Source organism: Micavibrio aeruginosavorus (genome assembly GCF_051245535.1).
GTDB lineage: Bacteria > Pseudomonadota > Alphaproteobacteria > Micavibrionales > Micavibrionaceae > Micavibrio > Micavibrio aeruginosavorus_D.
Map to the genome: position 1 here is coordinate 855,676 of NZ_CP195303.1, position 115,343 is coordinate 971,018.

103 protein-coding genes and 4 tRNA genes (2 of these 107 only partly in view) are annotated in these 115,343 nt (G+C 54.6%); 19 read left to right on the forward strand and 88 right to left on the reverse strand.

The genetic code is table 11. From position 1 onward, the window contains the following. The 3 genes in view from ACSC94_RS04180 to ACSC94_RS04190 are tightly spaced (at most 3 nt apart) and all read left to right on the forward strand, a layout consistent with a single transcriptional unit that may run on beyond the window. Window positions 1–23, forward strand: partial view of a bifunctional 2-C-methyl-D-erythritol 4-phosphate cytidylyltransferase/2-C-methyl-D-erythritol 2,4-cyclodiphosphate synthase gene (locus ACSC94_RS04180; RefSeq protein ID WP_435641798.1) — the end only. Its footprint begins 1,198 nt before the window's first position; only the last 23 of its 1,221 coding nucleotides appear in the window; the start codon falls outside the window, past its left edge; it ends in the stop codon at window positions 21–23. Between the two features lie 3 nt (window positions 24–26). Next, window positions 27–515: a phosphatidylglycerophosphatase A family protein gene (locus tag ACSC94_RS04185; RefSeq protein WP_435641799.1), complete on the forward strand. Its 489-nt coding sequence runs from the start codon at window positions 27–29 to the stop codon at window positions 513–515. Further along, complete coding sequence (locus tag ACSC94_RS04190; protein ID WP_435641800.1) at window positions 499–984, forward strand: CinA family protein; 486 nt, start codon at window positions 499–501, stop codon at window positions 982–984. Before ACSC94_RS04185 ends, ACSC94_RS04190 begins: the two co-directional genes overlap by 17 nt. Here ACSC94_RS04190 and ACSC94_RS04195 read toward each other — a convergent pair. The 5 genes from ACSC94_RS04195 to lpdA all read right to left on the reverse strand — a co-directional run bounded on the left by ACSC94_RS04195 (window position 973) and on the right by lpdA (window position 5,279). Beyond that, the gene (locus ACSC94_RS04195; RefSeq protein WP_435641801.1) at window positions 973–1,428 is read right to left on the reverse strand and encodes a type II toxin-antitoxin system RatA family toxin; all 456 of its coding nucleotides are present in this window, start codon (window positions 1,426–1,428) and stop codon (window positions 973–975) included. The genes ACSC94_RS04190 and ACSC94_RS04195 overlap by 12 nt on opposite strands. A 98-nt stretch (window positions 1,429–1,526) precedes the next feature. Continuing rightward, entirely contained in the window at window positions 1,527–2,489 is a 963-nt protein-coding gene (lipA, locus tag ACSC94_RS04200) for a lipoyl synthase (RefSeq protein ID WP_435641802.1), read from the reverse strand. Further along, window positions 2,486–3,016: a histidine phosphatase family protein gene (locus ACSC94_RS04205; RefSeq protein WP_435641803.1), complete on the reverse strand. Its 531-nt coding sequence runs from the start codon at window positions 3,014–3,016 to the stop codon at window positions 2,486–2,488. Before ACSC94_RS04205 ends, lipA begins: the two co-directional genes overlap by 4 nt. Window positions 3,017–3,113: 97 nt before the next feature. Beyond that, on the reverse strand, window positions 3,114–3,848 hold the full coding sequence (locus tag ACSC94_RS04210; RefSeq protein WP_435641804.1) for a hypothetical protein: 735 nt from the start codon (window positions 3,846–3,848) through the stop codon (window positions 3,114–3,116). A gap of 30 nt (window positions 3,849–3,878) precedes the next feature. Further along, a complete protein-coding gene (lpdA, locus tag ACSC94_RS04215) occupies window positions 3,879–5,279 on the reverse strand; it encodes a dihydrolipoyl dehydrogenase (RefSeq protein WP_435642148.1) in 1,401 nt (466 codons plus the stop codon). 189 nt (window positions 5,280–5,468) lie between these two features. On the opposite strand from lpdA, the gene ACSC94_RS04220 reads away from it, so the two are divergent. Beyond that, window positions 5,469–7,166: a methyl-accepting chemotaxis protein gene (locus ACSC94_RS04220; RefSeq protein ID WP_435641805.1), complete on the forward strand. Its 1,698-nt coding sequence runs from the start codon at window positions 5,469–5,471 to the stop codon at window positions 7,164–7,166. Window positions 7,167–7,220: 54 nt separating this feature from the next. Here the strand turns inward: ACSC94_RS04220 and ACSC94_RS04225 are convergent, their stop codons facing one another. From ACSC94_RS04225 to ACSC94_RS04275, 11 genes are all read right to left on the reverse strand, one after another. Beyond that, window positions 7,221–7,694 (reverse strand): hypothetical protein, encoded by a 474-nt coding sequence (locus tag ACSC94_RS04225; RefSeq protein WP_435641806.1) that lies wholly within the window; start codon window positions 7,692–7,694, stop codon window positions 7,221–7,223. Between the two features lie 130 nt (window positions 7,695–7,824). Beyond that, window positions 7,825–8,460, reverse strand: coding sequence for a deoxynucleoside kinase (locus ACSC94_RS04230; RefSeq protein ID WP_435641807.1), 636 nt, complete (start codon window positions 8,458–8,460; stop codon window positions 7,825–7,827). Between the two features lie 29 nt (window positions 8,461–8,489). Next, window positions 8,490–9,170 (reverse strand): deoxynucleoside kinase, encoded by a 681-nt coding sequence (locus tag ACSC94_RS04235; RefSeq protein WP_435641808.1) that lies wholly within the window; start codon window positions 9,168–9,170, stop codon window positions 8,490–8,492. A gap of 220 nt (window positions 9,171–9,390) precedes the next feature. After that, the gene (locus ACSC94_RS04240; RefSeq protein WP_435641809.1) at window positions 9,391–9,891 is read right to left on the reverse strand and encodes a hypothetical protein; all 501 of its coding nucleotides are present in this window, start codon (window positions 9,889–9,891) and stop codon (window positions 9,391–9,393) included. A 72-nt stretch (window positions 9,892–9,963) separates the two neighbouring features. Beyond that, on the reverse strand, window positions 9,964–11,127 hold the full coding sequence (locus tag ACSC94_RS04245; RefSeq protein WP_435641810.1) for a class I SAM-dependent methyltransferase: 1,164 nt from the start codon (window positions 11,125–11,127) through the stop codon (window positions 9,964–9,966). A gap of 2 nt (window positions 11,128–11,129) precedes the next feature. Beyond that, entirely contained in the window at window positions 11,130–11,552 is a 423-nt protein-coding gene (locus tag ACSC94_RS04250) for an acyl-CoA thioesterase (protein ID WP_435641811.1), read from the reverse strand. A gap of 12 nt (window positions 11,553–11,564) precedes the next feature. Then, window positions 11,565–12,149, reverse strand: coding sequence for a deoxynucleoside kinase (locus ACSC94_RS04255; protein ID WP_435641812.1), 585 nt, complete (start codon window positions 12,147–12,149; stop codon window positions 11,565–11,567). Between the two features lie 3 nt (window positions 12,150–12,152). Further along, entirely contained in the window at window positions 12,153–13,448 is a 1,296-nt protein-coding gene (locus tag ACSC94_RS04260) for a pyruvate dehydrogenase complex dihydrolipoamide acetyltransferase (protein ID WP_435641813.1), read from the reverse strand. Window positions 13,449–13,550: 102 nt separating this feature from the next. Then, complete coding sequence (locus ACSC94_RS04265; RefSeq protein WP_435641814.1) at window positions 13,551–14,963, reverse strand: pyruvate dehydrogenase complex E1 component subunit beta; 1,413 nt, start codon at window positions 14,961–14,963, stop codon at window positions 13,551–13,553. Between the two features lie 27 nt (window positions 14,964–14,990). Further along, window positions 14,991–16,019: a pyruvate dehydrogenase (acetyl-transferring) E1 component subunit alpha gene (pdhA, locus tag ACSC94_RS04270; RefSeq protein WP_435641815.1), complete on the reverse strand. Its 1,029-nt coding sequence runs from the start codon at window positions 16,017–16,019 to the stop codon at window positions 14,991–14,993. Window positions 16,020–16,144: 125 nt separating this feature from the next. Continuing rightward, window positions 16,145–16,459 (reverse strand): FtsB family cell division protein, encoded by a 315-nt coding sequence (locus tag ACSC94_RS04275; RefSeq protein ID WP_435641816.1) that lies wholly within the window; start codon window positions 16,457–16,459, stop codon window positions 16,145–16,147. A 279-nt stretch (window positions 16,460–16,738) separates the two neighbouring features. Between ACSC94_RS04275 and ACSC94_RS04280 the strand changes: the two genes are divergently transcribed. Next, on the forward strand, window positions 16,739–17,194 hold the full coding sequence (locus ACSC94_RS04280) for a DMT family transporter (RefSeq protein ID WP_435641817.1): 456 nt from the start codon (window positions 16,739–16,741) through the stop codon (window positions 17,192–17,194). Between the two features lie 107 nt (window positions 17,195–17,301). Here the strand turns inward: ACSC94_RS04280 and eno are convergent, their stop codons facing one another. The 3 genes from eno to kdsA are packed head-to-tail and all read right to left on the reverse strand — an operon-like array spanning window position 17,302 to window position 19,724. Next, window positions 17,302–18,615, reverse strand: coding sequence for a phosphopyruvate hydratase (gene eno, locus ACSC94_RS04285; protein ID WP_435641818.1), 1,314 nt, complete (start codon window positions 18,613–18,615; stop codon window positions 17,302–17,304). Between the two features lie 23 nt (window positions 18,616–18,638). Beyond that, complete coding sequence (locus ACSC94_RS04290) at window positions 18,639–18,866, reverse strand: hypothetical protein (protein ID WP_435641819.1); 228 nt, start codon at window positions 18,864–18,866, stop codon at window positions 18,639–18,641. A 12-nt stretch (window positions 18,867–18,878) separates the two neighbouring features. Beyond that, window positions 18,879–19,724 carry a 3-deoxy-8-phosphooctulonate synthase gene (gene kdsA / locus ACSC94_RS04295; protein WP_435641820.1) on the reverse strand — a complete coding sequence of 282 codons (846 nt, stop codon included), beginning with the start codon at window positions 19,722–19,724 and terminating at the stop codon, window positions 18,879–18,881. Between the two features lie 411 nt (window positions 19,725–20,135). Between kdsA and ACSC94_RS04300 the strand changes: the two genes are divergently transcribed. Then, complete coding sequence (locus tag ACSC94_RS04300; RefSeq protein ID WP_435641821.1) at window positions 20,136–20,909, forward strand: hypothetical protein; 774 nt, start codon at window positions 20,136–20,138, stop codon at window positions 20,907–20,909. A gap of 38 nt (window positions 20,910–20,947) precedes the next feature. Here the strand turns inward: ACSC94_RS04300 and ACSC94_RS04305 are convergent, their stop codons facing one another. From ACSC94_RS04305 to tpiA, 3 genes are read right to left on the reverse strand one after another with little or no spacing between them, the layout of a single operon-like run. After that, window positions 20,948–22,573 carry a CTP synthase gene (locus ACSC94_RS04305; protein ID WP_435641822.1) on the reverse strand — a complete coding sequence of 542 codons (1,626 nt, stop codon included), beginning with the start codon at window positions 22,571–22,573 and terminating at the stop codon, window positions 20,948–20,950. Between the two features lie 4 nt (window positions 22,574–22,577). Then, on the reverse strand, window positions 22,578–22,952 hold the full coding sequence (gene secG / locus ACSC94_RS04310; protein WP_435641823.1) for a preprotein translocase subunit SecG: 375 nt from the start codon (window positions 22,950–22,952) through the stop codon (window positions 22,578–22,580). 54 nt (window positions 22,953–23,006) lie between these two features. Next, on the reverse strand, window positions 23,007–23,774 hold the full coding sequence (gene tpiA / locus ACSC94_RS04315; RefSeq protein WP_435641824.1) for a triose-phosphate isomerase: 768 nt from the start codon (window positions 23,772–23,774) through the stop codon (window positions 23,007–23,009). Window positions 23,775–23,951: 177 nt separating this feature from the next. Here tpiA and ACSC94_RS04320 point away from each other — a divergent pair, with 177 nt between their 5' ends. Continuing rightward, the gene (locus ACSC94_RS04320; protein ID WP_435641825.1) at window positions 23,952–25,874 is read left to right on the forward strand and encodes a peptidylprolyl isomerase; all 1,923 of its coding nucleotides are present in this window, start codon (window positions 23,952–23,954) and stop codon (window positions 25,872–25,874) included. 46 nt (window positions 25,875–25,920) lie between these two features. Here ACSC94_RS04320 and ACSC94_RS04325 read toward each other — a convergent pair whose 3' ends face one another. Continuing rightward, on the reverse strand, window positions 25,921–26,907 hold the full coding sequence (locus tag ACSC94_RS04325) for a divergent polysaccharide deacetylase family protein (RefSeq protein WP_435641826.1): 987 nt from the start codon (window positions 26,905–26,907) through the stop codon (window positions 25,921–25,923). 262 nt (window positions 26,908–27,169) lie between these two features. Here ACSC94_RS04325 and lexA point away from each other — a divergent pair, with 262 nt between their 5' ends. Continuing rightward, entirely contained in the window at window positions 27,170–27,874 is a 705-nt protein-coding gene (gene lexA / locus ACSC94_RS04330) for a transcriptional repressor LexA (RefSeq protein ID WP_435641827.1), read from the forward strand. Window positions 27,875–27,999: 125 nt separating this feature from the next. On the opposite strand, the gene ACSC94_RS04335 is transcribed toward lexA, so the two are convergent. Next, the gene (locus tag ACSC94_RS04335) at window positions 28,000–30,135 is read right to left on the reverse strand and encodes a ComEC/Rec2 family competence protein (RefSeq protein WP_435641828.1); all 2,136 of its coding nucleotides are present in this window, start codon (window positions 30,133–30,135) and stop codon (window positions 28,000–28,002) included. A gap of 213 nt (window positions 30,136–30,348) precedes the next feature. Between ACSC94_RS04335 and gltX the strand changes: the two genes are divergently transcribed. From gltX to ACSC94_RS04350, 3 genes are all read left to right on the forward strand, one after another. After that, window positions 30,349–31,740: a glutamate--tRNA ligase gene (gene gltX / locus ACSC94_RS04340; protein WP_435641829.1), complete on the forward strand. Its 1,392-nt coding sequence runs from the start codon at window positions 30,349–30,351 to the stop codon at window positions 31,738–31,740. Window positions 31,741–31,803: 63 nt separating this feature from the next. Beyond that, the gene (locus ACSC94_RS04345) at window positions 31,804–33,042 is read left to right on the forward strand and encodes a M48 family metallopeptidase (RefSeq protein ID WP_435641830.1); all 1,239 of its coding nucleotides are present in this window, start codon (window positions 31,804–31,806) and stop codon (window positions 33,040–33,042) included. Between the two features lie 172 nt (window positions 33,043–33,214). Then, on the forward strand, window positions 33,215–34,519 hold the full coding sequence (locus ACSC94_RS04350; RefSeq protein ID WP_435641831.1) for a citrate synthase: 1,305 nt from the start codon (window positions 33,215–33,217) through the stop codon (window positions 34,517–34,519). A gap of 179 nt (window positions 34,520–34,698) precedes the next feature. Here the strand turns inward: ACSC94_RS04350 and lpxB are convergent, their stop codons facing one another. From lpxB to ACSC94_RS04500, 30 genes are all read right to left on the reverse strand, one after another. Further along, a complete protein-coding gene (gene lpxB / locus ACSC94_RS04355) occupies window positions 34,699–35,955 on the reverse strand; it encodes a lipid-A-disaccharide synthase (protein ID WP_435641832.1) in 1,257 nt (418 codons plus the stop codon). Beyond that, complete coding sequence (locus tag ACSC94_RS04360; protein ID WP_435641833.1) at window positions 35,952–36,794, reverse strand: LpxI family protein; 843 nt, start codon at window positions 36,792–36,794, stop codon at window positions 35,952–35,954. The genes lpxB and ACSC94_RS04360 overlap by 4 nt, the downstream gene beginning before the upstream one ends. 2 nt (window positions 36,795–36,796) lie before the next feature. Continuing rightward, window positions 36,797–37,600 carry an acyl-ACP--UDP-N-acetylglucosamine O-acyltransferase gene (lpxA, locus tag ACSC94_RS04365; RefSeq protein ID WP_435641834.1) on the reverse strand — a complete coding sequence of 268 codons (804 nt, stop codon included), beginning with the start codon at window positions 37,598–37,600 and terminating at the stop codon, window positions 36,797–36,799. A gap of 127 nt (window positions 37,601–37,727) precedes the next feature. Further along, window positions 37,728–38,192 (reverse strand): 3-hydroxyacyl-ACP dehydratase FabZ, encoded by a 465-nt coding sequence (gene fabZ / locus ACSC94_RS04370; protein ID WP_435641835.1) that lies wholly within the window; start codon window positions 38,190–38,192, stop codon window positions 37,728–37,730. Between the two features lie 12 nt (window positions 38,193–38,204). After that, complete coding sequence (gene lpxD, locus ACSC94_RS04375; protein WP_435641836.1) at window positions 38,205–39,221, reverse strand: UDP-3-O-(3-hydroxymyristoyl)glucosamine N-acyltransferase; 1,017 nt, start codon at window positions 39,219–39,221, stop codon at window positions 38,205–38,207. Window positions 39,222–39,227: 6 nt separating this feature from the next. Beyond that, the gene (locus tag ACSC94_RS04380; protein ID WP_435641837.1) at window positions 39,228–39,890 is read right to left on the reverse strand and encodes an OmpH family outer membrane protein; all 663 of its coding nucleotides are present in this window, start codon (window positions 39,888–39,890) and stop codon (window positions 39,228–39,230) included. A gap of 27 nt (window positions 39,891–39,917) precedes the next feature. Then, window positions 39,918–42,233 carry an outer membrane protein assembly factor BamA gene (bamA, locus tag ACSC94_RS04385; protein WP_435641838.1) on the reverse strand — a complete coding sequence of 772 codons (2,316 nt, stop codon included), beginning with the start codon at window positions 42,231–42,233 and terminating at the stop codon, window positions 39,918–39,920. A gap of 29 nt (window positions 42,234–42,262) precedes the next feature. Beyond that, window positions 42,263–43,654 (reverse strand): RIP metalloprotease RseP, encoded by a 1,392-nt coding sequence (rseP, locus tag ACSC94_RS04390; protein WP_435641839.1) that lies wholly within the window; start codon window positions 43,652–43,654, stop codon window positions 42,263–42,265. A gap of 24 nt (window positions 43,655–43,678) precedes the next feature. Then, window positions 43,679–44,851, reverse strand: coding sequence for a 1-deoxy-D-xylulose-5-phosphate reductoisomerase (dxr, locus tag ACSC94_RS04395; protein ID WP_435641840.1), 1,173 nt, complete (start codon window positions 44,849–44,851; stop codon window positions 43,679–43,681). Continuing rightward, window positions 44,848–45,540, reverse strand: coding sequence for a phosphatidate cytidylyltransferase (locus ACSC94_RS04400; RefSeq protein WP_435641841.1), 693 nt, complete (start codon window positions 45,538–45,540; stop codon window positions 44,848–44,850). The genes dxr and ACSC94_RS04400 overlap by 4 nt, the downstream gene beginning before the upstream one ends. A gap of 147 nt (window positions 45,541–45,687) precedes the next feature. After that, window positions 45,688–46,407: an isoprenyl transferase gene (locus tag ACSC94_RS04405; protein WP_435641842.1), complete on the reverse strand. Its 720-nt coding sequence runs from the start codon at window positions 46,405–46,407 to the stop codon at window positions 45,688–45,690. Between the two features lie 19 nt (window positions 46,408–46,426). Next, window positions 46,427–46,975, reverse strand: coding sequence for a ribosome recycling factor (frr, locus tag ACSC94_RS04410; protein WP_435641843.1), 549 nt, complete (start codon window positions 46,973–46,975; stop codon window positions 46,427–46,429). 21 nt (window positions 46,976–46,996) lie between these two features. Next, the gene (pyrH, locus tag ACSC94_RS04415; protein ID WP_435641844.1) at window positions 46,997–47,752 is read right to left on the reverse strand and encodes a UMP kinase; all 756 of its coding nucleotides are present in this window, start codon (window positions 47,750–47,752) and stop codon (window positions 46,997–46,999) included. 295 nt (window positions 47,753–48,047) lie between these two features. Continuing rightward, window positions 48,048–48,971, reverse strand: a complete 924-nt coding sequence (gene tsf / locus ACSC94_RS04420; protein WP_435641845.1) for a translation elongation factor Ts — start codon at window positions 48,969–48,971, stop codon at window positions 48,048–48,050. Window positions 48,972–49,054: 83 nt separating this feature from the next. Beyond that, entirely contained in the window at window positions 49,055–49,840 is a 786-nt protein-coding gene (rpsB, locus tag ACSC94_RS04425; protein ID WP_435641846.1) for a 30S ribosomal protein S2, read from the reverse strand. Window positions 49,841–50,102: 262 nt separating this feature from the next. Continuing rightward, a complete protein-coding gene (gene ung / locus ACSC94_RS04430; RefSeq protein WP_435642149.1) occupies window positions 50,103–50,780 on the reverse strand; it encodes a uracil-DNA glycosylase in 678 nt (225 codons plus the stop codon). 103 nt (window positions 50,781–50,883) lie between these two features. Further along, the gene (gene dnaE, locus ACSC94_RS04435) at window positions 50,884–54,333 is read right to left on the reverse strand and encodes a DNA polymerase III subunit alpha (RefSeq protein ID WP_435641847.1); all 3,450 of its coding nucleotides are present in this window, start codon (window positions 54,331–54,333) and stop codon (window positions 50,884–50,886) included. A 69-nt stretch (window positions 54,334–54,402) separates the two neighbouring features. Next, the gene (locus ACSC94_RS04440) at window positions 54,403–55,083 is read right to left on the reverse strand and encodes an ABC transporter ATP-binding protein (RefSeq protein WP_435641848.1); all 681 of its coding nucleotides are present in this window, start codon (window positions 55,081–55,083) and stop codon (window positions 54,403–54,405) included. Continuing rightward, window positions 55,076–56,317 carry a lipoprotein-releasing ABC transporter permease subunit gene (locus tag ACSC94_RS04445; RefSeq protein ID WP_435641849.1) on the reverse strand — a complete coding sequence of 414 codons (1,242 nt, stop codon included), beginning with the start codon at window positions 56,315–56,317 and terminating at the stop codon, window positions 55,076–55,078. Before ACSC94_RS04445 ends, ACSC94_RS04440 begins: the two co-directional genes overlap by 8 nt. Before the next feature lie 27 nt (window positions 56,318–56,344). After that, window positions 56,345–56,947, reverse strand: a complete 603-nt coding sequence (locus ACSC94_RS04450; protein ID WP_435641850.1) for a hypothetical protein — start codon at window positions 56,945–56,947, stop codon at window positions 56,345–56,347. Between the two features lie 65 nt (window positions 56,948–57,012). Beyond that, the gene (proS, locus tag ACSC94_RS04455) at window positions 57,013–58,500 is read right to left on the reverse strand and encodes a proline--tRNA ligase (protein WP_435641851.1); all 1,488 of its coding nucleotides are present in this window, start codon (window positions 58,498–58,500) and stop codon (window positions 57,013–57,015) included. A 57-nt stretch (window positions 58,501–58,557) separates the two neighbouring features. Continuing rightward, a complete protein-coding gene (locus ACSC94_RS04460) occupies window positions 58,558–59,481 on the reverse strand; it encodes a hypothetical protein (RefSeq protein ID WP_435641852.1) in 924 nt (307 codons plus the stop codon). 15 nt (window positions 59,482–59,496) lie between these two features. Beyond that, on the reverse strand, window positions 59,497–59,748 hold the full coding sequence (locus ACSC94_RS04465; protein ID WP_435641853.1) for a DUF1467 family protein: 252 nt from the start codon (window positions 59,746–59,748) through the stop codon (window positions 59,497–59,499). Between the two features lie 44 nt (window positions 59,749–59,792). Further along, a complete protein-coding gene (locus ACSC94_RS04470; protein ID WP_435641854.1) occupies window positions 59,793–61,502 on the reverse strand; it encodes a ribonuclease J in 1,710 nt (569 codons plus the stop codon). 40 nt (window positions 61,503–61,542) lie between these two features. Next, a complete protein-coding gene (locus tag ACSC94_RS04475; protein ID WP_435641855.1) occupies window positions 61,543–62,280 on the reverse strand; it encodes a biotin--[acetyl-CoA-carboxylase] ligase in 738 nt (245 codons plus the stop codon). A 3-nt stretch (window positions 62,281–62,283) separates the two neighbouring features. Next, the gene (gene nuoN / locus ACSC94_RS04480; protein WP_435642150.1) at window positions 62,284–63,732 is read right to left on the reverse strand and encodes an NADH-quinone oxidoreductase subunit NuoN; all 1,449 of its coding nucleotides are present in this window, start codon (window positions 63,730–63,732) and stop codon (window positions 62,284–62,286) included. A gap of 98 nt (window positions 63,733–63,830) precedes the next feature. Then, window positions 63,831–65,399, reverse strand: a complete 1,569-nt coding sequence (locus ACSC94_RS04485; protein WP_435641856.1) for an NADH-quinone oxidoreductase subunit M — start codon at window positions 65,397–65,399, stop codon at window positions 63,831–63,833. A gap of 26 nt (window positions 65,400–65,425) precedes the next feature. Further along, window positions 65,426–67,423 (reverse strand): NADH-quinone oxidoreductase subunit L, encoded by a 1,998-nt coding sequence (gene nuoL, locus ACSC94_RS04490; protein WP_435641857.1) that lies wholly within the window; start codon window positions 67,421–67,423, stop codon window positions 65,426–65,428. A 6-nt stretch (window positions 67,424–67,429) separates the two neighbouring features. Next, window positions 67,430–67,738, reverse strand: coding sequence for an NADH-quinone oxidoreductase subunit NuoK (gene nuoK, locus ACSC94_RS04495; RefSeq protein WP_435642151.1), 309 nt, complete (start codon window positions 67,736–67,738; stop codon window positions 67,430–67,432). Window positions 67,739–67,759: 21 nt separating this feature from the next. Further along, entirely contained in the window at window positions 67,760–68,365 is a 606-nt protein-coding gene (locus ACSC94_RS04500) for an NADH-quinone oxidoreductase subunit J (protein ID WP_435641858.1), read from the reverse strand. A 215-nt stretch (window positions 68,366–68,580) separates the two neighbouring features. Between ACSC94_RS04500 and ACSC94_RS04505 the strand changes: the two genes are divergently transcribed. Beyond that, window positions 68,581–69,102 (forward strand): acyloxyacyl hydrolase, encoded by a 522-nt coding sequence (locus ACSC94_RS04505; protein WP_435641859.1) that lies wholly within the window; start codon window positions 68,581–68,583, stop codon window positions 69,100–69,102. 64 nt (window positions 69,103–69,166) lie between these two features. On the opposite strand, the gene ACSC94_RS04510 is transcribed toward ACSC94_RS04505, so the two are convergent. The 14 genes from ACSC94_RS04510 to ACSC94_RS04575 form a co-directional block, all read right to left on the reverse strand. After that, window positions 69,167–69,832 carry an RluA family pseudouridine synthase gene (locus ACSC94_RS04510; RefSeq protein WP_435641860.1) on the reverse strand — a complete coding sequence of 222 codons (666 nt, stop codon included), beginning with the start codon at window positions 69,830–69,832 and terminating at the stop codon, window positions 69,167–69,169. Window positions 69,833–69,880: 48 nt separating this feature from the next. Next, complete coding sequence (locus ACSC94_RS04515; protein WP_435641861.1) at window positions 69,881–70,609, reverse strand: hypothetical protein; 729 nt, start codon at window positions 70,607–70,609, stop codon at window positions 69,881–69,883. A 182-nt stretch (window positions 70,610–70,791) separates the two neighbouring features. Beyond that, a complete protein-coding gene (gene nuoI / locus ACSC94_RS04520) occupies window positions 70,792–71,277 on the reverse strand; it encodes an NADH-quinone oxidoreductase subunit NuoI (protein ID WP_014102905.1) in 486 nt (161 codons plus the stop codon). Between the two features lie 12 nt (window positions 71,278–71,289). Beyond that, complete coding sequence (gene nuoH, locus ACSC94_RS04525) at window positions 71,290–72,297, reverse strand: NADH-quinone oxidoreductase subunit NuoH (protein WP_435642152.1); 1,008 nt, start codon at window positions 72,295–72,297, stop codon at window positions 71,290–71,292. A 22-nt stretch (window positions 72,298–72,319) separates the two neighbouring features. Beyond that, window positions 72,320–72,679 carry a hypothetical protein gene (locus ACSC94_RS04530; protein WP_435641862.1) on the reverse strand — a complete coding sequence of 120 codons (360 nt, stop codon included), beginning with the start codon at window positions 72,677–72,679 and terminating at the stop codon, window positions 72,320–72,322. A gap of 10 nt (window positions 72,680–72,689) precedes the next feature. Further along, window positions 72,690–74,744 (reverse strand): NADH-quinone oxidoreductase subunit NuoG, encoded by a 2,055-nt coding sequence (gene nuoG, locus ACSC94_RS04535; protein ID WP_435641863.1) that lies wholly within the window; start codon window positions 74,742–74,744, stop codon window positions 72,690–72,692. After that, complete coding sequence (locus ACSC94_RS04540; protein WP_435641864.1) at window positions 74,732–75,475, reverse strand: hypothetical protein; 744 nt, start codon at window positions 75,473–75,475, stop codon at window positions 74,732–74,734. The genes nuoG and ACSC94_RS04540 overlap by 13 nt, the downstream gene beginning before the upstream one ends. After that, complete coding sequence (gene nuoF, locus ACSC94_RS04545; RefSeq protein WP_435641865.1) at window positions 75,472–76,764, reverse strand: NADH-quinone oxidoreductase subunit NuoF; 1,293 nt, start codon at window positions 76,762–76,764, stop codon at window positions 75,472–75,474. Before nuoF ends, ACSC94_RS04540 begins: the two co-directional genes overlap by 4 nt. Next, window positions 76,764–77,417: an NADH-quinone oxidoreductase subunit NuoE gene (gene nuoE / locus ACSC94_RS04550; RefSeq protein ID WP_435641866.1), complete on the reverse strand. Its 654-nt coding sequence runs from the start codon at window positions 77,415–77,417 to the stop codon at window positions 76,764–76,766. The genes nuoF and nuoE overlap by 1 nt, the downstream gene beginning before the upstream one ends. Window positions 77,418–77,436: 19 nt before the next feature. Beyond that, on the reverse strand, window positions 77,437–77,871 hold the full coding sequence (locus ACSC94_RS04555; RefSeq protein ID WP_435641867.1) for a hypothetical protein: 435 nt from the start codon (window positions 77,869–77,871) through the stop codon (window positions 77,437–77,439). Then, window positions 77,871–79,091, reverse strand: a complete 1,221-nt coding sequence (locus ACSC94_RS04560; RefSeq protein WP_435641868.1) for an NADH-quinone oxidoreductase subunit D — start codon at window positions 79,089–79,091, stop codon at window positions 77,871–77,873. The genes ACSC94_RS04555 and ACSC94_RS04560 overlap by 1 nt, the downstream gene beginning before the upstream one ends. Further along, window positions 79,091–79,762 (reverse strand): NADH-quinone oxidoreductase subunit C, encoded by a 672-nt coding sequence (locus ACSC94_RS04565; RefSeq protein WP_435641869.1) that lies wholly within the window; start codon window positions 79,760–79,762, stop codon window positions 79,091–79,093. Before ACSC94_RS04565 ends, ACSC94_RS04560 begins: the two co-directional genes overlap by 1 nt. 21 nt (window positions 79,763–79,783) lie before the next feature. Further along, the gene (locus ACSC94_RS04570) at window positions 79,784–80,359 is read right to left on the reverse strand and encodes a NuoB/complex I 20 kDa subunit family protein (RefSeq protein ID WP_435641870.1); all 576 of its coding nucleotides are present in this window, start codon (window positions 80,357–80,359) and stop codon (window positions 79,784–79,786) included. Window positions 80,360–80,365: 6 nt separating this feature from the next. Next, window positions 80,366–80,737 (reverse strand): NADH-quinone oxidoreductase subunit A, encoded by a 372-nt coding sequence (locus ACSC94_RS04575; protein WP_435641871.1) that lies wholly within the window; start codon window positions 80,735–80,737, stop codon window positions 80,366–80,368. 258 nt (window positions 80,738–80,995) lie between these two features. On the opposite strand from ACSC94_RS04575, the gene ACSC94_RS04580 reads away from it, so the two are divergent. Both ACSC94_RS04580 and ACSC94_RS04585 read left to right on the forward strand, forming a co-directional pair. Continuing rightward, window positions 80,996–81,955 (forward strand): ABC transporter ATP-binding protein, encoded by a 960-nt coding sequence (locus ACSC94_RS04580; RefSeq protein ID WP_435641872.1) that lies wholly within the window; start codon window positions 80,996–80,998, stop codon window positions 81,953–81,955. After that, window positions 81,952–83,430 carry a hypothetical protein gene (locus ACSC94_RS04585; protein WP_435641873.1) on the forward strand — a complete coding sequence of 493 codons (1,479 nt, stop codon included), beginning with the start codon at window positions 81,952–81,954 and terminating at the stop codon, window positions 83,428–83,430. The genes ACSC94_RS04580 and ACSC94_RS04585 overlap by 4 nt, the downstream gene beginning before the upstream one ends. Before the next feature lie 30 nt (window positions 83,431–83,460). Here the strand turns inward: ACSC94_RS04585 and ACSC94_RS04590 are convergent, their stop codons facing one another. The 14 genes from ACSC94_RS04590 to ACSC94_RS04655 all read right to left on the reverse strand — a co-directional run bounded on the left by ACSC94_RS04590 (window position 83,461) and on the right by ACSC94_RS04655 (window position 101,281). Then, complete coding sequence (locus ACSC94_RS04590; RefSeq protein ID WP_435641874.1) at window positions 83,461–86,538, reverse strand: right-handed parallel beta-helix repeat-containing protein; 3,078 nt, start codon at window positions 86,536–86,538, stop codon at window positions 83,461–83,463. A 171-nt stretch (window positions 86,539–86,709) separates the two neighbouring features. Then, a tRNA-Asp gene (locus ACSC94_RS04595) sits at window positions 86,710–86,786 on the reverse strand. A gap of 127 nt (window positions 86,787–86,913) precedes the next feature. Further along, entirely contained in the window at window positions 86,914–88,188 is a 1,275-nt protein-coding gene (locus ACSC94_RS04600) for a hypothetical protein (protein WP_435641875.1), read from the reverse strand. Window positions 88,189–88,515: 327 nt separating this feature from the next. Beyond that, window positions 88,516–89,889 carry a hypothetical protein gene (locus ACSC94_RS04605; protein ID WP_435641876.1) on the reverse strand — a complete coding sequence of 458 codons (1,374 nt, stop codon included), beginning with the start codon at window positions 89,887–89,889 and terminating at the stop codon, window positions 88,516–88,518. Between the two features lie 247 nt (window positions 89,890–90,136). Beyond that, on the reverse strand, window positions 90,137–91,258 hold the full coding sequence (ald, locus tag ACSC94_RS04610) for an alanine dehydrogenase (protein ID WP_435641877.1): 1,122 nt from the start codon (window positions 91,256–91,258) through the stop codon (window positions 90,137–90,139). Window positions 91,259–91,386: 128 nt separating this feature from the next. Continuing rightward, entirely contained in the window at window positions 91,387–93,360 is a 1,974-nt protein-coding gene (locus tag ACSC94_RS04615; protein WP_435641878.1) for a hypothetical protein, read from the reverse strand. Window positions 93,361–93,521: 161 nt separating this feature from the next. After that, window positions 93,522–93,596, reverse strand: a tRNA-Val gene (locus ACSC94_RS04620). Window positions 93,597–93,843: 247 nt separating this feature from the next. Next, a complete protein-coding gene (locus tag ACSC94_RS04625) occupies window positions 93,844–94,119 on the reverse strand; it encodes an HU family DNA-binding protein (protein WP_014102923.1) in 276 nt (91 codons plus the stop codon). A gap of 184 nt (window positions 94,120–94,303) precedes the next feature. Further along, the gene (gene lon, locus ACSC94_RS04630) at window positions 94,304–96,727 is read right to left on the reverse strand and encodes an endopeptidase La (protein WP_435641879.1); all 2,424 of its coding nucleotides are present in this window, start codon (window positions 96,725–96,727) and stop codon (window positions 94,304–94,306) included. Window positions 96,728–97,186: 459 nt separating this feature from the next. Next, complete coding sequence (gene clpP / locus ACSC94_RS04635; protein WP_435641880.1) at window positions 97,187–97,837, reverse strand: ATP-dependent Clp endopeptidase proteolytic subunit ClpP; 651 nt, start codon at window positions 97,835–97,837, stop codon at window positions 97,187–97,189. Between the two features lie 204 nt (window positions 97,838–98,041). Further along, window positions 98,042–99,406 carry a trigger factor gene (gene tig / locus ACSC94_RS04640; protein ID WP_435641881.1) on the reverse strand — a complete coding sequence of 455 codons (1,365 nt, stop codon included), beginning with the start codon at window positions 99,404–99,406 and terminating at the stop codon, window positions 98,042–98,044. A 96-nt stretch (window positions 99,407–99,502) separates the two neighbouring features. Next, window positions 99,503–99,587, reverse strand: a tRNA-Leu gene (locus ACSC94_RS04645). Window positions 99,588–99,652: 65 nt separating this feature from the next. Continuing rightward, window positions 99,653–101,170, reverse strand: coding sequence for an NAD(P)H-hydrate dehydratase (locus ACSC94_RS04650; RefSeq protein ID WP_435641882.1), 1,518 nt, complete (start codon window positions 101,168–101,170; stop codon window positions 99,653–99,655). Window positions 101,171–101,205: 35 nt separating this feature from the next. Then, window positions 101,206–101,281: transfer RNA gene (locus ACSC94_RS04655), tRNA-His, on the reverse strand. A gap of 230 nt (window positions 101,282–101,511) precedes the next feature. Between ACSC94_RS04655 and glnA the strand changes: the two genes are divergently transcribed. Continuing rightward, on the forward strand, window positions 101,512–102,942 hold the full coding sequence (gene glnA, locus ACSC94_RS04660) for a type I glutamate--ammonia ligase (protein WP_435641883.1): 1,431 nt from the start codon (window positions 101,512–101,514) through the stop codon (window positions 102,940–102,942). A gap of 141 nt (window positions 102,943–103,083) precedes the next feature. Next, window positions 103,084–103,719: a hypothetical protein gene (locus ACSC94_RS04665; protein WP_435641884.1), complete on the forward strand. Its 636-nt coding sequence runs from the start codon at window positions 103,084–103,086 to the stop codon at window positions 103,717–103,719. Between the two features lie 11 nt (window positions 103,720–103,730). Here ACSC94_RS04665 and ACSC94_RS04670 read toward each other — a convergent pair whose 3' ends face one another. The 4 genes from ACSC94_RS04670 to ACSC94_RS04685 form a co-directional block, all read right to left on the reverse strand. Continuing rightward, window positions 103,731–105,470: a hypothetical protein gene (locus ACSC94_RS04670; RefSeq protein WP_435641885.1), complete on the reverse strand. Its 1,740-nt coding sequence runs from the start codon at window positions 105,468–105,470 to the stop codon at window positions 103,731–103,733. Window positions 105,471–105,654: 184 nt separating this feature from the next. Beyond that, complete coding sequence (locus tag ACSC94_RS04675; RefSeq protein WP_435641886.1) at window positions 105,655–106,023, reverse strand: hypothetical protein; 369 nt, start codon at window positions 106,021–106,023, stop codon at window positions 105,655–105,657. 112 nt (window positions 106,024–106,135) lie between these two features. Further along, entirely contained in the window at window positions 106,136–107,269 is a 1,134-nt protein-coding gene (locus ACSC94_RS04680; protein WP_435641887.1) for a hypothetical protein, read from the reverse strand. Beyond that, window positions 107,266–107,649, reverse strand: a complete 384-nt coding sequence (locus tag ACSC94_RS04685; protein WP_014102931.1) for an acyl-CoA thioesterase — start codon at window positions 107,647–107,649, stop codon at window positions 107,266–107,268. Before ACSC94_RS04685 ends, ACSC94_RS04680 begins: the two co-directional genes overlap by 4 nt. 123 nt (window positions 107,650–107,772) lie before the next feature. Between ACSC94_RS04685 and parE the strand changes: the two genes are divergently transcribed. The 3 genes from parE to ACSC94_RS04700 all read left to right on the forward strand — a co-directional run bounded on the left by parE (window position 107,773) and on the right by ACSC94_RS04700 (window position 112,252). Further along, window positions 107,773–109,812 carry a DNA topoisomerase IV subunit B gene (parE, locus tag ACSC94_RS04690; protein WP_435641888.1) on the forward strand — a complete coding sequence of 680 codons (2,040 nt, stop codon included), beginning with the start codon at window positions 107,773–107,775 and terminating at the stop codon, window positions 109,810–109,812. Window positions 109,813–109,991: 179 nt separating this feature from the next. Further along, the gene (locus ACSC94_RS04695) at window positions 109,992–110,582 is read left to right on the forward strand and encodes a hypothetical protein (protein ID WP_435641889.1); all 591 of its coding nucleotides are present in this window, start codon (window positions 109,992–109,994) and stop codon (window positions 110,580–110,582) included. A 92-nt stretch (window positions 110,583–110,674) separates the two neighbouring features. Further along, a complete protein-coding gene (locus tag ACSC94_RS04700) occupies window positions 110,675–112,252 on the forward strand; it encodes an intermembrane phospholipid transport protein YdbH family protein (RefSeq protein ID WP_435641890.1) in 1,578 nt (525 codons plus the stop codon). A 4-nt stretch (window positions 112,253–112,256) separates the two neighbouring features. Here ACSC94_RS04700 and ACSC94_RS04705 read toward each other — a convergent pair whose 3' ends face one another. After that, window positions 112,257–114,503, reverse strand: coding sequence for an LPS-assembly protein LptD (locus ACSC94_RS04705; protein WP_435641891.1), 2,247 nt, complete (start codon window positions 114,501–114,503; stop codon window positions 112,257–112,259). A 225-nt stretch (window positions 114,504–114,728) separates the two neighbouring features. Continuing rightward, a protein-coding gene (locus ACSC94_RS04710) for a DEAD/DEAH box helicase (RefSeq protein WP_435641892.1) crosses the window boundary here: on the reverse strand, window positions 114,729–115,343 show its final stretch. It continues 894 nt past the right edge of the window; only the last 615 of its 1,509 coding nucleotides appear in the window; its start codon lies off the right edge, out of view; the stop codon is at window positions 114,729–114,731.

Sequence of the window (115,343 nt, forward strand, 5' to 3'; positions counted from 1 at the left end):
AATTCCCGGCAGAGGACAATTGATTCATGGCCGATTTAACACCCGCAAAACTGAACTACCGCGACCCCGCCACATGGGTGGCCACATGGGGTGGTTCGGGGTTGATGAAACCCGCGCCCGGCACATGGGGCACATTGGGCGGCCTGCCCTTTGGTATTCTGTTCCTTGCCCTCGGCGGACCCGTGGTTCTGGCCGCAGCTAGCATCGCCCTGTTCCCCGTTGGCCTGTGGGCCACGCGCCGGGTCGAGGGCATGACGGGTGACCACGATTCCGGATTTATCGTGGTGGATGAAGTCGTGGGCATCTGGATCACCCTGCTCTTCGCCGCCTCGACCCCTGTTTCAGTTCTGCTGGCCTTCGTCCTGTTCCGCGCCTTTGACGCGTTGAAACCATGGCCCGTATCCCATTTCGATAAAAACGTCCCCGGCGCCATGGGGGTGATGCTGGACGATGTGGCCGCCGGATTGATGGCCGGGCTTTGCTTGTTGGGGTTGCGCTATGTTGGCATTGCTTGAAACCGTTTCCGCGCGATTGGCGCAAAAGAAGCTCATGCTGGTCTCAGCCGAGTCCTGCACGGGCGGGATGATCGGGGCCGTGATGACGGATCGCCCAGGATCTTCAGCCGTTTACGCGGGTGGGTTCATCACCTACAGCAACGACCTCAAGACCCGGTTGCTGGACGTGCCTGAACCGATGCTGGCCCAATATGGGGCCGTCAGTGCCGCCGTGGCCCAAGCCATGGCACAGGGAGCTTTATCCAAAACTGGCGCCGATATCGCCATTTCCGTCACCGGAATCGCGGGGCCGGATGGTGGCAGTGCGGATAAGCCCGTCGGGCTGGTCTATATTGGCTATGGCCTGAAAAACGGGCCCATCAGCGTATCAAAACACAATTTCACCGGGGACCGTGGCGCCGTTCGCCGCCAGACTGTTGAGGCTGGCTTACGGCATATTCTGGATGTTCTGGAAAAATTACCGGGATGATCCGTAAAGATCATCCGCCCGCGTTTCGAATGCACCGACCATCCGTTTGACCGCTTCGTGAAAAAACACGGTGATGAGTTTCTGTAACATCGGGTTTTTAAATTCGAAATCGACGAAGAAATCGATGGTGCAGGTTCCATCCGGATTGCGTTCAAACCGCCATTGATTGTTCAAATGCCGCATCGGCCCCTTCATATATTCCACATGGATCATGTCCGGGCGGGTCATGGTCACGCGGGATGAAAAAGCCTCGCGCACCATTTTGTAACCGATGATCAAATCGGCATAAATCACATCGGTTCCATCCACCCCTTTTTCCCGTTTGGTAATCCGGCTGGCAATGCACCAGGGCAGGAATTGCGGGTACAGATCCACCTTGGCCACCAGATCAAACATCTGGTCCGGCGTGTAGGGCAAGGTTCTGCGTTCTGCGTGGGTGGGCATTCCTGATTTTACGTCCTTAATTCGTCATCCCGGCGAAGGCCGGGATCTTCCTGTCATTATCGGATGAAGACCCCGGCCTTCGCCGGGGTGACGTATTGTTACGAGGCCTTCGCACCCAGTTTTTCTTCGCGCGCAGCCTTCAACCGCGCGAAATCTTCGCCGGCATGGTGCGATGACCGGGTCAACGGCGAAGCCGACACCATCAGGAACCCTTTGGCCCGGGCCATACGCTCCAGCCCTTCGAATTCTTCCGGCGTCCAGAATTTTTCGACCGGGGCGTGTTTCGGCGTGGGTTGCAGATATTGGCCGATGGTAATGAAATCGATATCGGCGGCGCGCATATCATCCATCACCTGCGCAACCTCTTCCCGTGTTTCACCCAGACCGACCATCAGGCCGGATTTGGTGAAGATCGACGGGTCGACATCCTTCACCCGTTGCAACAGGCGCAAAGACCGGAAATACCGCGCCCCCGGCCGCACCGTGGGGTACAAACGCGGCACGGTTTCAAGGTTGTGGTTGAACACATCCGGTTTGGCACCAATCACCGCGTCAATCGACGTCATGTTGCCGCGGAAATCACCGGGCAGAATTTCAACCGTGGTGTCGGGCGATTTGAACCGGATCGCACCAATGGTTTTCACAAAATGGTCCGCGCCGCAATCATCCAGATCGTCACGGTCCACCGACGTAATCACCACGTGCTTCAACGCCATTTGTTCCACCGCCACGCCCACGCGCAGGGGTTCGTATTTATCCAATTCGTCCGGCTTGCCCGTGGCCACGTTGCAAAACGCGCAAGCGCGGGTGCAGACCTCACCCATAATCATGAAGGTCGCGTGTTTTTTGTTCCAGCATTCGCCGATATTCGGGCACCCGGCTTCTTCGCACACGGTGGTCAGTTTCTGACCACGTACGATGTCCAGTGTATCTTTGTACACGGTGCCTTGCGGGGCGCGCACGCGCAACCAATCGGGTTTTTTCCCCATTGGGCGGTCGGCGTTTTTTTGTTTTTCCGGATGGCGTTTTGCGCGATCGAGCAGATCAGGGTTATAGGTCACAACACCACCTCGTTCAGTTTCAAACGGCAGATTTCTTCGGACGCGCAGTTATTGATAAACAAGGTCGGGTGCTTCACACGCGATGCGTATACATGCCACAACCCGCCATGCGCCACGACCAGAACGCGGCCCGTATGGCTTTTCGCTGCGTATTTCAGCGATTCGATGGTGCGTTTTTCAAACGTATCCAATGTTTCACCATTCGGTGGATTCATACGTTCGGTGAAATAATCACCCGTTTCATCCCACGTTTTACCCGACCATGCACCCAAGCACCATTCGCGCAAATTTTCGACCACTTCAACCGGCTTGGAATGCCCCTTCAGGATCAGTTCCGCCGTTTGCTGGGCGCGTGTCATCGGGCTGACGAAAACGGTGTCGACTTGTTCGATAAATTCCTGCTGCGTTTCGTTGAACGCGCGCGCCTGTGCCATGCCCGTTTCATTCAACGGAACATCCCATTCACCGCCAGCATTCAGGCGGTTCAAATTGGCATCGGTTTGGCCATGGCGAATGAAAAACAGCATGTCGGATCCTGTACGCTAAAAATCAGCCAAGACCATAGGAGTCCGCCTGACTTTTGTCAAAATGAAGCGAATGGATTTCGGTTATGTAAATAATAAATTACAGCTTCAGCGCATCCTGCATGCTGATCACCTTCAGTTGCTTGTTCTGCACATAAGGCTGGAACACAGGCAGGTTGATCACGTCACCAATTGTGCCCTTGGGCGCGCGGCCCGGAACGGGCGTGCCAATGCCGGCGACCAGGTCGGCGACCACGCGGACATTCGCCCCGCGTTGCAGATAGCCCATCATGGCATCGTGAACACAGAAATCCGACGCCACGCCGATCATGGTGACCTCGACATCCTCTGCCGTTCCCAGCTTGACCACGCGGCGCATAAATTCATCGCGCAATTCGCCCGTCTGAACAACCTGACGATCACGGGTAACGTGATACAGGTTATCATAGGCTTGTTCCTCTGCATCCGTGTCAAAGAACATCTGGCTGCGGTCGGAAATTGGGTTTTGTTGCCACATGTCGAACGTGTTTTTCGCCATGTAATAAACCGGCATCCGTTTGGCCAGTTCAGCATCATTGATAACCAGCTCCCACCCTTGCGCGCCATAGGGACAGTGAATGTCCGGGAAGTCCGCTTTTTCCGGGCTGTTTGGGTATTCACACGGGAAATGCGTGTCGTATTTGATCAGCGCCAGATCATAAATGCCGCGCGGCATGGACCGGAAAAAATCATTGGTCCGATCAATCAACGGTTCCGCATTCGGCACATAGAGCCCACCAATCGACTTCATAAAATCGAATTGCATATCAACAACATCTAAAATACGCGTCGTCATGGTGAAACCCCTTTCACATTTTTCTTATTATTAAATATGGATAACCTTTCCATACGCGGCCAGAACACTTTCATGGATCGCTTCCGACAAGGTCGGGTGCGGGAAGATGGTGTGCATGAAATCCAGTTCGGTGGCTTCCATCGTTTTACCAACGACGAAGGCGTGGATCAGTTCGGTCACTTCCGGCCCCACCATATGCGCGCCCAACAATTCGCCGGTTTTTGCATCAAACACGGTTTTCACCATGCCTTCGGGGTCGCCCAAGGCGATGGCTTTGCCATTCCCAATGAACGGGAATTTGCCCACTTTCACGGTGTATCCGGCCTCTTTCGCTTTGGCTTCGGTCAAACCAACCGATGCCACATGCGGGTGGCAATAGGTGCAGCCCGGAATGTTTTCGCGTTTGATCGGGTGAACGTCTTTTTCCCCGGCGATCTTCTCAACGCAAACGACACCTTCGTGTGACGCCTTGTGCGCCAGCCACGGGGCACCGGCCACGTCGCCAATGGCATAAATGCCGGGCTCCGCCGTGCGCAGATATTCGTCGGTGACGATCTGACCACGTTCGGTTTTCACCTTCGTGTTTTCCAGACCGATATTTTCAATGTTGGCCACGATGCCAACGGCCATGATCACGCGGTCAACGGTGATTTTCTCAACCTTGCCACCCACTTCGATATGGGCAGTAACGTTGTCTTTGCCTTTCTCCAGCTTCGTGACCTTCACGCCGGTCATGATCTTCATGCCCTGCTTCTCGAACGATTTGCGGGCGATGGCGGAAATTTCTTCATCTTCCACCGGCATCACGCGGTCCATGACCTCGGCCACGGTGACATCGGCCCCCAGCGTGCGGAAGAAGCTGGCGAATTCGATACCAATGGCACCCGAACCAACGACCAGCAGGGATTTCGGCATCACATCCGGCACCAACGCTTCGCGGTAGGTCCAAACCAGTTTGCCATCGGGTTCCAGACCCGGCAGAACACGGGCGCGCGCACCCGTTGCGAGAATGATATGTTTGGCGGACAGGGTATCAACAACCTTCTTGTCCTTCTCAACCGTAACCTTGCCCTTGCCAGCCAGCTTGCCCCAGCCCTCGAACACAGTGATTTTATTTTTCTTCATCAGATGACCAATGCCACCGGAGAGTTGTTTGGAAACCGCGCGGGAGCGATCAACAATTTTTTTCAAATCGAACGACACACCCGTCGCAGACAGACCAAAATCATTGGCATGATTCATCAAGTGATAGACTTCGGCGGACCGCAGCAAGGCCTTGGTCGGGATACATCCCCAGTTCAGGCAAATCCCACCCAAATGGCTGGCCTCAACCACCGCGGTTTTCATGCCCAACTGGGCCGCGCGGATTGCCGCAACGTAGCCACCGGGACCGCTGCCAATAACAACAACATCAAAAGAGTGATCAGCCATCATTTTACCCTTGGGATTTAAGCGAAAGATGACCCACGAAATACCATGTTTTTCAGCGGGTTGTCCACGTTGGAATATTTGTAACAAAACGGTAACCAAAAAGCTGGTGTAAACGCCTTGAAATACTGGGAAAATAATAAAATATCCTTCCGATTGGCAAAGTTTATAAATTTTTGACCGGGGTACCTCATGCGTTTTTTAAGCAACCTGAAAATCAAAACCAAGATTTTGATGATCATTGTTCTGGCCGTTCTTGGCAATCTGGCGATTGTTTATGCCAACGCCAATACCACGCGAACAATGTTGCAGAATGAACGCACATTAAAAACCCGCCACTTGACGGAAACGGCGTACACCCTGATTGAAAAATCCTATGCGGATTTTCAGGCCGGATCTGTGACCGAAGATGAAGCGAAAACCGCCGTTTTGGAGACACTGAAATCCCTGCGCTATGAAACCAGCGATTATTTCTGGATCAACACACCGGAACCGCGTGTGGTCATGCACCCGATGATCCCCAAAATTGTGGGACAGGATCTGGCCAAGGAAAACCCGAAACTGCACACCCTGTTCTCGGAAATGTCCGTTGCCGCAAAATCAACGGACAAAGGCGGAGCCTATAACTATCTCTGGCAAAAACCGGGATTTGATCAAGACCAACTCTTCCCCAAAGTGTCCTATGTGAAATATTTCGCGCCATGGAACTGGGTTGTTGGTACCGGTATTTATGTTGACGATGTTCAAGCTGCCTTTCGCCAGAATTTGATCGAAGGTTTGATCAATGCAGGCATCGTGGTCGCGGTGATTATCCTTCTCTCCATGCTGATTTCGACGGACTTGTCCAAGCCGATGAAGAAGCTGAGCCATGACCTGAAGGAACTGGCCTCCGGCAACATCAACGTTGAAAGCGAATATGGCGGCCGTAAAGACGAAGTGGGCGACATCGCCCGCGCCTTTAACGTATTCAAACAAAACACCATCGAAAAATACCGTCTGGAAGCCGAACAGAAAGAAAATGAACGCCGTCAGGCCGAAGAGAAAAAGGCTCTGATGCTGGAAATGGCCAATACATTTGATGAACGCGTTGGGAAAATCGTGGATTCCGTCGGCCACGCGGCCTCTGACCTGCAGATGATGGCGGGCAGCCTGTCCAGCGCAATTGAAGAAACGACGCAGCAAAGCCAGCACGTGTCAGAATCCTCCAGCCGTGCATCATCCAACGTGGCCACCGTGGCCGCCGCGACGGAGGAATTGAGCGTATCGATTCAAGAAATTTCATCGAATATCCTGACCACATCCTCGGCGGCGCGCGCTTGTGCCTCCAATGCGGAATTGTCACAGGCCAAGCTGGATTCCCTGCAAGCCGCCATCAGCGAGATTGATCAGGTGGTTCAAACCATCAATGCGGTGGCCGAACAAACTAACCTGCTCGCCTTGAACGCGACGATTGAAGCCTCGCGTGCCGGCGAAGCGGGCAAAGGATTCTCCGTCGTTGCCAGTGAAGTCAAAACACTGGCAAACCAGACCCGCAACATGACCAACGAAATTTCAACCCGGGTTGAGCATGTTAAAAACAGCGCGCTGGAAGCCGTTGAAACCGTGAAAGCCATTATCAGCGGCGTGAACGAAGTGGACGGCCAAACCGCCCATATTGCGGCCGCGGTTGAGGAACAAACCACCGCGACACAGGAAATCAGCCGCAATATTCAAATTGCATCCGACAGCACGAACACGGTGTCGACCAGTATCGAGGAAGTTAAAGTGGCCACGGAACACAGCGCCCAATCGACCAGCCAGTTAAAGGAATCATCCGATATGCTGGCCATGCAGGCCGATATGCTGAAAAAATCGGTGAACGAATTTTTGGACCAGATCCGGAATGGATAAAAGCAAAAAGCCGCCCTGTAAAACGGGCGGCTTTTTTGTATCTTCATTCAACGATTAAATCTTTGGGCCGTTGATTTTTTGCGCTTTGACAAAATGAACGGCCTTGGTCGTTGCTTCCTGTAATCTTTCCGCTTCCTTGGTCAAATCACCACGCAGATCCAGCGTCAATTTCACGTGATCATCGCAAACCAGATTGGTGACCGCGCGGCCCGTATAGGCCTCCATCAGGTGGAATACGGTTTTAACGGCATCATTCATCTCGGCCACTTTGCCACGGGCATCCAGCGTGATGCGGTAAAACGGGTCGCCATCGGCCAGTTTGTGGTTAAGCCCAACCGCTTTCTCTTCATCGGAAATAATCAAAGCCGCTTTGGTGATGCCCAGTTTGATGGAACGGGCAGTCTTGTCATCAAACCCACTTTCCAGCGCATCGTGAAAACGCGACGCCAGCGTGATCGCGCCAAAGCGATCATCCGCGGTCATAGTGATGGTATCCAAACCTTCGAATTCAGAACGAACCTGCGACATTTCCCATTCCCCGCCTGTTTTAATCTGTAAAATCATTTCATTATTGATAACTGAAGCATAAGAAAAATGCAAAAAGAACCCGACCAAAGGGTCAGGTTCTTTAAATTCATGTTTTATTACAACACGTTAGTTATGCCGCCGCGCGCAGGCCACGCAATTCGGCCATGCTGGCCAGCGGGTTGTCGCCGGTGCGCAGATTTTCGCCCAGAACCGCCACGAAATCGGCATCGTTCAACAGGTCAAACTTCTCCGTATCGATCGTGCGGATACGCGCGCCACGTTCCGCCGCACGCACGGCATGGTTGGCCAGGTGCCCTTCCAGATCGCGGATGAAATCCAGCGTCACGCCCTTTTCATGGTCGCGGTTGCGGGCGCGGATACGGGCCATTTGTGTTTCCGGGGAACAGGTCAGATACAGGTACAAATCCGCCTGCCCTTCTTTGTCTTCCAGAAAATCGATGGTTTCCAGCGCCAGACGTTGCGCTTCGTCTTTCAGGAACAGGCTGGCATAGGCACGATCGGTTACGACCGAGAAATCGAACACGGTGACGCGGTCGGCCTGCGTGCTTTGACGGATGGTGAAGAAGTTGCCGAGATAGAACGACAATTGCGAATAAAACCCATAAGACGCCGGATCGGCATAGGCCAAATTCAAATACGGGTTGTTGGCCAGATTTTCATTCACACAATGAATACCAAGCCGGGTGAACGCATTGCACAGCGTTGTTTTTCCCACACCCATGCCGCCAATAATTTCTACACGCATTTTTTTACTCTCCCCGTTAAACATTCTGTTTATTCAGCCGCCATTGCATCTTCGTACAGAGGCAAATCGACGTCCATTGGGCGTTTCTGCCCGAGAACTTTTTCAACACTCATATCAAACATACCCGCGATGTGACGCGCCAGCGCCTCGGCATAGGCCGTATTGCCCGGGAAATAAACGGCTTCGGTATCGATATCCATCACGGCATCGCCATCGGCGCGCGCGCGTTCGACCAATTCGTTCATTTCACGTTGCAGGGATGTCACGTAATCCAGCGTCACGCCCTTTTCATGGTCGCGGTTGCGGCCACGGATGCGTTTCATCTGCGCCTCGGGTGAGCATTGCAGGTTGATATACAGATCCGGGCGGCCCAGACGGCCATCCAGATAATCAAAGCATTGATCAATGACACCGAGCGCTTCCGGGTCTTCGTCACGGAACAGCATGTTGGTATAGGCCCGAACGTTCAAAACGCCCTGGTCCAGCACGTTCACGCATCCCGGCTTTTCGAATTTCTTGATTTCGTGGAATTTCGATAAAACGAACCACATTTGCGACGGGAAACGGAAATTCGCGGGGTCAACAAAGCAATCCGCCAGAAACGGATTGGTCGAAAGGTTTTCATAAATGCAGTTAAACCCGACTTTTTCGAGCGCCTGACACAGCGTTGACTTGCCTACACCCAATCCGCCGACAAGCTCGATCCGCATATGGTTACTCTCCCCGTAACTTTTTTTGATTACGGGATTAACGGTACCAAGCATGACGCATATGGGCACCCAGAAATGGGTTAATGTCCACAGATAACCGCACGGGAAAATTGGGTTTTCGGGCGTTGCGCGTGTGGGTAATTTTGATATCAGCGGCAAATGCACAGGCCGCCCCGCACGGCATCACCGTCAGGTCACACCCCGCAAACCACGCAACCCATTACATGGGCATCAGGTGGTCGTAACGCGGGCGCGTTGAATCAATTTTCTGGAAGAGAGTTTTACCCATGGCCTCGATCTGGCTGGCCACGGTATCCGCGCTTTTGAACCGCAATTCTTCGCGCAGACCATTGGGGAGATAACGCATGAAATGGATTTTCATGACTTCTTTTTCGGCCGGAATTTTTTGTGTTTCAAGAATGTTCAATTGCCCGCGCGTTACATCCGCCGTGCCCTTGAAATAATCACACAGACGCGTGCCCACGGATTTACAGTCCTGAACCTTGGCTATATGTCCGTGCAGAATTTGGGCATTGCCAATCAAAACATCCAAAACCATGCGGGCGGCATGGTCGGTGATGTCATTCGCGTAAATTGGATATTGTTCACGCAAGATGTCAGGAAAGATTTTTTCGGCCTGCGCTTTTTCTTCTATGGCGCGCGCATGAAAATATGGCTGGCTGCTGTCCGCAGAAAATGTCGGGAAATCAAATCGTTCCATGGCCAAATCCTCTAAAAACCTATCGCGCGAATGCGGACTTTTTACAGCATGACGCGCATTATGTCAATAAAATCAGGTTATTGTTTCCAAATAATGGGTCGTAACACCAAATTGCTGTTTAAAGGCATCAATATCCGCCGCAATTTTGGCCTGACCGGTCTTTCCGCCCTTTTTCTTCTGCGCCACGATCATGACGTTTTTGGCAGTGTGTTCGGCGGAAATAAATTCAAAAATCTTCACGTCATAGCCGTGATATTCAAGGATCATCCCACGCAGCGTGTCGGTGACCATTTCAGCCTGACGCTCCATGAAAATGCCATGGCGGGTCAGCAGGCCGAGCGTGCCGCCCGCCTCGTGCTTCTCCATCTCACGACGGATTTGTTTGTGGCAGCACGGGGCAACGATAATAAATTCGGACCCCGCTTTGATCCCCTTGGCGATGGCATCATCCGTCGCCGTATCGCACGCATGCAGGGCGATCAGCATATTCACGCCATCGGCATTGAAATTATCAATCGCACCTTGCGCGAAGGATAAACCTTCAAACGATGAATTCTTGGCAATCTGGTTGCACAACATGACCAGATCGGGGCGGTATTCCACCCCCATCACCTGCACATCAATATTGCGAATGTTCTTCAAATAATCATACAGCGCAAAGGTCAGATACCCCTTGCCCGCACCCATATCGACAATGTTTTTAAATGTATCCGGCGATGCGTTTTTGGTCAGGCCGTCGATGATTTCGATATATTTATTAATCTGGCGGAATTTATCCTGCGCCTTGTCAAATACACGCCCATTCGGGTCGGTGATTTTCAGGTCGCGCAGATAATGGCTGCCGTCCGATGGCACCAGACGGTTTTTGTTGCGATCATGGTCGGCGGAGGGCACTTCGCTATGGCTGGCCGGCTTTTCCTTCACCGTGTTTTTGTCCAGCACCAGATCATATTGCGTCGTAAACAACGTCCCGGCCTTGAAATCCGACAAAACGGCCTTCTGAATCATGCCCACGGCCACTGGAATATCGTAATTTTTTACAATATCACGGGTTTTGTAGTGGTAGGTGAAGCTGAGTTTGTCCTCGCGCTTCACAACAATTTTGCGGACATCGATTTTTTTCAGGTCTTTTTCCGAACCAACATAGTGGCTCAGGGATACTTTAACAAAAGTCCCCTGCCCCAACGCCGATTTCAGGGACACAACAAAATCAGACTGACCGGTATTTGATGCCATGATTAAAGCGTCTCGTTGACGCCGATGGCATACAGCCATTCCGACGTGGGTAAAACCAGCTTGCGGGCCTTCAGGTCGAACAAGGCGATTGTAAACACAGCCTCGGCACAGGGTTCGTTATTGTCGTTCAAAATCACCTGCTTCAACGTGGCGATTTTGCCTGCGCATGACGTGGTTTGTGTTTCAATCACCACATTTTGGTGCAGGCGCAATTCCTTCATGAATTTGATATTGCATTCCAGAATGGTAGGGCCCAATGCGCTTTCGCGGATTTTGGCCATGCCGTAACCGCGTTGATTGATAAAATCCCACCGCGCTTCTTCCAACACTTCCAGATAGGTCGCATTGTTCATGTGACCGAACGTGTCCAGATGACGTTCGATGATTTTCAACGGATATTTGAATTTTACAAATTCTTGCGACATTGCCTGCGCCCTTTATGCGAACAGATCCGGCATTTTGAAACCGGGCTTGCGCATCATGGTTGTATCAATCTCAATGATCCGTGGGCCAGTATGGGCCGGAATGTTACTGATTTCTGTTTGCACACCCGCGTTAATCGCGCGCGCAAACTCTGCGGTCAAATGCTGTTCAAAATCACGTCCGCGTTTTTTAATGCGATTGACGATTTCATCCGGTGGACAGGTCAGATAAAGAATGACATCGGGCTGGCCAATATCACGCACCCCCTCTTCCAACTGCTGGTACAGCGCCGCAACCCAATCCGGCCTGTGCGCCAGATAGTGGGACACATACACACGGTCGAGAAGCAGACTGAAATCGGAGATAATGCGACCATCGGGATTATCGTTGATGGCCTGACGGATGGCGTTGACCTTGTTATCCACGAACCATTGCTGACACGGCAACGCGTATTTATCGGGATCATGCCGCACCTTGTCCAGATACGGATTACCCGATAATTCTTCGTACACAACGCGGGTAAACTGGCGCTCCAGCGTCTGACACAGGGTCGTCTTGCCTGTGGCCAAAGACCCCGCGATTTCAACCCGGAACGCCATAAATTATACCAGCATCGAAACAGGGTTTTCGATGTAGCGCTTGAACACCTGCAGATATTCGGCGCCCACGGCCCCATCCACCGCGCGGTGGTCAACGGACAGCGTCACCGACATAACGGTGCCCACGTCCAGTTTGCCATTCACGACAACCGGCTGCTGAATCCCTGCGCCAACGGCCAGAATGCAGGCCTGCGGCGGGTTGATAATGGCGGCAAAGTCCTTGATGCCGTACATGCCGAGGTTGGAGATCGAGAACGTCCCACCCTGGAATTCAACCGGCTTCAGTTTGCCATCACGGGCACGACCGGCCAGATCTTTCACTTCCTCGGAAATCTCGCGCAGACCCTTGGTCTCTGCCGCTTTCACGATCGGCGTAATCAGGCCGTTCGGCGTTGCCACGGCCACGGAGATATCGGAGCTGTGATATTGCAGGATCGCATCATCCGTCCACGACACGTTCGCCGCCGGATAGGCTTTCAACGCCATGGCCGACGCCTTGATCACGAAGTCGTTCACCGACAATTTGAATGCGCCTTTTGCTTCGGCATTCAAACGCTCACGCGCGGCCAACAGATCATCAATGCGGCAATCAATGGTCAGGTAGAAATGCGGAACCGTTTGTTTGGATTCCAGCAGACGGGACGCAACCACCTTGCGAATATTGTTGTTCGGCAGTTCCGTATATTCCATGCCCAGCAGATCAGCCAATTGCTTGGCATTCGGACCCGCCGATGCTGTACGCGGCGCGCCAGCAGAGGCAGAAGATTTTGCACCACCTTTGAAATTCAGCACGTCGTCCTTCACGATACGGCCATGCGGGCCCGTGCCGGATACAGCGGACAGATCAATGCCCTTCTCACCCGCCAAACGGCGTGCCAGAGGAGAAACGAAAAGGCGTGAACCTTTGTTCGGCAAAGTTCCCTCACCCTGCCCTCTCCCGGAGGGAGAGGGTTCTGTTTTTGCGGGCGCGGCGGACACCGGGGCCGTATCGCCCCCTCTCCCTGCGGGAGAGGGTTGGGGTGAGGGCGGTGCAGATTTAAGATCCGCCGCACTCTCACCATCTTCCAACAACATGGCAATCGGCGTATTCACGGCAACGCCTTCGGTGCCATCAGCCACCAGAATTTTACCCAACGTCCCTTCGTCCACGGCTTCGACTTCCATCGTCGCCTTGTCCGTTTCGATCTCGGCGATGACATCACCGGCCTTGATCTTGTCGCCTTCCTTCTTGGTCCATTTGGCCAATTTCCCTTCGGTCATGGTCGGGGACAAGGCGGGCATTGTGATTTGAATAGGCATTTTTCTTTTCCTCTACCGTCATCCCGGCGCAGGCCGGGATCCATGGAATATGCTGTATAAACTGTATGGACCCCGGCCTACGCCGGGGTGACACAATTGGGTTTAACGATAGCAGACCTGTTTCACCACATGGACAATCTCATCCACCTGCGGCAGGGCCAAGGCTTCGAGGTTTGCGGCATATGGCAGCGGAACGTCAGCCGCGCAGACGCGGCGCACCGGCGCATCCAGATAATCAAACGCATGTTCGTTGACCAACGCGGCAATTTCCGAACCCACGCCCGCGAATGGCCAGCTTTCTTCAACGCTGACAATGCGGTTGGTTTTCTTCACCGATTCAATGATTGTCCAACGATCCAGCGGGCGGATCGTGCGCAGGTTGATCACCTCGGCGCTGATGCCTTGCTCGGCCAGCTTCTCGGCCGCCTGCAGCGCTTTGCCCACCATGATGGAATAAGCAACCAGCGTCACATCGGTGCCTTCGCGTTCGATTTTCGCACGGCCCATCGGGATTACGAAATCTTCGTCTGTCGGCACGTCAAAGCTTTGGCCGTACATGATTTCGTTTTCCAGGATCACAACCGGGTTCGGGTCGCGAATGGCGGCCTTCATCAGACCTTTCGCATCGGCGGCGGACCACGGCGCAACAACTTTCAGGCCCGGAATATGGCCGTACCAGCTTGCGTAATCCTGGCTGTGCTGCGCACCCACGCGGGCGGCGGCCCCGTTGGGACCACGGAACACAATCGGGCAACCCAACTGACCACCCGCCATATATAGCGTTTTGGCGGCAGAGTTGATGATGTGGTCAATCGCCTGCATGGCGAAGTTCATGGTCATGAATTCGACAATCGGCTTCAAACCGCTGAACGCGGCCCCGGTTGCAATACCGGCAAAGCCGTATTCGGTGATTGGTGTATCAATGACGCGTTTCGCGCCAAATTCATCCAGCAGACCTTGGGATACTTTGTACGCGCCGTTATATTCGGCAACTTCTTCACCCATCAGGAAGACAGTGTCATCACGGCGCATTTCTTCGGCCATGGCGTTGCGCAAGGCTTCGCGCACGGTCATGGTCTGCGTTTCGGTGAATGCGGATTCGTCAAACATCGGCGGCTCAATAATCACGCCCTGTGCGTACAGGATGTCGCGGTTATCAACGCGCGCGCCAGCAGGCTGGGATGCAGACCCACCGGATGTCACCGGAGCAGCAACAGGAGCCGCCGCAGCCTTCGGTGCCGGGCCAGACGATACGGCACCAACGGATGTTTCGCCCTCTTCCAGCAAAACAGCAATCGGCGTATTGACCGCGACACCTTCGGTGCCCTCGGCGATCAACAGCTTGCCCAATTTGCCTTCATCCACGGCCTCAACTTCCATGGTGGCTTTATCGGTTTCAATCTCGGCGATCACATCACCGGGCTTCACCATATCGCCTTCTTTTTTCGTCCACTTGGCCAGTTTCCCCTCGGTCATCGTCGGGGACAGCGCGGGCATCAAAACTTCAATCGACATTTTCTTCTCTTCACTCTCAATGGGTGATTAGTCTTTGACTTCAACCAAAACATCGGTCCACAGCTCGGACACATCCGGCTCTGGTGACTCTTGCGCGAATTGGGCGGCTTCGTTCACGATGTCTTTGATCTCTTTTTCAATTGGCTTCAGGTCGTCCTCGGTTACGCCCTCGGCCTCCAGAAGCTTGCGGATGCGTTCGATCGGATCGCTTTCCGTCTTGAACTTCTCAACCTCTTCCTTGGACCGGTATTTACCCGGGTCGGACATAGAGTGGCCGCGATAGCGATACGTCATCATTTCCAGCAGATACGGGCCATTGCCGGAACGGATGTGGTCCAGCGCCTGACGCGCGGCGGACTGAACGGCCAGAACATCCATACCGTCAACCTGTTCGCCCGGAATGCCATAGGCCTCACCCCGGCGGTACAGGTCACCAGCGGCGTGGCGGGAAATGCTGGTTCCCATGCCGTATTTGTTGTTTTCAATGATGTACAGAACCGGCAGCTTCCACAGGGCGGCCATGTTCATGGCTTCATAAAACTGCCCTTGGTTGGATGAACCATCGCCCATATAAGCCACGGCCACGCCGTTATCGCCCTTGTATTTGTGCGCAAAGGCCAGACCGGTGCCCAGCGAAGAGCTGGCACCAACGATACCGTGGCCACCGAAGAAGTTCGCTTCCTTGCTGAACATGTGCATCGAACCGCCCTTGCCGCGGGAATATCCACCGCGACGCCCGGTCAGTTCCGCCATAACCCCTTTCGGGTCCATCTTACAGGCCAGCATGTGGCCGTGATCGCGGTATGCGGTGATAACCGTATCCTGCGGTTCCTGCATCGACTGGATGCCCGTGACGACGGCTTCCTGACCGATATACAGGTGGCAGAAACCACCGATCAGACCCATGCCATAGAGCTGGCCGGATTTTTCCTCAAAACGGCGGATCATCAGCATATCGCGGAAGAGCTTTTTCATCTCTTCAACGGTCGGCTTGGCCGCGCTGTTGGATACGGATTTCAACTTTGAATCTTTGCTTGTCTTGGCGGATGTGGCCACGAAAAGCCTCCTGCAGAAAACGTTGGAAATGTGCGATTTTTCGCCACGCACAACTACACCATTTCCCGGCGCGTTTCCACCCAAAACAGGATCAGGAAACCCGAAATGGTGCGATGCAATATTTTTTATTGGCTCAGAACAACAGCTTGCTCATCCGCATAGCCAAAGCCCAGAACGGCACGGGCGCGTTCTTCCAGCAAATCCGGGTCCAATGAACCGGGGCGCAGGCGGGTGACACGGGCCTCAAGCTCGACACGCTGAACGGTTGTTTTTTCAACCTTCATCGTGGTTTTGGCGATGGATTGTTCCAGTGTCATGAGGCGGATGATAGAGCGTTCCCCCTGCACCAGATGGTACGAAAAATACAGCGTCAGGCAGATCCCGATGATACCCAGGACATTGCGCTGTTTCGTTTTACGCTGTGAAAGGGAAGCTCTCATACTCACTATGGAATCACAAAGACCGTTCGACGGCAAGAGGAAAGTGTAACAGAGTCAAATAGTTAAGGTGGGAAGGTCCAGTGAACAGCGAGGACTTAAGTGATTCAAAAGACTCACTATTTTTAGCATAACTCCGTATGAAGGCACGCATGAAAAGCATAAATTTTTTATGCACCCCGCCTGAATATGGGCATCGCAGCACAGAGGATGCCTTGCTCGTCCGGGCGGGCCCCCTATTATGATTGGAACATTCTATCCCCCCTCCCGGAGTTTCTGATCATGCCATCCGCCCTTCTCATTCCCCTGACCATGTCCATTCTGGCCGGGTCCATGATTGTGTTACAGGCCCCCATCAATGCCCGCCTGGGCGATCATATGGGCGGACCGCTGGTGGCTGCGTTCTTCTCGTTTTTCACTGGCACGATCTTGTTGGGTTGCGTGCTGCTGGCCTTGCGCAAGCCCATTCTGCTGGAAAATATCGGCCAGACATCACCATGGATGTGGATTGGCGGGACATTGGGGACGATGTTTGTATTCACAACCATTTTCGTCGTGCCGAAACTGGGCGCGGCGGGCATGATCGCCTTGATTATATGCGGCCAGATTTTGTTTTCACTGGCGGTTGATCACTATGGCTTTCTTCTACCGCAAGCGACGCCGATATCACCCATTCGCATTGCTGGTGCGGTCCTGCTGGTCATCAGTGTGGCCATGATTATGGCCCCGAAATTCTAAAAAAACTTTGCCCCAAAAATGCGTCACCCCGGCGAAAGCCGGGGTCTTCATCCTTTATGGCGAGAAGATCCCGGCCTTCGCCGGGATGACGTCTTGATGATGCCGTATTAAGCGGCCTTCGTTTTCTTGCCCGTCACACTCGGCTCCGCGCGCAGAATGGAACGACCTGCGAAGACGGCCTGTGGGCCCAGCATATCTTCGATACGCAGCAACTGGTTGTACTTCGCCGTGCGGTCGGACCGAGACAGGGAACCTGTCTTGATCTGGCCCGCATTGGTTGCCACGGCAATATCGGCAATCGTCGAATCTTCGGTTTCGCCCGAACGGTGTGACAGGATCACGCCGTACCCGGCTTTCTGTGCCATCTGGACCGTTTGCAATGTTTCGGACAGCGTGCCGATCTGGTTCACTTTCACCAGAATCGCGTTGGCGCAGCCCTCTTCAATGCCCTGACGCAAACGCTCCGGATTGGTCACGAACAGATCGTCACCAACCAACTGAACTTTATCACCCAACGCATCGGTCAGCATTTTCCAGCCCGCCCAGTCATCTTCGCTCATCCCATCTTCGATGGATACGATCGGGTAACGGGCGCACAGATCTTCGTAGAATTTAACCATACCTGCGGAATCGAGCGTTTTGCCCTCGCCTTCCATCACGTATTTACCGCCCTTATAAAATTCGGTCGATGCGCAATCCAGTGCCAGAACGACATCTTCGCCCGGCACATAACCAGCGGCTTCGATCGCCTTCATGATGTAGTCCAGTGCTTCCGTGGCCGATTTCACAGCCGGCGCAAAACCACCCTCGTCACCAACGTTGGTGTTCAGGCCCGCTTTGGACAATTCTTTCTTCAGCGCATGGAAAATTTCCGCGCCGCAACGCAGGGCCTCGGAAAAATCCGGAGCACCAACCGGCATGATCATAAATTCCTGAATATCAACCGGGTTGTCGGCATGTGCGCCGCCATTGATAATGTTCATCATCGGCACCGGTAATTCATGGGCATGAACGCCGCCCAGATAACGGTACAGCGGCACATCCAGCTCATCCGCCATGGCCTTGGATACGGCCAGTGATACACCCAGAATGGCGTTGGCGCCCAAACGGCCTTTGTTCTCGGTTCCGTCCAATTCCATCATGGTCTGGTCGATGTGCAACTGTTCTTCGGCATCCATGCCGGACAGTGCTTCGAAAATTTCCGTGTTCACGTTTTCAACGGCGTTCAAAACGCTTTTCCCGTTGTAAAACCCTTTTTCACCATCGCGCAGCTCAACCGCCTCATGCGCGCCCGTAGACGCACCAGACGGAACCGCTGCACGACCCGTAGCACCACTTTCCAGCGTCACATCAACTTCAACCGTCGGGTTTCCACGGCTGTCCAGAATTTGGCGGGCATAAATATCAATAATTGCGGTCATGATTGTTTCCTTGGATGTTTTGATTACGGTTTCATTGATGGAGAGGATTGCGCAGCCTTTGCTGCTTCTGCGCGGGCGCGCCAAGCTTCGCGGACGCCGGGGTTGGCATCAACCATCTTTTGACCGCACACCCACACGAACTGGAATCGCGCATTGGCTTTGCCAATCTCTGCGATGTCACGCAGGTTTTCCGCGAGGAGTTCCTCTATTGTCTTACCCGGCGGCAAAACCATCTCTTCAAAACTTTTCATTCTTATGATCCCTTATTGGATATTCACCAAATTCATTGATTTCACCAGATCGTCAATGGCCTTCGCCTGACTCAGAAACTCTTCCAGCTTGTTAAACGGCAGAGCCGACGGGCCATCGCACTTCGCCTTATCCGGGTCTTCGTATGCTTCGATAAAGATCCCGGCCAATCCGATAGCCAGAACCGCACGAGTCAGATCAGGCACCAGCGCACGGCGGCCGCCCGAAGCCTCACTGCCCGGCAGGCGCATTTGCGACGCGTGGACGGTATCGCAAATAATCGGCGTGTTTCCCGTTTCTTGCTTCATCACCCCGAATGCCATCGGGTCAACGATCAGGTTATCATAGCCAAAGCAATGGCCGCGCTCGCACAGAATAACCTTGTCATTGCCGCATTCGGCAAATTTATCGACGATGTTCTTCATCTGATACGGGGACAGGAATTGCGGTTTCTTCACGTTGATCACCGCGCCCGTCTTGGCCATGGCTTCGACCAGATCGGTTTGGCGGGCCAAAAACGCCGGAAGCTGAATGACATCGCACACATCAGCCACGGGCTGGCACTGGTCGATTTCATGCACATCGGTGATGATCGCCACGCCAAATTCTTCCTTCACCTTGCGGAAGATGCGCAAGCCTTCCTCCAACCCCGCGCCACGATAGCTATGGATGCTGGATCGGTTGGCCTTGTCAAAGCTGGCCTTGAAAACATACGGAATGCCCAGTTTGTCGGTGATGGTCTTATAAACCTCAACAGCCTTCAGCGTGATGCTTTCATTTTCCAGGACGTTCAGACCACCAAACAGGACAAAAGGCTTGTCGTTGGCAACATCAATCGAACCGATTTTCACTGTCTTCATGGAGGGCTCACTTTTACTAAAGGGGGGTATACGCTTGCCCCGTATATATAGGGCAAACGACCAAAAACGGCCAACGAAAACATGAAAACCAGCCCCGCTTTGGCCAACCGAATCCCTTCAATAATCCCAAAGGCCCGTTCGGGGACAATTTGAGGTCATTTTTCAAGAAAACACCCCCGCCAGACCCGCAGAAAGACAGGGCTTTTAAAAAAAATTTCACCCCAAATTATGGAATACGAAGTCAAAAAATGAACAAAAACAAACCTAAAATTTTGGCGGGGGTAAACCTGAGGCAAGCCCTTGAGGCCAAAGGCAAAAAAAATGATTTTCAGGGGCGTTTTTTTATTGCATATAAGCGGCCGCTGTATGTATACAGTAATTTCCGTAACAATCCACTGGAGGATTCATGCATTGACAACGCTCGAGCTGACACGTGTTACTCAGGACAACCCTGTACTTCTCGCCCTTTTTGAGCGGGCTTACCGCCAGATTTTGGCACCCGCTTTCCCCGATACCAACCAAGCCGAAACGCTGGATAAATTCCTAGCGGGCATGAATGGTGAAATTAAGAACTTCGATGTCGTGGTCAATTTAATTGGCCAAAACTTACGCGATATCGACAGGGCTGAATTGGCCGGGATCAGTGTGGCCTATTACTATCCTGAACATAACGTCGGCAATCTTGCGTACAATGCAATTGATCCGAATATCCGCCAAGGCGGCCTTGGCAAAGCCATGGTCCAATGCCGGATTGAATCCCTGAAAGAAAAAGCGGCAGAACGCGGCAAATCGCTGAGCGCCGTTTTTCTGGAAGTAAACAACCCGGAACGCGCGCCCCAGGAAACGAACACCATGGACCCGCACAAACGTGTCGCCATTTTTGAAAAATGGGGTGCCCGTAAAATTGGCGTCGATTACGTCCAGCCGCCGGTCTACGAAGACGGCACGTTCTGCGACTACATGGATCTGTACAGCTATCCGGTCGATGGCCGCTACGCCAGCCGCAAGGATGTCAACGCCTTCCTGATGGCATCCTACTGCCTCAGCTACGGCACGACCCGCGAACGCCAAATGGCCCTGCGCACCATGTACAACCAATTGTCCAACTGGCAGCCGGAGCCGCAATTACCGCGTGGCGTTCTGGCCGGATATGAGGCTGGAAAAGCTGAACTGCGCCCGGTCTAAGCGCTAAAAGAAATCAAAACGGCAAAGCCGGTTGGTGGTCAAACCAACCGGCTTTGTTTTATCGCGGCATCGACGAACGCAACGAATAACGGGTGCGGGTCGAAGGGTTTGGATTTGAGTTCCGGGTGGAATTGGACGCCGACGAACCATGGGTGGTCCGCATATTCAACGATTTCCGGCAAGCGGCCATCCGGGGACAGGCCGGAGAAGATCAGGCCCTGCTGTTCCAGACGATCCTTGTACGCCATGTTCACTTCGTACCGGTGGCGGTGGCGTTCGGAGATTTCTGTTGTGCCATAAGCATCGGCAACTTTGCTGCCTTTTTTCAACATGGCCGGATAGGCGCCCAGACGCATCGTGCCGCCCATATCGTTGGAGGCACTGCGCTGTTCGGTCTGGTTGCCCTTGACCCATTCGGTCATCAGGCCAACCACGGATTCTTCGCACGGGCCAAATTCGGTGGAGCTGGCTTTTTCAAGGCCCAGCAGATTGCGGGAGGCCTCAATCACGGCCAATTGCATGCCGAAGCAAATGCCGAAATACGGCACGGAACGCTCGCGCGCAAAGCGGGCTGCGTTGATCTTGCCCTGCGCGCCGCGCTCGCCAAAACCACCGGGAACCAGAATGCCGTTGATGTTGTGCAAATGGTCGGCGGGGTTTTCGGCTTCGAAAATCGTCGATTCAATGAACTTCAAATTCACGCGCGCATTGTTGGCGATACCGCCATGGATCAACGCTTCGTTCAGTGATTTATAGCTGTCGTTCAGGCCGGTATATTTACCGACAACGGCGATATTCACCTCGCCTTCCGGATCCTTGATCCGGTGGACGATGTTTTTCCAGACGGACAGATCCGGTTCCTGCGTATCCAAACCAAAGAACGACAAAACCTGCGTGTCCAACCCTTCGGCATGATAGGTCAGCGGCACTTCGTAGATGGTTTTCACATCCAGCGCCGGAATGACCCGTTCAAACGGGATATTGCAGAACAGGGAAATCTTGCGACGGTCATCGTCTTCGATATGGCGATCGGCGCGGCAGAGCAGGATGTGCGGGCGTATCCCTGCGCTCATCAGTTCTTTCACCGAATGCTGCGTCGGCTTGGTTTTCAATTCACCCGCCGCCGGGATGTAGGGCAACAGGGTCACATGGGTGTACAGCGCACGCGCATCGCCCAGCTCGTTCCCCAATTGGCGGATGGCTTCCAAGAAAGGCAGGCTTTCAATATCGCCCACCGTCCCGCCGATTTCGCACAGGATAAAATCGGCCGTGCCGTCTTTCTCCATCACGAAAGACTTAATTTCGTTGGTGATGTGGGGAATAACCTGAATGGTCGCACCCAGATATTCACCCTTGCGTTCCTTTTGCAGGACCTTGGTGTAAATCTGGCCGGTGGTGATGTTGTCGTTCTTCTGCGCCGGGCGGCCCGTGAAGCGTTCATAGTGGCCCAGATCGAGGTCGGTTTCCGCCCCGTCATCGGTCACGAACACTTCACCGTGCTGGAACGGGCTCATCGTGCCCGGATCGACGTTCAGGTAGGGATCAAGCTTGATCAGGCGAACCGTGTAACCGCGCGATTGTAACAATGCGCCCAAAGCGGCGGATCCGAGGCCCTTCCCAAGGGAAGAAACCACGCCGCCGGTAATAAAGATAAATCGTGACATTTTTCTATTGAGCGACCGGAACAGAGGGTTCAGCAGGAGGAGTATCTTTGTCGTCTTTCTTATCCGCCTTTTCGTCCGCGCCAGCCTCAGCCGGTGCCGTTACCGCGGTCGGTTCATCCAGACGGTCGAGAATGCTGCCCTTGCTGGTCGACGCATTGGCCAGAACACCCAGCAACAAGCTGGTCGCAAAGAAACATCCGGCACAGATCGCCGTCGCACGGCTCAGCGCGTTGGCTGTTGCACCCGGGCTGGCCAATCCGCCAATACCACCACCGCCGCCACCAATGCCCAGACCGCCCCCTTCGGAACGCTGGATCAACACCAGGCCAATAATGGCCAGGGCAAGGATAAGGTGAATGACAAGAACGACCTGAATCATTGGTTTTCCCGTTAAGAGAATGAATCTGTTACTTCTACCCCGGCGTTTTACGCTTTATTGCACCGCTTTGGCAATAGCAAGATATTGGTCGGCCTTTAAACTGGCTCCGCCGATCAAGGCCCCGTCCACATCCTGAATGGCCAGCAATTCTGCCGCATTATCCGGCTTTACGGACCCGCCATACAGAATACGCACCCCGGCCCCATCGGTCATTTTCTCCACCAAAATCCCGCGGATAAAGGCGTGCATATCCGCCACATCCGCCGGGGTCGCCGTTTTGCCCGTGCCAATGGCCCAGACCGGTTCATAGGCAATAACCGTATTCGATGCCGTTGCCCCAGCCGGAATTGATCCACCAAGCTGTTGTTTTACAATCTCTTTTTCTTGGCCTGCCACACGCTGCGCCTCGGTTTCACCGACGCAGATAATGGTCATCAACCCGGCTTGATGCGCCTGAACCGCCTTGGCGGCCACGGTTTGATCCCCCTCGGCATGGTGCTGGCGGCGTTCGGAATGGCCCAGAATAACCGCAGAACACCCCGCATCTTTCAGCATCGGCGCGGCAATATCCCCGGTGAATGCCCCGGTGTCATGGGTCGAGCAATCCTGACCGCCCACACGCAACGCGCCGCGATTATGGTCAATCACCGCCCGCACAGCCGGAATATGAATAAAGGTGGGGCAAACCAGAAAATCGCACCGATCCAGCAAACTGGCATCTTTTTCTACGCCATCAATCACGGCTTCGGCCAATTGCCGCACGCTGACCAGCGTTCCGTGCATCTTCCAGTTTCCAGCAATCAGCTTTTTCTTCGTCGTCATGGCATCGCCTCATTAACAAAATCGGTTGGATAGAATACAGACAAGCCAGCCCGAAAAAAAGCCGCCTAAAAGTATTTTTTCATAAGGCTGTAATACGGCAAACGGTTGCACAAAGACCGCTTCGTTTCTATAGTTCCCGCCAGATTCTTTAAAACTCACGAAGGGTTACACACCATCATGATGCGGTCCATGCGCGAAGGCGTTCATTCCAAGATCATCAAAATTGTTCTGTTCGGCTTGCTCACCATGGCCGTGTTCGGATTGGTCCTGATGGATGTTGGCGGATTTTTCCGTGGCGGTGTCGGCAACACCAACGTTGCCACCGTCGCCGGATCATCCATTTCCAGCACGGAATTTCAACGCCATGTGCAGCGTGTCCTGTCCAACCAAGGCATCACACCCGCCGACGCTTACAGTTTTGGCTATATCGAACAAATCTTGAATAATGAAATCGCCCGCACCGTCATTTCAAACGCAACGGTTGATCAGGGTATTTTGGTTGGTGACGATGCCGTTGCCAAACAAATCAACACCATGATTGCCCCGCTGCTGCAAAGCAATCCGGAGGCCTCAAAGAAAGATGTCCTGCAACGTGTATTGATGAACCAAGGCATTTCCGAAACGGAATTCGTCAACGCCATCCGTCACGAAATCGCCAACAGCACGCTGCAATCCGCCATTCAAGCGGGCGGCACGCTGGTGACACGTGATGAACTGGTGGCCTTGTACCAATTGCGTAATGAAAGCCGCAGCCTTGATGGCATCATCCTGAAAAATTCGGATATGACGGACATCAAACCCGCTGACGAAGCCGTTCTGACCGTATTTTACGATGCCGCCCGCGCCCGCTATGCGAAACCGGAAACCCGCACCATGACCATCGCGGTCCTGAGCGAAAAACAGGTGCGCGATGCGATGGATATTTCCGATGAAGAATTGCGCACGGAATATGACCGCAACATTGCCCAATACCGCACGGCGGAAAAACGCGTCCTGCAACAGGCCGTTCTGACCGATCAAGCGGATGCCGAGGCCGTGAAAGCCAAGATGGATGCCGGGGCCACGTTGAAAGACGCCGTAAAATCGCACACGGGTAAAACCGACGCCTATCTGGGCGAAAGCGAATTTGAACGCGCCGGATTGATCGAAAACATCGCGAATGGGGCGTTTGATGCCAAAATCGGCGATGTCGTCGGCCCGCTTCAAACTCCGCTTGGCTGGCACATTCTGGTCCTGACCAAAATCAATGCGCCCGATACAACGCCGTTTGAAAAGGTCAAAGCCGATCTGAAGAAAGAAATGCTGCAGATCCGCCTGTCCGATGAAATTCTGGCCACCGCCAACCAGATTGATGACCGTCTGGCCGCTGGTGAATCACTGGACGACATTGTGAAATCAATGAATCTGGACGTGACCAAAATTGGTGCCGTTCATAACGATGGCTCCACGCCGGACAAAAAAGACGGCATGACTGCGTTTGATAAAGATCGCGGTGCCATCCTCGAAACCGCATTCAGTGTTGAATCCGGCGAAACCGCCCCGGTCATGGAAATTTCCGGCGGACGTTTTGCGGCTGTGCGTGTGGATAGCGTAACGCCCCTCGCCTACACCCCGTATGAAGAGGTGAAAGACGAAATCGCCAAAGGCTGGATGGATGACCAACGCGCCACCGCCAACCGCGACCGCGCCCAGAAACTGCAACAAGCTGTGGCCGGTGGTGAAAAGACGCTGGCGCAAGCGGCCAAGGAACTGGGCCTGAGCGTTCAGACCTACAATGGCATCAAAGCCGGCGCAGAACCGAAAGCCCCGATGAACACCGCCACGCTGGCCGCTGTATTCGATGGCGTTCAGGGCGAAAGCCTGATGGCACCGGTCGATGGCGGGTTCATGGTTGGGACCATCACCGCCATCAATATCCCGGCAGCTGATAAAATCAGCGACCAGGATCTGCGCCCGATTTCGGATTCCATCACCCGCACCGCCGGAAATGAATTTATGGCCGTGTATGTGAGCCATCTGGAAGATAAATACGGCGTCAAAATCAACCGCCGGATGCTGGACCTGATGTTCGGCCCGGAAAGCGGAACAGTGGCGCAGTAAGCCAACCAAATAAAAACCCCCGGATCGCTCCGGGGTTTTTTATGGACTATCTCACCACCTGTGACGCTGGCACCAGTTCGATGCCTTTGTCCTTGAGCGTCGGCAACCACGCCCGCAGGCCTTCAATCGTCACATCCTTCGGATGACCGATGGCAATGGCCAGACCGTCTTTCAGCGCTTTACGTTCCACCTGTGCCAGAGATTTAGAAACGAAATCCGCCGTGTTTTCGTGATCCAGAAACACGTCGCGGCCCGCGTGCGGCACACCCGCTTCGCGTGCCATATCGCCCGCCACTGAATTTTGAATCGTGCGGCTGTCGATGAAATAAAGATTGCGGGATTTGAGTTCGTTCATCACGCGGGCCATGGCCGCTTTATCCTGCGTCAATTTGCTGCCCATGTGGTTGTTGATGCCGACATAGCCATCGAAAGCACTCAGATCATCCTGCAAAACCTGATCAAAGGCGGCAATATCCTGCCCGACGCGCAAAACCTCCGGGCCCGGATCTTTGGTCTGGCTCATCGGCTCCATCGGCACATGCACCATCAACTCATGTCCGGCGTCCTTCGCTTTGGCCGTTTGCGCCTTGATGTTGCTGGCATACGGCAGATAGGCCAGCGTCAACCCCGCAGGCAGATCGACAACGGCGGCGGATCGTTTTACGTCCACGCCCATATCATCAATGATGATCACGACGCGCGGGTTGGTGGCGGCTTTGTGTACAGGGGCGGCCAGTAATTCATCCACCACATCATCAACCGTTTCGGGTTCTTCAGGCAGGATAATCTCTTCATCGACAACTGTCGGATCAACCGTCTGCAACGGCTCGGTTGACAGCGGCAATGACGGCGCAAAATCTGGCGCTGGCGGCAGATCGTTTTCAACCGCAACAATCGCCTCGGTCACATCGTGCGATGGAACGGGTGCATAATCGCGTTTGACCACCAGTTGATCCAGCACGATCACCAGGGCAACGACAGCAAGAATAATGGAAGCCGCGCGCAGCGGCGTCAGGACTTTGAAGATTTTCATGGCGCGCACCATACCGCATTCGCCCCCTGTGGAAAAGTCACTGGACGAAACGGGAAAAAAACGGCAATATCCGCCGCCTCACCCCGGGGAAATCCCACCAAATCAGAACATTCGCAGTCATTCCTTGACACAAACCATGAACTAAACTAGAACAAAAAGGGTATGCAGAATCACAATTCCGCATGCCAAACCCGGCAAAAATGACGGGTTTGCATCAAAAAAGCCCCAAAACGCGGGCAAAACAAAGGGAATACAACGCCAAATGCTGACCAGAAAACAACGTGACCTTCTTGTTCTCATTCACGAACGGATGCAGACGGGCGAAGTGGCCCCCTCGTTTGATGAGATGAAGGATGCGCTGGGCCTGAAATCCAAATCGGGCGTCCACCGTTTGATCAGCGCGCTGGTTGAGCGCGGCTATCTGGAACGCCTGCCCCACCGCGCCCGCGCGTTGGAAGTGAAAAAATTACCGGAAGGGTACAAACCCGATGGCGCGGATTCATCCGCCGCCGCGGCCCAGACCCGCGCCATTGCCAGCGTGTACGAAGATGCCCGCATGGCGGCCCCGGCCCCCGCGAACAATTTCGCACAAATTCCTCTGCACGGTAAAATCGCCGCGGGTACACCGATTGAGGCCATTCGTGACGAAGAAACATTGATCGACGTACCACCGCAAATGCTGGGGTCCGGCGAACATTACGCCCTGCGCGTTGATGGGGATTCCATGATCAAGGCGGGGATCAACGACCACGACATCGTGATCATCCGCAACACCACCATCGCCGAAAACGGCACGATTGTTGTTGCGTTGATCGATGACAGCGAAGTGACCCTGAAACGCTTCCGCAAGTCCGGGAACAAGATCATTCTGGAACCGGAAAACGACGATTACGAACCCCGTGTTCTGGAGCCGGAGCGCGTGAAGATTCAGGGGCGGTTGGTTAGTTTGTACCGCACGTACCACTAAAAAATTCCAGTTTTTCACCAATAAGCACGTCACCCCGGCGAAAGCCGGGGTCTTCGTCCATTATGGCTGGAAGATCCCGGCCTGCGCCGGGATGACGGCCTTGGGGTTTTTACGAATTGAGGCTTTTACCGCCCGTTATTCATCGCCCATGGGCGATCACCGCGCAAATCGCGCACACTGCGGATAACGGGTTCTTCCCCATCCCGCACCCAGATCGCCACCGACCCGTTGCGCCAGACATCGAAACGATCAATCACGGCGGCCGCCGCACACTTTTTCTCCACCGGCATGCGGGCGACAACAACATCCGCCCATGCACAATCGGCGGCGAGTGCGACAGGCTGGTTAACGAAGGCGACTTTCGCCCCGTCCATCTCCATCCGGCAGGCATCGGCGTCACACGACACCATGCCATTTTCACCCTGATATAATCCTTCATTCGGGATTTTTTCGGTTGACCCTTCCGGCAATCCGGATTCCTGGGTCCAGACCTCGGCGGTGAATTTATCGGCCACGCGCGATGAAATCATCATGCGGTCGGAATCCATCCGCGCCGCCCACAATTTCCCGGTGGATGAGATCAATATATCCGGCGGCGTGGTGAAAACCACCATCACCATACCCACCACCAAAGGCAATAAACCCAACCAGCGCGACCGCCCGGCCCAGAGCAGCATAAACAACATTCCAAACGTCATGACACCAAGCGCCGTGCCCGACCATACCGGCCAATGCACAACGGCATGCGGCCACCCCGCCACGATGCGGGCAATATCCAGCATGACATCCACGCCCCACGCCATGCCCGCCAGCGGCCAATCCGCCAACCCCAAGGGCGCAAGGAAATAAACCAGAATGGCCAATGGCATGATGATAAAGCTGGCCAACGGCACCACAATAAAGTTGGCCGCAACGCCATAGGTCGCCACTTGTTGGAAATGATAAAGCGAGAACGGGGCCGTGACGATGGTGGCCAGAATGGTGGTCAAACACACACCCGCCAGATAAATCATGGCCCGCTGCAACCACCCGGCTTTGGTATACGCCTCCACCCACCAATCGCGCGTAACATCGTAAAACCAGATCAACCCGATCACAGCGGCAAACGACATCTGAAAACTCGCACCCAGCAAGATGTCCGGGTAAAACAGCAACAATCCCCCCGCACTGACCGCCGCCAGTCGCATGGAAAACGGGCTGCGGTTCAGGCCAATGGCCATCAGGAACAAGCCCGTCATAATCAAGGCGCGGAATGTCGGCACGCTCATCCCTACGATCAACGCATAGGCAAAGGCCGCAATAAACGCAATCACGGCGGCGTAGGATTTAATCGGGTGATACAGTGCAAAACGTGGGAACAGGGCCATCAGCAAGCGGCTGAGAAAAAACGCAGCCCCCGCCGCCATGCCGATATTCATGCCGGAAATGGCAATGATGTGGGCCAGCCCGGCGATGCGGACATCGTCCCATAAATCCTCGCTCATCGCCGCGCGCTCACCGGTCAGCAGGGCGATAACAACGCCGGTTTCGCGTTCGCCCACGTGTTCTTTCGCGGCCTGCGCCAGCATCAGGCGGTAATTTTCCAACCCCTGATAAAACCCACCTTTTTCTTCCGATAAAATCTCCGGCGCTTTATACGCAAACCCCATCGCGCCCAATTCGCGGAAATAGGCATAGCGCTGAAAATCAAAACTGCCCGGTGCCACGGGGGCCGATGGCGGGTTTAATCCGCCCAGAACGCGAATGCGCTGACCGGGGCGCAGGCCTTCGTCTTTGCTGATCGTCATGCGGATGCGGCGCGGGGTTTTCTCCGGCGCAATCTCTTCGATCGACAGATCATCCAGAACCGCGCGGCTGCCCCGCCCGCTTTCCAGCAATTCCAGCGACCGGATCGTGCCCGTCACATTGGCAAAGCGCATTTGTTTTTCCAACACGGGCCCGCGCACCATTTCCGTGCGCACCTTGCCCGCCGCAAATCCCGCCCCGAACGCCATGGCAAGACCGAACAGCAACAACAAAGCCACCGACCCGCCCGCCCGCGCCCGCCGCCATTGCCACAATACAGCCAGCGCCGGAACCAGAAAGACAGCCAGCGCCCCCGCCCATGACGGTTCAAATTTCAGCGAGAAATAGGCGCAAATCCCCGCCCCCAGAAGAACGGGCAGCCATAAAACGTAGTGCGGGCGCTGCGCGGCGATCACCGCCGTCACGCCCCGCCACGTTGCCGTGCTAATCCCTTGCTCCGAAACGCTGAAATCCACCTGCGAAACCTGTTTTCTGGCCTGTTTTCTTATGCTACCACTGTCCCCATCCCGTCATCCCCGCCCCCGTGCGGGGATCCGGAAAGATTATGAGCGATGCACAGCATCGCGCTTTTTACGCCAGATCCCCGCCTGCGCTCCGCCGCTTCGCGGCTCCACTTGCGGGGATGACATGCGCGGACAGGCTTGCAGAATTTAAAGGATAATACAACCATGACCATCGTTACCCGTATCCCCCCGTCCCCCACCGGCCTGATGCATATCGGCACGGCCCGCACGGCTTTGTATAACTGGCTGTTCGCGCGCCGCCATAACGGCAAAATGCTGTTCCGGATCGAGGATACGGACCGCGAACGCTACGCGCCCGAATATGTGGATTCCATCAAGGACGGCCTGAGCTGGCTGGGGCTGGATTGGGACGGCGATGTTATCTCCCAATTCGAACGCCGCGACCGTCATGCCGAAGTGGCTCTTGAAATGGTCAAGGCGGGCAAAGCCTATTACTGCTATTGCACGCCGGAAGAATTGGAAACCATGCGGGAAACCGCCAAGGCAGAGGGCCGCGTAACATTCTATGACCGCCGCTGGCGCGATGCCGACCCGGCCACCGCCCCGAAAGACATCAAACCCGTCGTCCGCATCAAGGCCCCGCTGGATGGCAACAGCGTCGTGCATGACAAGGTGCAGGGCGATGTGACGGTTGCGAATGAACAGCTCGATGATTTCATCATCCTGCGCAGCGACGGCACGCCGACCTATATGCTGGCCGTTGTGGTTGATGACCATGACATGGGCGTGACCCACGTCATTCGCGGCGACGACCATTTGAACAACACGTTCCGCCAGAACATTATCTACACCGCCATGGGCTGGGACGTTCCGGTTTACGCGCATTTACCGCTGATTTTGGGGCCGGATGGCGCGAAACTGTCCAAACGCCACGGCGCGACGGGCGTGAAGGAATACGAGAAAATGGGCTATCTGCCCGAAGCCATGCGCAACTACCTCCTCCGCCTCGGTTGGAGCCACGGCGATGATGAAATCATTTCCACGGAACAAGCGATCGAATGGTTCGATCTGGACCATATCGGCCAATCCGCCGCGCGGTTTGATTTTGCCAAGCTGGAGAACGTGAACGCCCATTACATCAAACTGGCCGACAATGCGCGTCTGGTTGATCTGGTCACGCCGTTCCTGATCGAACGTGACTACAGTGTGGATGACACGGGCCGCGCCCGCCTGCTGGCCGGCATGGACGAACTGAAAAACCGCGCCAAGACGATTGTACAGATCGCCGACGAAGGCGCGTTCTACGTCAAAACAGTGCCGTTTGATTTTGATGAGAAGGCCAAGGCCAATCTGGACAAAGCCATCCTGCAAACATTGAAGGATACGCTGTCCGGCATCACCGAATTCAACGCGACGAATATCGAAGACGCCTGCAAAACCGTGGCCAATGATTTGCGGGACGGAAAACTGGGCAAGGTTGCCATGCCACTGCGCGCCGCCCTGACCGGGACAACAATATCCCCGTCGGTCTTCCATGCCGCTGAACTCCTTGGAAAATCAGAGGTTTTACAGCGCCTTGATCATTCTTTGACATAACAATTGATCTATGCAAAAGTCCGCCATTCACATGAAAAAACAGGGAATGGCGGACTTTTATTTATGGCCCAGAATTTTTACCAATTACGCAATTACGGCGCTCTCGCATTTTCCTACGCCATGACGGCAACCATTGCCGCCGCGACCTATACGATCGGCATGCCAGCCATTCTCGGCTTCGCCGCGGCCTATACGACATTGGCAACAATCAAGGATCTGCGCGCCAACAAACACGTTTTTGAAAACAATCTGAAACAGCACGAAGACAATTATTCATACTCACCAAAGCTGAAACAGATTGTGCAAGAGCTTTACACAAAATCCGGGCTCAGCGCCGATAAATACCCGATCCACGATTTTGACATCGACGATGCAAAACCGCAGAAACGGGGAATCAAATACGAAGCCATCCGCCAACGCCTCCGCAGCGCATACACCGCCATGCCGAATGCGGCCGCGATTGATCTGGGCAAACCGGTGATTATGATTTCAAAATCATTGCTGGAAATTCTGAACGACCACGAAGAAAAAGCAGTTCTGGCCCACGAATTTTCCCACATCGTCGCAAAGCATTCAACCATCGACCTGCCTCAACAATTGATCCATCGCGCAGCACGCAGCGCAAACGGAATCCTGTATATTTTCAGCACGGCAGCCACGGGGGTCGTAAACTTTACCGTTGGATTATTGGCAACAATCGTCGTGCCAACCATCGCTGCAAAATTGTCTGGCTTTGGCGCCCTCGTTAAGAAAATGAATCCCGAAAATAAGGGCGAAAATGATCGCATGACCGATGCCGATAGAAAACGCCTGTCCAGAATTGCTATCGGATGTTTTGGCCTTGGCATTGTGACCAATGTTGCGTTCTTCAGCGCGATCAATCCGATGATTGCCGGGATATTTCTGGCCACATGGGGCCTAGGAAGAACGGCAAGGATCACCAGTGCCACATTATCACGCAGTCAGGAATATCAGGCCGATCGCGGCGCCGTTTTGCTGGGCGCTGACCCGCTGGCGCTGGTCACGGCCTTGCGCAAGATCAACGAAATCAAAACCATTAAAATGGCGGAAGCGGGCCACGACAGCACCAAGCAACCCAGCAAACTGTCCCGTGCATGGGCAAACCTGCACGCCAGCCACCCAACAGTTGAACGCCGCATTGGCCGCCTGAGTGCGATTGCGCGTCAGTCCGGTTACGGTGAAGACCACATCACCTTTGCCCGCACATGCACATTGGATCTGAGCGGCCTGAATCAGGTCCCACACCGCGCGGCGCAGGCTTATACAAACCATATGACCTAAAACCATAATAATTTTCATAAAACAGGCGCTTCTCATTTTGCCGCAGTAACGATTTTTAAACGCGCTGCCTTTATCTTTGTGCAGCGCAGGCCTATGATTGCGCAATCGATTTGGCGTCCGCCGAATCTTTCACACGTACACATTTCGCTTTTCCATTCCGTGGGGTAACACCATGTCCGCAGACACAGCACAAAAAACCTTCACCCTGACCAATGACCAGACTGGCAAATCGGCAAAATTGCCCGTGCTGGATGGCGTTTTGGGTACACCGGTGATCGACATTCGCAAGCTGCACGAAGAAACCGGACATTTCACATTCGACCCCAGCTTTATGGCGACGGGCAGCTGTAAATCCCGCATCACCTTTATCGATGGTGACAAGGGCGTTCTGCTCCACCGCGGTTACACCATTCAAGATCTGGCGGAAAAAAGCACCTTTATGGAAGTGTGCTACGCCCTGCTCTACGGCGATCTGCCGAACGCCAAGGAACTGAAGGAATTTGAACACAACATCACGTACCACACGATGGTGCATGAACAACTGCACTTCTTCTTCCGCGGTTTCCGCCGTGATGCGCACCCGATGGCGATTATGTGCGGCGTGGTTGGCGCATTGTCTGCGTTCTATCATGACTCGCTGGACATTCACGATCCGCAACAACGCGAAATTTCCGCGCATCGCTTGATTGCGAAACTGCCGACACTGGCCGCCATGTCGTACAAATATTCGATCGGCCAGCCGTTCATGTATCCGCGCAACGATTTGTCGTTCGCTGAAAACTTCCTGTATATGTGCTTCGCCGTTCCGGCGGAACCGTACACGGTCAACCCGGTTCTGGCCCGCGCCATGGACCGCATTTTCACCCTGCACGCCGACCACGAACAAAACGCATCGACATCGACCGTGCGTCTGGCCGGTTCATCACAAGCCAACCCGTTCGCCTGTATCGCCGCTGGCATTGCCTGCCTGTGGGGTCCGGCGCATGGCGGTGCGAACCAGGCCGTGCTGGAAATGCTGGAAGAAATCGGGCACAAGGACAACATCCCTGAATTTTTGGCCAAGGTCAAAGACAAGGGCGACAACACCCGCCTGATGGGCTTTGGTCACCGCGTTTATAAAAACTATGACCCGCGCGCCGAAGTGCTGAAAAAATCCTGTGACGAGGTTCTGGCCGAACTGGGCATCAATGACCCGTTGCTGGAACTGGCGCAGGAATTGGAACGCATCGCGTTGTCCGATCCGTATTTCGTGGAACGCAAACTGTTCCCGAACGTCGATTTTTATTCCGGCATTATCCTGAAAGCCATGGGCTTCCCGACATCCATGTTCACGGTGTTGTTCGCCGTGGCCCGGACCGTGGGTTGGATTTCCCAATGGAAAGAAATGATGGAAGAACCAGCCTTGAAAATCGGCCGCCCGCGTCAGCTTTACACCGGTCCGGCGCAACGCGATTATGTCCCGGTGGACAAGCGATAGAAATAAAAAAAGGGCGGTTTCAAACCGCCCTTTTCTTTTACTGACCACCCGTCCCGCACCGTGGCATTGAACGAGTCGCCCCATCTATCATCTTGTCATTCCCGTGAAAACGGGAATCCATTGTGACGATCCATTCATTGTATGGATCCCCGTTTTCACGGGGATGACAGTGAAAGAGATTACGCCCCCGAGGCCGCCATGCGCGCCGTGACACCCGCCGGGCGACTGAGCGTTTCAACGCGGGTTTGGGCCATGTTCAACACAAACTGGGCCGCTTCAACCGATGGTGTTTCATCACCGCGACCGCGCAACAATTTCCGCATGGTGGCGAACGACGCGCGTTGTTCTTCGCTCTCAAACCCTTCGTCCAGAATACCGTTTACGGCCTTGGCGATGATGTCGGGTTTGGCCGCGTCCTGAATGAATTCAGGAACACAGCGTTTGTTCAGCAGAATGTTGGCCAGATGCGCAAAGCGCACGCGGATCAACATTTTCACCAACACCCACGTAAACGGGTTCATGGTGTAGGTAATAACATGCGGAATGCTTGCCACACCCAGCTCCAGCCCCACCGTGCCAGATACGGCCACAGCAGCATCGAGTGCTTTCAAACTGTCGCTTTTCGTGTTGATGCCGTCGGTGAAGTAAACATTATCGACATCTTTCAGCAACGCCCGCAATTCGGGTTCCAGATGCGGCAAGGTCGGCACCATAAACGACAAATCGCGGCGGTTCTTGCGCAAGGCCAGCGCCACATCATGGATCAATCCACCCATGCGTTTCACTTCACCCATACGGCTGCCGAAGAAGAGGCCCAAAACCTTACCATCTTCCGGCACACCCAACGCCGCGCGGGCTTTGGCGCGATCACCAGACGTGGTCAGTGCCAACTTCGTTTCCATCACCGGATGACCGACGAATGCGGCATTCAACCCGTGGCGTGTGAAATAATTGGGTTCAAACGGGAAGAGGCACATCAGCCCATCATACAGGGCCGCAACCTTCTTCGCCCGGCCCGGTCGCCACGCCCACACGGTCGGCGCGACATAGTGAATGAAAACCGGCTTTTTCACGCCGCGTTCACGCAGTTTTTTTACGACGCGGAAACAAAAATCCGGCGCATCGATCGTGACCACCACATCCGGTTCACGCTTGGCAATATCATCGACCGTTTCGTTGATGCGGCGGATCAAATCCCGCAAACGTGGCAGAATTTCCGCCACACCCATCAGGGACAAATCAGACATTGGGAACAAAGATTTCAGCCCCTCGCCCTCCATCTGCGTTCCGCCGATGCCGTGGAAATGCAAATGCGGGGCATCGTCGTCCGCCGCGCAAATTTCGCGCATCGTGTGCATCATCCGCGCGCCCAGCGTATCGCCCGATGTTTCACCGGCGATCAGATAGATCGAAAGATCTTTATTGCCTGTTGTCATAGAATATCGGGATCCACCCCAATCACGAACATTTTATACTGATCCGCCAGATCCGCGACCTTCTGCGGATCGAGGAGCAGGCTGCGGTTGGCTTCAATCGCAATGCCCGCATACCCGGCCAGCGCCGCATGGTGAATTGTATCCGGGCCAATGGTCGGCAGATCGAGCGATTCATCTTGTTGCGGCTTGGACATTTTCACCAAAATTGGCCCACGTCCTTCGCGTTTCAGCAAGCCGCAACGGCGGATCAATTCATCCGTGCCTTCGATCCCCTCAACGCCCAGAACCAGATCCTGTTGCATCACCACGCTCTGGCCAATATCCAGACGGCCCAGCGTGTGTGCAACCTTGATCCCGTGGCGGATGGCGTTCATATCCTCCGGCGTTGGTTCGCGTGAACCAATCCGGCCCGCCTTGGGCATGATGTCTTCGATAAAATGCTGGACGGCATGAATCTTAAACCCGTCGCGCTCCAATTCACGGCGCAGGGCCTTCAGCAGCCCATCATCACCAATCGCGCGCAGACCGAGGCGCAGGAAGAATTTCAGCGTGCGGAAATCCGGGCGCAGTTCTTTCAACGACGGGCGACGAATGGAACCAATCAGAACCAGATCGCGGACCTTATGCGCCTTCAGCGTGTTGATGATCTGCCCGGCCGCACCCAGACGGGTTAGCATGTAACGGCGATCTTTCAGAATGGCCAGATCGGTTTGACGTTCAAAGCCAACAACAAAGGTATCAATGCCCTTGGTATCGCATACGCCCAGCAACCGTTCCGGCAGCAATCCGCCACCGGCAATAATGCCCAGTAGTTTTACGTCTTCGGTTTTATCGGTCATCGTTACGCGCTCCGTTTTGCGGGCTGGCACAGCGGGAAGCGTGTTTTGGCCCGCGCAAATTCAACCATTTCCATGACCAGATTGTCGCTGGAATAATCGCTGGCCACCATTTCGATCCGCTGGTCCATCGTGCCTTCTTCGCCGAACATCTGGTTAAAGGCACGTTGCATGGCTTTCACCTGATCCTTGGTGAATCCACGACGTTCCAGACCAATCAGGTTCAGGCCCGCCAGCGATGCGCGTTCGCCCTTCACCCGACCAAACGGGATCACATCATTTTCAACACCGGACATGCCGCCAATCACCGCATGCGCGCCAATGCGCACAAATTGGTGCACGGCGGACAGGCCACCCACCAAAGCAAAATCACCCACAACCACATGACCCGCCAGCGTTGCGTTATTCGCCATGATCACGTTGTTACCAACGATGCAATCATGCGCAACGTGGGACGCCATCATGAACAGGCCGTTATCACCCACGCGCGTTTCCATGCCGCCACCTTCGGTGCCCGGGTTCATCGTTACGTGTTCGCGGATCTTGTTATTCTTACCGATAATCAGGCGGGATTTTTCACCACCGAATTTCAAATCCTGCGGCGCGGAACCGATGGAGGCGAACGGGAAAATTTCCGTGCCATCGCCAATGGTTGTGTATCCATCAACCACGACATGCGAATGCACAACGACATTGTCACCCAGCGTGACATTCTCACCCACAATGGAATACGGACCAATTTTTACGCCCTGCCCTAACGTGGCACCGGTGGCAACAATAGCGGTCGGATGGATGGATACAGAGGACATGACAGATGACACTTTCGACAATAAGGGGATACAGGTGCAAGCGCACCCATAGAGTATAGAAAAATGGCGGAATTCCGCCAAATCACGCTTTGTTGCGGGGTGTTACAGAAGAACGGTTCAGCGGGCCTTAATTGTCCATGATCATGGCGCTGAATTCGGCCTCGGCGCACAACGTGTCGCCGACCATGGCTTCGCCCTTGAATTTCCAGACGGGGCCGCGCTGCTTCGTTTTTTGCACATGGATGTGCAGGGAATCCCCCGGCACGACCGGCTTGCGGAAACGTGCCTGATCAATGGTCATGAAATAGACCAGCTTGCCCTCGGCCTCTTTCCCCAGCGTTTGTACGACCATGATGGCCGCCGTCTGGGCCATGGCCTCAACAATCAAAACACCCGGCATCACCGGAAAACGGGGGAAGTGCCCTTGGAAATGCGGTTCGTTGAATGTCACGTTTTTCAGACCAACGGCGCGTTCATTCGGCACGAATTCCAAAATCCGATCCACCAAAAGGATAGGATAGCGATGCGGGATCATTTCCATGATCCGTGTGATGTCGATGTTCACTGCCGCAGAGGCGTTTTGTTCGCTCATGGTCATCTCTTCTTATTTCTGTTTTTTGATCAGGCGATTCAATAGGGCAATTTGACGCATATGTTGCTTGATTGGCAAGGCCGGAGAGCCCATTTGTTCCTCACCCGCCGGAACATCCCGCATCAGTCCCGATTGCGCCGCAATACGCGCGCCACGGCCAATGCGCAAATGCCCGGCCACGCCGACCTGCCCGGCCAGAACGACATAATCTTCCAACACGGTGGACCCGGACACACCGACCTGGGACACGATGACGCACCCACGGCCAATTTTTACGTTATGTCCAATTTGAACAAGATTGTCGATCCACGTGCCCGCGCCAATCACCGTATCCGGCCCCGCCCCGCGGTCGATACAGGTATTCGCCCCGATTTCGACGCGATCCTCGATCACGACGCGGCCCAATTGCGGCACCTTCACATGGCCCGCCGGGTCAATGGCAAACCCGAACCCGTCTTGTCCAATCCGCACACCGGGGTACAAACGCACGGCATTCCCCAGCACACAATGCGTAATCGCGGCCCCGGCGCCAATGCGGCATTTCTGGCCCATCGTAACGTTGCGGCCAATCACGGCGTTGGATTCGATCCACGTGCCATCGCCAATTTTTGCGCCGGCCTGCACCACCGCCCCAGCATCAATAACGCACCCAGCCCCAATCGTGGCGGATGGATCGACGTGGGCATTGGGTGCAATATGCGCGTCTGGATACGCTTCCGGATAAAATTTCTGCGCGCACAGGGCATAGGCTTTGTAAGGGTTTTTGCTGACCAGCAGGGCCATGCCCGCCGGTGCAAATTCCACCATTTGCGGGGCGACGAAACACGCCGCGGCCTTGCTGGCCCGGAACGCATCACGATATTTGATGTTATCGAGGAAGCTGATCTGATCCGCACCCGCCTGATCCAACGCACCCACATCATGGATTATCTGTGCGGAATCGCCCCTTTGCAATTCCGCCCCACAAGATGCGGCGATGTCGGCAAGACTGAATGGCCCCAGCCGGGTGAAGAACGATTGATCAGCCATAGAATATTACTCAGCCGCTGGAGCGTTTGATTTTTCGGCACCTTCCAAAGCGGTATCAACGGCTTTTTCCGCTGCGCTGATATCCAGCTTCACGTCCGGGAAATCTTTGTTCAGCTTGTCCATCACCGGGCCGGTAATGTCCATTTCCTTTTCGGCCAGAACGACGTTCTGACGGGTCAGGACAATGTCATAGCCGTTGGCTTGCGCCTGTTCGGCCACAATTTCGGTCATGCGGGCGCGCAGTTTGTTATAGGCATCGGCCGATGCCTTCTCCAGCGATACGCGGCGGCGTTGCGCCAGACGACGGGCATCCAGCAATTTTTCTTCAAACGCACGGCGTTTTTCGGCAAACTTTTCCGGGGTCAGCTTGTCACGCTCAGCCACCAGCTTCTTCTCTTCATCCCCCAGATCGCGTTCCATCTTGGAAAATTCCTTCTGGAAAGCATCGCGCTGAGTCGCCAGTTGATCCTGAATCGATTTTCCGGCTTTGGAACTGTTCAAAACGGCTTGTGCATCAATCACGGCAATGACGTGGCCAAACCCAGCGATAGCTTCCGCCGAATTTTTGCTCGCATGGCTCAGCAACGACGGCCCAACAATCAGGGCCAACCCGGCCAAAACAACAACACCGGCACCAGCCAGAACAGCCATTTTACTTACTTGCATCATCAAACCCTTTTTCTTGTCAGGTGTATGTTAGAACCGCGTGCCAAAGCTGAAGCGGAAGTTTTCTTCTTTGTCGAAATCTTCCTTCATGAACGGAGCGGCAAAATCAACCCGAACCGGGCCGATTGGTGAACGCCATGAAACGCCCACACCGGCACCGCCACGCAGGGAGTCGAGATCTTCGACATCGGCACCGACGTCGTCAATGTCCCACAACGAGCCAAAGTCGGTAAAGGCGTGACCCTTAATCCCCATTTCATCAGGCAGACCAATCGGGAACGACAATTCCGCCGACGCCCGATAGAACATGTTACCACCCAGCGAGTCATCCGTAGAAACATCGCGCGGACCAACACCGGCCGGTTCGAAACCGCGCAATGTTGCACCACCCAGGAAGAAGCGTTCGTTAATGGCAACGCTTTCATCGCCATAACCCTGAATCACCCCAACCTCACCCAATACGTTCAGGACAACACGGTCCGTATCGAACACAGGATAAAAGTGGGACGCGCCCAGTTTACCGGAAATATATTGCGAATCTCCACCCAAACCGGACATTTCAGCATCAAACCAGCCATAGGTGCCCTCGGACGGGAACAGGGTGCTGTTCCGTGAGTCATAGGTCAGCATCTGGCCAATGGCAGAGGTCGAACGTTCGCCCGCCTGCTCTTGAATGTAGCGAGATGCGTCACTCTGCACGTCGGTAATCTCGTTCTGCTCAACGCGATAACGCAGGGACTGACGCCATTTTTCAGACAACGGGTAGCCAAATTCAAAACCACCACCGGTCCGCTTCTGGTCATAGGAGCTTTCGTCCTGCAAGTCGCGGGTCATGTGGAAGGCGTTGACGCCAGCCGAGAAATCGCGATCAAGGAAATACGGTTCGGTAAAGGCGAAATCAAATTCCGTCCGTTCACCCGCAATCGTGGCGCCGAGCAGCATATCCTGCCCCTTACCCAGGAAGTTGCGTTCGCGAATCCGGAAGTCAGCCAACGGACCATCAGCGGTCGAGAAACCGGCACCGATGGAGAGTTCGCCCGTGGATTTTTCAGCCACTTCGATATCAACCACGGACTTGTCCGGTGCGGTGCCCGGCTGCGGCGTGACGATTACGTTTTCGAAATAACCAAGGTCGCGAATTTTCTGTTCCGACTTGGCCACTTTTTCACGGTTGAACGCGTCGCCTTCGACCAGATCCATTTCGCGACGGATCACCTTGTCCAGCGTGCGGACGTTGCCGCGAATATCAATACGCTCAACAAACACTTTCGGCGTTTCGCGGATATTGAAGGTCAGATCAACAGTGCGTTTCTCACGGTTGCGTTCAACACTCGGTTTCACATCAACGAAGGCAAATTGACGGTTGCCCAGTTCGCGCGTGAATTGATCCACCGTGCGTTCAACTTCGTCCGCATTATACCAGTCACCCGGCTTGAACGTCAGGAACGGAATCAGTTCCGCTTCGTTGAAGTCGCGCAGATTGGCGTCAATCGTCACATTGCCAACGCGATAACGCGGGCCTTCTTCAACGGTGAAGGTCAGATAGAAAGCATCCTTGTCCTTGGACAATTCGGCGTTAGAGGCCAGAATGCGGAAATCAGCGTAGCCTTGCGACAGATAGAACCGGCGCAGCAATTCCTGGTCATAGGACAGACGGTCCGGATCATAGCGGTCATCGGCCCCGAGGAAGCGATACCAGCGATCTTCCTTCGTGCTGATCTCGGTGCGCAGCGTGTCATCGTCATACACTTCGTTACCAACGAAACGAATGCCTTTCACTTTCGTGACCGGACCTTCGTCAATTTCAAAAACCAGATTGACGCGGTTTTGATCCAGCTCGATCACTTTCGGATCGATCTGGGCCGAGAAACGGCCAGAGCGCGTGTACACTTGATACAGGCGGTTCAGGTCGGATTGCACCTTCGTCCGTGTAAACACCTGACGCGGGCGCAGGCTGATTTCAGCCAGCAGATCTTCGTCTTTCAGCTTGTCATTGCCTTCGAACGCAATCTCGCTGATGACCGGGTTTTCAACGACGGTCACTTCCAGCGTGCTGCCCTTCTGGCGCAGGGTCACGTCGGCGAACAGACCCGTGCCAAACAAGCTTTTCAACGCGCCATCCAACAAGTCCTGCGTCATCGCGTCGCCAACCTTGGCGTCCAGATACGTCAGAACAGTCACAGGTTCGATACGCTGTGTGCCGAGCACTTCGATGTCTTTGATTTTCGTGCCCGTTGCCTGTTCAGCCCCATACCCTTGTGCGGATACGGCTGTAGGCACGGCCAGAATGGAGAAAGCGCAAAGCCCCGCTATGGCCAGAAGGCCAAGCCCTGTAACACGGATCATGTTCATTTACGTCCTGTAGGAATCGCCGATCAGAGGACCAGCTGTACGATATCGTTCAGGTTAGCAAATAGCATGATTCCGACAAGTATGGCTAGCCCGAATCGGAAGGCATATTCCTGAAATTGTTCAGAAATCGGGCCCCCTTTAACCGCTTCAACGGCATAGAAAGCCAAGTGGCCACCATCCAGCATCGGGATTGGGAACAGGTTGATCAATCCAAGGTTTATGGAAAGCAGGGCCGTGAAGCTGATCAGCGCCAAAATCCCCACCTGCGCCATGTCACCAGCCAGCGCCCCGATGCGGATAATCCCGCCCAGTTCCGTCGCGCTGCGCGTTCCGGTGAACATCTGGCCAATAGCTTCCAGCGTACTGGTGGTCACGGACCATGTTTCGGCCACAGCCGCCCCAACGGCCCCAACCGGATTATGACGAATGGTTTTCTGCGGCGCACCCTGCGCCACGACCAAAACGTTATACCCTTCGGATTCCGGGATTTTCAGGTCCTGGTTCTGTTCCAGCAAGGGCTGGACGATCATGTCCTCTTCCTTTGCGCCACGATCCAGCGTAATCGGGAAGGTCTTGCCCATATTGGCCAGCAGAGCCGCACGGATCGCGTCCGGCGTTTCGGTGCGCTGGCCGTTTACGGCCACGATATTGTCAATCGCCAGACCATCGCCCGGGCTGATCACGCCCAGCATGCCGCGGGTGCTTTTGAACCCGTGGCGGTCTTCGGTTTCCATCCGTTCCGGCGTTGCGGTCAGACTGACCACCTCACCACCGCGGTCGATGGTGAACTCCATCGGCGTATCCAGCTTCACCATGACGGAACGGCGCAATTCATCGAAACGATCAATCGACTGCCCATCAATGGTCAAAATCACGTCATGCGGCTTGAACCCGGCCTTGTCCGCGGCGGAACCAGCAATCACAGCGGAGGATTCCGCCGGGGTGACATCCTGACCATGGAACATGAACAAGCCCGCCAGCAAAACAACGGCGAACAGGTAGTTAATCGCCGGGCCAGCAAAGACGATGGCCGCACGCTTGCCGACGGATTTGGCGAAGAAAGCCTCTTTCCGTTCGGCTTCGGTCATGGCGCGCGGTGCTTCACCACCCTCGCCTTTGACCTTATCCGTATGGCCTGCACTGGCCGGGTCGGAATCGCCAAACATTTTGACGTAGCCGCCCAACGGGATCAGCGAGAATTTCCAGCGTGTGCCGTGTTTGTCGTTAAAGCCCCAGATTTCGCGGCCAAAACCGATGGAGAACACTTCCACCCGCACACCGCACAGGCGCGCGACGTAGTAGTGGCCAAATTCATGGATGAACACCAGAATGCTCAAGACCAGCAGGAACGACCCGCCATAAAGCCAGACATTACCGGCAACAAGCTGAAACATTTCGGCCATGGACGTGGTCATTGCAACTCCGTAGGATCTTGGTCGTTAAGCGCTTTTCAGCGCGTGATGAGAATTCATATAGGCGGTTGTATCGTCGCGCACAGCGCCGTCAAAGTCCAGCACATCAGAAAGATTGGACATATCCACCTTTTCGACGCGTTCGACCGCATATCTCACTGCGTCCATAATACCATAAAACCCGATCCGCCCGTCCAGAAATGCCGCAACGGCCACTTCGTTCGCCGCGTTGAACGCTATGCAATGGGCTGGGCCAGCGCGCAAACAATCATACGCCATTGGGATAGAGGGGAAGCGCACCGGGTCGATCTGTTCAAAATCCAGCCGGGTCAGTGTTTTTAAATCCAGACGCTGGCCGCTGGTGCGAATCCGGTCGGGCCAGCCCAAAGTATAGGCAATCGGCGTGCGCATATCCGGCGCGCCCAATTGGGCAAGAACCGATCCATCGGCATATTCGACCATGGAGTGAATGACCGATTGCGGGTGGACCAGCACGTCAATCTGTTCCGGCGGCATGGCGAACAGATAATGCGCCTCGATCACCTCCAGCGCCTTGTTCATCATGCTGGCGCTGTCGACGGAAATTTTGGCGCCCATGGTCCAGTTCGGGTGAGCCACGGCCTGCGCCGGGGTGGCGGCGCGCATTTGATCCATCGTCCACGTGCGGAACGGACCGCCCGATGCGGTCAGGATAATGCGGTCAATGCCGGCGCGGTTTTCATTTTCAAAAACCTGAAACACGGCGTTGTGTTCGCTGTCCACGGGCAACAGGATCGCGCCGCTTGCACGCGCCGCCGCCATCACCAACGGCCCGGCGGCCACCAACGGTTCTTTGTTTGCAATCGCCACGCACTGCCCTTGGGCAATCGCGGCCAGAATGGGTTCCAGCCCTGCCATGCCGACAATCGCCGCCATGGTCCAATCGCTCGGCATGCTGGCCGCTTCGATCACGGCAGAACGCCCGGCGGCACATTCAATGCCCGTTCCGGCCAGACGGCTTTTCAATGCGGCATAGTGGGATTCATCGCCAATGACGGCGCGTTTGGCTTTCAACTGAATCGCTTGATCGGCCAGACGGTCCACATTCGTCTGTGCCGTCAGGGCCTGCACGTCATAGGCTTGTGGATTGTTCAGGATCAGATCAACCGTCGATGTGCCCACCGATCCGGTCGATCCCAGAATTGTGACGCGTTTACTCATCGCAACCACATCATGTAAGCCAGCAGGAACATGGGTGCTGCCAGCAGCAGTGAATCAATCCGGTCCAGCAAACCACCATGACCGGGGATCAAATTCCCCGTATCTTTTACACCGACGCGGCGTTTGAATGCGGAGATCAACAAATCACCCGCCTGCCCCACGGCCCCGAACCAGCACCCGGTCAAAAACACGACGAATGAATGAACGGGAATCAAACCACCACTGACCACAGGTGTCCATTGCATCAGACTGGGGCGCGCGGCAAACAACGCGGTTAAAACGATGCCGCTGCACACCATCGCGCCGATAAACCCGGCCCATGTTTTATTCGGGCTGACCCGCGGGGCCAGTTTCGGCCCGCCAATCGCGCGGCCCGCAAAATACGCGCCAATATCGCTGGCCCAGACACAGAGCAACAACGTCGCGACCAGAAACAACCCTTCCAGAAATTGCGTCCGCAGCCAGATAAACGATGTATAGGCCACAACCATATACAACGCGCCAACCAACACATCGCGCATCGGATGTTCACCCGCATCCGACATGCGCCACCATTCCCAAACGGAAATCATCGCCGCAACCAGCATGAAGATGAAGAAAGGCATATGCCCCAGATAAATCAGGAACAGGGTCAACGGCCCCAAAATCACGCCCGATAAAATGCGGGATTGCAGAGATGTCAGTTTCATATCCGGTTCAACCTGATCTGCGCCAATATAAATGCGCGGTGCCCTGTTTTATTCACCCCACATTCGTCATACCGGCGAAGGCCGGTATCCATGGGATGGATCGTATGGATACCGGCCTTCGCCGGTATGACGGCTTCTTTATTTCTTTTACTTTGCCTCAGACTTCACGCCACCAAAACGGCGGTCGCGCGCTTTGAAATCCGCAATGGCGGCTTCCAAATCGGCTTTCGAAAAATCGGGCCACAATGTGTCACAGTAAAACAATTCAGAATACGCACACTGCCACAGCAAGAAATTGCTGATCCGGCGTTCGCCGCTGGTGCGGATCAAAATATCCGGGTCCGGCGCGCCTGCGGTGGACAGGAATTGCGGCAAATATTCCTCCGCCGCTTCATATGTCGGCTCAACACCCTGTTCGGCCAGGGCGCGCGCCATTTTCGTGGCCGCACACAAAATATCCTGCCGCCCACCATAGTTCAGGGCGATCATCACGGTGATGGCTGTATTATTGGCGGTCAGGTTTTCGGCTTGCTCGATCATCTTGACGATATCGGGATCTAATTCTTCTCTGCGTCCAATAACTCTCAAGCGGATATTATTCCGGTGCAATTCCGCCGTCTCCGCGCGCAGATACATGCGCAGAAGGCGCATCAATTCGCGCACTTCATCAACCGGGCGGCTCCAGTTCTCCGTCGAAAACCCGAACAGAGTCAGATATTCAACACCCAACTCAACCGCCGATTCCACAACGCGCTTGACCGATTCAACGCCGCGCTGGTGCCCCGCCGTACGCGGAAGCCCCCGCTGCGTCGCCCAACGGCCATTGCCGTCCATAATAATCGCGATGTGACGCGGTGCCTGACTCATGGTGCGGATACTCAGGGCCTCAAACGGTCATAATGTCTTTTTCTTTATCAACCAGCATCTTGTCGATCTGGGTGATAAAACCGTCCGTCAGCTTTTGCACTTCATCGGACAGGCGTTTTTGATCGTCTTCGGACACTTCGCCCTTCATCGCCTTGATATCATCCATGCCATCGCGGCGGATGTTGCGCACGGCGACGCGGGCGCCTTCGGCGTATTTACCGGCCACTTTGGTCAGTTCTTTGCGGCGTTCTTCGTTCAATTGCGGAACCGGCACGCGGATCACGTTGCCTTCGGCTTGCGGGTTCAGACCCAGACCGGATTCACGAATGGCTTTTTCAACGTTCTTGGCAATGGTGGCATCCCATACGGTGACCGTCAGCATGCGGGGTTCCGGTACACTGACCGAACCACACTGGCTGATCGGCATGTGCGAGCCATAGGCTTCAACCGAAACGGTTTCCAGCATGCTGCTGGACGCACGCCCGGTGCGCAGGCCCGTAAATTCGGTTTTCAACTGTTCCATCGCGCCATCCATGCGGCGTTTCAGATCATTTTTATCGTAAGCCATTGTATGTTCTCCTTCGTATTCTTAGTCGGTAACGATCGTAAACTTGCCTTCGCCGCGAACGACTTTGGCGAAATTGCCCGCTTCGCGGACAGAGAAAACCACGATCGGAATATGGTTTTCACGGGCCAGCGAAATCGCCGTCGCATCCATGACCTTCAGATCCTTGGTCAGCACGTCCATGTACGACAAGGTATCGTAATGGGTCGCGGACGGGTCCTTGTGCGGGTCGGCGGAATAAACGCCATCAACCTTGGTGCCCTTAAACAGCGCATCGCAGCCCATTTCCGTGGCGCGCAGCGCAGCCGGCGTGTCGGTGGTGAAGAACGGGTTGCCCGAGCCGGCGGCGAAAATCACCACGCGGCCCTTTTCCATGTGGCGCAGGGCACGGCGGCGGATAAACGGCTCGCACACGGCTTGCATCGGGATGGCGGATTGCACGCGGGTCGGAACCCCGGCCTTTTCAAACGCGGATTGCAGGGCCAGCGCGTTCATCACGGTGCCCAGCATGCCGATATAATCGCCCGTCACACGCTCCAGCCCGTTGGCCGCACCGGATACGCCGCGGAAAATGTTCCCGGCCCCGACAACGACGCAAACCTGAACACCCAGATCGACGGCCTGTTTCACGTCCTGCGCGATCCGGTCGATGGTGGCCGGGTCGATGCCGTATTCACGGTCGCCCATCAACACCTCTCCCGACATTTTCAGCAACACGCGTTTGAAGCGAACAGACGGGTCAACAGTCGGGGCGGAGGAATCACAGGCTTGTGCAGACATGGGGACGGCCTTCATCTTTGATCTCTTTGTTTCTTCGGGGCTTTTCGGCGCTTTCAAATCGGGCTTACTCTAATCAGCCTCTGGGGCGGAAACAAGGCAATTTTCCGAGGATTTGGGGGTTTTACAGGCCCTATACGCCTTCCACAGCCAACCTCCTTCACCCCGGCGAAAGCCGGGGTCTTCCTCCGATAATGGCAAAAGATCCCGGCTTTCGCCGGGATGACGGACGTAAACAGGCAACCAATAAAAAACCCCGCCAGATGGCGGGGTTTTTGTAATTCTTTGAAGAAACGGATTAACCGTTTACCACTTTCGCCACTTCCGCAGCGAAGTCGGTTTCTTCTTTCTCAATGCCTTCGCCCAGTTGGAAGCGTGCGAAACCAACCAGTTTCACCGGTGCGCCAACATCCTTGGATGCATTTTCGATAACTTTTGAGATTTTGGTTTCGCCGTCCATGATAAAGATCTGCTCAATCAAGCAAACTTCTTCATAGTACTTGCGAACGCGGCCTTCCAACATTTTTTCGATAATATCGGCGGCTTTGCCTTGTTCTTTGGCGGTTTCGCGGATCACGTTCTTTTCGCGCTCCAGAACTTCCGGATCAACGGACGAGCTGTCCAGATAAGCCGGGTTGGCCGCAGCAACATGCATCGCAACCTGTTTGCCCAGAGCTTCCAGCTTGGCTTTATCGCCCGTGGATTCCAGCGCAACCAGAACGCCGATTTTACCCAGGCCATCACCAACAGCGTTGTGGACATAAGATGCCACAACACCATCGTTTACAGCCAGTTTCGTCGTACGACGCAGGCTCATGTTCTCACCGATCGTCGCGATCAGGGAGGTCAGCGTGTCCTTCACGGATTTGCCGCCTTCGATCACTGTTTCAGCCACTTCTTCAACCTTGCCAGCGCCTTTCAGGGCAGCTTTGGCAACATTGCGAACCAGCGTCTGGAACTGATCGTTACGGGCAACGAAGTCGGTTTCAGCGTTCACTTCAACGATCGCCGCGCTGGTGCCATCGGCAACAACAGCAACCAGACCTTCAGCCGCGGTACGGCCAGATTTCTTAGCGGCCTTGGACAGACCTTTCGTGCGCAGCCAATCCATAGCCGCTTCCAGATCGCCATTGTTTTCGACCAGAGCTTGCTTGGCATCCATCATGCCAGCGCCGGATTTTTCGCGCAGTTCTTTCACCATAGAGGCGGTAATATCAGCCATTTTTCAGTCCCTTATACGTGAATCTTCAGATTGAACTTAAAGAACAATCGGGGCATGACGCCCCGATTGTCTGATCGGTTGAATTAGGCAGTTGCCTGTTTCTTTTCAGCAACCGGAGCCGCTGGCAGCGTTTCCGTGATATCCGCACGGGCGCCAATGTCAGCACCGGAGGATTTCAGCTCAGCCTGCAGACCATCCAGAACCGAAGCTGCAACCAGGTCGCAGTACAGTTCAATGGCGCGCAGCGCATCGTCGTTACCCGGGATCGGGAAATCAACGCCAGCCGGATCGCTGTTGGAGTCCAGAATTGCGAATACCGGAATACCCAGCATGTTCGCTTCTTTAATCGCGATATCTTCTGCGTTGGTGTCGATCACGAACAAAGCGTCCGGAACACCGCCCATTTCTTTGATCCCGCCGATGGATTTTTCGAGCTTTTCACGCTCGCGTGCCATCATCAGCAGTTCTTTTTTCGTGTATTTGCTGGCCAGTTCGCCAGTCATCACGTTGTCCAGCTCGCGCAGACGGTTGATGGAACCGGAAACCGTTTTCCAGTTGGTCATCATGCCGCCCAACCAGCGGTGGTTTACGTAGTACTGACCGCATTTTTTAGCCGCTTCAGCAACTTTGTCCTGCGCCTGACGCTTCGTTCCAACGAACAGAACGCGCCCACCTTTGGACACGATATCGCGGATGCCTTTCAGGCCAGCGTCCAGCATCGGAACCGTTTGTTGCAGGTCCATAATGTGGATGCCGTTGCGCACACCGAAGATATACGGGCGCATTTTCGGGTTCCAGCGACGGGTGTGGTGACCAAAGTGAACGCCAGCTTCGAGCAATTGGCGCATAGTGAAAGACGGCATAGCCATTGTATTTACTTCCTTTTTTCCGGTTGAACCTCTGCGGAGCGTGATTTTTGAACCATTCAAAAACACCGGAGGGAACCGCCAAAATGACGAATCCCAATCCCCGCATGTGGATTTAATTGCGTGTGATATACCCGTATCAGCCGCAGTTTTCAAGCAGTTTCGCCGGAAAAGAAGGCACCAGAGTACGCAGTCGCAGACCTATTTTATCGCAGGTGCAGCATGAAATGGGAGAAAAACGGCTAATGCGTTGATTTTATTGAAATTAAATCCACTGCACGACAGCCCGCCCCTGCTCCACCAAATAATCATTGGCCGCGCGGAAATGGCCGCAGCCGATGAAGCCGCGATGGGCGGAGAGTGGTGAGGGGTGTGGGGCGGTCAGGACCAGGTGGCGGGTGCGGTCGATGAAGGCGCCCTTTTTCTGGGCATACGATCCCCACAGCATAAAGGCCACATGATCACGCCCGTCATTGACGGCACGGATCACGGCATCCGTGAAATCTTCCCAACCCTTGTTCTGGTGCGACCCGGCTTTGTCCGCCTGAACGGTCAGGGTGGCGTTGAGCAGCAAGACACCCTGCTCCGCCCAGCGGGTCAGATTGCCGTGGCTGGGCGGTGTAACGCCAAAATCACGTTCCAGTTCTTTGTACATATTGCGCAGGCTGGGTGGAATTTTGACGCCATCGGGGACAGAAAAGGACAGGCCATGCGCCTGCCCCGCACCGTGATACGGGTCTTGGCCCAAAATCACCACGCGCACATCATCAAATTTCGTGTGATTCAGCGCGTTGAACACATGATCTTCACGCGGGTAAACCGCATGGCCATTGGCGCGTTCGGAGTCCAGAAAGGCCTGCAAATTCTCCATATACGGGCGATCGAATTCGGTGCCGATACGGGAGAGCCAGCTTTGTTCAATGTGGGTTTTGTTCAATTTCATTCCAGTTCCCCAACCGTCACCCCGGCGCAGGCCGGGGTCTTCGTCCATTATGGCTGGAAGATCCCGACCTGCGCCGGGATGACGATATGTTACAAAATTTTGATTACAGTTCCTGAACCTCACCCACGCCGTGGGTTTTCAGCAAGGCGTTGCGCGCTTGGGCTGAGAACGACCATGAGCCGGGCAAAGTAATTTCGGCATATTCGGCCCCGTCCAACGGCACATGCACATAAACACGCGCCGGGCCACGGCCCTCAACATCCAGAAGATCTTTCAATTTTTGCACTGGGGCGGCGTCATTCAACGTAATGCGCACCTCGCGTATTTTGCCGGCCAGCGCGTCATCCAGCGGGCGCAGATCGTGAACGGTCAGGCGAACCTGATCGTCCTGCATTTCCGCGGCGGCCTTTAACAGCAGGGCCTCGCCCGGCTCCAGAAAATCTTTCGACCGCGCCAGCGTTTCGGAGAAGATCACAACCTCGTACACACCGGAGGAGTCGGAGAGTTGCAGGAACGCGAATTTGTTGCCTGATTTCTGCGACACCTTGATCTGTTTTTTCAACAGCACCCCGGCCATATCAACGGACACCGCATGGCGCGTCGCCAATTGTTCTTCCACATTGGCCATGGTGACGATTTTCATGCGTTCCAGTTGCGCCGCTTTGGTATCCAGCGGGTGCGCAGACAGGTAAAAACCAACCGCATCAAATTCATGTTTCAGCTTTTCCAGCGGATCCCACGGATCAACCTTTGGAAAGTCGGGCAAGCCCAGACCCGCTCCACCGCCCGCCGGACCACCGCCAAACAGGCTGGCCTGTCCCGCGGCTTTTTCCTGCGCCAGTGATTGGGCGTAGCGCATAATAATTTCAGCCCCGCCATAAACGCTGGCGCGGTCTGGGTGCAATAGATCAAATGCACCTGCGCTGGCCATTTGTTCGATCTGGCGCTTGTTCATGCCGCCCGAATCCATGCGCGTTGCGAAATCGGCCAGCGTTTTATATTTTCCGTTGCTGTCGCGTTCGACGACAATACGCTCCATCGCCTGCGCGCCCACGCCCTTCAGCGCGGCCAGCGCGTAGCGTACGGAATCGCCCTCGACCGAGAACATGGTTTTGGATTCATTCACATCCGGCGGCAGGAGCGACAGGCCCATCTTGTCGATTTCCTGTTTAAAAACCGCCAGTTTGTCGGTGTTTCCGGCGTCCAGCGTCATCGACGCGGCCATAAATTCGGTCGGGTAATTCGCCTTCAGCCACCCGGTCCAATACGCAATCAGCGCATAGGCCGCCGCGTGGGATTTGTTGAAACCGTATCCGGCGAATTTGTCGATCTGGTCGAAAATATACCCGGCTTGTTCGGGATCAACGTTGTTATGTTCCTTGGCCCCATCGACAAATTTCTGCCGTTGCGCGTCCATTTCCGCCTTGATCTTTTTACCCATGGCGCGGCGGAGCAAGTCAGCGGCACCGAGTGAGTAGCCGGACAACGCCTGCGCCGCCTGCATCACCTGTTCCTGATAGATCATGATGCCGTATGTTTCTTCCAGATACGGCTTCAGCAACGGGTGCATGTAGTCGGGATCTTCCTTGCCTTCCTTAATGGAAATATAGCGCGGAATGTTATCCATCGGGCCGGGACGATACAGCGACACGAGGGCGATAATATCTTCCAACCGGTTCGGCTTCATCCCCGTCAGGGTGGAGCGCATACCGGAACTTTCAAGCTGGAACACACCAACCGTCTTGCCCTCGGCCAGCATTTTGTATGTCTTTTGATCATCCAACGGCACTTGCAGGATATTGATATCCTCGCCCTTGGATTCCTTGATCAACTCCACCGCTTTCTGAATAACCGTCATGGTTTTCAGGCCGAGGAAGTCGAATTTCACCAGACCCGCCTGTTCAACATATTTCATGTTGAATTGCGTCACCGGCATGTCTGTACCCGGTTCGCGGTAGAGCGGCACCAATTCATGCAACGGCCGATCACCAATCACCACACCGGCGGCGTGGGTGGAGGCGTGGCGGTATAACCCCTCCAACTGCAAGGCGATATCGACCAGTTTCGAGGTCGTTTCGTCCTTGTACAATTCATTCTTCAGGTCCGGGTCTTGCTCCAGCGCCTCTTCCAGCGTGATCGGGTTGGCCGGGTTGTTCGGGATCATTTTCGCGATCCGGTCCACTTGGCCATACGACATCTGCAGAACGCGGCCCACGTCACGCACCACGGCGCGGGCCTTTAACTGACCGAACGTAATGATCTGGGCCACGTGGTCGTAGCCGTAACGGTTTTGCACATACCGGATCACTTCATCCCGGCGATCCTGGCAAAAATCCACGTCGAAGTCCGGCATGGATACACGTTCGGGGTTCAAAAACCGTTCGAACAGCAACCCGAAATGCAGCGGATCAAGGTCGGTAATTTTCAGCGACCATGCGACAACGGAACCCGCACCCGATCCCCGTCCCGGTCCCACCGGAATGTTATTATCCTTCGCCCATTTGATAAAATCGGAAACGATCAGAAAGTAACCGGGGAACCCCATCTGCACGATCACGTTTAATTCAAACGCCAATCGGTCGTGATAGGGTTTGGCGACTTCGGCGCGGGTCGCTTCATCCATCGTTTCGGTGAAGACGAAATTCTGCAAACGCCAGTTCAGACCCTCTTCCGCCTGCACCTTCAATTCATCCACTTCCGTGCGTCCGCCTTCGGTCGCAAAGGGCGGCAGGATGGGATTGATAGGCTTCAGCAGGAAGGAACAGCGTTGCGCAATACGCACCGTGTTTTCAATCGCTTCGGGCAGGTCGGAGAACAAAGCCTGCATTTCTGCCGCGCTTTTGAAATAATGCTCGCGCGTTTCGCGGCGGCGGTCAGCCTCGGTAATATAACGCCCACCCGCAATACACAGCAACGCGTCATGCGCCTCGTACATATCTTCGGTCGCGAAATAACAATCGTTTGTGGCCACCAGCGGGATATTGTGTTTATAGGCCAGATCGATCAACGCTTCTTCAATCTGGTCTTCTTCGCGCAGATCATGGCGTTGCAGTTCGATATAAAACCGCCCGTCAAAAAGCTTGGCCAGACGTTTCAAGGATTCTTCCGCAGGTTTCGCCTGATTGTGCAGAAGATATTGCCCAATCGGCCCCTTGACCCCGCCGCTCAGGCAAATCAAACCTTCGGAATGACCGTCCAGATTGTCCCAAGTCAGGTGCGGATCATCGGTGGCGCTTTCAGCGGCCATGAAGGATTGGCTGACCAGCCAGCTTATATTCTTGTACCCCTCCATATTCTGCACCAGCAGAACCAGATGATGCCCCTCAACGCCCAGACGCATCTGGCACCCGATGATGGGTTGCACGCCGCCCTTCGCCGCCTCCAGCGCGAATTCCATCGCACCGAACAGGTTGCCTGTATCGGTAATGGCCACCGCCGGCATGGATTTTTTCTGGCAGAGTTTGACGAGGTCCTTAACCTTGATCGCCCCTTCCGCCAGTGAATAGGCGGAATGGGTGTGCAAATGGACAAAATTTGCGTGTGGTTTGGACATGGGCGCCATTAAACCGAATTTATGGCGGATTTCCAAGGGTGAAAGCGACGGAATACACGGGTTTTGGCCTTAACGGACCGTAATCTTCCCGTCTCTCAACTCCAACACCCGGTCCATGCGTTTGGCCAGTTCCATGTTGTGCGTGGCAATCAACGCGCCAATCCCCGCCGAACGGGTCAATTGGATCAGCATTTCAAACACATGGTCCGCCGTGTGCGGGTCGAGGTTCCCCGTCGGCTCATCGGCCAGCAGGATACGCGGCTTATTCGCAATCGCACGGGCAATGGCCACACGTTGCTGTTCCCCGCCGGACAGGCGCGCCGGACGGTGATCCAAGCGATGGCCCAACCCGAGCGCACCCAGCAATTTATCCGCCCGCACCATGGCATCCGCACGCGATTTCCCGGCAATCATTTGCGGGATCATCACGTTTTCCTGCGCGCTGAATTCCGGTTGCAGATTGTGAAACTGATACACGAACCCGATTGAATCGCGGCGCAATGATGTACGCGCGGAATCGTTCAGGTTGCTGGCATCTTTATCACCCACCATGATCGTGCCGCCCGTCGGTTTATCCAACAGGCCGATCATTTGCAGCAAGGTCGATTTCCCCGCCCCCGACGGCCCCACCAGCGCGGCAATTTCGCCAGAGCGCAGTTGCAGGTCGAGATCCTTCAGGATCGTCAGGCTTTGGTCCGCCTGATGAAATGTTTTTTCGAGGCCTTTGACGTCCAGCAAAATGTTACTCATAACGCAGAGCCTCCACCGGATCGAGGCGCGCGGCGCGCCATGCCGGATACAATGTCGCCAGAATGGACAGGGTAAAGGCCATGGCAATCACGGCAATCACTTCGTTCCAATCAATCACGGCGGGCAATTTCGACAGGAAATAGATTTCTTCGCTGAACAATTCCGTTCCGGTCAGCCCCTGCAGGAATTGGCGAATGGATTCGATGTTCAGGGCAAAGGCAATGCCCAAGGCCGTGCCAACGAACGTGCCCACCACACCAATGCTGGCCCCGGTCAGGATGAAAATTTTCATCATACTGCGGCGCGTGGCCCCCATGGTGCGCATGATGGCAATATCGCGCCCCTTGTCCTTGACCAGCATGATCATGGATGAAATCACGTTAAACGCCGCGACCAGAATGATCATGGTCAGGATCAGGAACATGACGTTGCGTTCCACTTGCAGCGCGTTCAGGAACGAACTGTTATTATCGCGCCAATCATAAACCCCGGCGACACCATCGGTGATCAGGGAAATATCTTGCTTGACCGTATTCAAATGCTGCGGGTTTTTGGTGACGATTTCCAGTGAGGATACGGCCTTGCCCATCTGGTAAAAGGCCTGTGCGGCATCCAGCGGTACGAAAATGAAATTCGAGTCATATTCATACATGCCGACATCGAAGATCATCGCAACGGTAAAGGTTCGGCTGCTGGGTATTCCACCAAACGGCGTAACTTTGGCCTTTGGCGAAACCAGCGTAAACGTACTGCCGATTTTCAAATTCAGTTTTTCGGACATCAGGCGGCCAATGGCGGCGCTGTATCCTGTGAAGTCCGCCGGTTCCCCTTCGATGAAATGGTCGGACAAAACCGGCTTTTTCATCAGATCGTCACGGGTCATGCCACGGACCATCACGCCGGTGGAATAACCGTTAATGGTCATCAACGCCTGGCTTTCGATGATGCCGGATACCGACGTCACGCCCGGCACGTCCCCGATCTGCAGCTTCATAATGCTGTAATCATCCAGCGGCGCGCTGAGGGAATAGACGTTGATATGACCGTTCAGCCCCAGAATGCGCGTCACCAGTTCCTGTCGGAAACCGTTCATCACCGACATCACGATGATCAGCGTCGCCACGCCCAGCATGATACCGGCAAACGAAAACCCGGCGATAACGGATACGAATCCTTCGGCCTTGCGCGCGCGCAAATATCGTCCGGCCACCATGCGTTCAAAGGGAGAGAACATCGACTTCTTTACAACACCCGTACAAGGTTAAAAATCATTACGGGGCATATGCGCCCGCCAGTCCAGATCCGTCACGATATTCGTATGACGGTTTTGCATCAACGTCACACGGCCAATATGCCCCTGATCCAGACGGGGATGATTGGTATCACCCCAGAACGTGGACCAGGCCTTGGCCTGTTCAATCTTCTTCGGCAACATGCGATGCCCCATCAACGGGTCATGGCGCGCGCCCTTCAGCGCATCATCCATGGCCATAATGTTGAACAGCTTCGCCAGTTGCCGCGGCTCGGCCTCGGCATGCGACCGTACGCCTTCACGCGGCACGATACCATGCGGGGTCATCTCAACCTGCAATGCGTGCCATTCGCTGAGGAACGCCTGCATATACGGACTGAAATCCGCCTTCACCGTTTCGGGCACGCCACCCATATACAGCCAAGCCATGCCGGCCTTAATTTCGGCGTACCCGTCACCACCATCGAAAAATTCGGCCAATGCGTTCATCACATCGTCCAAACGATCCAACGGCTGGGGATTGGTATAAATATGCTGCTCAACAATTTTTGCAAATGCGGCAGCATCCTGGTTCCAATCCATGTCCAGAAGCCATTTTTTATTCTGTCCCATTCCCGTTCCCTGTTTTTTATTTTTTTAAGCCAGGGCGCTTTGAGTTTTTAGAGATCAAAGCATCCCTAGTAGGATTTGCCGATCAGGACGGTTTTCCCTTCATCAGCAAATGGCAGGCATCGCGTGGTCAGCGACAAATCTTTTTTCAGTTCGGCCAGACCGGCATCTTCGATAATCGATGACGGCGCACGCACGAAGCCAAGCCCGCCCCCTTCGTAGAAGGAGCGGATATCACCCAATGTTTTCACATCGGTAATGTTTTCGTTGGTGAATTTACGGGCGCGGGCCAGCATATCGGCCTGCATCGCATCCAGAACGGATTGCAGCGTGCCGAAGAATTCTTCGACCTTGACCGTTTTCTTGGAATCCTTGCCCAAATCACGGCGAATGAAGGTCAATGTGCCCTCCTCCGCTTCACGCTGGCCAATTTCAACGCGCACCGGAACGCCGCGTTTAATGCTGCCCCACATTTTGTCGGGGGTGCGGGCATCGGAATTGTCGAAATGAACGCGGAAACCGGCACGGCGCAGACCGTCGGAAATTTCCTTGCAACGCTCGATCACAACAGCGGCCCCGGCATCGTCACGCACGATCGGGATAATGGTGACTTGGTGCGGGGCGATTTTCGGCGGCATGATCATGCCGTCATCATCGCCATGCGTCATGATCAACCCACCGATGGAACGCGTGGAAAGCCCCCACGACGTGGTGTAGGCGTGGTGTTGTTGACCGTCACGGCCTTGGAATTGAATATTGCATGACTTGGCAAAATTCTGGCCCAGATCGTGGGACGTACAGGCCTGCAACGCTTTACCATCCTGCATCATCGCTTCGATGGTGAAGGTGCGCACGGCACCGGGGAATCGTTCATCGGCGGTTTTTTCGCCCATGATGCCCGGCATCGCCAACACGTTTTCATACAATTCGTTATAAACGCGCAGCATTTTCATTGCATCTTCGTGCGCGTCTTCTGCGGTTTCAAAGGCGTTGTGCCCTTCCTGCCACAAAAATTCGGACGTGCGCAGGAACAAGCGCGTGCGCATTTCCCACCGCATGACGTTGCACCATTGGTTCAACAGCAACGGCAAATCACGATACGACTGCACCCAACGCGACATCGCATCACCGATAATGGTTTCCGATGTCGGACGGATAACGAACGGTTCTTCCAGTTCCGCGGACGGGGCCGGAATCAATTTTCCATCCGGGCCCTGCTCCAGACGGTGGTGTGTCACAACGGCGCATTCTTTGGCGAAGCCTTCGACGTGTTCGGCTTCACGGCTGATAAAGCTTAAAGGGATCAACAACGGGAAGTACGCGTTCTGCACGCCCTCGGCCTTGATCATGTCATCCAGCGCGCGCTGGATATTTTCCCACAGCGCAAAGCCATAGGGTTTAATGATCATCGAGCCACGCACAGGCGAATTTTCCGCCATATCGGCGGCCTTGATGATCGCCTGATACCACTGCGGGAAATCTTCGCCCCGCGTGGGCGTAATGGCAGTTTTAACCTTCTGGCCCGAAGCAGATTGCTTCGCCTGAGCACCGGACATGGGCGTCCTTCCTTCTACTATCAAATGTCAATTGTTCGCCCGAGACGGGCGGGTTGATTACAACCCGCCATCGCCCGGACCACGCGGCGCCGGGGCCAGAATGGTCACACCACCCGGAGTCGCCAACGGTGCATCCGGTGCCGGTATGCTTTCGGGCGAAACAGGCATGCTGCCCTCTGGCAGGATCGACGCCGGAGCGGTCGCTGCACCCGGTGCAGGTGCCGGTGCAGGCATCGGCGCAGGGGCCGGAGACGGAACAGGCAGCCCTTCAGGTGTCGTAACCTCAGGCTCCGCTACAGGCGCGGTTTCCGGCGCGAGAATCATTTCTGTCGGCGCGGCAGGTTCCGTGCCAGCAGGTGTCATTTCACCGCTGATCTCGCCACTCGGTGCGGCATCAGGCACCACAGCAGGCGTTTCCATCATGGCCGGAGCCTCTGTCGGCTCGGCGGCAACAGGGGCGCTTTCCTGCATAATCGGTTGCGGTTCTACAGCCGGTTCTGCAACAGCGTCAGCCGCAACAGGCTCCGCTTCAACAATCGGGGCTTCAACTTTTTTCACTTTTTTCTTCGGCGGCGCTTTTTCAACGACCGGCTTTTCACGGCACAGCGTGTTGGTCTGGGTCGTGATATCGACACCGTTATACAGGACGCGGCCATCGCGATAAATTTCAACCAATCCGGCATCGGCCTTCAACTCGGTCCCGGCGGGCAGCATTTTCGACAAACGCTGTTCCAGATTCACGGTCATCGGAACGCGGATCACTTCGCCCATGCCCGGCATTTGCGGGGACAGATCAGCAGGCGCAACAGACTTGCCGTGTGCATCAACGCCCGGCTTGTAATTTGCGGAACCATCGCCAACGAAACCGGCGCGCGTGCCGCAGACAATGTTGTCATACGCGTTTGCGTTTGTTGCAAAAAATCCGATTGAACCCGCAACGATTGCGGCGGAAATCATCAATTTGAAAGTTACTGTTTTCATGGTGCCGGGCTCCCCTTACTGCATCTGGCTGGCGATATATCGATAATCTATTATCCCACTGTCAATCAACACATAAACGCAAACCCAGAGGAACGCGGCTATGACCGTTGTGACAACGAATTTAATTCCCATATTGGCCGCAACCGGGGCACTGGATGCCATACCCGGCTCCGGTCGGCGCGGTGGCTGGACCTTCCATGGTAAAACCACGAACAAAGTCAGCCACCAAATCAGAAGATACACAACGATTCCGGTAAACCAGGTCATTGCAACCTCAATTCCATAATTTTGAAATGTTTGATCCGGATGGATCAGACACGAACAACATGCACGGACGTTTTAGGCTTTAACCCTAGAATATCGCTGATAAAACGGCGTGCAACGACCCGAACTTCTTCGGCGATGCTATCATCCGTCCTTTTTGCATCAATGTCCAGATCGACGAACAAATCCTCAATCTCATCAACCAGATCATGCTCCAGCTTCTTTTCCTCCGGGCTGTCATGGTCGATCAGTCCCATGGTGGAAATCCGCGGATCGGAAATCAGGTCACCCCGGTCGTCCACAACCAAGGTCACATGGACCGTGCCGGTAAATTGAAGCTTGCGGCGCGTGGCAATCGCCTGGTGATCCGCCGGGATCAGGCGGGACGGTTCAACCGCCAGCGTGCCCGTGCGGACATGGTCGACCACTTCGGCCCCCTTCGGGTCCAGACGAATGACCGAACCGTTATTGGGCACGATGGAACTGAACACCTGCGCACCCAGAGCCAGCCGCGACTGCGCCGCCAATTGTACGCGTTCGCCATGAACCGGAATAACGATCTTCGGGCGCACCCAACTGAACATCTCCAGAATATCATCGCGGTACGGGTGACCGGATACGTGGATCAGGTGGTTCGTATCCAACGGTGTCACGATATGCACACCCGTCGCACTCAAATTGTTTTTAACGACGTTGATTTCTTCTTCGTTCCCCGGTATCGGACGCGCGGAGAAAATCACCGTGTCGCCGCGATTGAAACGGATAAACGGGTGTTCGGCTCGTGCGATACGCGCCAGCATCGCGCGGGCTTCGCCCTGCGATCCCGTCACGATCATCACCAGATTCTCGTCCGGGACGGAATCAATCTCGTCCTCTTCCAAGAACGGGCGCACATCGTTCAGATAACCGCATTCACGCGCCGCACCAGTCATGCGGTGCAAGGACCGCCCCAGCAACGCAACGGACCGACCCGTGGCCTCCGCCGCCTTGCAGATGGAATGCACACGGCCAATATTGGATGCGAAAATCGTAATGGCAATGCGCCCCTGTACTTCGCCAAACAAGGCGGTCAGGCCACGCTGTACTTCCATTTCCGACAATGTGTTGCCCGGAACTTCGGCGTTCGTGGAATCACCGATATAGGCCAGAACCCCTTCATCACCCAGACGTTTGAACGCCGCGGCATCGGTGTTGTCACCAATGACGGGTTCAGGATCGAGGTTCCAATCACCGCTGTGCACGATATGGCCATGCGGCGATTTAATTGCAACGGCGACCGCCTGCGGGATCGAGTGCGCAACATGGATAAATTCCATTTCAAACGGCGCAAGGTTTAACATCTGCCCCGGCGACACCACATGAATTTTCGCATTGCTGCTGCCCGGCAGGTCATTGAATTTTTGGCGCAGGACGCTGGCGGTAAACGCCGTGCAATAAATCGGGCACCGCAAACGCGACCACAAATGCGCAACGGCGCCAATATGATCTTCGTGCGCGTGCGTCACGATCAAGCCAACCAGATCATCGGCACGGTCCGCGATAAATTCCGGGTCGGGCAACAACAGGTCAATGCCCGGGAAACGGTGCCCGGCGAAACCGAGGCCACAATCAATGGCCAGCCATTTGCCCTGATACCCATAGACGTTCAGGTTCACGCCGAATTGCTCACTCCCCCCCAGCGGGATGAAGTGGACGAAATCAGGATCGATGGAAAAATCTGCGACGCTGCGCGTCTTTTTATTGCTCTTTTTTGTCATGGGGCGATTGTGCAGGTATTTGGCGGATTATCAATGTTTTTTAAGCGTTGTTTGGAAAATAGACCTCACCCGCATGAACGATTTGCACCGATCCATCCGGGGTTTGGAGCAACAAGGCCCCGTTATCATCAATACCAAGGAATGTACCCGATACATCCCCGCCATGCAGCCGGGCGGTGATGAGCGTGTTCAGGCCATGCGCCCGCACCATCCATGCCTCTTTAACCCATCCAAACCCGTCGGTTTTCCAGCGTGTATAAAGACGCCCCAGATGGTGCAAAACCCGGTCCCGCACGATGATGACGTCCAATTCATGCCCGGCCAGTTGCGCCAGACCGATGCGGTCCGCCGGGGCGGCATTGATATTGATACCCGTACCGATGATCAGCGCATCCACCATTCCCGCCGGGCCCAGATCGCTTTCCAGCAAAATGCCCGCGCATTTCACCCCATCGACCAGAACATCATTCGGCCATTTCAGGGTCAGGCCATCGCCCTGCTGCCCGGTCAGTTCATGCGCCGCATCGGCCACGGCCAGCGCAACGACAAACGCCATTTGCCCGGCCAGCGCAGGGGCGCAAGCCGGTTTGAGCAAGATCGACATATACAGATTGCCAACGGGTGACACCCATTGATTGCCACGGCGTCCCCGGCCCGCGGTTTGAACCGCGGCCTGAACCACCAGCCCCTCGTCCGCCCCGGCGGATAATTCCGCCCGGACGACATCCTGAGTCGATGGCAGACTGTCATAGACACGACAGTCCCAACGCATCGTCATGGCTTAGAGAGCCTGCCCGAACAGGGCGCTGGCCGCCGCGCGGGTGGTTTCCACCAACGTATCCGGCATCAGGACGAAACCAACCACCAGCGCAACACAAACGGTCAACACCAGACGCTTGGTCGTACCAATTTCACCGTCGAACGGATCGGCGGCTTCGTCAAAGAACATGACCTTGATCAGACGCAGATAGTAGAACGCGGCCACAACCGAAGCGACAACGCCCAGCACCGCCAGAACATAGAAGCCCGACGCCACAGCGGCCTTGAACACCAGAAACTTGCCAAAGAACCCGGCCAACGGCGGAATACCGCTCATCGAGAACAACAGCAACGCCATGGCATAGGCCAAAGCCGGCTTGTACCGGGACAGACCCGCCAGATCATCGATGGTTTCAACCGCAACATCATCACGGCGCATGATCAGGACGATCGAAAACACGCCCAGCGTCATCACCATATAAATGGCGAGGTAGAACAGAACGGCGGCCACGCCCTCTTCCGTTCCGGCCAGCAGGCCGAGCAGGACATAGCCCATGTTACCGATAGAGCTGTACGCCAGCAGGCGTTTGATATTGTTCTGCGCCAAACCAGCCACGGCCCCAACCACCATACTGCCAGCGGCCAGAATCCAGATGATTTGTTGCCAATCCGGCATCATGGCCCCGAACGGACCAAACAGCAGACGGGTCAGCAGGGCCATTGCCGCAATTTTCGGAACAATGGCGAACAACGCGGTGACCGGAGTTGGTGCGCCCTCGTACACGTCCGGGGTCCACATATGGAACGGAACGGCGGAGATTTTGAACGCCAAACCAACCAGAACGAACACCATACCCACGATGGCTCCGGCGGTAATGCCGGCCTCGCTCGCATTGGCTTCGCCCAAGGTAGCGGCAATCGTGTCAAAGCTGAGCGACCCGGTATAGCCGTAGATCAGCGAAATACCGAACAGCAACATCCCCGACGCCAGCGCGCCAAGGACGAAATACTTAATCCCGGCTTCGGCCGCACGCGCATGGTCACGACGGAACGCGGCCAGAACATACAGGCTGAGCGATTGCAATTCGAGCGCAACATAGAGCGAGAGCATGTTATTCGCCGACACCATCAGCAACATGCCAAGGCCCGCAAACAACACCAGCACGGGGTATTCAAACCGCGCCATGCGTTCTTGGTACAAATAACGCACAGAGATCGCGAGCGCACCCGCCAACCCGGCCAAAATCAGGAATTTGGCAAAGATCGCGAAGCGATCGGAAACAAACATGCCATCAAACGCCAGCGCCCGGTCCCAATCCAGTCCCGTCAGGAACAAGGCCGTCACGATAAAGGCGCCAATGGTGCCCCAGCACACGGCCCGCGTGCCATCATTGCCGCGCAGGACGCCGAAGATCAGCAGCATCATGCCCGCCACGGCAAGAAACATTTCCGGAATGGCCGCGCCAAACATGGATGATGCCACCAGATGGGTTTCCGCAATGGCCACGACATCGGCGGCTTTCTCGACAACATGCTCTACGGCCTGTTCAACCGCGATCACTTCATTACTCATTGATTTTCTCCCGCAACAGCGTTGCCGGTATCGGTGGTGGTCATAGTGGTGGTTGCCGTGTTCGTCGTCGCCGTATTCGTTGTTGTCAGGGCGGCTTCATACCGGCTGATCAAATGATCGACGGAGGGCTGAACCTTGTTCAAAACCATATTTGGGAACACGCCCAGCCAGATGGTCAGAATCGCCAGCGGAACCAGACAGACGATTTCGCGCCAGTTCATGTCCAGCATTTCGGCCGCATCCTCGTTCACCTGCGGGCCAAAGATCACGCGGCGATACAGGATCAGCATATAAGGCGCCCCCAAAATCAGACCCGTGGTCGCCAGCACGGCCACCAGCGTGTCCACACGGTATGCCCCCAGCAATGCGAGGAATTCACCAACGAACCCGGACGTGCCCGGCAGGCCAACGGAGCCCAGCATAAAGATCATAAACACAACGGCGTATTTCGGCATGTTTTTGACCACGCCGCCATACCGGGAAATTTCCCGCGTGTGCAGACGGTCATAAACGACACCAACGCAGAGGAAGAGCGCGGCGGATACGATCCCGTGGCTGATCATCTGGAAGATACCGCCCTGAATCCCCTGCGCTGTCATGGTGAACAGACCGAGGGTCACATACCCCATGTGGGCGACGGATGAATACGCAATCAGCTTCTTCATATCATCCTGCACCAGCGCGACCAGCGAGGTGTAGATGATGGCGATGATCGACAGGCCGAACACCATCGGGGCGAAGAACTCGGTCGCCTCGGGCAGCATCGGGATGGAGAATCGCAGGAAACCGTAACCGCCCATTTTCAGCAGAACACCGGCCAGAATGACCGAGCCAGCCGTCGGGGCCTCAACGTGGGCATCGGGCAACCATGTATGGACCGGCCACATCGGCATCTTGACCGCGAAGCTGGCGAAGAAAGCCAGCCACAGCCAGAATTGCACATCACGCGGGAAGCCATGTTCCATCAGGGTCGGAATATCCGTCGTGCCCGCCTGGAAATACATGTACAGCAAGGCCACCAGCATCAAAACCGAGCCCAGCAGCGTGTAGAGGAAGAATTTATACGCGGAATAAACCCGGCGCTTGCCACCCCAGATCCCGATAATCAGGAACATCGGAATCAACACACCTTCGAAGAAGGCATAGAACAGCACGGCATCCAGAGCGCAGAACGTGCCGATCATAAAGGTTTCGAGCACGAGGAACGCCACCATATATTCCTTCACCCGCGACGTGATCGACGTCCAGCTGGCCAGAATACAGATCGGCGTCAGGAAGGCCGACAACACGACGAAGAACATGGACAAACCATCAACGCCCATGTGGTAGCCGATATTCAGCCCCGGGAACCATGTCGATTTTTCAACGAACTGGTACGACGCCGTCGACCCGTCGAAATTATTCATCATGTACAGGGACAGCGCAAAGGTGAACAGGCTGGTATACAGCGCCGCAAACCGTGCATTGCGCGCAACGACCAGCGCATCACCCCGGATGGTCAGGATAAACAACGCCCCCACCAAAGGCAGGAAGGTCAGAAGCGAAAGGATCGGAAAATCAATCATCTTAGATTACACCTTTATCCGGGTCTTTACTGTCCCATTGTCGCGCGGAAGACGAACCACGACACCAGGCCGATCAGTCCGATCATCATCACGAATGCGTATTGGAAGACATATCCTGTCTGGAAGCGGCTCATCACGCCTGCGAAACGCGCATACATGCTGGCCACACCATCCGGCCCGCAACCATCGATAATTTTCTTATCACCGGTTTGCCAGAAGAATCGGCCCAAACGGAACGCATTGCGCGTGAAGACGCGGTCATAAAGTTCATCAAACCACCATTTGTTGAAGAACAACGCGTGGATCGGCTTGAACACCTTCACCATGATCGACGGCATTTTCGGCGCAAACATGTAGAAGATGTAGGCCAGAATAATCCCGGCGCTGGCCACGAAGATCGGCAGAACCTTGACCCACGTCGGCACATGGTGTGCGGCCTCAACCGTGTCATTTTCCGGCAGAACGAAGATCGAGCTGCCCCAGAAATGCATCTTGTCCCAAACATTGACCAACCCGGTCATGTTCAGAATGTCATTCGCATGACCTGCCGCATTCGGTGAACCAACGAATCCGCCATAAAATACGGAACCCGCCAAAATCGCACCAGCAGCCAGAACCGTCAGCGGCAACAGCATAATCAACGGTGATTCATGGACGTGCGCCATAACCTTTTCATCCGCGCGCGGTTTGCCGTGGAAGGTCATCAGAATCAAACGCCAGCTATAGAACGCGGTCAGCAACGCCGCCACGATCCCGAACCAATACGCCATCGTTCCGAACCATGTATGGTCGGCGAAGGCCGTTTCCAAAATCATGTCCTTGGAATAATACCCGGCAAAGAACGGCATACCCGCCAGCGCCAACGACCCCACCCACATCAGGATGTAGGTCGAGGGAATCAGGTGCCAGATACCGCCCATTTTGCGCATGTCCTGTTCGTCGGACATGGCATGGATCACCGAACCCGCGCCCAAGAACAGCAAAGCCTTGAAGAACGCGTGCGTCGTCAAATGGAACATGGCCGCCGGATACGCCGAAACGCCCAAGGCAAAGAACATGTAACCCAATTGGCTCATCGTCGAATAAGCGATGACACGTTTAATATCAAACTGCGTCAGGCCAATGGTGGCCGCGACCAGAGCCGTCACCGCACCGAAGATGCAAACAACCATCAACGCGGTCGGCGCATATTCGAACACGGGCGAGAATCGGGACACCAGGAACACGCCCGCCGTCACCATCGTCGCCGCGTGGATCAGGGCGGATACAGGCGTCGGGCCCTCCATCGCATCCGGCAGCCATGTGTGCAGACCCAACTGCGCCGATTTACCAACCGCGCCCATAAAGAGCAGCAGGCACGCCAGCGTCAGGGCATGAACCTCATAGCCGAGGAAGTTGAACATCGTGTCCTTGTGCTGGGCGGCCTGATCGAAGACAGCTTGGAACTGCACCGTGCCAAAGACCATGAAGATGGTGAAAATACCCAGAGCCAGACCAAAATCGCCAACACGGTTGACCACAAACGCCTTCACAGCCGCCGCATTGGCGGAATGTTTATGGTTCCAGAACCCGATCAACAGGTAAGACGCCAGACCGACCCCTTCCCAACCGAAGAACAATTGGACCATGTTATCGGCGCTGACCAGCATCAACATCGCGAAGGTAAACAGGGACAGATACGCCATAAACCGCGCCTTGCACGGATCATGGCTCATATACCCAACGGAATAAACGTGGACGCAGGCCGAAACGATGTTGATGACGCACATCATCACCACGGACAATTGGTCAAACCGCAACGCCCAATCAACCGTGAAATCACCCACGGTGATCCAGTTTTCAAGGCTGACCACATGGGGTTGTGATTGAATAATCACGCTGTAGAACAAGGAACATGACGCAACAGCCGCCATGATCAAACCGGTGCAGGTTACAAACTGCGCCCCCTTGTCACCGATCTGTTTCCCGAACAGAAAGGCGATAACGAACCCCAGAAGCGGCGCAAAAACGGCAATCAGTTCCATTTGCTTTTAGCCCTTAAGCGTAGAGATGTCCTCAACCGCGATGGTGCCGCGGTTGCGGAAGAACACGACCAGAATGGCCAGACCGATGGCGGCTTCCGCCGCGGCAACGGTCAGGATGAACATGGCAAAAACCTGTCCCGCCAGATCATTCATCATGGATGAAAACGCGACGAAGTTGACGTTGACCGCCAACAGCATCAATTCAATCGACATCAGGATAACGATCACGTTTTTACGGTTCAGGAAAATCCCGAACACGCCCAACGTGAACAAAATCGCCGCCAGTGTCAGGTAATGGACCAAACCAATATTCAATAATGTTTCCATCATCATGGCTTAAACCCCCGTACCCGGTGTTACTTTTACAATTTCCATCGCGTCGTCGACGGTCCGCGCATTCTGGTCCGCAATTTTCTGTTTGCGGACGCCCGGACGAACACGGTGCGTCAGAACAATGGCCCCGATCATAGCGACCAGCAGAACCAGACCCGACATCTGGAAGACCATGACGTAGTTGGTATAGAGGATCTGCCCCAAAGCTTCGGAGTTTGTGATGTCGCCTGCTTTATCAAACGGGTTGGCATGGTTGGCCTGCGGTGCCGCGCCCCACGCCGTATACATCATCACCAGTTCGGTCAGCAGAACGATGCCGAGCAACAAGCCCAGCGGAACATACTGCATCGCGCCCTTGCGCAGATCGGCGAAGCTGATATCCAGCATCATCACGACAAACAGGAACAAAACCGCGACCGCCCCGACATAAACGATCACCAAAATCATGGCGATAAATTCGGCCCCGAGTAAGATGAACAATCCCGCCGCGTTAAAGAACGCGAGGATCAGGAACAGAACCGAATGCACGGGGTTGCGGGCCGTAATAACCATGATGGCGCTTAGGACCAGAACAGCGGCGAAAAGATAGAAGGCGATGGCTTGAATCATGATGTATCAAACAGCACTTTTTTGTTTTGCACCAAGCAGATGGACCCGTTTGGCGGCGTTGCCCCTTTCTAGTATGACCAGCGCCGCACCGCAAGGTCCGTATCTGTGCAAATCCACTAATATTTCTATTGATTTTTCTCCGCCGCCGGAGAAGAATGCGACCAGACCCGCGTATGCAATTTCTTGTTTTTAATCAAATCACTAGGACAATAACCGTGAAAAACATCGTTTTGCCGCTGATGGCGCTCTGCGTATTTCTGACCACCGCCTTTATTGGCACCCCCGCACACGCTGGTGATTATGACAAAATCAGCTTCTCGGTTGGCTATTTCGACGTTTTTGACGATGAGGGCGCCATGGATATGCGCGCCGAATATCGCTGGGCCGATCCGTTGATCTGGCAGATCAAGCCGATGGCCGGGATTGAATATACATCGGACGGCAGCGGTTGGGTTGGCACAGGCCTGTATTATGACTATCATTTTGGGAACAATTTCTTCCTGACCCCAAGCTTGGCCGTTGGCCTGTACAATGATGGTGGTGGCAAGGATCTGGGCCACGTTATTGAATTCCGCAGCCAGATTGAAGTTGGCTATGAATTCGAAAACGCATCCAGCGTCAGCGCTGGCCTGTCCCATATCTCTAACGCGAGCCTGGACGATGAAAACCCGGGTGCGGAAGTGCTGAGCCTGTATTACCACATGCCGGTTGGTATGTTGTTCCAGAACGCGCAGTAATACGCGACGCACGTAAGAATTAAAAAAACCCGCGATAATCTCGCGGGTTTTTTATGGCCTGATGTCAAAACGGACAGGGCGCGATAAACGTACATTCTTCGCCCGTTGATGGATGAACAAAGCGCAATTGTTCGGCGTGCAATTGCAACCGATCCGCTGCGGCCAGCGCATCACCATCGGCATAAAACGCATCCCCCAATATAGGATGGCCGATGGCCAGCATATGGACACGCAATTGATGCGTGCGCCCCGTGCGCGGGAATAACCGCACGCGCGTTGCGTTTTCTTCACGCGCAATCACCTCCCAATCCGTTTGCGCCGAACGGCCCTTGTCGTGATCGACACGGTGGCGCGGCTTGCGATCGACGTCGATGCCCAACGGTAAATTGATATGACCGCCCTCGCCGTCCATCCGCCCCCAGACACGGGCGATATAAATTTTCTGCGCTGTGCGGTTTTCAAACTGGGCCGCGATAAAGGCATGGGCCTTTTTATTCAAGCCCATCACGACAACACCGGACGTATCACGGTCAAGGCGATGAATGATCGATGCCTTCGGAAATAATTTTCGAACCCGCACATCCAGACAGTCCCACAAACGCGGATCTTTTCCGGGGACGTGCAACAATCCACTCGGCTTTTCAACGACCAAGAGGTCATCATCCTGATAGATGATAACCACGGGGTCGTTTGGTGGGGTATAAATCGGGTCGGCCAGATGATCTTCCATGGTCGTAACCTAGGACATTTCATATACATCTGGCAACGACCTGTGTGATCAGGCAAATTCGCCGTTATTAACGGCCTCCTCGACCTTTTCACGAATCTTTTCTTCGATCTTGGCGCGCTCTTCCGGTGACATCGCCGCCAATTCCTCTTCCGTCACGCCGGCACTTTTCAAGATCATGGCGCGCACTTTTTCCTCATAGGACATGGACGCAAATTCAAGGAACTCATCCACCGCACTATTTTCTTCTTCCTCTGGCTCCTCGGGCGCGCCTTCATTCTGCTGGGTCGCAATAATCTGGGTTTTGACCAAAGTTTCGGCGGACCCGTCACGGGCCTCGGCGCTTTCACGCGCGGCATCGGCGGCCATCGCCGCATAATCAACTTCAAATTCCACAGGCGGAACTTTCGCCCATTGCGCCGGGGTCAGCGCATCTTCGCTCATCACCACGGTGCCACCCAAGGCCTTGGCAATGTCTTCCGCGCGCTGCTGGGCCAACGCTGGCCCCGATCCTTGCGGATCGAACACGCTATCCAGTTTTGAAATCTTCCCATACGCCGCGTTCGATGTTTCAACCGATCCGCCATTATACAATTTGGCCACGGTTTTTCCGTCCACGACCACTTCGGCATACAGTTTCTGCGATGGGTGATCTTCCAGATTTTTGGGCTTGGTGTATTCAAGCTCCTTAATCTTTTCGATCTTCGCCATGAAATCGGGATCGGCCTTTTTCGTCAGCGATTTTGTTAGATCAAAATTGAACATCGTGAGCGAACTCACTTTGATTCCATCCATACCCGCCATAACCACACCTCGGCAATTGTTGTACACGTCGCGGGGTAGTTGCAATTTTCATGCCATTTTAAAATTGTTGGAACAGCTTGATTTTCAATGACAGCAGAATCAAAACACCCCGGAAGAATCTTCCGGGGTGTTCATATTTGCCGGGCTTTTATTGGCCCTTAACGGTATGGCGCATCCGCCGCCAGGTTTGCGGCGATCTGCGCTTCCCAACGGTCGCCGTTGGCCAGCAGACGGTCCTTGTTGTAATACAATTCTTCGCGCGTTTCGGTGGCGAATTCGAAATTCGGACCCTCAACAATCGCATCGACCGGGCACGCTTCGGCGCACAGGCCGCAATAAATGCACTTGGTCATATCAATATCGTAACGCGTTGTGCGGCGGGAACCGTCATCGCGCGGTTCGGCCTCAATCGTAATCGCCAATGCCGGGCAAATCGCTTCGCACAGTTTGCAGGCGATGCAACGCTCTTCCCCGTTCGGGTAACGGCGCAAGGCGTGTTCGCCGCGGAAGCGCGGGGAAATCGGACCCTTTTCATACGGGTAGTTGATCGTCACCCGGGGCTTGAACATGTATTTGAACGTCAGCGCCATGCCCTTGACGATTTCAGACAGCAGGAAACTGCGTGCGATATAATCGAGTGTCATACTCATTACCCCTTACGGCAAAGCATCGAAAGCCAACAGCGTACCCGCCACCAGAACAACCCAGATCAGGCTGAACGGCAGGAAGATTTTCCAGCCCAAGCGCATCAATTGGTCGTAACGGTAACGCGGGAATGTGCCGCGAGCCCAGATAAAGAAGAACAGAACGGCGCAGACCTTCACAATGAACCAGATCACGCCCGGAACAACGGCCAGTTCCGAAATTCCGAACGGCGGCAACCAGCCCCCGAGGAACAGAACGGTGGTAATGGCCGACATCAAAATCATGTTGGCATATTCACCCAGGAAGAACAGCGCGAACGCCATGGACGAATATTCAACCATGAACCCGCCGGACAATTCCGATTCACCTTCCGGCAAGTCGAACGGCGCGCGGTTGGTTTCGGCCAGAATGGAGACCAAAAACACAATAAACATCGGGAACAGCAAGGCCTGCATCCACACCGGACGCGGTGCCATCACAATGTCGGTCAGGTTCAACGACCCAACGCACAGCAATACGGTGACGATCACCAGACCCATGGACACTTCGTACGACACCATTTGCGATGCCGAACGCATGGCGCCCAGAAATGCGTATTTCGAGTTCGATGCCCAACCGGCCATGATCACGCCATAAACGCCCATCGACGAAATGGCGAACAGATACAGGATGCCGACGTTAATATCGGCAATCACCCATTTCAAATTCACCGGAATAACCGCCCACGCGACCAGCGCCAGCGTAAACAACAGCATCGGCGCCAACAGGAACACCGGGGCGTTGGCCTGCGACGGGATAATGGTTTCCTTGGACAGCAATTTGACGCCATCGGCAATCGGTTGCAGCAACCCGAACGGCCCCACGGTCATCGGCCCCTGACGACGCTGGATCGCGCCCAGAACTTTACGTTCCGCATAGGTCAAATACGCCACGGCCAGAACCACCGCCACGATCATCAACAGGATCTGACCCACCATAATGGCGCCGGGCAGTCCGTATGTCGTCCAAAGTGCAAGCATGTCGATTTGCATTTATTTACCCTTATTTTGGATAGGTACGGGCGTGCATCCGCGCGCCGTAGTGAGGTTGTTTGGCCTTGATCATCCGGTCATCAAAGGAGCGATGAGCCTGAAAAGCCGGGTCGCTGTGATGATTGAATGTATAAGTCGGCGTGTCGAGTTTCGGCAGTATCAGCGGTTCAATCTCTGGCATACGCCCCAGAACATGCGGGCTCGACAGAACGATGGATTCAAGATCGCGGTCTTGAATCTTTTCATTTGTATTTCCACCCACAACAACCACACCGACATTATGTTCGGCCAGCACACGGGCCATGGCCATGGCGGCCACATGGGCCCCCATTACCAAAACGATCCGTCTGTTGTTCGTGGTTCCGGTCATTGGTTACGCCTTACTCCGCCGCGATTTGTTCAGCCGCAAAACCATTGCGGGCAAATGTTGTCGCGCATTTCGCCATGGTCAGCGAAGCCTTCGTCACCACATTCGTGATGTAGAAATTCTTCACCGCCGGAACGAAAGCACCGGAATTGACCATGCCTGACGCGCCAAAGCTGCGCCACGGTGATCCGGCCAACGTATCCACCTGACCCAGATGCGGCCATTCATGCACGATGCGTGAACGCAAACCCGCCAAATCATCATACGGCAACGGATGGTCCATCCATGCGGACAGGGCACGAATGACTTTCCAGTCTTCACGCGCTTCGCCCACTGGCCAGACCGCCGCACGGCCCATCTGCACACGGCCCTCTGTATTCACATACAGGCCGTCTTTTTCGGTATAGGCAGCCCCCGGCAGAATGATATCGGCACGGGCGGCACCGGCATCACCATGGTGACCCTGATACACAACGAACGCCGATTGCGGAATGGCATCCACCACCACCGCATCATCACAACCCAGCAGGTAAACCAGTTCCATGCCGGATACATCCAGCAAGGCCTTGCCCGCCACGAACCCAATATCCAACGCCCCAACGCGAGAGGCCGCAACATGCAGAACGTTGAAACCGTTCCAGTCATCACGCACCGCGTTGCACATGTCGGCCACATCACGGCACAGCGCATGCACAGCCAAGCCATCGGCCCGGCGGAATGCACCCATGCCCACGATAATCATCGGGCGTTTGGCACCTTTCAGAATATCGGCAAAGGCACCCTTGCCCGCTGCAATGTCCTTCAGCGTATCGGCCCCGGCCCCCAGATAGGTGGTCGGGTATGACAGATCATGGTTTTCACCAATCACGCCAACCTTCACCTTGGTCTTGCGCCATGTCTTGCGAATGCGCGCATTGATCATCGCGGCTTCCGCTCGCGGGTTGGTTCCCACCAGCAGGATTGCGTCGGCCTGTTCAATGCCGGTAATGCCGGTGTTGAACACATAACCCGCACGCACCGTCGGATCAAACGCGGCCCCATCGGTGCGGCATTCCAGATTACGGCTGCCAATCACGCCCATCAGGTCTTTTAACGCGACCATGGATTCCAGATCGCACAGATCACCAGCCAGAGCCGCAACAGCGCTCGGGTTCGTGGACCGCATACGATGGGCCAGAATTGCAAACGCCTCGTCCCATTCCGCCGCGCGCAGGCGGCCCGTGTTTTCATCACGCACGAACGGACGATCCAGACGTTGACGCTTCAACCCGTCATAGGCAAAGCGTGTGCGGTCATCAATCCATTCTTCGTTCACATCTTCGTGCAAACGCGGCAAAACACGCATGACTTCCGTACCACGGCTGTCCACGCGAATGTTCGCACCAACCGCATCCATCACATCGATGGTTTCGGTTTTTTTCAATTCCCACGGACGGGCTTGGAACGCATAGGGCTTGGATGTCAACGCGCCAACCGGGCACACATCAATCATGTTACCGGACAGTTCGGTGGACACCGCCGCCTGAACGAATGTGGTGATTTCAACATCTTCGCCACGGTTCAGCAGGCCCAGTTCCGACACGCCGCCAATTTCTTCACCAAAACGCACACACCGCGTGCATTGAATGCAACGGGTCATGACGGTTTTGATCAGCGGGCCGAAATCCTTGTCCTTCACCGCGCGTTTGCTTTCGTAATAGCGCGAGCGGTCATACCCATAACCAACGGCCTGATCCTGCAAATCGCACTCACCGCCTTGGTCGCAAATCGGGCAATCCAGCGGGTGGTTGATCAGCAGCATTTCCATCACGCCCTTGCGTGCCTTTTTCACCATGTCGGTTTCCGTGAAAACTTCCATGTTGTCGGCACAGGCCAGCGCGCACGAGGCCTGCGGCTTCGGCGGTCCGCCTTTAACCTCGACCAGACACATACGGCAGTTGGCCGGAACGGTCAGGCGGTCGTGGTAGCAGAAACGCGGAATTTCAATTCCCAGCATTTCAGCGGCCTGAAGGATCGACGTGCCCTTTTCGACTTCGACTTCGATGTCATTGATCTTTAATTTTGGCATGGTTTTGCTTCCTGCTTACTCATCCGCTGTGTCCAGTTGCGGGCTTCAACGATCACCGGGCGGCGATCCCACGACATCTGCAACCAATCCTTGGTCGGAACGTGCAGCGTCTGGCGCAAAATTTCGCTCCAGCCCAATTTTTCAGCTTTTTCCGGTCCGAAATCCAGCACACCTTGCCATTCGATCTCACCGTTACGAACATTTTTGTAAACGGTCAGCTTGTCGCCTTCATCCAGACAATTCAAACCATCATACCCGGGGCGGCCATATTCATGGACGGACCAGATAAACCCTTCGGTTCCCGTTTCACAAAACGCATTCAGCGCACCGAACAGAACGCGTCCGTCCTTGCGCTCCAACCGTGCCGGCAGGGCGGCATGGAACATGCCCGTCCACTCCCGCGGCTGCAGACCTTTTTGCAGGCCATGATGATACTGGCTACGGTCATAATCGACCGTGCCTTCCCACTGCACATCGCCTTCGGTGACGGTTTTAAAAACTTTCACCAGATCGCCGCTTTCAAATTTAATTTTATCCAGCTTCGGCTTGTTGAACAGCTTTACGCCCCAATCATAGGCCGCGCGCATTGTGCGGAACCCGCATCCATTGATTTCTTTGTTCAGCTTGTCAGCCTTGGCTTGATCTTCCGGCGTGGCATACGGCAACTCGACCCACATCGCGGTCAAGATCCCGGATTTTTTCACACGGCGTAATGGGGTCACTTTGCTCATGCTGCCCTCGCCGCAATTTTACGATATTCCATGATGCGTTTTTCCATTTCTGGACGGAAATGGCGGATCAATCCTTGGATCGGCCAAGCCGCCGCATCACCCAAGGCACAAATGGTGTGCCCTTCAACCTGCTTGGTCACATCCCACAACATGTCGATTTCCTCAACCGTTGCGTTGCCCTTGACCATGCGGGTCATCACGCGCCACATCCAGCCCGTGCCCTCACGGCACGGCGTGCATTGGCCGCATGATTCATGCTTGTAGAATTCGGCCAGACGCGCGATGGCGTAGACGATGTCCGTCGATTTATCCATGACGATCACGCCAGCGGTGCCAAGGCCGGAGCCCGCCGCCCGCAGGGAGTCAAAGTCCATAATAACCGTGTCGCACACGTCACGCGGCAGCAACGGTGTGGATGAACCACCCGGAATAACCGCCAACAGATTGTCCCAACCACCGCGAACACCGCCGCAATGCTTGTCGATCAGCTCTTTCAGCGTGATGCCCATGGCTTCTTCGACGTTGCACGGGTTGTTGACGTGACCGGACACACAGAACAATTTCGTGCCCGTGTTTTTCTCATCCCGGCCAATGCCCGCAAACCATGAACCACCACGGCGCAGAATGGTCGGCGCCACGGCAATGGTTTCCACGTTGTTCACCGTCGTCGGACAGGAATACAAACCCGCCATCGCCGGGAACGGTGGTTTGTTCCGCGGCTCGCCCTTTTTGCCCTCAAGACTGTTCAGCAACGCGGTTTCTTCACCGCAAATATAGGCCCCAGCCCCACGGTGCAAAATAACGTCAAAATCCCAACCGGACCCCGCCGCGTTTTTTCCCAGCAGACCAGCGGCATACGCTTCTTTAATCGCCTTAACGACAGCGGAGCCTTCGTTATAAAATTCACCGCGAATGTAGATGTACGCCGCGTGCGCATTCATGGCGAAGCCAGCGATCAACGCGCCTTCGATCAATTTATGCGGTTCGTTGCGCAGGATGTCGCGGTCTTTACACGTACCGGGTTCGGATTCGTCGGCGTTGATGACCAGATAGCTCGGGCGGCCATCCGGGTTTTCCTTCGGCATAAACGACCATTTCATACCCGTCGGGAAACCGGCACCACCGCGACCGCGCAGACCGGATTTTTTCATCTCATCGATGATCCAGTCGCGGCCCTTCGCGATAATGTCCTTGGTGTTGTCCCAATCGCCACGCGCTTTCGCGTAGTCCAGCGAATAGGGTTCCCAACCATAGATGTTCGTAAAAATACGGTCTTTATCGTCCAACATCACACAACTCCAACTTTCTTCGCCAGATCTTCCAACGATGTCGGCCCGGCGGCGGACATGGAGCATTTACGGCCCGTTTGCGATCCAACCGGAACATCTTTCCCGTCTTTCAGTGCGCTCAGAATATCCTTCATGCGCAACGGGCTCAGATCTTCATAAAAATCATCATTGATCTGGATCATCGGCGCATTCACGCACGCGCCCAGACATTCCACTTCCACCACCGTGAACATGCCGTCCTTGGTGTTTTCGCCGGTTTTGATGCCCAGATGATCTTCGCAGGCCTTTTTAATATCGCCTGCACCGCACAGCCAGCACGGCGTGGTCGTGCAAACCTGCACCAGATATTTCCCAACCGGGGCCAGATTGTACATGGAGTAGAAGGTCGCAACCTCGTACACCTTGATTTTCGGCATATCCAGAATGCGGGCAATTTCATCCATCGCGGCGCGCGGAATCCAGCCACCGAACGGCGGCGTTGCTTTCGCGCCATCTTCGGCCAATTGCCGTTGCGCCAGATCCAGCAGCGGCATGGTTGCGCTGCGCTGGCGGCCTTCCGGATAACGGGAGATAATTTCCTCTACCTGCGCGGTGTCGCGGAAGGTAAAATTCTCCGGCTGATAATCTGCATTCAGGTCGACGTGCTTTTTCACGGCGATACTCCGTTCGTTTCTACTTCTTTAAATCGTCAATTTTTTCCGGCTTGCCCGTTGGCGCGGCAATCTGGTTGCGGCGCAGAGCTTCGGACAGTTGTTCCTTGCTGCATCCCGCCACGCGTTTACCCATCAGGATATCGTCGCCTTCGGTGCCAAACACATTCAAGCGTTTCGACGGGGTCATGATAAACGCGCCCTTATCCGTCAATTCAACAACCGTGCCCTCTTCGTCCGTATAACGGCCGGGGGCCAACGCCATCACCATTTCATCGGCGATGCGGCCATTGGGCTGGCGCCCTTCCTTACCGAAATTGCGACCTTCACTGTCTTCACAGAACGCTTCGATGCTTTCCCATCCCATTTCGGCACGGGCCGGGGTCGTCACAAAGCATGTAATGGCCAAGCCGATCACAGCCGATACCGCCAGAATGATTGTATGAATAAAAGGCATTAGCGGTCGATCTCCCCGAACACGATGTCCATGGAGCCGATATTGGCGACCACGTCGGCCAGCATGTGGCCACGGCTCATGAAATCCAGCCCTTGCAGGTGCAGGAATCCCGGCGCACGAATACGGCAACGGTACGGACGGCTGCTGCCATCGGATACCAGATACACACCAAACTCGCCCTTCGGCGCTTCCACAGCGGCATAAGTTTCGCCCGCCGGAACGTGGTATCCCTCAGTGTAAAGTTTGAAATGGTGGATCAACGCCTCCATCGAGGATTTCATTTCCCCTCGCGACGGCGGTGCGATCTTGCGATCATCAACCTTCACCGGACCACCCGGCATTTGTTGAATCGCTTGCTTCATGATTTTCAGCGACTGGCGCATTTCTTCCATGCGAACCAGATAACGGGCATAGCAATCGCCCGTTTTACCAACCGGAATGTCGAAATCCATGTCGGCGTAAACTTCGTACGGCTGTGATTTACGCAAATCCCACGCAACGCCGGATCCGCGCAACATCGGGCCGGTAAAGCCCCAGTTCAGCGCTTCTTCCTTCGTCACAACGCCGATATCCACGGTCCGCTGTTTGAAAATACGGTTTCCGGTCATCAGGTCATCAAGGTCATCAATGACCGCCGGAACGGATTTTTCAACCCAATCCATCATGTCATCCAGCAAACCCGCCGGAAGATCTTGTGACACGCCACCCGGACGGAAATAGTTCGCGTGCAGACGGGCGCCGCACACGCGTTCATAGAACTCCATGCCTTTCTCACGCTCTTCAAATCCCCACAGGGCCGGCGTAATCGCGCCAATATCCAGCGCAAAAGTGGTGATGTTCAGAAGGTGGTTCAGAACGCGACCCAGTTCGCAATACAGAACGCGGATATATTGCGCCCGTTTCGGAACCGTAATGCCCAGTAATTTTTCCGTGGCCAGCGCGAACGCGTGTTCCTGGTTCATCGGGGCCACATAATCCAGACGGTCGAAATACGGCACCGCCTGCATATACGTCTTATATTCAATCAGCTTTTCCGTGCCACGGTGCAACAGACCAATGTGCGGATCGGCGCGCTCAACAACTTCGCCTTCCATCTCCAGCACCAGACGCAGCACACCGTGCGCGGCCGGGTGTTGTGGGCCGAAGTTCATGGTGTACGGGCGGATTTGTGTTTCTTCGCCAATATCCAGCGCGGCACTATCGTTCTTTATGGAGCCCATTACGCGTCTCCTCCTACGGATTTCTGCTTCGGATCACGGTAACCGAAATTCGGCTTCACCGCTTTTTCATCACCTGGCAATTGCACATCGACCATACCTTCCCACGGGCTGGTATAATCGAACCGGCGGAAATCCTGGGTCAGTTTCACGGGTTCATACACCACGCGCTTCAATTCCTCGTCATAACGCAGCTCAACATAGCCGGTCAGCGGAAAGTCTTTACGCTGCGGGTGCCCTTCGAAACCATAGTCGGTCAGAATACGGCGCAAATCCGGGTTGCCCGTGAAATACACGCCATACATGTCCCACACTTCACGCTCCAGCCAGCCTGCACCGCTGAACACGCTGACAACGGACGGCACCGGCGTATCTTCCGCCGCGCTCAGTTTGACGCGCACGCGCTGGTTCTGGGTAATGGACAACAGGTTGTAAACAACCTCAAAACGCTCCGGACGATCCGGGAAATCGACACCGCAAATATCGATGATTGTCGTGAACTGGCACTCCATATCATCGCGCAGGAATTGCAGAACCGGAATAATATGATCACGCTTGATCGTGAACACGGGCGTGCCGCGTTCAACGGTGTGTTCAATCACCGCACGGTCCAGGCTTTCGTGAATATGTTCGGCCAGATCCATGATGGATTCGAGGGCGCCTTCATCGGACATGATCTTCTCGCTCCTCTACGCTTATCGAACGATCCGCGTGTCTTCACGCTGGATTTTCTTTTGCAATTGTAACAACCCGTAAACCAGCGCTTCCGCGGTCGGCGGGCATCCCGGCACGTAAATATCAACCGGAACGATCCGGTCGCATCCGCGCACGACGGAGTATGAATAATGGTAATACCCACCACCGTTCGCGCACGACCCCATCGAAACAACCCAGCGGGGTTCCGGCATCTGGTCATACACACGGCGCAGCGCCGGAGCCATTTTGTTGGTCAGCGTCCCGGCCACAATCATCACGTCGGATTGACGCGGGGATGGGCGCGGAATCATGCCGAAACGGTCGAGGTCATAACGGCTCATATACGCGTGGATCATCTCCACCGCACAGCACGCCAGACCGAACGTCATCGGCCACAAAGACCCGGTGCGCGCCCAGTCGAACAGATTATCGGCCTGCGTCAGCAGAAAACCTTTTTCATTCAAATGCTTTGAAATCGCGGCGGGCACAACGTCCTGCTTCGCGGCGGGTGGCATAACCAATCCGGTTTCAAGAGGCGCAGGCAGTGCGGTAAAGACGTGACGATCATGTGACATTGTTGATTACTCCCAATCCAACGCGCCTTTTTTCCATTCATATATGAATCCAACGGTCAGAATTCCGAGGAATGTGACCATGGACCAGAACCCGAAAACGCCAATGTCGCCCAGCGTAATCGCCCAGGGAAACAGGAACGCAACTTCCAGATCGAAGATGATGAACAGGATGGCGACCAGATAAAACCGCACATCAAATTTGTGCCGTGCATCGTCGAACGCATCGAAACCGCATTCATAAGCGGAGAGCTTGTTCACATCGGGATTGCGTTTCCCGGCCAGCAATGATGCCACGATCATCGCAACCGACATGCCGCCCGCAATGACGATAAAAATAAGGATCGGAAGATAGTTCAGAAGAAGGTCTGAAGGGGCCATGGTTCCCGCCTGATTCCAGAGGGTTAGATTACTTACGCGCCATTCATAAACCACAGAATCCCGCCCCACAAGCCCCAGATCGAGAGTTTCCAGCAGGCTTTTTATGCAAAGCGGTGCGATTAAGAATTATTCGCATTTAATGGCCGCTTGCCGTTTACAGTTTAAATATTTTCAACCACCACCTTTGGTATTAGACTGCATACACTACGCGTAAAATTCTCAGGCCTTTAAATTATCATATAGTTTGGAGCATTGTTGATGCCGTTACTGAGTGTTCAAAACCTTTATTACGATTACGGCCTGAAAAAAGCGCTCGAGGATGTCAGCTTTGATATTCATGCCGGGCAAACAACCGCACTGGTCGGCCCGAACGGCGCCGGTAAAACTACACTCCTTCGCTGCATCACTGGCCTTGATACGCCCATCTCCGGCTCCATCAAACTTTTCGGCGATGATCTTTATGATGACCCGCGCAAAGCCCGCCGCCGGATTGGTTACATTTCCGACTCATTTGGACTTTATGGGAAATTGACCGTCCGCCATTGCCTGCTGTACATGGCCCGCGCTTACAAGCTCCCGGCCAGCGAACAAAATGCACGCGTGGATGAAGTCATCGCCCTTCTCGGTCTTCAAACTTATGAAAAAACACTGGCGCGGCAACTTTCTCGTGGCTGGCGGCAACGGGTTGGCATTGGCATGGCCATCATCCACAAACCCGACCTGCTGGTTCTGGACGAACCGGGTTCGGGCATGGACCCGGATTCCCGCCACGGCCTGTCGATCCTGTTGCGAACGCTGCGGGATCAGGGCGTGACCTGCATCGTCTCTTCACACATCCTGTCCGAACTGGAAGATTACTGCACCGATATGCTGGTCATTAAGAACGGTCAGGTGCTGGACCACGTGCATCTGAATGATGCCATTCATCAATCCCGGCCCACGCGCATGGTTCACATCCGCCTGTTCGAAAGCCACGACGCCCATCCGCACCTGATGACCATCCGGTCCCAGATCAATGTCGTCAACGCCAACACCGTTGATGGACAGACCCACACCATCCTGGCCGAACTAAACGGCGGTGCGGCGGAACAAACCCACCTGCTCTCCGCCCTCGTCGCTGCCAACGTCCCGGTTCTGGCCTTCCACGAACACAAACAGACTTTGCAAAACCAGTACATCGACCTCACCCGCAAAAATAATCAGGCCCGCGCATCATGACGATAAACCCGATTTTCACATCAAACCCATTCAAGAACCCGGAATTGCACCGCAATTTATGGATTGAATTTTCGTGGTTTAAAGCCTTGGCAATTCCCGCCCTGCTTTTGATCTTTATTTATCTGATCGCGCGCGGCGAGGACGATATTGCAGAAACAGCCAATAAAATCAGTCTGACGGCCGCTTTCTTCTTTTTCTATATTGGCGCGGTTTCCTCCGCCTCGAATGCGTTCAGGGATGAACTGAAAGATCGCACATGGGACTTCCAGCTCATGTCATCGCTCAATGCGTGGTCGCTTGGCTTTGGAAAATTCTTTGGGGCCGTCAGCTACTATTGGTTTTGTACAGCCATCTGCATGGCTATCTATCTGCTCAGTGCCCAATTCCTACCAGGAAAGGACACAAGCGATCCGATCTCAACAATGTTCAGCGGGCCGATCCTGTTTATTCTATGTGGCTATCTGGGCCAACTCTGTGCCTATATCATGGCGCTACAGACGTTGCCCAATAACAAAGTTCGACAAAGCAGCACTCTTTTCTCTTCCGCCGTTGCTTTTTTCGTTGCCTCGGCCTTTGCCTTTGGCAGCTTGAGCATCTCCGCAGCCGGCCCGCTCCAATATTTAGCGGGCGCATCTGAACAAGCTTTCTTTACCCTCAACTGGTTCGGCTTCGAAATCCATTCCGCGTGGTTTTTCCTGTATAGTCTTTTCTTCTTCCTGTTCTGGGCTCATGTCGCCGTTTACCGCTCCATGCGCATTGAACTGCAATATAAAACTATACCGTGGGTCTGGATCGTTTTTCTGCTCACCATGCTGATATACAGCACAGGCTGTGTAGACATTATCCTGCGCGACCGTGTCCTGATGGACGAACAAATTCGTTTTGCCCGCACGTTATTCGCCTGCACCGCCATGATTGGGGTTACGTATATCGGTGGATACAGCTACTCCAATAACTTTATCGGCTATTCCCGATTTTCAAACGCCCTGAAACGCCGCGACTACACCGCCGCATTCCGATCAACGCCACCATGGATCATCAGCGGAACCGCGGCCACAATCCTGCTCATGGCTCTGATTGTATGGCAAGGCAGCATCATGACAAATGATGGGGCACAATTATTTGCAGCGCCGCTTTTGGCTCTCACGCTTTTTGCCGCCCGGGATATAATTATATTCCACACCATCTTTATTCCTGGCCTGACACGCTATAACGGGTTTGTTCTTATCGTCTACCTCCTCTGCGCCTATGTCTTTTCTGCCCTCATTCTTGAAGACTCAAATCCTGCCTTTTATCGCCCTATTATCGATTTAACCCCGCCTTACAAATCCGGCGGATATGCAGACGCCATTCCCGTCGCTATACAGGTCCTTCTGGCTGCGGCCTTATTCCAATTTTGCCTGCGTTTGGCCAAGAACAAACTGACCATGGATGGCATGAAAGAAAAAATGCAGGAGATTAAATCTCCTGCATAATTCGGGACGACTGGACCAGTACCATTTTCTCTACGGCGCTGTACTCAGCCTTGGGGACGCATCAATCGTGGATCCGCCTGTGCTGCCAAATTCATTGGCACCGTCGCTGTCGGATGCTTCATCAAATGTGGATGGGTCGGCATCCTGTCCCCACCAGTTGTTTTCCGCCTTCAGCACCGAGGCCCCGATATCCGGATTATAGTAAACGTTAATTCCGGCATTGTCGTAAATCTGGTTGCCGCCCGTGCTGGCAAACACGCCGCCGCCCATATCGACGATCGTGTTATTGGTGCCCAGCGTACTATCGAACTCATTAATATCGATGCCGCGTTGCGCCGATCCGGTCAGGATGTTGTCAAACATGCTGATATAGACAAAGGGCGCCACCCCCGCCGCCGTGCGGACATACATATTCGACATATCGTTGTCGCGGATCGTATTGCCAGACATGGTATAGGCCGTCCCAACCGTGCCCATCCGCCCACTGGCATCGCGCGCCGTGATGAAGACGCCGTATTCGGTATTGTCTTCAATGATGTTGTCCGTCATTGATCCCGTAACGGCGGAATCCCCTTGAATATTAAACTCGACACCATCGCCGCCCGCATCGCTGATCCGGTTCGATGTCAAAATGATATTCGCGGTCGATGTGTTGCGCGTATCAAAATACAAATTCTGCGCCGTTGATGTTGTCACATCATTGTCATCGACGGCCAGGTCCAGAATGCCGGTATTGGCCGTACGCACATCCATACCGTTGCTGTCGTTCCCGGTAATGGTATTCCCCTGAACCGTCACCGCAAGGCTGTTCGCTGTGCCGCTAGCCTCCAGATAAATACCGTCTGTCGTATTGTCATAGATTTGGTTATTGCGAATAACTGTGTGAATTTCACTGCCATTCCCGACAGCCGCCGCCGCACCGATGCCAATGCCGTTATTGTAAGAAATATTATTTTCAATGACGACAGGATTAGCCAAAGACCCCACGGTTCCCGCATCTTCAAGCGTGGCCACATACAAACCACGACCTGCGTTGTCGTATGTTGTATTCCCATCGAAGTGCGCATAACTCTGAGCCGAGCCCGCACGCGCATCGATCTGGATACCGTTTTCGGAATGGCCGCTGGCTGTGTTGCGATAGATATTGACGTCCATCAACCCATCGACAACCCCGTTATTCTGCGCCCGAATTTCGGCGCCATCATCCTGGTTATCCTGCATGATGTTATCGGAAAGTTCCGCATAAACCGTGCCACCAAAGGCCCACAACCCGAAACCGTCTTCCGAATTGTCGGACATCGTGTTGTTATGAATCATCAACCGATCGGCCAGGCTGCCCGCCGTCATGTTTTGATCCATACGAATAACCAGACCCGATGTATCAATATCCGGTTCGATAATATTGTCGGTCAGCGCGTTGCTGAAATTATTATTTTCAATGTTCCCGTTCAGCACCACGTTGGTGGCCCCGCCTGTGGCATTCCCGATGCGGAAACCATCGCCGACGTTATTATTCACGTCATTGTCATGCACATCGATATCAACGGTCGCATTCCCGGCAAGATCCATGTGGATGCCACGATAATTATTCCCCGTGACTTCGTTGCCGCTGACATTAAAATCAATATCGGATGTACCAGACGTATAAATACGAATGGTATCGTTGCCCGCCGCCGTTCCATTGCCGGTCAACAGATTATCGGTCAATGTATAGGCCCCGGTCACGTTATCAGCATCAATAAAGACGCCATGTGCGCCGGAGTTTTGGACGGTCGAGTCGTGCAAAGTGAAATTCGCAACACTGTCGACCAGAACCCCTGCCCCCGTCGCCCCGTCAACCGTCACACCGGACACAGAAACATCGCTGGCCGTTACAGTAATACCAACCCCGGCCCCGTTGGTTAAGGTTGGCGCGGCATTCGCGGCAATCAGCACCGCATTATTCAAATTGCCTACCCCCGATGCGGTAAAACGGCTGCTGTCATAGACAAAATCCGTTCCGGCCCCGACCACATGAACCCCGGCATTGCTGATAGCAAGCCCCGTATCCATACCATTTGATCCAACACCGGTATGGATATAAACGACATCATGGTCCTGTAACGCGGCTTGCACATCGGTCAGATTGTTAAACGGATTTTCCATCGACCCGTCACCGCCACCCGCAGCCTGGTTATCAATGTAAATAATCCGTTGCGCTACGCCTGTTGTGACGTTCAAAACTGCAACCGCCTGCACCGCCCCAGATGCTTCGGCCTTGCTGGATGTCACAACATCAACATCACGCACAGGCGATGCCGTCATGCGCGCCTTCAGCCCGGTCAAATCCTTGTCCGATCCGCCAAACGGCAACGTAAAACGCGCCCCGACCCAACCGTCCCGGCCCCGTTCATCGTCATACTGCCCTTCGGCGGTTAAGGCGACATTCTCGGTAATTTCATACCGCGCCCGCGCCCGCACACCGACCATGGTTGGTGAATCATCGCCGCTGAAGCTATATCCACCCAAATGCATCCATAGATCCGTTTTGGGAATTTTGACCCCAGCTTCAACATCACCGCCATACAACGGCTGTTCACGGATAATCATGGCCTGAGTATCAACAAACAATCCCGTGCCGGATAAATACGGGTCACTGGCCGTCGATCCCGCATCGACCAGAACATCATCGGTCAACGGCGCATAACCATTGGCGCGCACTTCCCATTCTTCGGCCAGCCATTCCGCCCCGGCGGTTAATTGCGAATGCATTTCTTCGCTGAACCCAGACCGTTTGCGGTCAAAATACACATACCCGCCAAGAATCCCGTCTTCTTTCAGAAAACGCGTTCCAAGCCCCAGATTGATTTCGCGGTTGCTTTGGTCATCGGCCTTCAAACGAATGTCGGAAAAAAGCAACGTATCCGGCGAACACGCCACAGGCAGGAAGATTGAGGTTTCCCCAATCTTGCGGTCCCCGTATTTCCCCTCAACATCAATATGCCCCGGGTAATACCGGCACGGCGCAGAGGCAAAGGCCGGAACGTTGTGTGTGGTCTGCGCCAACGCTGCGATGGACCCACCAAAAACAAGACATGCGACGGAAGACAGCAAAAATGCTTTGTTCATGACAAAACCCTTTTCGAGAAGGCTCAGGAAAGCAAACAGAGGAATAAATATGAAAATAGATTCTGAAGACGACCGTAGGATACGGCCACAGAAATGATGCACCACAACATATCGCGACGCAATAATAAAAAAACCGGCCCAAAAAGAGCCGGTTCTTTATTTTACATTGAATGGCGCGAGCGACGGGACTTGAACCCGCGACCTCCTGCGTGACAGGCAGGCATTCTAACCAACTGAACTACGCCCGCAATTCAATGTGGGCGTATAGTTATCGGAACGGCCACGGGATTTCAATACCTTTTTCAGATTTCTTACACAAACAGCCCGTTTTTTTTCGCGGGCTGTTTGGATATAAATAAATTCATTCAAAATCAGTTAGTTAACATCAACGCCGACCAACCCTTCGCGCCACATGCGGAAGAAGCCGCCCTTGTGAAAATCCAAACTGGCCTCTGGCTCGGCAACACAGGCGTGAATTGCGTCCCCGGCAATGAATCGGACATCGGCGGCGGCGGCGGCCAGTGCCACTTTGGGATCATCCGCCCCCAGCATGAAGGTTCTGGTGATCAAATGGCGGCGCGTCCGTTTTACGAAATTCCGAATGTCGCTTTCCATCAATTTGTACGCGCGGCCACCATTGGATGCAGGGTTATTCACCATAACACCCAGCACATCAAAACCAGCCATCCGCAAGGCCTCATAATCCGCATCACCAATGCTGGTCAGCGATACACGGCCACACAGAACGCGCCCGAATGTTTTCAGCGGTGAAATCATCCGGTTCAATGTCATCCACGGCGTATGGGATGGAACATCCATCACCATAAACAGCATATAGGCTTTCATCCGCTCATCGATTTTCTGACACAGGGCGCGATAGCGTTGTTGCCCGTCCATGCTGGACAAGGTGTAATGATGCACCGGACAAATAATTCCAAAATCCGGGATCATATCGGGGTTGGCCTGAAACCAGGCAATGACGGTACGTAACACCAGCATATCCATGGCAATCACCATGGCCCCCGGCGCGCCCGCATAAAAGGCTTCATGCGCCCGAATGGCCTGTCCGCCAGCATCCGGATAATCGGCTACAGCCATCTGGGCCACTTTGCGCCCCTTATAATGATCCCACACCGGCATATATCGCACCGCCGTGAAGGGCAGCGCGTGAACATCATCCATGGCTCCGGTTTCTGTTTTATGCGGCGCCGTCATTTCATGGTGCAAACGCGCCGCGCGTTCGTGCCCGGCCTGTAACACAGAGGAGAAATTTGGCGACCGCGATGCCGTCAACTGGATCTGCCCATTCACGCGCCCTTTTTCAAACAACGCCGTAATGGATTGCACCAGCGGTATATTGTGATCCAGATCGGTCATCTGGATCAGCGATACATCTTTCTTGACATTAATTTGATCCACACCGTCCAAAGCCTGCAAGCTGCGCTTCATCTCTTCGGCGATCAGGGTAATTTTCAAATCACTTTCTACAATCGTATTTTCTGTGAAAAGAAGGATAAAGGCATCATCACGAAATTCGACGCACATATCATCGTCGCTGATATATTTACCGATGACGGTTTTACAAACTTCAGCGACCTGAGTATGCAGCGTCTCCCATCGCGCTCCGCTATTATTACGGATTGTACGCAAGCCTAAAATTTCCATCCGCCCTGCGGCGACAACCCCATTTTTGTTAAAGAACCCAGACAGTGCGTTTCCCAGGACAGCATTATTTTTAAACGACATGAAATTTTGTTCTTGATGAACATTCCCTTGACCGACCATTACCCATTCTCCCGAAATATTTTTTATTTTTAAAACCCGTTGTACTATGATTGTGCGCACCTACACTGAAGAATGGATGTCGAAGCAAGACAGCTTAAGGTTATATCGGAAGATATTTTTGAGACCGGAAATACGTCGCAGAATGCAGAGATTTTCAGTAAACCCAGCGAAGACAATATTCATTATTAAATCCTAATGAACACCACCAGACCGCGCCGGGTCATTCCGCCATAACCTGAAGAATTCGTTCATCGAAAAATCCTGTTCTGACTCTGGATTTTGCACACAGGGATGAATGGCATCACCCGCCATAAACCGAATATCCGCCATCGCTGCCGCTACGGCCGCATCGGCATCATCGGCCCCCATGATGAATGTGCGATTGATAATATGTTTTCGCGCACGATGAACGAAGTTTTCCAGATCCGGCTCCAATGATCGATGTGTTCGACCTGCCGCGGAATCACCAATGAAGACACCCAGAACATCAAATCCCGCCATACGCAACGCTTCAATATCTGTATCGGTTATATCCAGCGGAACCTGACCGCACAAAAATCGACTGTATGTTTTCAATGGCGATACCAGATGATTCATGCTCAACCACGGCATATGGACCGGAACATCCATAACCAGAAACAACATGAATTGCTTCATACGATCATCAATTTTCTGGCACAAAGAACGATACCGTTCTTTTCCATCCATACTGGACAATGTTTTAAAATGAACCGGGCATATCAAACCAAATTCAGGTATGGCATTCGGGTTGTTTTGAAGCCAATTGATAATAGCCTGCAGGATGAACATATCCATCTCAACAACTTCGTGGTCACTGCGTCCAATATAAAAATTCCGATGTGACTGCATCGCATTCGGCCCCGCGCCCGGATAATCGGCAACAGCCACCAATGACACGCGCCGCCCGCGATATTGGTCCCATGCGGGCATAAAGCGGACACCGCTGAATGGCATAATCACGGGATCTGGTTTGGGGGGCGGCTTTAACCTGCCAAAGCGCCGCGCATGGTGACGGTGTTGCACAAATTCCACTTCCGTCCGGGGAATGGGGGTGAAATCTGGCGTTTTATGCCCCTGCTCCGCCATCTCCATCGTGGCCCGCATGCGCCCTTTGTCAAAGGCCAGCGGAACAGATTTGATGAACGGCAAATTCCGGTCCACTTCATGGGCGGATATTTGCGACATTTCTTTTTCCATCGTAATGGAATCCAGCCCCAGCTCATCAAACAAACGCCGCCGTATTTCTTCGGCCATCAACGCGGCCTTCATATCGCTCTCAACCAGCGTGCTGCTCATAAACAACAGGATGTAACTGTCATCTTCATACCGGATGTAAATATCGCCACGTTCCAGATATTTGCTGATGGTTCCTTCGCAAATCACAAAGACCTGGTCCTGCATCCCGTTCCATCGGCGGCCCATCTGCGCCTTTACCGCGCGCAGACCCAAAATCTGCAAACGCCCGGATGCGACCAGATCATTTTTTTCGAAAAGCTTGGCACACAGAACTTCAAGCTCTGCGTGCTGGCTTTCTGTTAGTCGCATTGGTTTTTTGGAATATGACCGCGTAGAAAACGCCCGATCATCCGGGTGCGTCCAGAACGCTAATTTCGATACATACTCACGGATATGTCCAGCCAGTCCGCGCACACGCATAGGCTCCTCCGCAATAAATCACAAAAATATGGATTAAGTATGTCCCCTTACATCCATTGTCGCACCGGACACGGATAAATTGCGACAAAAAAACGGAGGCCACTGGCCCCCGTCTTAATGTGCAAAATGCGAATGGCTATGCCGCCAGTGCTTTTGGCTCTGGATTGAAAGGCAAATTCAAAGCCTCCGCCACGCTGCGATACGTGATTTCACCACGGCAGACATTCAAACCGTTTCGCAAATTGGGATCTTCCATCACGGCCCGCTTCCACCCTTTATCCGCTAAAGCCAGCGCATAAGGCAGAACCGCATGGTTCAACGCCAACGCGGATGACAGCGGCACCGCGCCCGGCATGTTGGCCACGCAATAATGCACGACGCCGTCAACGACATAGGTTGGGTCTTTGTGCGTGGTGGCACGGCTGGTTTCGAAACACCCGCCCTGATCAATGGCAATGTCCACGATGACCGAACCCGGAATCATGGTTTTCAGCATCGGCTTGGTCACCAGTTTCGGTGCCGCTGCGCCGGGAATCAGAACCGCGCCAATCACCAGATCGCACACCTGAACATATTGTTCGACCGAATCCATGCTGGAATAAATCACGTTGGCCTGACCACGGAAATAATCATCCAAGGTGCGCAGGCGGTCATGATCACGTTCCAGAATGGTCACATTCGCGCCCATGCCCACGGCCACACGCGCCGCGTTAAACCCGGCCACACCGCCGCCAATCACCAGCACATTACCCGGACGAACGCCCGGTACACCGGAAATCAAACGGCCAACACCGCCCATGTGTTTCATCATGTTGTTGGCGCCGACCAGAACGGACAGGCGACCCGCAATTTCCGACATCGGAGCCAGCAACGGCAAACCGCGACCATCACGGCCCGTCACCGTTTCATACGCAATCGCCACGCAACCGGAATCCATCAAGCCCTTGGCCTGATCCGGGTCCGGGGCCAGATGCAGATAGGTGAACAACAATTGATCTTCGCGCAGCATCTGGCATTCAACCGGCTGCGGCTCTTTTACCTTCACGATCATGTCGGCTTCGGCGAAGATTTCTTTGGCGGTGCCTTTAATCGTGGCGCCTGCCTTTTTGTAATCATCATCGCTGAAATTAATGCCGGCCCCGGCTCCGGTTTCGACGATCACCTGATGACCGCGCGCAATAAATTCCTTCACCGATGACGGCACCAGACCGACACGATGTTCCTGAGCTTTGATTTCTTTTGGCACGCCGATTTTCATGTAAGACTCCATGATGTGAAAACGCGGCCTATTCTTGCCTGAAAGCCGGGTCCCATTCAACACGCAGCGCAGCATGGCACGGGCATACGCCTGTATCCGGAAAATAACGATCCGTTATGTCCAATAAATCAGGGGGCCGATTGCCCGGTGCCGAGAATGGCAACCACGCCACGATCAACCGTTTTAGAAATACGGTGCATGCGGGCCAGTTCCTCGTCCTTGATGGCCGGGGACAAAATATAGGGAATGACCGGCGTGGTGCGCATGACATCCCATATCTTCATCTGACGCCATGATGGTTCACGCCCTTCACGCCCCAGAATATTGATCCCCGCATGACGGTAATTGCGCACCGCGCGATACGCCAGAGTAGGCCCCACCTGCCCGTCCAGAACACCCCGCACCACCTGCCGCCGCAGCCCGTCAAAATGGATCACGCCCAAACGGTGCATATTCGTTTCAAAATCCGGATCGGACGGATGGCGGTGCAGATAGTTCTGCAGAGATCGGAACATCGCTCCGACCACGGCATTGCGTGTTTGCTTCATTTTGTTGAGCACACCAATGCGCATACCTTCGGGCATATCGGGCCGGGGCCAGATGGGCGCAACGGCCTGTTGAAACCGGTCTGCATTCCCGCCCTTGTCAACATGGCACAAAGCCGGATCGCGCAATGACGCTTCCTCATCAAACCGTACATGCGCCAATCCGCGGGCATAGGCTTTGATCGTTTCCTGAATGGCAACGGGCTGTTTCTCAAATTGGCGCACACCGCCAATCGAACTGGCCCCATGCAACACCTTGTTCTGGGCATCCGCCGGCTTTTCACATTCATACTGCAGACATGTGGACAAAGCCGTATTCAAATCCATCAGAACGTCATCCGTCATAAACCCCGGACGCCCTAAAAATTCCAGATACATCGCACCCAGATGATCCAAATTCACATGTTCGGGGTACCGCGTATCCTTGTTCCGCCACCGGTCACGCATATATTGGACCAGATCGGACCCATCCGGCCGGGTCAGCGTTTCCATTCGCGTCAGGGCTCGCCCCATCAACGGGTCATCCACCGGCAATACCCGCACCAGCGAATACAACGCCACCGTACCCAGATAATCCATGTAGCGATGCCGCATATCGGGCGATGCGCCATCCTTTTCCAAGGCCGCATCAATCCGCTCCAACGCGTCACAATATCGTTCAACCTGAACATCCAGATTGCGGTCATCGCCGTTGGTGCGCATTTCGCGGTATGTGTCGGCATGGCTAGCCAACGCCCATGCCTCGTAACTGTCCGCATAATCATCGGCGTCTTTTTCATTGGTGCGAAACGCCAGATACGCGGTCAAAAACCCGTTCAACACATCGCCATATTCGGGTTTGCGAAATTCATGGGTGATGCTCTGGCTCACGGCGGTGCTGGTCAAACCATGCAACACGTCATGATTGGCAATGGTCGCAATGGCGGACAACGATTCCAGAAGGTCGGCTGGATCATAGGGCGCAATCCGGTCCATCAGGTCCGAATCCAACCCCATCACCGGAAAGGCAACGGATGATTGCGCCGTCTGCTTCATACATTGAATGAACCCCAACTGATATTTTCTTCCGGCAATATCGGACGGGCGGCTAAAAGCTTTCAGGCGATCATCAGAAACCACCCTGTCCCACACATCGGCTGAAACAATGGCAACTTCGGACAAAACAAGATTGCCCGTATCCGCGGCCATTGTGTTGAAAACCCCGCGCACGCGCCCGGGTTCAAATTGCGTTTCGGGGGATGGGGCAGTTTCAATAAATTTATGGTACGCAACAACGCCCATGGTGGCGTTAAACGGGCTGGGTTCCGTGGCCTGCACCACACCATCCGCCGCCAAACGCTGGCCGAGCGCGGTCATATACGGGGCCAGACGGTCCGACTCATACGCCACAGCATCCGCGCCATCAGCGCCCAGCAACCGGTCAATATGCGCGCGGACAAGGCCAACCCCCGCCTCTCCCGACAAGGCGGTCACGGGGGGGCGATAAGACAACGCAGCTTTATCAGACTGACTTTTTGTTGTTTTACGCTGCGCCAAAGCGCCTCTCTTCTCTGCCATTCCTCAAGTTTTCAGCGGGTTTTACCCCAGCCTGTACTGTACGGCGGAGACGTTAATATTCCCTTTTGATCGGGATGGCAAATTTGGGGCAGAGAAGCCGCCTTAACAGCCTGAAAACAAACATTAAAAAAGCCCCCGCACGCGCAGGGGCTTTTTTAAAATGGTGCGCGGTGAGAGGATTGAACTCCCGACCCACTCGGTGTAAACGAGTTGCTCTACCGCTGAGCTAACCGCGCGCCGTCTTCAGGGGCGTAGATTTACGCAAAAACGCGCCCCGTTTCAAGCCCTATTTTCTGTTTTTCGCCCTTTTTCATCCCCGGTCTTATCATCCCCACCCGTCATACCGGCGAAGGCCGGTATCCATACAGCCTATCCTATGGACCCCGGCCTTCGCCGGGGTGACGATAGCAGTGGGACAGAATGAAAAACCCCCGCCGGATTGCTCCGCGCGGGGGTTTTAAAACCTGAAATCAGGCCGAAGGATTAGCCGTTTACAGCGTCTTTCAGCTCTTTACCGGCTTTGAATTTCGGCTGTTTGGAAGCCGGAATTGCAATGGCTTCGCCCGTGCGCGGGTTACGGCCCGTGGTGGCAGCGCGTGCGGATACCGTGAAGGTACCGAAACCAACCAGACGGACATCGTCACCGCCTTGCAGGGTTTCTTTGATGCCTTCGAACGTGGCTTCTACAGCTTCTTGCGCTTGTGCTTTGGCCAGGCCGGTTACTTTTGCAACGTGGTTGATCAGATCCTGTTTGTTCACGGGTTATCCCCCTCTGTGATCGTGTTAAAGACAAAATGCCAGAACCACATCATTCACAATCAGGCTTTAAATACGCGAAGCCAGAAAAGGAATGTGGGGCCCGAACCCGCGCTGTCCTTGGTCAAAACCCAAGGGAATCTGCGCCTTTCGGACCCCACATTTTTACGCCCATTTTAGGGGGGCATCAATGGCGAATCACGCCTTCCCCCTTATTTTCTGCGGTTTTTGCCGTAACCGGGTCGATTTCACCCTCTTCTTTCCCTAATATCGGCTCTGGAAGCCGGATCAGGGCATGGGTCAGCACGTCCTCGATGGCATTCACCGGGATAATCTCCAGCATTTTCTTCACGTTCGGCGGAATATCCGCCAGGTCTTTTTCGTTTTCCTGCGGAATCAGAACCTTCTTGATTCCACCGCGTGATGCCGCCAGCAATTTTTCTTTCAGGCCGCCAATCCCGGTCACGTAACCGCGCAGATTGATCTCACCCGTCATGGCCACATCCTTGCGCACTTCGATGCCGGTCAGCGCCGAAATGATCGCCGTGGTCATCGCCGCACCAGCGGACGGACCGTCTTTCGGCGTTGCGCCTTCCGGCACGTGAACGTGGATGCTGGTTTCATTCAGCTTCTTATAATCAATGCCGAATTTCGCCGCACGTGATTTGATCAGCATTTCCGCCACAGTGATGGATTCACGCATCACTTCTTTCAGGTTGCCCGTGGTGGAGACTTTGCCATCTTTGCCCGGCATGGTCACAGCCTCGATCGACAGCAGATCGCCGCCGAATTCGGTGTACGCCAAACCGTTCACGATACCAACGCGATCCTGTTCATCAATTTCGCCGTAGCGATATTTGCGAACACCCGCATATTTCTCGAGGTTTTTCGGTGTAACCGACACGCCGCCATCTTTGCCACGCATCAAAATTTCTTTGATGGATTTACGGCACAGATTGGCCAATTCGCGTTCCAGATTCCGCACACCCGCTTCACGCGTGTAATACCGGATCAGATCGCGGATCGCCGGATCGGACACTTTGAATTCGGTTGGCTTCAATCCCGCCGCCTTGATCTGCTTTTTCAGCAGGTGGCGTTTGACGATTTCCAGCTTCTCATCCTCGGTGTAACCGGCTACACGGATAATCTCCATACGGTCCAGCAACGGTTGCGGCATGTTCAGGCTGTTCGCCGTGCAAATAAACATCACGTCGGACAGATCATAATCCAATTCCAGATAGTGATCGTTGAACGTCGTGTTTTGTTCCGGGTCCAAAACCTCCAGCAATGCGCTGGACGGGTCGCCACGCCAATCCTGACCCAGCTTGTCCACCTCATCGAGCAGGAACAGCGGGTTGGATGATTTGGCTTTCTTCATCCCCTGAATGACTTTACCGGGCATCGCGCCGATATAAGTGCGGCGGTGACCACGAATTTCGCTTTCATCACGCACGCCACCCAACGACATCCGCACGAAATTGCGGTTCGTCGCGCGGGCAATGGATTGACCCAGCGATGTTTTACCAACACCCGGCGGACCAACGAGGCACAGGATCGGGCCCTTCACCTTGTTCGCACGTTGCTGTACGGCCAGATATTCAAGGATACGTTCCTTGACCTTCTCCAGACCATAATGCTCTTTGTCCAGAATGTGCTGGGCTTCCTTGATGTCTTTCTTCACGCGGGTGCGTTTGTTCCATGGCACCGACAGGATCCAGTCGAGATAGTTGCGCACGACCGTGGCTTCCGCCGACATCGGGCTCATCGAACGCAGCTTTTTCAGCTCGCCTTTCGCCTTGTCACGCGCGTCTTTCGACATTTTGGATTCATCGATCTTGCGTTCCAGCTCGGTCAGCTCGTCAACGCCTTCGCCATTGTCACCCAGCTCTTTCTGAATGGCCTTCATTTGCTCGTTCAGATAATACTCGCGCTGGGTTTTCTCCATCTGGCGTTTCACGCGGTTACGGATGCGTTTTTCAACCTGCAGAACGCCGATTTCGCCTTCCATGTAACCAAAGATTTTTTCCAGACGATCGATGGTCAGCGGAATTTCCAGCAATTCCTGCTTCTCTTCAATCTTCAGTGCCAGATGCGCGGCAATCGTATCGGCCAGCTTCGAGATATTCTCGATCTGGTTCACGGACACAATCACTTCCGGCGGAATTTTTTTGTTCAGCTTCACATACTGTTCAAACTGATTCACAACGGCACGGGCCAGCGCTTCGCTTTCCTCGTCTTCCTTCACGTCATCAATCACGTCCGTGACGGATGCTTCCAGATAATCCATGTGCGCGGTGTAGGTGTTGATCTTCACGCGGCGGCTGCCCTCGACCAGAACCTTCACCGTTCCGTCGGGCAGCTTCAGCAATTGCAAAATGGTACCGATGGTCCCGACCATATACAGGTCATCCGGACCCGGATCGTCCACAGACGGCGATTTTTGCGTGGCCAGCAAAATCTGCTTGTCTTCACGCATCACGTTTTCCAGCGCCTTCACCGACTTTTCACGCCCCACGAACAGCGGGACAATCATGTGCGGAAACACGACAATGTCGCGCAAAGGCAGGACAGGAAGAACAGCGTCTTTGGAAGAAGACTGGAAACCGATCATATTCACTCGCTCGTGCTGTATATGTTACGTAAAACCAAGGTGAGATCGCCAGAAACGGCCCAAGGCGATATTGACCCACTATAGTACCACAATTCTTAACAGGAGATTGCCGGATTTGTTGTGTTTTTGAATAATCCAAAGAGCCTGGCCCCGCCTGTTCCAATCAAATGTTAATTGATGGGGCAAAAATCAAGGCTTGTAATTTTATTACAAGCAGACAGTCCCTTAGCGGTAGGAAGGGCTGAAACGCGAAGGGCGCGAAGTAAAATCCATCATCCCCCACCACCCGTCATACCGGCAAAGGCCGGTATCCATGGCATGGATCGTATGGATACCGGCCTTCGCCGGTATGACGATGATAAAAGAAACTGCCTTCGCGTTTCAATCTCTTGCTTAAAAACACAAACCCCGGGCAATGGTTCGAAAACCACGCCCGGGGTTTGTAAAATCACGAACGCCCTATTCTTTCGGCTTTTCCGTTTCCAATGCTTTCGGGCGGGTTTCGACGACGTGGTCGATCAGGCCGAAGGCTTTGGCTTCGTCGGCGGACATGAAATTGTCACGTTCCATCGACACTTCGATTTCGTTCAGCTTGCGCCCCGTGTGCTTCACATAGATCTGGTTCAGACGTTCACGCAGGCGCAGAATTTCGCGCGCATGAATTTCGATGTCCGTTGCCTGACCACGTGCACCACCCGACGGCTGGTGAATCATGATGCGGGAGTTCGGCAGAGAGAAGCGTTTGTCCTTCGCCCCAGCCGTCAGCAGCAACGAACCCATCGACGCGGCCTGACCGGTACATACGGTGGCCACCGGGCATTTGATGTATTGCATCGTGTCGTACATCGCCAGACCAGAGGTCACAACACCGCCCGGGGAGTTAATGTAGAACGAGATTTCTTTTTTCGGGTTTTCCGATTCCAGGAACAGCAACTGAGCGCAGATCAGGGCGGAACCATGATCTTCCACTTCGCCGGTCAGGAAGATAATGCGCTCTTTCAACAGGCGCGAATAAATGTCAAACGAACGCTCCCCACGGGCGGTCTGCTCGATAACCATCGGCACCAGCGTGTTCGTGAAAAGGTCTACTGGATCGCGTTCTCTAATCATTGTCTGGACTCTCGGCGTGAATAAGGTGGATGCAGGACATGGCGAGATTCGCCATAAACCAAACGTATCGCCTGAATACCGAATGTTCAAGGGGTTAATGTGGCCTGCCCCCCAACATGCCAACACCCAGATCCACCGCCGGCCCAAAGAAAAACGCGCGACCCGTAAGGCCGCGCGTTTAATTCATTCAGAAAAGCGAAAGGCTTAAGCCTTTTTCTTCGCTTTTTCGGCTTTTTTGCCCGTGTACGGGGTGTCGTCTTCTTTGGTCAGTTCTTCAACTGTGACGACTTTCTCGCTCACGTCAGCCAATTCGAACAGGAAATCGACAACTTTGTCTTCGAATACCGGCGCGCGCAGAGCTTCCAGAGCCTGGCGATTTTTACGGTAATATTCGAACACTTCGCCTTCCTGACCCGGGAAGCGTTGAGCTTCCATAATCACGGCGCGTTGCATTTCCTGATCGGTGATCTGGATGTTGTTTTCACGACCGATTTCGGACAGAACCAGACCCAGACGAACACGACGGGCAGCAATCGCGCGCAGCTCGTCTTCTTCCTCGGTGGTCAGTTCCAGTTTACCGTCTTTCAGGTCGCCCTGACGCTCGATACGAACCTGGCTCAGGATGTTGTTGTATTCCAGATCCAGCATACCCTGCGGCAGTTCGAAATCATGGGCATCGTCCAAAGCGTCCAGCAAGGAGCGCTTCAGTTTCATGCGGCTGACATCGTCATACTGGCTTTGGATTTGCTTTTCGACCAGATCGCGCAGCGCTTGTTCGCTGTCCAGACCCAGTTTCTTGGCGAAATCGTCGTTCACTGTCGCGTCTTTGGCCACTTGGATTTCGTGGATTTCAACGTCGAAAATGGCGTCCTGACCCGACAATTCGGCGGCGTGGTACGCCTCCGGGAAGGTCACTTTCACTTCAACCTTGTCGCCAACGGCTTTGCCGACCAATTGGTCTTCAAAACCCGGAATGAATTGGCCACTGCCCAGTTCCAGCTTCGCAGCGTGCGCATGCATGCCCGGGTGCGGTTTGTTGTCCTTCGCGGTGCGGCCGTGGAAGTCCATCACGATGACGTCGCCTTTTTTCGTCGGGCGGGATTCGGTGATGGTTTCGTATTCGGCGTTGGATTTCGCGATACGCTCCAGCGTTTCGTCGATTTCCTTTTTGTCCGCTTTCACAACCGGCTTCACCAGTTTGATCGCTTTCACGTCCGTAACCTTGAATTCCGGCAGCAATTCAACAGCCATCGTGTAGGTCAGGTCTTTGCCTTCGTCAAAAGACGTCACTTCAAATTTCGGTTGAAGAGCCGGGCGCAAGTTCTTCTCAGTAATCAGTTTTTGCGCACCGTCATTAACGACTTTCTCAATCACTTCGGCCATGACCGAACGGCCATATTTCTGCTTCAGCAGCTTCAGCGGCACTTTGCCCTTGCGGAAACCCGGCAGGCTGATCGTTTCACCAACTTCCTGCAGGCGCACATCCACTTGCGCGTCGATATCCTGTGCCGTAACCGTCACTTCATACTGGCAGCTCAGGCCTTCTTTTTTCAGTTCTTTAACCTGCATCTTAAGTTCTCTTTGCAAGACGTTGATATCAAAATGTAAAACTCGTTCGCCAATGGTCGTGGCGCCAGCCACCCGAAGCTCCACAGGAGCGAAGGGTGGTGCGGATGAAGGGACTCGAACCCCCACGGGTCACCCCGCTGGAACCTAAATCCAGTGCGTCTACCAATTCCGCCACATCCGCATCCCAGAGCCGCACTGGCGCGGCCTGAAATTCAACCCTTCACAAACCAGAAAAGCGCGCCGAGTTCAAGCCCAATCCCTTAATATTCCCGGGATTCCTTCGGCTAAATCGGCTGCAACCAGCCCCGGACCCAAGCGCCACGCGGTTTCGCCGTGCATCCAGGCCGCCATACAGGCGGCTGTGAACGGGGCAACGCCCTGCGCCGCCAGCCCTGCAATCATGCCCGCCAGCACATCCCCAGCCCCTGCCGTGGCCAGCCAGGACGGGCCGTGGGTACTCACGACACATTGTTCACCCTTGGGCCCATCCGGGGCCGCAATGACTGTATCCGCCCCTTTGAGCAGGATCACCGCCCCACTCCGCTTGGCGGCCTCTTTCACCCGGTCGATCTTCGATCCCGGCAAATCACCAAACAAACGCGCAAATTCCCCTTCATGCGGGGTCAGGATGCAATGATCATGCGCCACGTGAAACAATTCATCGGCATGACCCGCGAAGGCACTGATCGCATCAGCATCCAGCACAACACTGCGCCCCGCCAATCCGCAGGCCCCCAGCACGATGGCGCGCAGGTCATCCGCGCGGTCCAGCCCCGCACCGGGTCCAATCAACAAAGCATTGCGCCGCGCATCCCCGGCCAATTCCAGAAACGCCGCGGGCGTGTCCGCCACCGCACTCATAATATGGGCGGGTCCGGTTTGATAAATGCGCTGCACTTCTGCGGGGGCCGCAATGGTGCAAACCCCGGCCCCGACCCGCATGGAGGCCGCCCCGGCCAGCCGCGCCGCCCCCGTCAAGCGCGCCCCACCCAGAACCAGCACATGGCCCCGGTCATATTTATGCTGCCCCCGATGGGTCACGGGCACATCATCCACCCACAAAGGCGGGCAGTTTTCCATGCCTGCAAAACCCGTCTTTTCCAACGTTTCGTCGGGAATGCCGATATCGGCCACGCTCACCAACCCGCATTGTTCCATCCCCGGCATCAATACGTGCGCCGGTTTCTTGCGGAAGAACGTCACGGTGGCCAGACATTTGGGCGCGCCATGATCCACGGCGCCCGTGTCCCCATTCACCCCGCTGGGCACATCCACGGCGATGACGGGCAAATCCTTGGCCCGAATGGCGGCAAAGGCATCGCGCACCGGAAATTCCAGCGCACGCGACAACCCGGCCCCGAACACGGCGTCAATCACGCCCGTGCGGTCGGCATCAAAATCGCCATGTTCCAGATCATTGAGAAGTTCGGAGAAATTGCGGACAGGGCCGGTCCAACCCGCAACGGCGCGCGCAGCATCACCCTTCATATGGGCGGGCGGGATCAGCGCATACAGCCGCACATCCAACCCATCGGCCAGCAAATTCATGGCCGCGACATATCCATCCCCGCCATTATTGCCCGGCCCACACAGGACCAGAAACGTCCGCCGCCCCAGCACGCGCTTGGCCTCTTCCGCCACAGCCATGCCCGCCGCCTGCATCAGCGCGAATCCATCCAGACCCGCAAGCGTCGCGGCCAGATGGTCCGCCTGGGCCATCTGGGTTACCGTCAAAATCTGAACCGGATCGGAAATTTCAGCCATTGGAAAAACCCTAATGAATTGATTCAGAAGGAAAATGGGGCGACTGACGGGGCTCGAACCCGCGACAACCCGGACCACAACCGAGTGCTCTACCAACTGAGCTACAGCCGCCACATAAAAGGCCGAAGGCCCCTGTAAATGCAAGATTTGCGACCGTTCGTCAAGTATTTCTGCCAAAACGGAAAAATATTTGTGCTTTGCGATAGACAGGGGCACACTGGCGTGATACTTAAGACTGATAGCCTAAAATTGCATGACAGCATTGCTTTTAAAGCATATCTAAAATGCAATGATTACAATAACTTAGTTTAACACCCCTTCCGGAAGCATTAGAGGAACCCATGTCCGACGCAGAGCTGAACATCAAAAGCGTGGCCGATTTACTGAAGGCCATTACCGATCGCAACATTGAATATGTCGATTTTATTTTCACCGATCTGCGCGGGAAACAACAACACACGACTCAGCATGTCGATACGGTCGACAAAGACCTGCTGACCGACGGCGTGTTCTTCGACGGCTCCTCCATCGCTGGGTGGAAAGCCATCAACGAATCCGACATGGTTTTGATGCCGGATGTGACCCGCGTCACCATCGACCCGTTCACCGCGCAACCGACGCTGAAAATCTTCTGCGACATTTATGACCCGGTGACAAAGAAGCCGTATGTCCGCGACCCGCGCTCCATTGCCAAGGCCGCCGAAGCCTATTTGCAAACCACGGGCCTGGCCGATGTTGCCTATTTCGGACCAGAAGCCGAATTCTTCGTCTTCGACGATGTAAAATTCGCCGTACGCGGCAACAAAGTCGCCTATGAACTGGATGGCATTGAAGAACCGAGCAACACCGATCGCACTTATGCCGATGGCAACATGGGCCACCGCCCGCGTGTGAAGGGCGGCTATTTCCCGGACGCTCCGGTGGATAGCGGCGTTGACCTGCGCGCGGAAATGCTCTCCGTCATGCGCACCATGGGCGTTCCGGTTGAAAAGCACCACCACGAAGTGGCCGCCAGCCAGCACGAACTGGGCATCAAATTCTCCACGCTGGTCGATTGCGCCGACAACATGCAGATTTACAAGCATGTCGTTTTCAACGTCGCCCACGCCTATGGCAAAACCGCGACCTTTATGCCGAAACCGGTTTACGGCGATAACGGATCGGGCATGCACGTGCACCAGTCTTTGTCCAAGGGCGGCAAGCCTTTGTTCGCGGGTGACGGCTATGCCGGCCTGTCGGAAATGTGCCTGTTCTATATTGGCGGTATCATCAAACATGCGCGCGCGCTGAACGCCTTCACCAACCCGACGACCAACAGCTATAAACGCCTGGTCCCGGGGTATGAAGCGCCGGTCCTGCTGGCCTACTCCGCCCGCAACCGTTCGGCGTCCTGCCGTATTCCGCACTCCGTTTCGCCGAAGGGCAAACGTGTGGAAGTCCGCTTCCCGGACCCGCTGGCCAACCCGTATCTGGCCTACTCCGCCATGCTGATGGCTGGTCTGGACGGCATCAAAAACAAAATCCATCCGGGCGAAGCGATGGATAAAAACCTCTACGACCTGCCGGAAGAAGAACTGCGCCGCGTCCCGACCGTATGCGGATCTTTGCGCGAAGCGCTCGAGTCCCTGAAACAGGACCACAGCTTCCTGCTGGAAGGCGACGTCTTCACCCGCGACCTGATCGCCGGTTACATCGAACTCAAAATGGAAGAAGTCATGGCCTTCGAAACCATGCCGCACCCGATTGAATTCCAGATGTATTATTCGTCGTAAGATTTGCGATAGAGATAAAAAGAAAAGCCGGGGTGAGAGCCCCGGATTTTCTTTGTTTTATTGATGAACTTTCAACCATGTCCCGCTTTTTCTGGCGCTGCAAAAGGCCCTGTGGTACATTCGGTTGAGAGGTGCGCAATATTGTCACACGAAACAATCCGTCTCCTTGATGAAATTGTCTTAAAGACGCGGGATATCTTGTATCACACAGTCTACGATCCTGCGTCCGACACTCATGCAAATCCGCACGATCCGATGAGTTTACGGGCCGCTTTTGCGGGATGTTGTGGCCTCGCACAATGCATTGCAGGCTATGCGTTCCAAGACCTCAACCTTCCTGTTAAAGCGATCGCCACACAATCTTTGGATGGGCATTGGCGTCACGGCCACGCAGCGCTCGTGGTTGAAGTTGCGCCAGAACGCAGTCTATACCTGATTGACCCGACCTTTTGTCAGTTTTGCACAGACCCATTGTCTCAAAGCCCCGCAACCCACCTTATGCACAGCGACGAAGGGGCTGATTTGGTATCCTCGCTGCTGGACAAAGGCTATGCTAAGCTCACACCCGAGAAATCGGCCCTGTATCTTGCGTCTTTCTGTAACGGCATACCGCCACTGGATGCCGATGCCGCGATGGCGTTCATGAAAAATCCACCCGCGCATCCATATCACTTTAAACGCGATATTGATTGTGATGATTTCAGCCGGGAAAATCTTGGACGCTACAATCAATTAATTGACTGTAGCCGCATACGCCACCCGGCACGCCCCGCCTGATGGCAGCCCCGTCACTCGTGTACATTCCCGGCAAGAATTTTTGTAAGGAATGATTGAATATCATCATCAGTCTCGGTATCCCTGATATCTTCGATCTCGGAACGAATTGCAGAGGTCCAGCAAGGGCGCAAGGCTGCATCTGCTAAAACACCAAGCACGGTCTCCCTCACACACGGATCGGGCAGACGCAAAACGGCCAGCGCGCACTCTTCCCCGGCGGGATGAGAGAGAGCGTCGGGAAATCTCAGAAACTCATGAAAAACGCCCTCTATGACATAAAGAAACTGAATATCATAAACGGGTATCCCGGCAACGGACTGATTTCTATTTTGCTTTAAAAGCTCTTCTAAAACGGCAACAAATTTACCTTTGTCGTCGGCTAGGCGCAAACATGATTCAAGAAGGCTGGAGCCGCCTTTCTGAAACTGCTCAAAATGCCAGTCCCAGTAATTTTCATCCGATAACAAGCCCAGTCGACGCGATACATGCCCCAACATATCCGGAAACACATGTCCGCGGCCACCGTAATGGGACACAACAATCTCCCGCATCCTATCACCATGGCGCGTCCGGAAATCCAACGCCTTTTGCCGAATGGCATCAACATCCGCCTTCCGGCATTTCATTTCGGCGGAAATCTGTTGATCCGACCACGGGATATACCAAGTCAGAACTTCATAAATCCGCTCAGACATAAACACGGTCGTGATATTCAAATCGGAACGATCCAGATGATCGTAAACCTTGTCCAGAACGGGAATAAGCCTTTCTACGTTGTGGATGTGGCTGTGTTTTCCGTCCATCAGAAACAGATTTTTTAAAACATGCAGAACGGACTTCAATGTTTCATCATCAATCTGCGGGCGATCGACAGCCTGATAAAAATCCATGTTATTGAATAATAACAATGATGAAGACAGATTTGAGAAACGGTGACTGGGCCCGAGCGGAAGCATCTTTGCCCACAACGACGCAAACACTTCGCGCTGTTCACGCTGGTCCTCAATAATGAACTGGGTCAGAAGATAATCCCGCCCCCTTCCTTCGGCCATTTGATAAAGGCCTATAAATTTCTTTTCAAACTCATCCGCCGTAACTTCTTCATATGTCAGACGATTGCGCAGACGGATATAGCAATAAGGCAGGAACGATTCATCCCGCGCAAAAATCGCGTAAATAAAATCGTCAGTCTCCCATGGGAAAATAGACATACCCATCAAGCCAAATTTGACAGCCTCTCGGTCAGGGGCATTGAGCGCCAGCCAGCGGCACATTTGGTAAAACGCAATTGGGCCATCCCCCTCCCACGACATCAACTCCTCTGCAAAAACATGATAAAATTCCATGGCGGGGCTGGTTGTGATGACCGTATAAAGCGCCTCCAGGGTTTCATCCACTGGCTGAACAAAACCGCCCAGAACAAGATCCTTATAGAGTTCCGCATCCGCAACGGCTTCAAATGGCATTTCAACTCCATCGTCCGCAAGCCCAGACTCGATCTTCGCCAGATAAAATTCGGTCAATGAAGGGATTGCGGCCTGACCCGTGGCATCTCCGGTTAATTCAGAAAACACAACTTCGTCCGGCAAGAATGGCGGCGGAAAATCCTGCTTATCAATGTCCAGAGTTATATGTTTTTCGATCCCGTTTTCACTGAGATACGCAAAAAGCGACGGCCTGCTTGGGTCCCACGGGCACGGCGGCACAAAATCATCCCGTAACCAATCGGCCTGTGATGGTGCAAACAACATATTCCACTCCCCCTGCACAGAGAGAATACTGTGCAAATATAAATATGATGTAAACGAAAGTGAGGCTCTTTAAGGCCGCACCCGATTGAATTCCAGATGTATTATTCGTCGTAAGGTTTGCGAACATCGAAAATAAAAAACCGGGGCAAATACCCCGGTTTTTTGTCTATTGAAAGGCTTCTAATTATTTAGGTCCTATAAGATCAAAAACATTTTTCGTTTTCTTGGACAGAGTTTCAAACAACTGCACACCCGGCGTAACTTTTGCGCCCGGCTTCCCACTCCAATCACTGCGGCCCTCATCAATGGCTTTTTTATTAAAGCTCCCAACGAGCGAGTCCAAAATCTTTTTTACGTCGTTGGCTGGCTGATCATGCACAACCAGATCCAAGGCATGATCTAGCTCTTGCATATGCACAGAAAACATTAAATTGTGAAAGCGGACATTGAGGCCACCGCATTCATCAATGGCGTCTTTTAGCCACCCAAGATATTCGCCCTTAATATCCAAAAGACCTTTAATAACATCGCTTTTGTTGTTGATATCGCTCATTTTGCCACCTCCTCGTAAGAATATGGCAAATCCAATAGCATTAGCCATTGGTTATGTCAAATTAAATATGGCGTATTGTGAAGACCCGGATCAACAACGATAGGGCAATCCCTTAAGGCCGCATCGACTGAATCACCCGCCCAAACGCTTCCGTATTTCCCGCCCACGTGTAAAAATCCACGTTCCGGGATGGGGTTAGCATGGTGATGATGTAGTAGTAGCGGTCTTCGATCAACACGGCGATCCAGTATTCGTGGTCTTGGATCGATTTTTCCTTGTTGGTCATTTCATAGACTTCGACGCGGTTATAGGACACCTGCGGCTGGAATGTGTAGTCAGTCGGCTGTTCGATCATCGCGCCGATGACCATGCCGCGTTCTTCCAGTTCCTTCTGCAACGCCTTGACCTCTTCGGCCAGCGTCGTGTCCAGTTCGGTGGAGATGATGTTGATATCAATTTCACCGTTCAGCGTTTTTTCATCGCGCGTGTTGATAACACTGGCTTCCATCACGTCGATGGATTGAATGTTGGGGGCGCGCAGCCGCCACGATGTTGGGTAATCAAAACGCAGCAGATCAAGGAAGGCAAAGGTCTGTGTGCTGCTCAGGCGGGAATCTTCGGGTGCGATGAAATGGAATGAATCAATAATCGCATCCTGCATCCCCTCCTGCCCCTTCCACAGAGCTTCGGGCACATACACCATGCTCAAAATCATGCGGGGGCCGTTGATTTCGGCAGTGGCTCGGACAACGAACGGCGTGTCCTTTTCCATCTGGATATAAAGAGCTTCAACCCGGCGGTCGGATAATTCCTTCATCCCCTGCAACGTGTAACCACGCGACAGAATGTAATGCAGGAACCAGTTGCGGGCCGTGATTTCGTGGTCCAGCTCCAGCGCCATAATCACAAAACGGCTGCGCACATCGCCCGTCACCGGGCCGTAATACCGGGCCACTTCACCCAGCAGGCGCTTGCTCAGATCCTGCGAGCGCAAATTATCGTCGGCGGATTTCTTCCAATCCTTGGGCAGGCGGATTTTGTAGGAGAGGAATTTATCCCCCAGCGGGGTGTCTTCATACGCCGTCGTGGCCGCCTCGAACGCCGCCGGGTCCATCGGGTAGTTCGGCAATTCGCTGATTTTCTTGATATCAAAGGCCTGCGCCCATGCCTTTGGCACGGCCAGCCCGATCACCCCAACCATCATCAACAAGCAAAGAAGAGAAGATACGCGGACCGGGTTTATCATGACTTTCTGATCTCCACAGGCTGGCGGTCGTCACCGATGGCGACGAAGGTGTATAGCCCCTCCGTCACCTTGACGTAATTGCGTGTATCACGGCGGCGGCACCAGCTGTCAATTTTCACGGTGACCGACGTGCGGCCCACACGGGCGATCTCGGTGTAAAAGCTGATTTCATCGCCGATAAAAACAGGCTTATGGAATTTCATCGCCTCAATCCCAACGGTCACGACGCGGCCGCCGACATAGTCATAAGCCCGGGCCGCCCCGGCCAAGTCCATATGAGACAGGATCCAGCCCCCGAAAATATCGCCATTGGCGTTGGAATCAGCGGGCATGGGAAATGTCCGCAAACTGGGAACCTTCCCCGCGATTTCCGCGGGCATAGCGAGAGATTCCTGTGCTGAACCGTGCTTATTCATGGGTTTTCGCTTGCAACAAGGGTTTGAGCGGTTAAGTATCCTATTCCACCGTACCGAAACAAAATACAGACCGAATGCGTTCATTTTATGGCTGATCTCTTTGCTAACCAAATGAAAAAACCGTCAAATTCCGCAAAAGACACATCTTATGGCGCCTCGGATATCGAGGTGCTGGAAGGTCTTGAGCCTGTCCGCCGCCGCCCCGGTATGTATATCGGCGGCACGGATGAGCGTGCATTGCACCATCTGGTGGTCGAGATTCTGGACAACTCGATGGACGAGGCCGTGGCCGGCCATGCCGACAAGATCACCCTGACCCTGCGCACCGACGGATCGGTGGAAATCAGCGATAATGGCCGGGGTATCCCGGTCGATGAACACCCGAAATACCCCGGAAAGTCTGCGCTGGAGGTCATCATGACCACCCTGCACTCGGGCGGGAAATTCAGCGGCAAGAACTATGAAACCTCCGGCGGCCTGCACGGCGTGGGGTCATCGGTCGTCAACGCCCTATCCGAATGGATGGTGATTGACGTCGCCCGCGACAAGACCCTGTACCGGCAGACCTTTGCCCGTGGCCTGCCAACCGCGAAATTGAAAAAAATCGGCCCGGCCAGCCACCGCGGCACGACGGTCTCCTTCCTGCCCGACCATGAAATTTTTGGCAAAAGCGCCAAACTGCACCCCTCCATGCTGTACCAGATCGCCCGGTCCAAGGCGTATCTGTATCGCGGCGTGGAAATTCTCTGGGAATGCGACCCGGCCTGCCTGCCCGAAGGGTCAAAAACCCCGGCGAAGGCCACGTTCCACTTCCCCAACGGTTTGCTGGACTTCCTGACCGCGTCCCTGCATGGCCGCCCGACGATCACGCCGATGGCGTTTGCGGGTCAGGCGAAACTGCCCGACGATGCGGGCCGTGTGGAATTTGCGGTGGCGTGGCCCGATGATGGCGAAGGGTTCAGCCATACATATTGTAACACCGTCCCGACCCCGCTGGGCGGCACGCATGAAAGCGGTCTGCGCACCGCGTTGGCCCGTGGTTTGCGCTCCTACGGCGATATGGTTGGCAACAAAAAGGCCGGCATTATCACCGCCGATGATGTGATGGGTGGGGCCGCGATCCTGCTCTCCGTCTTTATCCGCGACCCACAATTCCAAGGTCAGACCAAAGAGAAACTGGTCACCGCCGAAGCGACCCGCTGGGTCGATTCCGCGATCAAGGACCATTTCGATCATTGGCTGTCCGGCGACCCGGCCTCGGCCAAATTGTTGCTGGATACGCTGATCGAGCGCGCAGAAGAACGCCAGCGCCGCAAAGACGACAAGGACATGGCCCGCAAATCCGCCACGCGGAAATTGCGCCTGCCCGGTAAATTGTCGGATTGCAGCCGCACCAACGCGATCGATACCGAATTATTTCTGGTCGAGGGTGACTCCGCCGGTGGCTCCGCAAAACAAGCCCGCCGCCGTGATACGCAGGCTGTTTTGCCGTTGCGCGGTAAAATCCTGAACGTCGTCAGCGCAACCAAAGATAAAATGCGCGCGAACCAGGAAATTCAGGATCTGATCCTGGCCATGGGCACGGGCACGGGCAAGGACTGCAAAATCGACAATCTGCGCTATGAACGCATCATCATCATGACCGATGCTGATGTCGACGGCGCACACATTGCCTCATTGCTGGTAACGTTCTTCTACACGCAAATGCGCCCGCTGATTGAAAAGGGTCATTTGTATCTGGCCCAGCCGCCGCTGTACCGCCTCAGCGCCGGAACGATGAGCGCCTATGCCCGCGATGACGCGCACAAGGAAGAATTGATGGCGACCCAGTTCAAAAACCGCAAAGTGGATATCAGCCGCTTTAAAGGTCTGGGTGAAATGCCCGCCGCGCAGTTGAAGGAAACCACGATGGACCCGGACAAGCGCACGCTGATCCGCGTCACCATCCCCGATTCCCGTGCGACGCTGGGCCTGACCGCCGAAACGATGGATGATGATGCCGGCCCGACCATCGCCGCATCCGCCGACATCGATGATCTGGTTGAACGGCTGATGGGCCGGAATGCCGAGGCCCGGTTTAACTTTATTCAGGACAACGCCGAATTTGTGCGGGATCTGGATATTTAGGACAAAATTCATATAAATATCAATGAATTAGCTAAAAACGCATGGGTTTTGGCCAGAACGCACGCGCCCCAATAATTGGTTATGTAAAATTTTATTGACAAAAACCCATATATCCCGTAATTTCACTGTTATTCGGCGCATAAACCAATGAAGCGCGATCAAAAAAAGAGGGTGTTAAAATGAGCAAACTGTCCAAAATTTTCTCCGTTGGCCTCCTGTCCACCGCCGCTGCCGTTATGTCTGGCTGCGCAACAAACCCGTATGGCGGCCTGCCGCAATATGGCAGCACACAGGCCCCGGAACGTATGCAAAATACACAAGTTGCACCGAACGGTGTTCGTGTTGATCCCTATGGCGCACCGGTTCGCGTTCATTACAACGCCTGCAGCGCACTGAATCAGGCGATCCGCAACACGCAACCATCCAATGGTACAAACCGCGCTATCACATCCAGCGTCGGCATGGCTGCTGGTGCGATCCGCAGCGGTCGTAGCAACCGTATTGGCGACATCGCCATGGGCGGTCTTGTCGGTATCGTAGGCTCCATGGTCGGCGACCGCGCCAATCAGGCCATCAACCAGCCGCGCGTCAACCAACTGGAAGCCGATTGCAACCAGCAACGCGCCTTCGAAGACTGGAACCGCGTGAACCGCCAGCACCAACAAATTCAGATGCAGCAAATGCGCCGCAATGGTGGTGGTTATAACAACCACTATCAAAACGCACAGCCATATCCGGCCCCGCAACCGACCTATCGCTACGGCCAATAAGCCTGACCGAATAATCCAGTTAAAAAGCGCCGGAGACACCCTCCCGGCGCTTTTTTTCACTGGCCTTGCATTTTTCCATGGGCGCTTTTTTCATGATGGACAAAACGCCCATTCCGCTTATCCTGAACCCAATGAAAAAGACTGTTTTAAGCATCGCCGCCCTCCTGTTGATCGTCTGCGCCGGACTGGCGTTTGGCGGGTCCGGCCTGCTGGCCAAATGGCGCGTGCATCAGGCGCTGGGCACACTCGGCTTCATCCATGCCCATGGCGGCCAAGCCGAATGGACGGGCGGCGGGATCGTGCTGCGCGATATCAAGATTGATAAGGATGAATTCAGCACCATCGAACAAATGCGCATCAGCGGCCCACTGGCCATGCTGATGCCGTTTCTGGGTGGTATGCCATCCATCACCATTGATCGCGCGACATTGACGATGGATGCGGCGGCTTTGTTATTGCCGTTTCGCGGTGACATGAAATTCCCGCAACAATCCCTGCCCGCGCTGTTTAAAAAGAACAACATTCAAGCCATCACGCTGAATTCCATACAGATTGATATGAACAGCCCGGCGGGCGCAATCCGTGTCGAGGCGAAAGGCCAAGCCACCGCCCTGCCCGATGGCGGCGTGCGGTTACAAGCCGTCGTCTGGGGTTCGCAATATCAATTGACCACCACCATCTCCGCCAATGGCGAAGTGGCACCGGATGGAACATTGTCCGCCGATTTTGAAATTCAGGACGGCAAGGCCAACATGAAAACCATTACGGCCAGCCGCATGGGCGGATGGGCCATCGTCAACGCCGCCCCGAACCAACCCGCAACGATCAGCGCCCAGCTGGCCGCCGGGCAATTCGTCTATCACGGCATTGCCATGAATGGCATGACCACGACGCTGGACGGCCCGGCTTCATCCCTGAAGATCACGATGCAGGCGATGCTGGCGGGCACAAAGGGCACGAACATCACCGCCGATTGGACCGGGACCATCGGCAAAACCGAAAGCGCGACCATCCGCGCCCAGGTGGACAACGCCGCCGATTTGTTCGTGGCCCTGGGCACCGGATTGTTCAAACAGAATGGTCATGCCATCGCCGCATTAAGCGACGATGTGCGCCAAAAACAATCCCGCCCCGGCATGATCGTCACCGCCAAGGCCCGCACGACGGCCCCGCAAAAAACCTATGACCTGTCCGTCACGGGACTGGATAACGCGGAATGGATGCGCGGGGAATGGCGGCACATGCCCGCCATGATCGAACTGGATATCCACAACCTGGATATGGATGAATTGACATCCGTCGCCGGGTGGAAAAATACGCGGCTGTCGGGCACGCTGACCGGGTTGGCCGGAATTATTTTTACACCGAATGAGGGGTTGAATATTCAAGACGCCCTGTTCCGCACCGCTTCATCCGGCACACTGAAATTCAGCGGCGATGAATTTCCGGACCATCTGACGGTTGAAGATGCCGGGGCCAAGGAAACCCGCGCCTTGATGAAAAATTTCGATTATGGGTTGATGGAAATTTATATCGACGGTCCGGGCGCAGGCCCGATGAACACCGACATCACCATCGGCGGCCGCACCGAGGGCAACCAATCAAAACCGGATATTATCCAGTTGCACAGCGATGCCGGGCTGTTAGGGCTGGTCGGATTAACGCCCTAAGGGCTTAGTTATCGTCATCATCGTCATCGCTTGAACTGGACAGGTTCACGCCCGACGTTGAAAATTCGCCAATCTGTTTCAAGCCAATGCGGAACATGATTTCCGTGCCGCTCTCACCCGACGAATCCCGGGTCAGGTTACGCTCCAACGTGCTGGACAAGGTGAAACACTGGCCCAGATAATCCAGACCAAAGATCGCTTCGCGCATGCCTTTTTCTTCTTCACTGCTCAGATCGTACAGGATGCTCGTGCGCCCCTGCCATTCCTCACTGAAACGATAAGCCAGCGCGCCGCGAATTTGCTCGCGATCTTCGCTCAATTCTGCACCTTCAATCGCTTTGGTGTACAGATATTGGCTGCCCAACGTCACCGGACCCAGATAGGCGATGGCATCCACTTCGTGGCGGCGGGATGACATGTCATTCTGATCCAACTGGAAGCGGTAATTGACATCCATCATGTCTTTGTAGCTGGCAATAACCTGCCCAACCATATCGGACGTCTCTTCCGACAACCCCGACCCTTCCGGGAACGGTGTCACGTTATCATCCAGACGGTAGCTTTGACCGAGGAACACCTCGCCCTTGCTGCCATCATACCCATACACGCCTGTGCGCATGCCATACGTAACATGCGAACCGTCTTCGATCCGGTCATAGCCGGGGAAGCGGTCACTGTTAAACAAATTGCTGACGTCCAGTTGAACGTCTTGGCTGTCTTCGTTCGGAATATTGCTGCTTTCCGAACTGATGTTCGGCGAAACGGTCAGGGCCGCTTCTGGTGCGATGACCAGTTGCGACTGCTCGAAAGCCTTCGCCACCGGATAGCTGGTGACGACATGGGCGCTGGCGAAGCCACGGGTTTCTTTCCCCTCGTTGCTACGCCCCGGGTCCGTATTCGCAATATCGCGATCAGATGTGTAATACGCATCCCCGCGCAGCTTCAGATCAACCGTGGTCAGCAAGCCTGTATCGCTGGTCAAGCGGCGTTGCCAGCCCAGTTCTGTGACAACGCGGTCCATGTCCTGTCCGCTGCCTTCACGGTGCAGGTTCAGGACGGATAAATCCGCGCTCCATCGTCCGCCCAGCATCTGGCCCGGCTCACCCAGCATCGACACTTCCATTTCCGGCAGGATATTGGGCTGGTCGCGTTGTTCTTCGCGGATACGAATATCCTGGAACGACAGCAAACGGCCTACGGCATAATTGCGCCCGGAAAACCGTTCGGCATAAATTTCGTTTTCCAGCACATCATCATCGCTGAAATCATATTGGCGCATATACTGGTCATCGGATGCGATTTCCAACCCGATGCCGGCGCGCCATTTGTCGTTGATGTTCCACAGACCATCGGCGATCAGGTGGCCGCGTGCTTCTTCGTCCTGTTCAACATCCTCACCACCGACATCTTCGGTCCGGCTGGAATAGGTCGCGCCGCCGCTCATTTCCAGATACGCATTGTCGAAGCGATGGCGATATTCACCAAACACCAACGGCAATTGATCGGTCATCAGCGTTACACCAACCGTCGCATCACGATGCGGATCAATGGCGTAGTAATAACTGTTGCTGATTTGCAGGCCCAGATCACTGCTGTACCCAAAACCGGGCGTCAATAATCCGCTTTTCTGGTTCACGGTTCCATCGGCATGGGACACATACGGGGTCCAGAACACGGGAACGCCAAACATATCAAACGTCGCATTGTGATAGATAATGCGCTGTTCTTCCTTGTTATGAATGACTTCGCCCGCACGGATTTGCCAGACGGGTTCGGCATCCGGGTCCGTTTCACAGGCCTCGCACGGCGTATAGGCCGCGTTGCTCAGTGTTGTGATATTGCCGCCATCACGCACACCACGATCGGCCCACAGGCGCGAGCCGTCTTCCAATGTGGAATAAACGTGATCGACATAGCCTTCCGTCATCTGCTGCGACAATTCCAATTCGTCGGCGCGGTGCACATCACCGTTCGCTTCGGTCAGAACGACATGCCCAACTGCCTTGGCCTTATCGGTCGTCAGATTATAAATAACTTTATCGGCCTTCAGCGTGCGGCCACCCTGCACCATTTCAACATTGCCCGTTGCGGTGACGGTTTGGGTTTGATCGTCATGGACCAGATTGTCGGCGACAAAATCCACCGGGCCTTTTTCAGGCTCCAACGTTTGCGCAACGGCAGGCGTCCCCGCCAGACAGATCAGGCAGGAACATAACAACGCGGCTTTACGCAAACGGAAAAGGCTGGACATGCCATCCCCAAAAGACAATTGAACAGACAAAAAAGGCCCGCGCGAACGCCAGACCAAACCCCGCCCCCATGATCGTGGATGCCCCGGGACAAGTCAAGCCAACGGATTGAAAAAACGGCAGATTTTGAAGGGTTTTGAAACCGGAAACGGCCCGCTTTAACGCGAAAAAAATCCCGGGTCAGGTTGAACGCCTGACCCGGGATCATGATTCAAGAACAGCGGGAATTACTTCCGCAGGAAGGCCGGCAGATCATCACCGAAGCTGGCCGGGCCGTCATCATCATGGTCACGGCGCGGGCGTTTATTGTGTTGGGGGTTTTGCTGCTGCTGTGGGCGCGGCTGTTCGCTGCGCTGGTCACGGCTCTGCGGCGGGCGTTGTTCACGCGGCTGGCGCGGCTGATCATCCCGGCGGGGGGTCGGCGCAGCATCCTCACGGCGCGGGGCTTGTCCCTCTTCGCGGGGTCCGCGGGCTTGTTGCGGGCCACGATCGTTGCGGCCGCCAGATTTATTGTCACGGCCACCACGATCACGACCACCCCGACCACCATCACGGCCACCGGCGCGGCCACCGTCTCTGCGGCCTTCGCTGGCTTCACCCGGTTGGGGCGCGGCAAAACCTTCGACCGTTTCAACGGGGATCGGTTTTTGAATGCGTTGTTCAATCGCGGTGACGTATTTCGCGTCATCCGGCGTGGCCATGGTCCAGGCGCATCCGGTCATGCCGGCGCGGCCCGTCCGGCCAATGCGGTGAACGTAATCATCGGCATGGGTCGGCACATCGAAGTTGAACACGTGCGATACGGCATCAACGTCCAGACCACGCGCGGCCACGTCACTGCA

Bases quoted from the DNA above. Each gene is read 5' to 3' on its own strand.
- ACSC94_RS04670 (WP_435641885.1), bottom strand. From the start codon at position 105,470: ATGTTGTTTGCACCATCACAGGCCGATTGGTTACGGGATGATTTTGTG.
- ACSC94_RS04685 (WP_014102931.1), bottom strand. From the start codon at position 107,649: ATGCCCGCGGAAATCGCGGGGAAGGTTCCCAGTTTGCGGACATTTCCC.
- ACSC94_RS04675 (WP_435641886.1), bottom strand. From the start codon at position 106,023: ATGAGCGATATCAACAACAAAAGCGATGTTATTAAAGGTCTTTTGGAT.
- ACSC94_RS04250 (WP_435641811.1), bottom strand. From the start codon at position 11,552: ATGTCGCAAGAATTTGTAAAATTCAAATATCCGTTGAAAATCATCGAA.
- ACSC94_RS04240 (WP_435641809.1), bottom strand. From the start codon at position 9,891: ATGGAACGATTTGATTTCCCGACATTTTCTGCGGACAGCAGCCAGCCA.
- ACSC94_RS04565 (WP_435641869.1), bottom strand. From the start codon at position 79,762: ATGTCCGATGAAGGCGCCCTCGAATCCATCATGGATCTGGCCGAACAT.
- ACSC94_RS04185 (WP_435641799.1), top strand. From the start codon at position 27: ATGGCCGATTTAACACCCGCAAAACTGAACTACCGCGACCCCGCCACA.
- ACSC94_RS04700 (WP_435641890.1), top strand. From the start codon at position 110,675: ATGATGGACAAAACGCCCATTCCGCTTATCCTGAACCCAATGAAAAAG.
- rseP (WP_435641839.1), bottom strand. From the start codon at position 43,654: ATGACCACGTCCATGGCCGAAATGTTTCAGCTTGTTGCCGGTAATGTC.
- ACSC94_RS04585 (WP_435641873.1), top strand. From the start codon at position 81,952: ATGACGATAAACCCGATTTTCACATCAAACCCATTCAAGAACCCGGAA.
- ACSC94_RS04205 (WP_435641803.1), bottom strand. From the start codon at position 3,016: ATGCTGTTTTTCATTCGCCATGGCCAAACCGATGCCAATTTGAACCGC.
- ACSC94_RS04305 (WP_435641822.1), bottom strand. From the start codon at position 22,573: ATGTCACGATTTATCTTTATTACCGGCGGCGTGGTTTCTTCCCTTGGG.
- ACSC94_RS04615 (WP_435641878.1), bottom strand. From the start codon at position 93,360: ATGGCAGAGAAGAGAGGCGCTTTGGCGCAGCGTAAAACAACAAAAAGT.
- dnaE (WP_435641847.1), bottom strand. From the start codon at position 54,333: ATGTCCAAACCACACGCAAATTTTGTCCATTTGCACACCCATTCCGCC.
- nuoL (WP_435641857.1), bottom strand. From the start codon at position 67,423: ATGGAACTGATTGCCGTTTTTGCGCCGCTTCTGGGGTTCGTTATCGCC.
- ACSC94_RS04485 (WP_435641856.1), bottom strand. From the start codon at position 65,399: ATGATTGATTTTCCGATCCTTTCGCTTCTGACCTTCCTGCCTTTGGTG.
- ACSC94_RS04560 (WP_435641868.1), bottom strand. From the start codon at position 79,091: ATGGGCTCCATAAAGAACGATAGTGCCGCGCTGGATATTGGCGAAGAA.
- gltX (WP_435641829.1), top strand. From the start codon at position 30,349: ATGACCATCGTTACCCGTATCCCCCCGTCCCCCACCGGCCTGATGCAT.
- ACSC94_RS04275 (WP_435641816.1), bottom strand. From the start codon at position 16,459: ATGAGAGCTTCCCTTTCACAGCGTAAAACGAAACAGCGCAATGTCCTG.
- tpiA (WP_435641824.1), bottom strand. From the start codon at position 23,774: ATGACGACGAAGAAAAAGCTGATTGCTGGAAACTGGAAGATGCACGGA.
- ACSC94_RS04230 (WP_435641807.1), bottom strand. From the start codon at position 8,460: ATGCGTGTAGAAATTATTGGCGGCATGGGTGTGGGAAAAACAACGCTG.
- ACSC94_RS04405 (WP_435641842.1), bottom strand. From the start codon at position 46,407: ATGAGTCAGGCACCGCGTCACATCGCGATTATTATGGACGGCAATGGC.
- ACSC94_RS04325 (WP_435641826.1), bottom strand. From the start codon at position 26,907: ATGAAAATCTTCAAAGTCCTGACGCCGCTGCGCGCGGCTTCCATTATT.
- pyrH (WP_435641844.1), bottom strand. From the start codon at position 47,752: ATGTCTGCACAAGCCTGTGATTCCTCCGCCCCGACTGTTGACCCGTCT.
- ald (WP_435641877.1), bottom strand. From the start codon at position 91,258: ATGAAAATCGGCGTGCCAAAAGAAATCAAAGCTCAGGAACATCGTGTC.
- proS (WP_435641851.1), bottom strand. From the start codon at position 58,500: ATGTCCGGTGCTCAGGCGAAGCAATCTGCTTCGGGCCAGAAGGTTAAA.
- lpxB (WP_435641832.1), bottom strand. From the start codon at position 35,955: ATGACAACAGGCAATAAAGATCTTTCGATCTATCTGATCGCCGGTGAA.
- lpxD (WP_435641836.1), bottom strand. From the start codon at position 39,221: ATGGCTGATCAATCGTTCTTCACCCGGCTGGGGCCATTCAGTCTTGCC.
- ACSC94_RS04705 (WP_435641891.1), bottom strand. From the start codon at position 114,503: ATGTCCAGCCTTTTCCGTTTGCGTAAAGCCGCGTTGTTATGTTCCTGC.
- ACSC94_RS04350 (WP_435641831.1), top strand. From the start codon at position 33,215: ATGTCCGCAGACACAGCACAAAAAACCTTCACCCTGACCAATGACCAG.
- ACSC94_RS04465 (WP_435641853.1), bottom strand. From the start codon at position 59,748: ATGACCTGGTTTACCGGAATCGTTGTGTATCTTCTGATTTGGTGGCTG.
- ACSC94_RS04440 (WP_435641848.1), bottom strand. From the start codon at position 55,083: ATGAGTAACATTTTGCTGGACGTCAAAGGCCTCGAAAAAACATTTCAT.
- lpxA (WP_435641834.1), bottom strand. From the start codon at position 37,600: ATGTCCTCTGTATCCATCCATCCGACCGCTATTGTTGCCACCGGTGCC.
- ACSC94_RS04220 (WP_435641805.1), top strand. From the start codon at position 5,469: ATGCGTTTTTTAAGCAACCTGAAAATCAAAACCAAGATTTTGATGATC.
- lpdA (WP_435642148.1), bottom strand. From the start codon at position 5,279: ATGGCTGATCACTCTTTTGATGTTGTTGTTATTGGCAGCGGTCCCGGT.
- lexA (WP_435641827.1), top strand. From the start codon at position 27,170: ATGCTGACCAGAAAACAACGTGACCTTCTTGTTCTCATTCACGAACGG.
- ACSC94_RS04190 (WP_435641800.1), top strand. From the start codon at position 499: ATGTTGGCATTGCTTGAAACCGTTTCCGCGCGATTGGCGCAAAAGAAG.
- frr (WP_435641843.1), bottom strand. From the start codon at position 46,975: ATGGCTTACGATAAAAATGATCTGAAACGCCGCATGGATGGCGCGATG.
- ACSC94_RS04195 (WP_435641801.1), bottom strand. From the start codon at position 1,428: ATGCCCACCCACGCAGAACGCAGAACCTTGCCCTACACGCCGGACCAG.
- nuoN (WP_435642150.1), bottom strand. From the start codon at position 63,732: ATGTTTGGCGCGGCCATTCCGGAAATGTTTCTTGCCGTGGCGGGCATG.
- ung (WP_435642149.1), bottom strand. From the start codon at position 50,780: ATGAAATTGAACAAAACCCACATTGAACAAAGCTGGCTCTCCCGTATC.
- ACSC94_RS04260 (WP_435641813.1), bottom strand. From the start codon at position 13,448: ATGCCTATTCAAATCACAATGCCCGCCTTGTCCCCGACCATGACCGAA.
- rpsB (WP_435641846.1), bottom strand. From the start codon at position 49,840: ATGGCTATGCCGTCTTTCACTATGCGCCAATTGCTCGAAGCTGGCGTT.
- ACSC94_RS04695 (WP_435641889.1), top strand. From the start codon at position 109,992: ATGAGCAAACTGTCCAAAATTTTCTCCGTTGGCCTCCTGTCCACCGCC.
- clpP (WP_435641880.1), bottom strand. From the start codon at position 97,837: ATGATTAGAGAACGCGATCCAGTAGACCTTTTCACGAACACGCTGGTG.
- tsf (WP_435641845.1), bottom strand. From the start codon at position 48,971: ATGGCTGATATTACCGCCTCTATGGTGAAAGAACTGCGCGAAAAATCC.
- ACSC94_RS04320 (WP_435641825.1), top strand. From the start codon at position 23,952: ATGATGCGGTCCATGCGCGAAGGCGTTCATTCCAAGATCATCAAAATT.
- kdsA (WP_435641820.1), bottom strand. From the start codon at position 19,724: ATGAAGACAGTGAAAATCGGTTCGATTGATGTTGCCAACGACAAGCCT.
- tig (WP_435641881.1), bottom strand. From the start codon at position 99,406: ATGCAGGTTAAAGAACTGAAAAAAGAAGGCCTGAGCTGCCAGTATGAA.
- glnA (WP_435641883.1), top strand. From the start codon at position 101,512: ATGTCCGACGCAGAGCTGAACATCAAAAGCGTGGCCGATTTACTGAAG.
- ACSC94_RS04555 (WP_435641867.1), bottom strand. From the start codon at position 77,871: ATGCCTTTTATTCATACAATCATTCTGGCGGTATCGGCTGTGATCGGC.
- ACSC94_RS04245 (WP_435641810.1), bottom strand. From the start codon at position 11,127: ATGGCATCAAATACCGGTCAGTCTGATTTTGTTGTGTCCCTGAAATCG.
- nuoF (WP_435641865.1), bottom strand. From the start codon at position 76,764: ATGTTGGACGATAAAGACCGTATTTTTACGAACATCTATGGTTGGGAA.
- ACSC94_RS04590 (WP_435641874.1), bottom strand. From the start codon at position 86,538: ATGAACAAAGCATTTTTGCTGTCTTCCGTCGCATGTCTTGTTTTTGGT.
- ACSC94_RS04360 (WP_435641833.1), bottom strand. From the start codon at position 36,794: ATGACCGATAAAACCGAAGACGTAAAACTACTGGGCATTATTGCCGGT.
- ACSC94_RS04265 (WP_435641814.1), bottom strand. From the start codon at position 14,963: ATGTCGATTGAAGTTTTGATGCCCGCGCTGTCCCCGACGATGACCGAG.
- ACSC94_RS04575 (WP_435641871.1), bottom strand. From the start codon at position 80,737: ATGGCCCCTTCAGACCTTCTTCTGAACTATCTTCCGATCCTTATTTTT.
- ACSC94_RS04450 (WP_435641850.1), bottom strand. From the start codon at position 56,947: ATGGGACAGAATAAAAAATGGCTTCTGGACATGGATTGGAACCAGGAT.
- ACSC94_RS04445 (WP_435641849.1), bottom strand. From the start codon at position 56,317: ATGTTCTCTCCCTTTGAACGCATGGTGGCCGGACGATATTTGCGCGCG.
- ACSC94_RS04345 (WP_435641830.1), top strand. From the start codon at position 31,804: ATGGCCCAGAATTTTTACCAATTACGCAATTACGGCGCTCTCGCATTT.
- ACSC94_RS04570 (WP_435641870.1), bottom strand. From the start codon at position 80,359: ATGTCACATGATCGTCACGTCTTTACCGCACTGCCTGCGCCTCTTGAA.
- ACSC94_RS04235 (WP_435641808.1), bottom strand. From the start codon at position 9,170: ATGCGGATCGAGCTTGTCGGCGGATTGGGTGTAGGCAAGTCAACGCTG.
- dxr (WP_435641840.1), bottom strand. From the start codon at position 44,851: ATGAGTAAACGCGTCACAATTCTGGGATCGACCGGATCGGTGGGCACA.
- ACSC94_RS04510 (WP_435641860.1), bottom strand. From the start codon at position 69,832: ATGGAAGATCATCTGGCCGACCCGATTTATACCCCACCAAACGACCCC.
- nuoI (WP_014102905.1), bottom strand. From the start codon at position 71,277: ATGACACTCGATTATATCGCACGCAGTTTCCTGCTGTCTGAAATCGTC.
- parE (WP_435641888.1), top strand. From the start codon at position 107,773: ATGGCTGATCTCTTTGCTAACCAAATGAAAAAACCGTCAAATTCCGCA.
- ACSC94_RS04475 (WP_435641855.1), bottom strand. From the start codon at position 62,280: ATGACGATGCGTTGGGACTGTCGTGTCTATGACAGTCTGCCATCGACT.
- ACSC94_RS04530 (WP_435641862.1), bottom strand. From the start codon at position 72,679: ATGACCGGAACCACGAACAACAGACGGATCGTTTTGGTAATGGGGGCC.
- ACSC94_RS04380 (WP_435641837.1), bottom strand. From the start codon at position 39,890: ATGATGCAAGTAAGTAAAATGGCTGTTCTGGCTGGTGCCGGTGTTGTT.
- ACSC94_RS04210 (WP_435641804.1), bottom strand. From the start codon at position 3,848: ATGACGACGCGTATTTTAGATGTTGTTGATATGCAATTCGATTTTATG.
- ACSC94_RS04460 (WP_435641852.1), bottom strand. From the start codon at position 59,481: ATGAAAACAGTAACTTTCAAATTGATGATTTCCGCCGCAATCGTTGCG.
- nuoG (WP_435641863.1), bottom strand. From the start codon at position 74,744: ATGCCAAAATTAAAGATCAATGACATCGAAGTCGAAGTCGAAAAGGGC.
- ACSC94_RS04400 (WP_435641841.1), bottom strand. From the start codon at position 45,540: ATGAAACTGACATCTCTGCAATCCCGCATTTTATCGGGCGTGATTTTG.
- ACSC94_RS04280 (WP_435641817.1), top strand. From the start codon at position 16,739: ATGCCATCCGCCCTTCTCATTCCCCTGACCATGTCCATTCTGGCCGGG.
- ACSC94_RS04580 (WP_435641872.1), top strand. From the start codon at position 80,996: ATGCCGTTACTGAGTGTTCAAAACCTTTATTACGATTACGGCCTGAAA.
- ACSC94_RS04500 (WP_435641858.1), bottom strand. From the start codon at position 68,365: ATGATTCAAGCCATCGCCTTCTATCTTTTCGCCGCTGTTCTGGTCCTA.
- ACSC94_RS04290 (WP_435641819.1), bottom strand. From the start codon at position 18,866: ATGAAAAGTTTTGAAGAGATGGTTTTGCCGCCGGGTAAGACAATAGAG.
- fabZ (WP_435641835.1), bottom strand. From the start codon at position 38,192: ATGAGCGAACAAAACGCCTCTGCGGCAGTGAACATCGACATCACACGG.
- ACSC94_RS04255 (WP_435641812.1), bottom strand. From the start codon at position 12,149: ATGGCGTTCCGGGTTGAAATCGCGGGGTCTTTGGCCACAGGCAAGACG.
- eno (WP_435641818.1), bottom strand. From the start codon at position 18,615: ATGACCGCAATTATTGATATTTATGCCCGCCAAATTCTGGACAGCCGT.
- ACSC94_RS04225 (WP_435641806.1), bottom strand. From the start codon at position 7,694: ATGTCGCAGGTTCGTTCTGAATTCGAAGGTTTGGATACCATCACTATG.
- bamA (WP_435641838.1), bottom strand. From the start codon at position 42,233: ATGATCCGTGTTACAGGGCTTGGCCTTCTGGCCATAGCGGGGCTTTGC.
- ACSC94_RS04540 (WP_435641864.1), bottom strand. From the start codon at position 75,475: ATGAGCAAAGTGACCCCATTACGCCGTGTGAAAAAATCCGGGATCTTG.
- ACSC94_RS04605 (WP_435641876.1), bottom strand. From the start codon at position 89,889: ATGCGACTAACAGAAAGCCAGCACGCAGAGCTTGAAGTTCTGTGTGCC.
- ACSC94_RS04650 (WP_435641882.1), bottom strand. From the start codon at position 101,170: ATGGCTGAAATTTCCGATCCGGTTCAGATTTTGACGGTAACCCAGATG.
- secG (WP_435641823.1), bottom strand. From the start codon at position 22,952: ATGATTCAGGTCGTTCTTGTCATTCACCTTATCCTTGCCCTGGCCATT.
- lon (WP_435641879.1), bottom strand. From the start codon at position 96,727: ATGATCGGTTTCCAGTCTTCTTCCAAAGACGCTGTTCTTCCTGTCCTG.
- ACSC94_RS04470 (WP_435641854.1), bottom strand. From the start codon at position 61,502: ATGACAAAAAAGAGCAATAAAAAGACGCGCAGCGTCGCAGATTTTTCC.
- ACSC94_RS04680 (WP_435641887.1), bottom strand. From the start codon at position 107,269: ATGATAAACCCGGTCCGCGTATCTTCTCTTCTTTGCTTGTTGATGATG.
- nuoH (WP_435642152.1), bottom strand. From the start codon at position 72,297: ATGCTTGCACTTTGGACGACATACGGACTGCCCGGCGCCATTATGGTG.